The 112,472-nt window shown below is 63.2% G+C and carries 109 protein-coding genes and 2 pseudogenes (1 of these 111 running past the window's edge); 31 read left to right on the plus strand and 80 right to left on the minus strand.

Features of this window, described 5'->3' with window-relative positions:
- Positions 1-160: 160 nt before the first annotated feature.
- Complete coding sequence (gene fpr, locus ACNFCI_RS11015; protein WP_196144878.1) at positions 161-940, minus strand: ferredoxin--NADP reductase; 780 nt, start codon at positions 938-940, stop codon at positions 161-163.
- Between the two features lie 120 nt (positions 941-1,060).
- Between fpr and ACNFCI_RS11020 the strand changes: the two genes are divergently transcribed.
- On the plus strand, positions 1,061-1,987 hold the full coding sequence (locus ACNFCI_RS11020; protein ID WP_324818653.1) for a LysR family transcriptional regulator: 927 nt from the start codon (positions 1,061-1,063) through the stop codon (positions 1,985-1,987).
- On the opposite strand, the gene ACNFCI_RS11025 is transcribed toward ACNFCI_RS11020, so the two are convergent.
- From ACNFCI_RS11025 to ACNFCI_RS11035, 3 genes are all read right to left on the minus strand, one after another.
- The gene (locus tag ACNFCI_RS11025) at positions 1,988-2,350 is read right to left on the minus strand and encodes a diacylglycerol kinase (RefSeq protein WP_084854460.1); all 363 of its coding nucleotides are present in this window, start codon (positions 2,348-2,350) and stop codon (positions 1,988-1,990) included.
- A 73-nt stretch (positions 2,351-2,423) separates the two neighbouring features.
- Positions 2,424-3,074, minus strand: a complete 651-nt coding sequence (gene erdR, locus ACNFCI_RS11030; protein WP_084854459.1) for a response regulator transcription factor ErdR — start codon at positions 3,072-3,074, stop codon at positions 2,424-2,426.
- A gap of 258 nt (positions 3,075-3,332) precedes the next feature.
- A complete protein-coding gene (locus tag ACNFCI_RS11035; RefSeq protein WP_368830099.1) occupies positions 3,333-4,043 on the minus strand; it encodes a tRNA-uridine aminocarboxypropyltransferase in 711 nt (236 codons plus the stop codon).
- A gap of 219 nt (positions 4,044-4,262) precedes the next feature.
- Between ACNFCI_RS11035 and ACNFCI_RS11040 the strand changes: the two genes are divergently transcribed.
- Positions 4,263-4,685: a quorum-sensing-regulated virulence factor family protein gene (locus tag ACNFCI_RS11040; RefSeq protein ID WP_084854457.1), complete on the plus strand. Its 423-nt coding sequence runs from the start codon at positions 4,263-4,265 to the stop codon at positions 4,683-4,685.
- Here ACNFCI_RS11040 and ACNFCI_RS11045 read toward each other — a convergent pair whose 3' ends face one another.
- Entirely contained in the window at positions 4,686-4,892 is a 207-nt protein-coding gene (locus ACNFCI_RS11045) for a hypothetical protein (RefSeq protein WP_084854456.1), read from the minus strand.
- A gap of 402 nt (positions 4,893-5,294) precedes the next feature.
- On the opposite strand from ACNFCI_RS11045, the gene ACNFCI_RS11050 reads away from it, so the two are divergent.
- Complete coding sequence (locus ACNFCI_RS11050; RefSeq protein ID WP_084854455.1) at positions 5,295-6,413, plus strand: LOG family protein; 1,119 nt, start codon at positions 5,295-5,297, stop codon at positions 6,411-6,413.
- 154 nt (positions 6,414-6,567) lie between these two features.
- Here the strand turns inward: ACNFCI_RS11050 and recX are convergent, their stop codons facing one another.
- The 22 genes and pseudogenes from recX to ACNFCI_RS11160 form a co-directional block, all read right to left on the minus strand.
- On the minus strand, positions 6,568-7,035 hold the full coding sequence (recX, locus tag ACNFCI_RS11055; RefSeq protein ID WP_084854454.1) for a recombination regulator RecX: 468 nt from the start codon (positions 7,033-7,035) through the stop codon (positions 6,568-6,570).
- Positions 7,036-7,043: 8 nt separating this feature from the next.
- Complete coding sequence (gene recA / locus ACNFCI_RS11060) at positions 7,044-8,111, minus strand: recombinase RecA (protein WP_084854453.1); 1,068 nt, start codon at positions 8,109-8,111, stop codon at positions 7,044-7,046.
- A gap of 105 nt (positions 8,112-8,216) precedes the next feature.
- Positions 8,217-8,699 (minus strand): CinA family protein, encoded by a 483-nt coding sequence (locus ACNFCI_RS11065; RefSeq protein ID WP_084854452.1) that lies wholly within the window; start codon positions 8,697-8,699, stop codon positions 8,217-8,219.
- Positions 8,700-8,757: 58 nt separating this feature from the next.
- The gene (locus ACNFCI_RS11070) at positions 8,758-9,255 is read right to left on the minus strand and encodes a lysis system i-spanin subunit Rz (RefSeq protein ID WP_368830098.1); all 498 of its coding nucleotides are present in this window, start codon (positions 9,253-9,255) and stop codon (positions 8,758-8,760) included.
- Positions 9,252-9,800, minus strand: a complete 549-nt coding sequence (locus ACNFCI_RS11075) for a glycoside hydrolase family 19 protein (protein ID WP_084854450.1) — start codon at positions 9,798-9,800, stop codon at positions 9,252-9,254. Before ACNFCI_RS11075 ends, ACNFCI_RS11070 begins: the two co-directional genes overlap by 4 nt.
- 47 nt (positions 9,801-9,847) lie before the next feature.
- The gene (locus tag ACNFCI_RS11080; RefSeq protein WP_368830097.1) at positions 9,848-10,882 is read right to left on the minus strand and encodes a phage late control D family protein; all 1,035 of its coding nucleotides are present in this window, start codon (positions 10,880-10,882) and stop codon (positions 9,848-9,850) included.
- A 29-nt stretch (positions 10,883-10,911) separates the two neighbouring features.
- Complete coding sequence (locus ACNFCI_RS11085; RefSeq protein ID WP_084854448.1) at positions 10,912-11,118, minus strand: tail protein X; 207 nt, start codon at positions 11,116-11,118, stop codon at positions 10,912-10,914.
- Positions 11,093-11,938 carry a phage tail protein gene (locus ACNFCI_RS11090; protein ID WP_324814710.1) on the minus strand — a complete coding sequence of 282 codons (846 nt, stop codon included), beginning with the start codon at positions 11,936-11,938 and terminating at the stop codon, positions 11,093-11,095. Before ACNFCI_RS11090 ends, ACNFCI_RS11085 begins: the two co-directional genes overlap by 26 nt.
- A gap of 9 nt (positions 11,939-11,947) precedes the next feature.
- Positions 11,948-13,981: a hypothetical protein gene (locus tag ACNFCI_RS11095; protein WP_368830096.1), complete on the minus strand. Its 2,034-nt coding sequence runs from the start codon at positions 13,979-13,981 to the stop codon at positions 11,948-11,950.
- A 124-nt stretch (positions 13,982-14,105) separates the two neighbouring features.
- The gene (locus tag ACNFCI_RS11100; protein WP_084854445.1) at positions 14,106-14,408 is read right to left on the minus strand and encodes a phage tail assembly protein; all 303 of its coding nucleotides are present in this window, start codon (positions 14,406-14,408) and stop codon (positions 14,106-14,108) included.
- 12 nt (positions 14,409-14,420) lie between these two features.
- Positions 14,421-14,930 (minus strand): phage major tail tube protein, encoded by a 510-nt coding sequence (locus ACNFCI_RS11105; protein ID WP_084854444.1) that lies wholly within the window; start codon positions 14,928-14,930, stop codon positions 14,421-14,423.
- A gap of 12 nt (positions 14,931-14,942) precedes the next feature.
- Positions 14,943-16,109: a phage tail sheath family protein gene (locus tag ACNFCI_RS11110; protein ID WP_084854442.1), complete on the minus strand. Its 1,167-nt coding sequence runs from the start codon at positions 16,107-16,109 to the stop codon at positions 14,943-14,945.
- An 81-nt stretch (positions 16,110-16,190) separates the two neighbouring features.
- Positions 16,191-16,790, minus strand: a complete 600-nt coding sequence (locus ACNFCI_RS11115) for a tail fiber assembly protein (RefSeq protein ID WP_368830095.1) — start codon at positions 16,788-16,790, stop codon at positions 16,191-16,193.
- 11 nt (positions 16,791-16,801) lie between these two features.
- Complete coding sequence (locus tag ACNFCI_RS11120) at positions 16,802-17,893, minus strand: tail fiber protein (protein WP_368830100.1); 1,092 nt, start codon at positions 17,891-17,893, stop codon at positions 16,802-16,804.
- Between the two features lie 462 nt (positions 17,894-18,355).
- Positions 18,356-19,426 (minus strand): annotated as a pseudogene (locus ACNFCI_RS11125) (phage tail protein); the annotation flags it as partial.
- On the minus strand, positions 19,419-20,027 hold the full coding sequence (locus ACNFCI_RS11130; RefSeq protein ID WP_368830094.1) for a phage tail protein I: 609 nt from the start codon (positions 20,025-20,027) through the stop codon (positions 19,419-19,421). The gene ACNFCI_RS11130 and the pseudogene ACNFCI_RS11125, both read right to left, overlap by 8 nt.
- A 1-nt stretch (position 20,028) precedes the next feature.
- Entirely contained in the window at positions 20,029-20,910 is an 882-nt protein-coding gene (locus tag ACNFCI_RS11135; protein WP_368830093.1) for a baseplate J/gp47 family protein, read from the minus strand.
- Positions 20,907-21,233, minus strand: a complete 327-nt coding sequence (locus tag ACNFCI_RS11140; RefSeq protein ID WP_084854434.1) for a GPW/gp25 family protein — start codon at positions 21,231-21,233, stop codon at positions 20,907-20,909. Before ACNFCI_RS11140 ends, ACNFCI_RS11135 begins: the two co-directional genes overlap by 4 nt.
- 91 nt (positions 21,234-21,324) lie before the next feature.
- Positions 21,325-21,882, minus strand: a complete 558-nt coding sequence (locus ACNFCI_RS11145; protein WP_368830092.1) for a phage baseplate assembly protein V — start codon at positions 21,880-21,882, stop codon at positions 21,325-21,327.
- Positions 21,879-22,376, minus strand: coding sequence for a hypothetical protein (locus ACNFCI_RS11150; protein WP_084854430.1), 498 nt, complete (start codon positions 22,374-22,376; stop codon positions 21,879-21,881). The genes ACNFCI_RS11145 and ACNFCI_RS11150 overlap by 4 nt, the downstream gene beginning before the upstream one ends.
- Entirely contained in the window at positions 22,373-22,726 is a 354-nt protein-coding gene (locus ACNFCI_RS11155; RefSeq protein ID WP_084854428.1) for a phage holin family protein, read from the minus strand. The genes ACNFCI_RS11150 and ACNFCI_RS11155 overlap by 4 nt, the downstream gene beginning before the upstream one ends.
- Before the next feature lie 462 nt (positions 22,727-23,188).
- A complete protein-coding gene (locus ACNFCI_RS11160; RefSeq protein WP_084854426.1) occupies positions 23,189-23,935 on the minus strand; it encodes an XRE family transcriptional regulator in 747 nt (248 codons plus the stop codon).
- Positions 23,936-24,083: 148 nt separating this feature from the next.
- Between ACNFCI_RS11160 and ACNFCI_RS11165 the strand changes: the two genes are divergently transcribed.
- Positions 24,084-24,980 (plus strand): LysR substrate-binding domain-containing protein, encoded by an 897-nt coding sequence (locus ACNFCI_RS11165; protein ID WP_324814734.1) that lies wholly within the window; start codon positions 24,084-24,086, stop codon positions 24,978-24,980.
- A 1-nt stretch (position 24,981) separates the two neighbouring features.
- Here ACNFCI_RS11165 and ACNFCI_RS11170 read toward each other — a convergent pair whose 3' ends face one another.
- Positions 24,982-26,367: an amino acid permease gene (locus tag ACNFCI_RS11170; RefSeq protein ID WP_368830091.1), complete on the minus strand. Its 1,386-nt coding sequence runs from the start codon at positions 26,365-26,367 to the stop codon at positions 24,982-24,984.
- 234 nt (positions 26,368-26,601) lie between these two features.
- Here ACNFCI_RS11170 and ACNFCI_RS11175 point away from each other — a divergent pair, with 234 nt between their 5' ends.
- From ACNFCI_RS11175 to fdxA, 3 genes are all read left to right on the plus strand, one after another.
- Positions 26,602-27,402, plus strand: coding sequence for a phytanoyl-CoA dioxygenase family protein (locus tag ACNFCI_RS11175; RefSeq protein WP_084854420.1), 801 nt, complete (start codon positions 26,602-26,604; stop codon positions 27,400-27,402).
- 146 nt (positions 27,403-27,548) lie between these two features.
- Positions 27,549-30,119 carry a DNA mismatch repair protein MutS gene (mutS, locus tag ACNFCI_RS11180; RefSeq protein WP_084854418.1) on the plus strand — a complete coding sequence of 857 codons (2,571 nt, stop codon included), beginning with the start codon at positions 27,549-27,551 and terminating at the stop codon, positions 30,117-30,119.
- A gap of 141 nt (positions 30,120-30,260) precedes the next feature.
- Positions 30,261-30,584 (plus strand): ferredoxin FdxA, encoded by a 324-nt coding sequence (gene fdxA, locus ACNFCI_RS11185; protein WP_084854416.1) that lies wholly within the window; start codon positions 30,261-30,263, stop codon positions 30,582-30,584.
- Between the two features lie 652 nt (positions 30,585-31,236).
- Here the strand turns inward: fdxA and rpoS are convergent.
- The 8 genes from rpoS to ACNFCI_RS11225 all read right to left on the minus strand — a co-directional run bounded on the left by rpoS (position 31,237) and on the right by ACNFCI_RS11225 (position 38,459).
- Positions 31,237-32,244: an RNA polymerase sigma factor RpoS gene (rpoS, locus tag ACNFCI_RS11190; protein WP_084854413.1), complete on the minus strand. Its 1,008-nt coding sequence runs from the start codon at positions 32,242-32,244 to the stop codon at positions 31,237-31,239.
- Between the two features lie 109 nt (positions 32,245-32,353).
- Complete coding sequence (locus tag ACNFCI_RS11195) at positions 32,354-33,208, minus strand: peptidoglycan DD-metalloendopeptidase family protein (RefSeq protein WP_084854410.1); 855 nt, start codon at positions 33,206-33,208, stop codon at positions 32,354-32,356.
- Positions 33,209-33,391: 183 nt separating this feature from the next.
- Positions 33,392-34,030: a protein-L-isoaspartate(D-aspartate) O-methyltransferase gene (locus ACNFCI_RS11200; RefSeq protein ID WP_172402942.1), complete on the minus strand. Its 639-nt coding sequence runs from the start codon at positions 34,028-34,030 to the stop codon at positions 33,392-33,394.
- 38 nt (positions 34,031-34,068) lie between these two features.
- Positions 34,069-34,818 (minus strand): 5'/3'-nucleotidase SurE, encoded by a 750-nt coding sequence (gene surE / locus ACNFCI_RS11205; protein WP_084854406.1) that lies wholly within the window; start codon positions 34,816-34,818, stop codon positions 34,069-34,071.
- The gene (gene truD / locus ACNFCI_RS11210) at positions 34,806-35,864 is read right to left on the minus strand and encodes a tRNA pseudouridine(13) synthase TruD (RefSeq protein WP_368829916.1); all 1,059 of its coding nucleotides are present in this window, start codon (positions 35,862-35,864) and stop codon (positions 34,806-34,808) included. The genes surE and truD overlap by 13 nt, the downstream gene beginning before the upstream one ends.
- Entirely contained in the window at positions 35,861-36,334 is a 474-nt protein-coding gene (gene ispF, locus ACNFCI_RS11215; RefSeq protein ID WP_084854401.1) for a 2-C-methyl-D-erythritol 2,4-cyclodiphosphate synthase, read from the minus strand. Before ispF ends, truD begins: the two co-directional genes overlap by 4 nt.
- A 149-nt stretch (positions 36,335-36,483) precedes the next feature.
- A complete protein-coding gene (gene fghA / locus ACNFCI_RS11220) occupies positions 36,484-37,338 on the minus strand; it encodes an S-formylglutathione hydrolase (protein WP_084854400.1) in 855 nt (284 codons plus the stop codon).
- An 8-nt stretch (positions 37,339-37,346) separates the two neighbouring features.
- Positions 37,347-38,459 carry an S-(hydroxymethyl)glutathione dehydrogenase/class III alcohol dehydrogenase gene (locus ACNFCI_RS11225; protein WP_016712915.1) on the minus strand — a complete coding sequence of 371 codons (1,113 nt, stop codon included), beginning with the start codon at positions 38,457-38,459 and terminating at the stop codon, positions 37,347-37,349.
- Between the two features lie 108 nt (positions 38,460-38,567).
- Here ACNFCI_RS11225 and ACNFCI_RS11230 point away from each other — a divergent pair, with 108 nt between their 5' ends.
- Positions 38,568-39,464 carry a LysR substrate-binding domain-containing protein gene (locus ACNFCI_RS11230; protein WP_368829915.1) on the plus strand — a complete coding sequence of 299 codons (897 nt, stop codon included), beginning with the start codon at positions 38,568-38,570 and terminating at the stop codon, positions 39,462-39,464.
- 120 nt (positions 39,465-39,584) lie between these two features.
- Here the strand turns inward: ACNFCI_RS11230 and ispD are convergent, their stop codons facing one another.
- The 23 genes from ispD to rpsB form a co-directional block, all read right to left on the minus strand.
- Positions 39,585-40,292 (minus strand): 2-C-methyl-D-erythritol 4-phosphate cytidylyltransferase, encoded by a 708-nt coding sequence (gene ispD / locus ACNFCI_RS11235; protein ID WP_084854395.1) that lies wholly within the window; start codon positions 40,290-40,292, stop codon positions 39,585-39,587.
- On the minus strand, positions 40,289-40,570 hold the full coding sequence (gene ftsB / locus ACNFCI_RS11240) for a cell division protein FtsB (RefSeq protein ID WP_043208829.1): 282 nt from the start codon (positions 40,568-40,570) through the stop codon (positions 40,289-40,291). The genes ispD and ftsB overlap by 4 nt, the downstream gene beginning before the upstream one ends.
- 156 nt (positions 40,571-40,726) lie before the next feature.
- On the minus strand, positions 40,727-42,016 hold the full coding sequence (gene eno, locus ACNFCI_RS11245) for a phosphopyruvate hydratase (RefSeq protein WP_368829914.1): 1,290 nt from the start codon (positions 42,014-42,016) through the stop codon (positions 40,727-40,729).
- Between the two features lie 152 nt (positions 42,017-42,168).
- Positions 42,169-43,014 carry a 3-deoxy-8-phosphooctulonate synthase gene (gene kdsA / locus ACNFCI_RS11250; protein ID WP_084854393.1) on the minus strand — a complete coding sequence of 282 codons (846 nt, stop codon included), beginning with the start codon at positions 43,012-43,014 and terminating at the stop codon, positions 42,169-42,171.
- Between the two features lie 3 nt (positions 43,015-43,017).
- Complete coding sequence (locus tag ACNFCI_RS11255; protein ID WP_084854391.1) at positions 43,018-44,646, minus strand: CTP synthase; 1,629 nt, start codon at positions 44,644-44,646, stop codon at positions 43,018-43,020.
- A 269-nt stretch (positions 44,647-44,915) separates the two neighbouring features.
- The gene (tilS, locus tag ACNFCI_RS11260) at positions 44,916-46,199 is read right to left on the minus strand and encodes a tRNA lysidine(34) synthetase TilS (protein ID WP_368829913.1); all 1,284 of its coding nucleotides are present in this window, start codon (positions 46,197-46,199) and stop codon (positions 44,916-44,918) included.
- A 140-nt stretch (positions 46,200-46,339) separates the two neighbouring features.
- A complete protein-coding gene (locus ACNFCI_RS11265) occupies positions 46,340-47,287 on the minus strand; it encodes an acetyl-CoA carboxylase carboxyltransferase subunit alpha (RefSeq protein WP_084854387.1) in 948 nt (315 codons plus the stop codon).
- 105 nt (positions 47,288-47,392) lie between these two features.
- Positions 47,393-50,917: a DNA polymerase III subunit alpha gene (gene dnaE / locus ACNFCI_RS11270; protein ID WP_084854385.1), complete on the minus strand. Its 3,525-nt coding sequence runs from the start codon at positions 50,915-50,917 to the stop codon at positions 47,393-47,395.
- A 90-nt stretch (positions 50,918-51,007) separates the two neighbouring features.
- Positions 51,008-51,631, minus strand: a complete 624-nt coding sequence (rnhB, locus tag ACNFCI_RS11275; RefSeq protein ID WP_084854383.1) for a ribonuclease HII — start codon at positions 51,629-51,631, stop codon at positions 51,008-51,010.
- 1 nt (position 51,632) lies between these two features.
- On the minus strand, positions 51,633-52,760 hold the full coding sequence (gene lpxB, locus ACNFCI_RS11280) for a lipid-A-disaccharide synthase (protein WP_368829912.1): 1,128 nt from the start codon (positions 52,758-52,760) through the stop codon (positions 51,633-51,635).
- A 1-nt stretch (position 52,761) separates the two neighbouring features.
- Positions 52,762-53,538: an acyl-ACP--UDP-N-acetylglucosamine O-acyltransferase gene (gene lpxA / locus ACNFCI_RS11285; RefSeq protein ID WP_084854379.1), complete on the minus strand. Its 777-nt coding sequence runs from the start codon at positions 53,536-53,538 to the stop codon at positions 52,762-52,764.
- The gene (fabZ, locus tag ACNFCI_RS11290; protein ID WP_003252314.1) at positions 53,535-53,975 is read right to left on the minus strand and encodes a 3-hydroxyacyl-ACP dehydratase FabZ; all 441 of its coding nucleotides are present in this window, start codon (positions 53,973-53,975) and stop codon (positions 53,535-53,537) included. The genes lpxA and fabZ overlap by 4 nt, the downstream gene beginning before the upstream one ends.
- Positions 53,976-54,088: 113 nt before the next feature.
- On the minus strand, positions 54,089-55,144 hold the full coding sequence (lpxD, locus tag ACNFCI_RS11295) for a UDP-3-O-(3-hydroxymyristoyl)glucosamine N-acyltransferase (RefSeq protein ID WP_368829911.1): 1,056 nt from the start codon (positions 55,142-55,144) through the stop codon (positions 54,089-54,091).
- A 1-nt stretch (position 55,145) separates the two neighbouring features.
- Positions 55,146-55,649 (minus strand): OmpH family outer membrane protein, encoded by a 504-nt coding sequence (locus tag ACNFCI_RS11300; protein ID WP_084854375.1) that lies wholly within the window; start codon positions 55,647-55,649, stop codon positions 55,146-55,148.
- 44 nt (positions 55,650-55,693) lie between these two features.
- Positions 55,694-58,045, minus strand: coding sequence for an outer membrane protein assembly factor BamA (bamA, locus tag ACNFCI_RS11305; protein WP_084854373.1), 2,352 nt, complete (start codon positions 58,043-58,045; stop codon positions 55,694-55,696).
- 79 nt (positions 58,046-58,124) lie between these two features.
- Positions 58,125-59,477 carry an RIP metalloprotease RseP gene (rseP, locus tag ACNFCI_RS11310; RefSeq protein ID WP_368829910.1) on the minus strand — a complete coding sequence of 451 codons (1,353 nt, stop codon included), beginning with the start codon at positions 59,475-59,477 and terminating at the stop codon, positions 58,125-58,127.
- Positions 59,478-59,523: 46 nt separating this feature from the next.
- The gene (ispC, locus tag ACNFCI_RS11315; protein ID WP_084854369.1) at positions 59,524-60,714 is read right to left on the minus strand and encodes a 1-deoxy-D-xylulose-5-phosphate reductoisomerase; all 1,191 of its coding nucleotides are present in this window, start codon (positions 60,712-60,714) and stop codon (positions 59,524-59,526) included.
- Positions 60,711-61,526, minus strand: coding sequence for a phosphatidate cytidylyltransferase (locus ACNFCI_RS11320; RefSeq protein ID WP_084854367.1), 816 nt, complete (start codon positions 61,524-61,526; stop codon positions 60,711-60,713). The genes ispC and ACNFCI_RS11320 overlap by 4 nt, the downstream gene beginning before the upstream one ends.
- Positions 61,526-62,281, minus strand: a complete 756-nt coding sequence (uppS, locus tag ACNFCI_RS11325) for a polyprenyl diphosphate synthase (RefSeq protein ID WP_084854365.1) — start codon at positions 62,279-62,281, stop codon at positions 61,526-61,528. The genes ACNFCI_RS11320 and uppS overlap by 1 nt, the downstream gene beginning before the upstream one ends.
- Positions 62,282-62,297: 16 nt before the next feature.
- Positions 62,298-62,855 carry a ribosome recycling factor gene (frr, locus tag ACNFCI_RS11330; protein ID WP_084854363.1) on the minus strand — a complete coding sequence of 186 codons (558 nt, stop codon included), beginning with the start codon at positions 62,853-62,855 and terminating at the stop codon, positions 62,298-62,300.
- A complete protein-coding gene (gene pyrH / locus ACNFCI_RS11335; protein WP_084854362.1) occupies positions 62,852-63,595 on the minus strand; it encodes a UMP kinase in 744 nt (247 codons plus the stop codon). The genes frr and pyrH overlap by 4 nt, the downstream gene beginning before the upstream one ends.
- 180 nt (positions 63,596-63,775) lie before the next feature.
- Positions 63,776-64,639, minus strand: a complete 864-nt coding sequence (tsf, locus tag ACNFCI_RS11340; RefSeq protein ID WP_084854360.1) for a translation elongation factor Ts — start codon at positions 64,637-64,639, stop codon at positions 63,776-63,778.
- Positions 64,640-64,824: 185 nt separating this feature from the next.
- Positions 64,825-65,562, minus strand: coding sequence for a 30S ribosomal protein S2 (gene rpsB / locus ACNFCI_RS11345; RefSeq protein ID WP_084854358.1), 738 nt, complete (start codon positions 65,560-65,562; stop codon positions 64,825-64,827).
- 347 nt (positions 65,563-65,909) lie between these two features.
- Between rpsB and map the strand changes: the two genes are divergently transcribed.
- Genes map through dapC form a run of 3 tightly spaced genes read left to right on the plus strand, consistent with a single transcriptional unit; the run spans position 65,910 to position 70,647 of the window.
- A complete protein-coding gene (gene map / locus ACNFCI_RS11350; protein ID WP_084854356.1) occupies positions 65,910-66,692 on the plus strand; it encodes a type I methionyl aminopeptidase in 783 nt (260 codons plus the stop codon).
- A 36-nt stretch (positions 66,693-66,728) separates the two neighbouring features.
- Positions 66,729-69,431: a [protein-PII] uridylyltransferase gene (locus ACNFCI_RS11355; RefSeq protein WP_084854354.1), complete on the plus strand. Its 2,703-nt coding sequence runs from the start codon at positions 66,729-66,731 to the stop codon at positions 69,429-69,431.
- A 22-nt stretch (positions 69,432-69,453) separates the two neighbouring features.
- Positions 69,454-70,647, plus strand: a complete 1,194-nt coding sequence (gene dapC / locus ACNFCI_RS11360; protein WP_084854352.1) for a succinyldiaminopimelate transaminase — start codon at positions 69,454-69,456, stop codon at positions 70,645-70,647.
- 128 nt (positions 70,648-70,775) lie between these two features.
- Here the strand turns inward: dapC and ACNFCI_RS11365 are convergent, their stop codons facing one another.
- Complete coding sequence (locus tag ACNFCI_RS11365; protein ID WP_368829909.1) at positions 70,776-72,422, minus strand: Na+/H+ antiporter; 1,647 nt, start codon at positions 72,420-72,422, stop codon at positions 70,776-70,778.
- Positions 72,423-72,737: 315 nt separating this feature from the next.
- Here ACNFCI_RS11365 and ACNFCI_RS11370 point away from each other — a divergent pair, with 315 nt between their 5' ends.
- From ACNFCI_RS11370 to ACNFCI_RS11385, 4 genes are all read left to right on the plus strand, one after another.
- On the plus strand, positions 72,738-73,085 hold the full coding sequence (locus ACNFCI_RS11370) for an ArsC family reductase (protein WP_172402941.1): 348 nt from the start codon (positions 72,738-72,740) through the stop codon (positions 73,083-73,085).
- A 41-nt stretch (positions 73,086-73,126) separates the two neighbouring features.
- Complete coding sequence (gene dapD / locus ACNFCI_RS11375; RefSeq protein WP_368829908.1) at positions 73,127-74,161, plus strand: 2,3,4,5-tetrahydropyridine-2,6-dicarboxylate N-succinyltransferase; 1,035 nt, start codon at positions 73,127-73,129, stop codon at positions 74,159-74,161.
- Between the two features lie 78 nt (positions 74,162-74,239).
- The gene (locus ACNFCI_RS11380) at positions 74,240-75,445 is read left to right on the plus strand and encodes a cysteine desulfurase (protein ID WP_368829907.1); all 1,206 of its coding nucleotides are present in this window, start codon (positions 74,240-74,242) and stop codon (positions 75,443-75,445) included.
- Positions 75,442-75,852, plus strand: a complete 411-nt coding sequence (locus tag ACNFCI_RS11385; protein WP_324814515.1) for a SufE family protein — start codon at positions 75,442-75,444, stop codon at positions 75,850-75,852. Before ACNFCI_RS11380 ends, ACNFCI_RS11385 begins: the two co-directional genes overlap by 4 nt.
- Before the next feature lie 34 nt (positions 75,853-75,886).
- Here ACNFCI_RS11385 and tcdA read toward each other — a convergent pair whose 3' ends face one another.
- Positions 75,887-76,696 carry a tRNA cyclic N6-threonylcarbamoyladenosine(37) synthase TcdA gene (gene tcdA / locus ACNFCI_RS11390; RefSeq protein ID WP_368829906.1) on the minus strand — a complete coding sequence of 270 codons (810 nt, stop codon included), beginning with the start codon at positions 76,694-76,696 and terminating at the stop codon, positions 75,887-75,889.
- A gap of 229 nt (positions 76,697-76,925) precedes the next feature.
- Here tcdA and ACNFCI_RS11395 point away from each other — a divergent pair, with 229 nt between their 5' ends.
- The 4 genes from ACNFCI_RS11395 (at position 76,926) to ACNFCI_RS11410 (ending at position 82,060) form a co-directional block, all read left to right on the plus strand.
- A complete protein-coding gene (locus ACNFCI_RS11395) occupies positions 76,926-79,517 on the plus strand; it encodes a glycosyltransferase (RefSeq protein WP_084854336.1) in 2,592 nt (863 codons plus the stop codon).
- 184 nt (positions 79,518-79,701) lie between these two features.
- The gene (dapE, locus tag ACNFCI_RS11400; RefSeq protein WP_084854334.1) at positions 79,702-80,853 is read left to right on the plus strand and encodes a succinyl-diaminopimelate desuccinylase; all 1,152 of its coding nucleotides are present in this window, start codon (positions 79,702-79,704) and stop codon (positions 80,851-80,853) included.
- Positions 80,853-81,665 (plus strand): putative RNA methyltransferase, encoded by an 813-nt coding sequence (locus ACNFCI_RS11405; protein ID WP_368829905.1) that lies wholly within the window; start codon positions 80,853-80,855, stop codon positions 81,663-81,665. The genes dapE and ACNFCI_RS11405 overlap by 1 nt, the downstream gene beginning before the upstream one ends.
- Before the next feature lie 17 nt (positions 81,666-81,682).
- On the plus strand, positions 81,683-82,060 hold the full coding sequence (locus tag ACNFCI_RS11410; protein ID WP_084854328.1) for a hypothetical protein: 378 nt from the start codon (positions 81,683-81,685) through the stop codon (positions 82,058-82,060).
- Positions 82,061-82,139: 79 nt separating this feature from the next.
- Here ACNFCI_RS11410 and ACNFCI_RS11415 read toward each other — a convergent pair whose 3' ends face one another.
- A complete protein-coding gene (locus ACNFCI_RS11415) occupies positions 82,140-82,349 on the minus strand; it encodes a cold-shock protein (RefSeq protein WP_084854326.1) in 210 nt (69 codons plus the stop codon).
- 231 nt (positions 82,350-82,580) lie between these two features.
- Between ACNFCI_RS11415 and plsB the strand changes: the two genes are divergently transcribed.
- The 5 genes from plsB to ACNFCI_RS11440 all read left to right on the plus strand — a co-directional run bounded on the left by plsB (position 82,581) and on the right by ACNFCI_RS11440 (position 87,611).
- Complete coding sequence (plsB, locus tag ACNFCI_RS11420) at positions 82,581-85,067, plus strand: glycerol-3-phosphate 1-O-acyltransferase PlsB (RefSeq protein WP_084854324.1); 2,487 nt, start codon at positions 82,581-82,583, stop codon at positions 85,065-85,067.
- A gap of 80 nt (positions 85,068-85,147) precedes the next feature.
- Positions 85,148-85,573 (plus strand): YbaY family lipoprotein, encoded by a 426-nt coding sequence (locus ACNFCI_RS11425; RefSeq protein WP_253249301.1) that lies wholly within the window; start codon positions 85,148-85,150, stop codon positions 85,571-85,573.
- Between the two features lie 129 nt (positions 85,574-85,702).
- Positions 85,703-86,422 (plus strand): hypothetical protein, encoded by a 720-nt coding sequence (locus tag ACNFCI_RS11430; protein WP_368829904.1) that lies wholly within the window; start codon positions 85,703-85,705, stop codon positions 86,420-86,422.
- Positions 86,423-86,492: 70 nt separating this feature from the next.
- On the plus strand, positions 86,493-86,891 hold the full coding sequence (locus ACNFCI_RS11435) for a YbaY family lipoprotein (protein WP_084854318.1): 399 nt from the start codon (positions 86,493-86,495) through the stop codon (positions 86,889-86,891).
- A 30-nt stretch (positions 86,892-86,921) separates the two neighbouring features.
- The gene (locus ACNFCI_RS11440) at positions 86,922-87,611 is read left to right on the plus strand and encodes a DUF4197 domain-containing protein (RefSeq protein WP_084854316.1); all 690 of its coding nucleotides are present in this window, start codon (positions 86,922-86,924) and stop codon (positions 87,609-87,611) included.
- A 140-nt stretch (positions 87,612-87,751) separates the two neighbouring features.
- On the opposite strand, the gene ACNFCI_RS11445 is transcribed toward ACNFCI_RS11440, so the two are convergent.
- Positions 87,752-90,811 carry an efflux RND transporter permease subunit gene (locus ACNFCI_RS11445; protein WP_084854313.1) on the minus strand — a complete coding sequence of 1,020 codons (3,060 nt, stop codon included), beginning with the start codon at positions 90,809-90,811 and terminating at the stop codon, positions 87,752-87,754.
- Positions 90,812-90,817: 6 nt separating this feature from the next.
- A complete protein-coding gene (locus ACNFCI_RS11450; protein ID WP_324814538.1) occupies positions 90,818-91,918 on the minus strand; it encodes an efflux RND transporter periplasmic adaptor subunit in 1,101 nt (366 codons plus the stop codon).
- Positions 91,919-92,089: 171 nt separating this feature from the next.
- Between ACNFCI_RS11450 and ACNFCI_RS11455 the strand changes: the two genes are divergently transcribed.
- Positions 92,090-92,719 carry a TetR/AcrR family transcriptional regulator gene (locus ACNFCI_RS11455; RefSeq protein ID WP_172402940.1) on the plus strand — a complete coding sequence of 210 codons (630 nt, stop codon included), beginning with the start codon at positions 92,090-92,092 and terminating at the stop codon, positions 92,717-92,719.
- Positions 92,720-93,016: 297 nt separating this feature from the next.
- On the opposite strand, the gene ACNFCI_RS11460 is transcribed toward ACNFCI_RS11455, so the two are convergent.
- Entirely contained in the window at positions 93,017-93,805 is a 789-nt protein-coding gene (locus ACNFCI_RS11460) for a class I SAM-dependent methyltransferase (protein WP_084856827.1), read from the minus strand.
- A 93-nt stretch (positions 93,806-93,898) separates the two neighbouring features.
- On the opposite strand from ACNFCI_RS11460, the gene ACNFCI_RS11465 reads away from it, so the two are divergent.
- On the plus strand, positions 93,899-94,522 hold the full coding sequence (locus tag ACNFCI_RS11465; RefSeq protein WP_368829989.1) for an energy transducer TonB: 624 nt from the start codon (positions 93,899-93,901) through the stop codon (positions 94,520-94,522).
- Here the strand turns inward: ACNFCI_RS11465 and ACNFCI_RS11470 are convergent, their stop codons facing one another.
- The 7 genes from ACNFCI_RS11470 to ppc all read right to left on the minus strand — a co-directional run bounded on the left by ACNFCI_RS11470 (position 94,523) and on the right by ppc (position 101,792).
- Positions 94,523-95,212 carry an extensin family protein gene (locus tag ACNFCI_RS11470; RefSeq protein ID WP_368829990.1) on the minus strand — a complete coding sequence of 230 codons (690 nt, stop codon included), beginning with the start codon at positions 95,210-95,212 and terminating at the stop codon, positions 94,523-94,525. It lies immediately after the preceding gene.
- On the minus strand, positions 95,213-96,043 hold the full coding sequence (locus ACNFCI_RS11475) for an isocitrate lyase/PEP mutase family protein (RefSeq protein WP_324816263.1): 831 nt from the start codon (positions 96,041-96,043) through the stop codon (positions 95,213-95,215).
- A gap of 33 nt (positions 96,044-96,076) precedes the next feature.
- Positions 96,077-96,946: a DUF72 domain-containing protein gene (locus ACNFCI_RS11480; RefSeq protein WP_324816267.1), complete on the minus strand. Its 870-nt coding sequence runs from the start codon at positions 96,944-96,946 to the stop codon at positions 96,077-96,079.
- Positions 96,947-96,949: 3 nt separating this feature from the next.
- The gene (locus ACNFCI_RS11485) at positions 96,950-97,237 is read right to left on the minus strand and encodes a hypothetical protein (protein ID WP_084856845.1); all 288 of its coding nucleotides are present in this window, start codon (positions 97,235-97,237) and stop codon (positions 96,950-96,952) included.
- A 257-nt stretch (positions 97,238-97,494) separates the two neighbouring features.
- Positions 97,495-98,169, minus strand: coding sequence for a tRNA (adenosine(37)-N6)-threonylcarbamoyltransferase complex dimerization subunit type 1 TsaB (gene tsaB / locus ACNFCI_RS11490; RefSeq protein ID WP_368829991.1), 675 nt, complete (start codon positions 98,167-98,169; stop codon positions 97,495-97,497).
- An 87-nt stretch (positions 98,170-98,256) separates the two neighbouring features.
- Complete coding sequence (gene adk, locus ACNFCI_RS11495) at positions 98,257-98,907, minus strand: adenylate kinase (protein ID WP_324816271.1); 651 nt, start codon at positions 98,905-98,907, stop codon at positions 98,257-98,259.
- A gap of 257 nt (positions 98,908-99,164) precedes the next feature.
- Complete coding sequence (gene ppc / locus ACNFCI_RS11500) at positions 99,165-101,792, minus strand: phosphoenolpyruvate carboxylase (protein WP_368829992.1); 2,628 nt, start codon at positions 101,790-101,792, stop codon at positions 99,165-99,167.
- Positions 101,793-101,929: 137 nt separating this feature from the next.
- Between ppc and ACNFCI_RS11505 the strand changes: the two genes are divergently transcribed.
- Positions 101,930-102,229 (plus strand): hypothetical protein, encoded by a 300-nt coding sequence (locus ACNFCI_RS11505; protein ID WP_368829993.1) that lies wholly within the window; start codon positions 101,930-101,932, stop codon positions 102,227-102,229.
- Positions 102,230-102,325: 96 nt separating this feature from the next.
- The gene (locus tag ACNFCI_RS11510; protein WP_368829994.1) at positions 102,326-102,652 is read left to right on the plus strand and encodes a hypothetical protein; all 327 of its coding nucleotides are present in this window, start codon (positions 102,326-102,328) and stop codon (positions 102,650-102,652) included.
- Positions 102,653-102,662: 10 nt separating this feature from the next.
- Here ACNFCI_RS11510 and ACNFCI_RS11515 read toward each other — a convergent pair whose 3' ends face one another.
- A complete protein-coding gene (locus tag ACNFCI_RS11515) occupies positions 102,663-104,429 on the minus strand; it encodes a hypothetical protein (RefSeq protein ID WP_368829995.1) in 1,767 nt (588 codons plus the stop codon).
- On the minus strand, positions 104,429-105,427 hold the full coding sequence (locus tag ACNFCI_RS11520; RefSeq protein ID WP_368829996.1) for a hypothetical protein: 999 nt from the start codon (positions 105,425-105,427) through the stop codon (positions 104,429-104,431). The genes ACNFCI_RS11515 and ACNFCI_RS11520 overlap by 1 nt, the downstream gene beginning before the upstream one ends.
- 207 nt (positions 105,428-105,634) lie before the next feature.
- Here ACNFCI_RS11520 and ACNFCI_RS11525 point away from each other — a divergent pair.
- The 3 genes and pseudogenes from ACNFCI_RS11525 to ACNFCI_RS11535 all read left to right on the plus strand — a co-directional run.
- Positions 105,635-105,733, plus strand: a pseudogene (locus ACNFCI_RS11525) (pilin assembly protein); the annotation flags it as partial.
- A 264-nt stretch (positions 105,734-105,997) separates the two neighbouring features.
- Positions 105,998-106,411: a DUF4398 domain-containing protein gene (locus ACNFCI_RS11530; RefSeq protein WP_084856812.1), complete on the plus strand. Its 414-nt coding sequence runs from the start codon at positions 105,998-106,000 to the stop codon at positions 106,409-106,411.
- A gap of 52 nt (positions 106,412-106,463) precedes the next feature.
- Entirely contained in the window at positions 106,464-107,252 is a 789-nt protein-coding gene (locus ACNFCI_RS11535; RefSeq protein WP_084856809.1) for an OmpA family protein, read from the plus strand.
- 113 nt (positions 107,253-107,365) lie between these two features.
- Here the strand turns inward: ACNFCI_RS11535 and ACNFCI_RS11540 are convergent, their stop codons facing one another.
- The 6 genes from ACNFCI_RS11540 to lysS all read right to left on the minus strand — a co-directional run.
- Positions 107,366-107,692 carry a hypothetical protein gene (locus tag ACNFCI_RS11540; protein ID WP_084856807.1) on the minus strand — a complete coding sequence of 109 codons (327 nt, stop codon included), beginning with the start codon at positions 107,690-107,692 and terminating at the stop codon, positions 107,366-107,368.
- On the minus strand, positions 107,689-108,612 hold the full coding sequence (locus ACNFCI_RS11545; protein WP_084856805.1) for an alpha/beta hydrolase: 924 nt from the start codon (positions 108,610-108,612) through the stop codon (positions 107,689-107,691). The genes ACNFCI_RS11540 and ACNFCI_RS11545 overlap by 4 nt, the downstream gene beginning before the upstream one ends.
- Positions 108,584-109,861 (minus strand): flavohemoglobin expression-modulating QEGLA motif protein, encoded by a 1,278-nt coding sequence (locus tag ACNFCI_RS11550; protein WP_368829997.1) that lies wholly within the window; start codon positions 109,859-109,861, stop codon positions 108,584-108,586. Before ACNFCI_RS11550 ends, ACNFCI_RS11545 begins: the two co-directional genes overlap by 29 nt.
- 172 nt (positions 109,862-110,033) lie before the next feature.
- Complete coding sequence (locus ACNFCI_RS11555) at positions 110,034-110,582, minus strand: hypothetical protein (protein ID WP_084856801.1); 549 nt, start codon at positions 110,580-110,582, stop codon at positions 110,034-110,036.
- Positions 110,583-110,628: 46 nt separating this feature from the next.
- A complete protein-coding gene (locus ACNFCI_RS11560; protein ID WP_084856799.1) occupies positions 110,629-111,333 on the minus strand; it encodes a TetR/AcrR family transcriptional regulator in 705 nt (234 codons plus the stop codon).
- Between the two features lie 267 nt (positions 111,334-111,600).
- On the minus strand, positions 111,601-112,472 hold the 3' portion of the coding sequence (gene lysS / locus ACNFCI_RS11565) for a lysine--tRNA ligase (RefSeq protein ID WP_060478386.1). The gene runs 631 nt beyond the window's last position; the window shows 872 of its 1,503 coding nt (coding positions 632-1,503); its start codon lies off the right edge, out of view; the stop codon is at positions 111,601-111,603.

Consider the following 112,472-nt stretch of genomic DNA (forward strand, 5'->3'; position numbering starts at 1 on the left):
AAGCCGGCTCCCACCTGTCCTGCGCTGCTGTTGTAGGCACCGCGGAACCTGTGGGAGCCGGCTTGCCGGCGATGGGCTGCGAAGCAGCCCCAAATACAGCCGATAAGGCTTAACTGACAGGCGTTAGGTCGAGGCCTGCGTTCTTTCTATGACGTGCCGCTTACTTCTCGACGAAGGCACGCTCGATCAGGTAATCGCCCGGCTCGCGCATGCGCGGGGAGATCTTCAGGCCGAAGCTGTCCAGGACCTCAGCGGTCTCGTCGAGCATGCTCGGGCTGCCGCAGATCATGGCACGGTCGTCCTGCGGGTTGATCGGCGGCAGGCCGATGTCGCTGAACAGCTTGCCGCTGCGCATCAGGTCGGTCAGGCGGCCCTGGTTCTCGAACGGCTCACGGGTCACGGTCGGGTAGTAGATCAGCTTTTCACGTACCGCATCGCCGAAGAACTCGTTCTGCGGCAGGTGCTCGGTGATGAATTCGCGGTAGGCCACTTCGTTGACGTAGCGTACACCGTGAACCAGGATCACCTTCTCGAAGCGCTCGTAGGTTTCCGGATCCTGGATGACGCTCATGAACGGCGCCAGGCCAGTGCCAGTGCTGAGCAGGTACAGGTGCTTGCCCGGGTTCAGGTCGTCGAGGACCAGCGTACCGGTAGGCTTCTTGCTGATGATGATCTCATCGCCTTCCTTCAGGTGCTGCAGCTGGGAGGTCAGCGGACCATCCGGCACCTTGATGCTGAAGAACTCCAGATGCTCTTCCCAGTTCGGCGAAGCGATCGAGTAGGCGCGCATGAGCGGACGGCCATTGTCCTGCTGCAGGCCGATCATCACGAACTGACCGTTCTCGAAGCGCAGGCCCGGGTCACGGGTGCACTTGAAGCTGAACAGGGTGTCGTTCCAGTGGTGCACACTGAGGACACGTTCGTGGTTCATGTTGCTCATCTATGGGGCTCCTGAAGAAAGACGCAGCGCGGACCAAGCGCACTATTGCGCGATATTTTAGGGGCAGCGACAATATCTGTTAAATGGATTATCAAGATATGTCTTATCGGTTATATAGATATGCGATTCACGCTTCGTCAGCTACAAGTCTTTGTCGCCGTCGCCCAGCACCAGAGCGTGTCACGGGCGGCGAGCGTCCTGGCGTTGTCGCAATCGGCTGCCAGTACCTCGATCACTGAACTGGAGCGTCAATCCAGCTGCCAGCTGTTCGACCGCGCCGGCAAACGGTTGAGCCTCAATGCCCTGGGCCACCAGTTGTTGCCCCAGGCCGTGGCCCTGCTCGACCAGGCCAAGGAAATCGAAGACCTGCTCAATGGCAAGACCGGTTTCGGCTCATTGGCGGTCGGTGCCACCCTGACCATCGGCAACTATCTGGCCACCTTGCTCATCGGCAGCTTCATGCAGGGCCACCCCGAGAGCCAGGTCAAGCTCCATGTGCAGAACACCGTACATATCGTGCAGCAGGTGGCCCACTATGAAATTGACCTGGGTCTAATCGAAGGCGACTGCAGCCACCCGGACATCGAGGTGCAGCCATGGGTGGAAGATGAACTGGTAGTGTTCTGTGCGCCGCAGCACCCTTTGGCCAAGGCCGGCAGGGCGGACGTGGAGACACTGTCCCACGAAGCCTGGATCCTGCGCGAACAAGGCTCCGGCACCCGACTGACCTTCGACCAGGCCATGCGCCACCATCGAGCCAACCTGAACATCCGCCTGGAGCTGGAACACACCGAGGCGATCAAGCGCGCCGTGGAGTCGGGCCTGGGCATCGGCTGCATCTCGCGTCTGGCTCTGCGCGATGCGTTCCGCCGTGGCAGCCTGGTGCCGGTGGAAACCCCACAACTGGACCTGTCGCGGCAGTTCTATTTCATCTGGCACAAGCAGAAGTACCAGACTTCTGCCATGCGAGAGTTTCTCGAATTGTGCCGCAGCTTCACCGCCGGCGTCAGCCGCAGCGACGAGATCGTCCTGCCGCCGATCGCCTGATCAGAGCAGGATCACGCCCCACACCAGCGCCACCATGGTCATGGCGACCAACTGGGCGGCGCTGCCCATGTCCTTGGCGTTCTTCGACAAGGGGTGACGCTCCAGGGAGATTCGGTCGATGGCCGCCTCCACCGCCGAGTTGAGCAGTTCGACGATCAACCCCAGCAGGCAGACGGCGATGAGGATCGCCCGCTCCACACGGGTGACCGGCAGCCAGAACGCCAGGGGAATCAGCACCAGGTTGGCGATCACCAGTTGGCGGAACGCGGCCTCGCCCTTGAAGGCGGCACGCAGGCCGTCCAGCGAATAGCCGGCGGCGTTGAAGATACGTTTGAGGCCGGTCTGGCCCTTGAATGGCGACATGGGAGTCACTTCACCGGTAAAGGGCCGGCAGAATAGTCCAACCCGAGTCAAAAAAGCGTGAACGGACGGGGACTTAGCTGCTCGCAACCGATTCCAGTTGTTGCAGCAGCAAGGCCGCCTGGGTGCGGGTACGCACTCCGAGCTTGCGGAAGATCGCCGTCACGTGGGCCTTGATGGTCGCCTCCGAGACATTCAGCTCATAGGCGATCTGCTTGTTCAGCAAACCTTCGCAGACCATCGTCAACACCCGGAACTGCTGCGGCGTGAGGCTCGCCAGGCCTTCGCTGGCGGCCTTGGCTTCGGCCGAGACATCGACCTTCTCGAACGCCTGGGGCGGCCACCAGACCTCGCCGTCGAGCACTTTCTGCACTGCATCCTGGATGACGTCCAGGTTGCTGGATTTAGGAATGAAGCCACTGGCGCCGAACTCGCGGGACTTGACCACCACGGCCGCTTCTTCCTGGGCCGACACCATCACCACCGGGATCTGCGGGTACTGCCCACGTAGCAGGACCAGGCCGGAGAAACCATAGGCACCGGGCATATTCAGGTCCAGCAGAACCAGATCCCAATCGGCCTTCTCGGTCAGGCGGGTTTCCAGTTCGGCGATGCTCGCCACCTCGACCAGGCGCACGTCGGGCCCCAGGCCGAGGGTAACGGCCTGGCGCAGAGCGCTGCGGAACAGCGGGTGGTCATCGGCAATCAGGATTTCGTATGTGGCCATCGATCTATGGATCCTGTTCTGTGCCAGGCGCTAGAGGGGTGGAGGAAGCACCTGGCAGGCAACTCAAGGCGCGAACGGCAGGGCCGCCGGCCGGTAAGGCACGGCGAAGTCCGGGGTAACAGCATCTTCGTCGTGCCCGAATCGGCGCCAAGAATGCCGAGCACGCTCCGGGTGGTCAAGCCAATCGCCCGGTCGTCCCCGCCTTCCTGGCTGCCAGCCCGGACATTATGAACCAATCCGGCGCACCTGCCCCTTGGACTATAGGAAGGTATGCAAGCGCTGGTGGGTATCGTCCTGCAAGTCCAGCGGCAGGTGCCGCTTGGCACTGAGGTAGTGCAGGCTGAAGACATCCAGGTAGGCATCCAGGGCCCGGGAGGCCTGCTGATCGCCGGCCAGCTCCAGGCACATGGCGGCAACCTCGGCCGTGCAGAAATGGTCGTCACGCTTGGAACGACGCAGGCGATAGCGCGACATCTGCTCGGCGTGCAGACTCAGCACCGGGAAGCGGTCAAGGTATGGGCTCTTGCGGAACATCTTGCGTGCTTCGGTCCAGGTCGCATCGAGCAGGATGAACAGCGGCCGCTTGCCAGGCTCGCGTACCACGTCGCTGACCACCCGCTCCGGCGCCACGAACTCGCCCGGGAAGACGATATAGGGCTGCCACTGGGGGTCATCGAGCAACGCCAAAAGGCGCGGGTCGACCTCGGTGCGCTGCCAGCCGAACGCTGCGGTATCTTCGACCAGGTCGGCAATCAGCCAGCCGGTGTTGGTCGGCTTCAATGGCTCGGTATCGTGCATCACCAGGCACACCCCGGCCTCGGCTTGCACCTTGGGCTTGAGGGCGCATAGGCAATGGCTGGCGATCACCCGGCAATCCGGACAGCGCAGCGCGCGCGAGCCACGGGCAATGAAAGGTTTGTTGCTACGGGCCAGGCGCTCGGCGCGCAGGCGCGCTACCGCGTGGCTCATGGCTGCAAGCCTCTGGAGAGATAAGGAACGGACACTGCGACAACTCGGCGAGAAACGAGCCGCCAGTCTACCAGAGGCGGCATCATTTGCCGTGCAGGCGGCCGGACGCCTCCTTTATAATCACGCTTTTGCGACCTGGGATCCCCATCGATGCGGGGGCCACGGAACGCCGCTCGCCGGCGCAGGTCAAAGTGCCAGTCATCGAACCAGGAGAGATTCATGCTGCGTTTTACCATCCCGGCCTTGAGCCTGTTGCTCGCCCTGCCCCTGGCGGCCCAGGCAGCCTCCAAGCAGGAATACGAGCTCAACCAGATGCTGGAGAAGGTCGCCAAGGAAAGCAGCGTCGGCACGCCCCGCGCCATCAACGAAGATATTCTCGACCAGGGCTACACCGTCGAGAAAGGCAAGGCACTGGTCAACCACCTGAGCGTGCGCGAGAGCCATGCCGAGCGAATGCGCGCCAACCCGGAGCAAGTGCGCAGCCAGCTGGGTGACAGCGTTTGCCGTAACAACGGCTACCGTCAGCTGATGTCCAAGGGCGCCGTACTGGTCTACCGGTTCACCGTGTACAAGACCAACCAGCCGATCATGGATCAGGCGTTCGATAACGCCAGTTGCGTAGCAGGCAACAAGAAGAAGTAATCAGGCCACCCGGCCGTTGTCATTGGCGCGCCGCTGCTCTTCGTCGGCGCGCAGCTCTGCCAGCAGGGCCTGGAGGTAGCGCGACCGCCGCTCGCCGACGCCCAACCTACGCAGGCACTCCGCTTCAAGGCTCAGGTGGTTGGCCTGAGCTGCCCGCTCCAGCAGCAGGTATAGCTGCCTGTCCACCTCGATCACCAACCGATGCATACCACAACCTCCTGCATCGAAACGCCGCGCCTCCAGTTAACCAGAGCTTCGCAAGGCTTGGATCCGATCCGACGAGTGGCGATTGCTCGTTCTGTCTCGCCTGTTTGCGTGCCCTTCGCCCGGCCAGGGTCACCCGAGGCGGCACGTTTGCGCGCCAGGGTCTAGATTGATAGCACCCCCCGTGTATTTCCGGCAAACCGAGGAGAATGCCGAGGGCACGGTATTTGCGGTCCAAATATAGAACGACAACGTGATGGATTTGCCACTGCACCATGGCCTTGAAGGCCTACTGCAATGCTCGGTGTGCACACTCGAGCTAGAGCAGCCAGCGACACACGCAGTGTCGCGGCCGGGATATGCCATCGACCCGGTCAGAGGTTCTGCTGCAGAAGGAGACGTTGAATGCCTTACCAACCGAATGAACTCTTGTTCAATCACTTCAGAGACAACGGTATCGACCTGAGCAAGATTGAAGAACAGCTGCAACTGGTCGCCCCCGGCAGCCCCAACCTGCCGCTGTACCGCGACATGATGTTGACCATCCTGCGTATGGCCCACGACGACACCGACCGCTGGAATGCCAAGATCACCTTGCAGGCCCTGCGCGAACTCGACCATTCCTTCCGCACCCTGGAACGCTACAAGGGGCGGCGCAAGGTCACGGTGTTCGGGTCGGCGCGTACGCCGCTGGAGCATCCCATGTATGCCCTGGCCCGAGAGCTGGGGGCGACCCTGGCCCGCTCGGACCTGATGGTCATCACCGGGGCCGGCGGTGGCATCATGGCTGCCGCCCATGAAGGCGCTGGCACCGAGCACAGCCTGGGCTTCAATATCACGCTGCCTTTCGAGCAGCATGCCAACGCCACGGTGGATGGCACGGAGAAGCTGCTGTCGTTCCACTTCTTCTTCATCCGTAAGCTGTTCTTCGTCAAGGAAGCCGACGCGCTGGTCCTGTGCCCGGGAGGCTTCGGTACCCTCGATGAAGCGCTGGAAGTACTCACTTTGATCCAGACCGGCAAGAGCCCGCTGGTGCCGGTGGTGCTGCTGGACTCGCCCGGCGGTAGCTTCTGGCGCGACGCCCTGGCGTTCATCAGCCGGCAACTGGAAGAAAACCGCTACATCCTGCCCAGCGACCTGAAACTGTTACGCCTGGTGCATAGCGCCGACGAAGCCGTCGAGGAGATCAACCAGTTCTACAGCAACTACCACTCCAGCCGCTGGCTGAAAAACCAGTTCGTCATCCGCATGCACCACCCGTTGAGCGACGCGGCGCTCTATGACATCCAGGAGGGGTTCGCCGACCTGCGCCTGAGCGGCAAATACCACCAACAACCTGATAGCGGGCTTGAACATGAGGTAGGCAATTTCAGCCATCTCACGCGGCTGACCTTCGCTTTCAACGGTCGAGACCAAGGCCGCTTGCGCGAGCTGGTGGACTTCATCAACCTACCGGAAAACTGGGCCAAGCCGCAGCCGATGCATACCACCCAACGGGCGCGGGAGGCCTTGAAGGTCGATTGAAGAAGGGATTGCCTTGAGGGGTATGTACCGGCTCTCACCGGTCCTGCGCTGTTTTCAGAAACACCGTCATACCTGTGGGCGCTGGCTTGTCAGCGATAGGGCCGGGGCAGGCAACTCAAGAGCGTTGCTCCGACCCGCTCCTGTGTGAGAATGCTCAGTCGTCCAGATCCCGGCCACTGAGCAGCCGACCGATCAGTTCCATGGGGAAACCACGATAGGCCAGGAATCGGGTTTGCTGGGCTCGGCTACGGGGATCATGGGGGCGTTGCCCGGCGAACTTGCGTTGCCAGACATCCTGCAACCGGGCCGCCCAGTCCACCCCGCTTTCACGCAGGGCCTGGTCGATATCACCACGGTTCAGGCCACGCTGGCCAAGCTCTTCGCGAATACGCGCGGGGCCGTAGCCGGCATTGGAACGGTAGGAAATGAAACTCTCGAGATAACGGGCCTCACTGAGCAGCCCTTCTTCGGCAAGCCGATCGAGCGCGGGCTCGATCAGCTCATCCGGTGCACCGCGCTGACGCAGTTTTCGCGTCAGCTCGACACGACCATGCTCGCGGCGTGCGAGCAGGTCCATGGCTGTCCGTCGGACGGCGACGGGGGTGTCGAGTACGACGGACATAGGGCCAATCAATAACCAGCGTCGGCGTCAGCCATGTCGTCGGCATCGGCCTCGGCGGCAGCAGCCTTGCCTGCAGCAGCGACGGCACCAGCGTTGAGCAGCTTCTCGCGGATCTGCTTCTCGATCTCGGCGCCCACGGCTGGGTTCTCTTGCAGGAACTTGGCGGCGTTCGCCTTGCCCTGGCCGATCTTGTTGCCTTGGTAGCTGTACCAGGCACCGGACTTCTCCACCAGGCCTTGGGCCACGCCCAGGTCGATGATCTCGCCGTTGCGGTAGATGCCCTTGCCGTAGAGGATCTGGAACTCGGCCTGGCGGAACGGTGGCGAGACCTTGTTCTTGACGATCTTGACGCGGGTTTCGCTGCCCACGACTTCGTCGCCTTCCTTGACCGCGCCGGTACGGCGGATGTCCAGGCGCACAGAGGCGTAGAACTTCAAGGCGTTACCACCGGTGGTGGTTTCCGGGCTGCCGAACATCACGCCGATCTTCATACGGATCTGGTTGATGAAGATGACCAGGCAGTTGGCGTTCTTGATGTTACCGGTGATCTTGCGCAGCGCCTGGGACATCAGGCGAGCCTGCAAGCCTACGTGCATATCGCCCATCTCGCCTTCGATCTCGGCCTTGGGCACCAGGGCCGCCACGGAGTCGACGATGATCACGTCGACGGCGTTGGAGCGCACCAGCATGTCGGTGATTTCCAGGGCCTGTTCACCGGTATCCGGCTGGGAAACCAGCAGGTCGTCGACATTGACGCCCAGCTTGCCGGCATATTCCGGATCGAGGGCGTGTTCGGCGTCGACGAAGGCGCAGGTGGCGCCGTTCTTCTGGGCTTCGGCGATGACCGACAAGGTCAGCGTGGTCTTACCCGAGGATTCCGGACCGTAGATCTCGACGATACGGCCTTTTGGCAGGCCGCCGATGCCCAGGGCGATGTCCAGGCCCAGGGAGCCGGTGGAGATGGCTGGAATGGCCTGACGCTCGTGATCGCCCATGCGCATGACTGCGCCCTTGCCGAACTGGCGTTCGATTTGACCCAGGGCCGCAGCCAAGGCGCGCTTCTTGTTGTCGTCCATTGAAATCCTCACGTGATCGACTGGCGGCCCTGGGGCCGGGAATACCTGTATAAGTAGCCAGTATTATTCCACAGGGATACGATTCCGCAAACCCCCGCCAGCGATTTACTCCGCACCAAGCTGTAACAAGCCGTCTAACGCGGCGATCACCGTCTGTCGGCGCACCGCTTCGCGGTCGCCGTCGAAGTGCCGGCGCTCACTGGTTACATGGCTGCCGTCGGCCCAGGCCAGCCATACGGTACCCACCGGCTTGGCCGGTGAACCGCCATCCGGCCCGGCTACGCCACTGACCGCCACGGCAAAGCGCGCCCCGCTGGCAGCCTGGGCACCGCGGACCATGGCCTCGACCACTTCCTGGCTGACGGCGCCTACGTCGGCGAACAGCGCTTCGGGCACCCCCAGCTGACGGGTCTTCTGGCGATTGGAGTAGGTCACGTAGCCGGCTTCGAACCAGGCCGAGCTCCCCGGGATGCGGGTGATGGCCTCGGCGATGCCCCCACCGGTGCAGGATTCAGCAGCGGTCACCTGGGCATTGAAGCGCCGCAGGTGCTCGCCCAGGCGGGTGGAGAGAACGGTGATCGGGTCCATGGCGCACTCCTTGAAGACTGCGCACTACCCTACCACCCTCGACAACCCAGGCAAGCGTTCAGCGCGCCAAGGCGCGTATGTAGGCCTGGCAGGCACGCAAGGCGATCAGTCCGCGGTCGCCCCGGTCGGTGATGGCGATAATTCGTCCAGCATGCGCCGGGTCAAGTCGGGCGTGTACGGGGCCATTATCCAGGCCGCCGGCATCGGCGGTGGAAGGCAGTGCGGCACAGGTGGCGTCGCGCTCGACCAGGACCGACAGCCGCAGGTCAGCAGTAGCCAGGCGATCACGCAGGCGAACCTGGGTCTGTCGGGCATCGGAAAGCTCCTTGAAATAGCGTGATTCGTTATCGTGCAGGCGCCGCTCCAGTTGCTGACGCCCCTCGCGCTCAGCCAGCAATTGACGTGTCGCGGCCTCGGCCTGCACCTGCGCCTCGCGGGCCTGGGTTTGGGCCTGCTGCGCCAGCAATCGGCCAAGGCGCCAGCCCTGGACTTGCCAGGCCAAGGTCGCCGACAACAGCATCAGTACCAGGCACAACCCCAGGTGCAGGCGGCTCACGACAACACCTCGCGCGCCCGGGCCCATATCGCCAGTCGGTCCTCCAGACCATTGAGCCCGCCATTGATATGTCGGGTGATGCGATTGAACTCGCCGCGATCGGCCAGCCCATTGAGCCCACGCGAATGCCAGAACCAGGCTGCCGATTCACAGGCCCAGCGAGGCTGCTCCAGCATCTGCGGCTGCGCCATCAGCCGCTCGTCACCGAACAGCGCCCGGCTGCATGCCTGGTAGTTGTTGCGCCCGGTGACCTGGATCAGGCCCCGGCCTCGATAACGCTGGCCATCGCCGTCCGCCTCAAGGGTATTGCCCAGGCGCAAGGCCAGGCTGCCGGTGTCATAGCGCGAGAGATAGCGGTCGCTGCCAAGTTCCTTGAGGTAGCGCAGCTGGCCGGACTCATGGCCGACCTGGGCGAGGAAGGCCGCGATACGCTTGGGGTGGTCGATTTCCCAGCGGGCCATGGCGTCGTTCAGTGGTTGTACGAAAATGCCGGCGCGCTGGCCGGCAAGTGGGTAGATAGCTTCAATCTGTCGCTCCGTGAGCATGCTGTATCTCCTGAAAGAGGGTCGACGGCGCCCGCCGCAGGGCCCGGTCAGGCCTTGCTGTCAAGGGTGCGCCGCGACGCGTTGCCCTTGGCCCTGGCCTTGCCTTGTCGGCCACCGTTGCACTGCACAGTGGTGCGCCACCCCGCGTTCGTGAATACCTGCTCGACAGACTCGATCAGGTACGTACCGTCGAGCCCCGAGAGAAAGCCATGCAGTCGCACCGGCCGCTCGGCGAACAGGTCGGTACGCCCCGGCATGTCCAGGCGCACGCTGGCGGTGTCGCGGTTGAAGCTGGCCAGGCGGGCCTTGGCGGCCTGTTCGGCGGCGGCGCGATTGGGGTACAGGTGGCGGTCGGTATAGACCGGCTGCAGGCCATCGGGGGCGTTGTCGTTGGTGAGCTCGACGACATCAAGCTCACCGCTGGCGCCGTTCTGGTGGCGGGTGCGCACGGCCTTGTGGGTGGTCTTGTCGCCCAGCCTGAATTGCCATTGGCTGATGTCTTCGCGGGCAAGGCTCAATGGCCCCAGGGCCTTGCCGGTGGCGCTTTGCCCGCCCTGGCGTGGCAGCACCAGAAGCTGGCCATTGGCAAGTTTGGCGGTGCAATCGTATTGGCGTGCCAGGCGTGTGATGAAATTGAAGTCCGACTCGCTGTACTGATCGACCCGGGGGATCTTGCTGGTGACCGGACAGGCGGCCTGCCAGCCGTTACGCGCAGCGATATCGGTGACGATGCGTTGCAGCGTGGCGTCCTCCCAGCTGCCGCTGCGGATGGTCTTGCCGCTGCCTCGCACGTCGCTGGCCTTGCCACGGATGACCAAGGTATCCGGCGGGCCGGCCAACTCCACCTCATCCACGGTGTAACGCCCCAGGCGGGTCAGCGGCCGGCCGGCATGGCCCAGGCTGACGTCGATCAGGGCACCACGGGCGGGCAGTGCGATAACACCGTTGCGGGCATCGATGCGCAGCTCGAACTCATCCGCCTCCAGGCCCGGTTTGTCGGTGGTGCGCAGTTGCAACAGGCGATCGTTGATCAGTGCGGTGATGTCCTTGCCATCGGCCAGGACAGAGAAGACAGGCTGCATGAAGCGCACTCCTTGGCTCACACGAGGGGTCAATCCCACAGCTGAACGGTCGTGGCCACCGTCATCGGCAGGTCGGGCAACCGGATCGTCACCCCGGAGCGAAACGGCTGAGCCTCCTCGGCCAGGCCCTGGTTGGCAGCCAGCACCGCCTCGACCGTGCCGTTGAGGTGCCCGTAGTTGTGCTGGCAGAGCGTGTCGAGCACATCGCCCTCAGCGGTCTTGCAGGTCTTGGCCATAGCTGACGAACTCCAGTGAAAAGCCTTGTTTGCGTGGAATGCCACCGGCCAGCAGGCTGCCCTGCTCTTCCTCGATACTGGTCAGGCACCAGGTGCCCAGCACCTCGCCATAGCCGGTGGTGAGTGAAAGCGGCAGCAACTGCCGACCGATACTGCGCAGCGCCTGCAATTGGCCGAGCCCCCCTTTGAAGGCGGGGAAGATCGCACCGCGGATGCTGATGTTCTCCTCCCCCAGGTTCACCGCCTGTTGCGCGGTTTCACGACTCAAACGTTCCTGGCCGGCCCAGCGGAAGCGGGTCTGCCGACGTAACTGGTCGAAGGCCGCGGTATCGAGGTTGAAGTAGTACGGTGGCGCGCCGGCCTTGAGCGGCTGCAGCACCAGCAGGTGGGCGAACGGTGTGACGGCTTGCGCCGTCGGCGTCGCTTCGGGTGCAAGGCCCAGGCTCGACAGTACCGAGCCCACTGTCGCTTGTACCTCGCCTGCCAGCCGCCGTATCGCCCCGTGCGCCTGGTCGACGTGGCCGGCAAAGGCGTCGACTCGATCGCGCACCTCGCGTCCAACGCCCACCGCCTGATCGTACTTGCCGATCACGTTTTCGACCCGCGCCTGCGCTGACGAGATCGCCCGCATCGTGCGTTGCAGGCGCGCCCCGATGGCCGGGCCGACCACCGGCAGCCCCTGCAGCTCGCTCACCGCGCCCTGCACATGGCCGATGGCGTCGTCCATGGGGTCAAGCATGGCGTCGACACGTCGCCGCCCGGCCTCACCAGCGCGGACCACCGCATGCAGCCCGGATTGCAGCTGCTCCATGTAGGTCATGATTGCTCCTCAAAGTGCGATATGTGGGGTATCGGCCAATTGCACCGAACGGGCCTGGCGCATCAGCTCTTCCAGTTGCCGGCGCGCGATGGCTTCCAGGTGCTGGAGGGTGAGCGGGTCGTCGAGGCGATTGTTGACCGTGACGGGCATGTTGGCGGTGAAAGTGAATTGCTGGTTATACACAGGGGCCGAGGTAGCAGGTGCCGTCGGATTCGGCACGCCGGGATTTTGCGAAGGCGGTTGCTCCCGCCTGATCGACCGAATCACTTCACCAGGCGCGACCTTCCGGTCAGGCGCCTCCTGGCCCGGAACACTGGGTTCAGCAGCCACCTCGCCCTTTACCACCGTGCTGTCGAACCAGGATTTACCCAGCCATCCACCCAACTGGCTTCCCACCAAGCCCCCCAAGTCCGCTCCGAACGTCGTGCCGACCAAAGGCACTACCGAGCCAACCGCCCCGCCCAGCAAGGTGCCGACCAACCCACCTGCGGCGCGTCCATACCCATCGGCCTTTTCGTTACGAGGCTCGTCGCTGGCGAAGGTCCGCAGACTTTGTCTGGCCGCCTCCACGATGGCAGGCTTCACCAATACATTGATGGCGGCACCTTTCCCCCTGGGCTCCGACGTCGATGTTTCTATGGTTTGCTTGCCCGGCGCACTCGCTATCGTTGCCGGGGACATCGCAACACCTTCGACGTTGGCAGATGCGGTATTCGAACCAGCTTGCTGCGAAACCGTGCGAGACTCGCCATCGCCAGCAAACCAGGTCCTACCGATCCAACCACCGACCGCCTCGCCGAGCAGACCGCCAACTGTCGACCCCACAACCGTGCCAAAGCCTGGAACGACCGATCCGATGGCTCCCCCCACCAACGTCCCCACCAGCCCGCCCGCTACGCTGCCAAGACCTTCGGCCTGTTCAGCGGAGGCTTGGCCATTGGCGACAGTCGTCTGGTCTCTACCTGTCGCCGCCAAATGAGTGGGTGACCCTGGCTCCTCGACACTTGTGCGTGGGTTGCCATCGGCAATCGATGCCCTCCTATTCGAGGGCTGCTCATGGGTGGTGCCCAACACGGCCGGGCTTTCGCCAGCCTGGGTTTCGCCAATTCTGGCCCTGTCCTGCGCCAAACCTCCGCCCGACAGGGGCTTGCCCCGCTCCTCAACAACAGTATGGTCGGCACCTTCGGTAACCGATGCCTCAGGCGTGGGCCCGGCGAACAGTTCATGGGCCGTACTGCCTACCCAGTTGCCAAGCTTCTCGCCGAAAAAACTACCCAACAGGCTGCCATATTCGGCCCCCTTGCCCTTCCCTACCAATCCGCCCAGGGCGGCCCCCAGCAAGGTTCCGCCCAGCTCGCCCACTGCACCGCCGACACCTTCGGCGGCCTCCTTGCCATCCTGGGCACTCCCCAACGCATCCATCGTCTTGAGGATGAAAGCCGCTTCCCCCATTTCGAGCTGGTCGCTCACCGCGGTACGTGCCCGAGTGCGTGCAATGGGCGAAGATCGTTTGACGAGGCGATGCCCCACGTAGGCCGCCCCCACTGCTGCGGTTACACCAGTCGCCACCGCAAGGCCCTTGGTAGAGGCGGAGCCACGGGAGCCGAGCGATGGCGGCTCCGTTTGCCTGCTGCCTGGTGCATGAATCGGCACCGGGCGGCGCGCAGGGTGGTCACTGTTCCCAGGCGACGCCGCTGACGTCGTCTTCTCGGCCCTGGGAGGGCTATGCGCGGCTTCCCCAGACTGCCAAGCCAACGCCTGGTAGAGCCGCCGCAATCGCTCGACTTCACCGCCTTCCCTGCGTAGCCTGTCGATATGTGCCTCGTGCTCGTGGGCCTGCGCGTACGATGCCAGATCAGTTTTTTGCAGCTTGTCCTGCTCCAACCCAAGGCGAATCACTTCGTTGATGATTCGCCCCAACCGTAGGCCGTCGGCCTGCCTGCGCAAGCGCTCGAGCCACTGATGGAGCGAGTCGAACGCGGCGCCTACCGGCTTGTCGACGGTGGCGCCAAGCCCGAGCGTGAACACAGGTGTGTTCGCCATCGATTCCTCCTCTCACTCCGAGAGCCACCAGACCATGTCGCTGTACGACATGATCATGATTTCGCTCGCGGAAAAGTTCAGCTCCTTGGCCAGCCGCCGGGCGGCGGCCTTCTGCCGGGCGGGATCAAAGCTCGTCGTCCTGCACCAGGCGAAAATAGCCGGCCTGCAGGCGGCTGTAATCCTTGAGTGTCAGACCTTCCAGATCCCTGACGCCGACTTCGGCCAGCGAGGCGAACAGGTTCAGCTCCCGTTGCTCGTCGTCATTGGCACCGCCCGCCTGGGCATTACGGATGTCCCGCACGGTCGGCGCACGCAGTGACAGGCTGTCGACCTGCATGCCGTTGGCCTCGCTGGGGCGCGACAGGCGCACGGTCACTCGATCAGGATCGAGCGCCAGCCATTGAGGAAGCTTTTTCGCTTGAGCCATCGTCACACCTCCTTACAGGCCAAGAGCCGCACGCTGGGCGGCCAGCTGATCGACACCGTCGATCACCCGGCGCATGCCCAGGGCATCGATTTCATAGACCAGGCGGCCATCGACCTCGAGCTTGTAGTAGGTCAGGGCCACGCTGTGCTTGATCTCGGCCTTGTCGCCGGACTTCCAGTCGCCCATGTCGATTTCCTTGAGCGAACCGCGCAGGGTGACGACCACGGGGTTGATCCGGCCCTTGAGACCTTTGAAAGCACCGCGGAAGGTGCCGTTGAAGGCGGAGCCGTCGGCCAGGCCGAAGAACTTCAGTGCTTCGCGGCGCACGCCAGTGGTGGTGAAGGCCGCTTCCTGCTTCTCCATGCCCTGGTCCATTTCGACCGGCATGTCCATGCCGCCGGGGCGGTGCTCCTCCATTTTCAGGGTGAGTTTGGGCAGGGTCAGGCTCGGGACATCGCCCTGGAAGCTCACACCGTCGACGAACAGGTTCAGGTTGGCCAGGGTTTCGGGAATCATTGCCATGTCATGGGCTCCTTAGGCGGCAGAATCGAGGACTTCGGTCAGCCACTGGTTGGTGACTTCGACGCGGAAGTTGGGGTTTTCGGCAGGCGGTACGTCGGTGAAGCGGATGTTCCAGTACACCTTGCCCTGCTCCAGCTGGCTGGCGGTGTTCAGTTCAGGGTCGGCGTAGACTTCGAAGTTGATGATCGCGCCCTGGTTCTTCAGGTCGCGCATGAAGGCCTGCAGGCCCTCGGTGACGTCCTTGACGTAGGTGGCGGTGATGGCGCGGTCCACGGCCCACTTGTGGCCGTAGAGGATCGCGTCCATGACGATGTCCAACGTGCGCACGCGGGTGACGAAGGCCCATTTCGGGTCGCTCGACAAGGTGCGGTTGCCCCACAGGCGGAAGCCGTCGTCGCGAATGATGGTGGCGATGTTGGCATTGTTCAGCAGGTTGGCGCGGCAGGTGTCGTCACCGTCGAGGAACTCCACCGGGCGGCTGGTGCCAGTGATGCCGACCAATTCCTTGTTCGAGGGCGACGCCCAGAAGCCGTACTCGCTGTCGGTCCAGGCGAACAGGCCGGCGACCCAGGCCGAGCCGGGGGCATCGACGGTGGCTTCGGCGTCGTTGTCCCAATAGCGCACGCCCGGGTCGACCATGAAGGCGCGCTTGGCACCGAAGTTGCCGGCATAGGCGATCGCCGCTTCGTCGGTATTGTTCGGCCCGTCGATGATGGCGATGCCGCGCAGCTTGTCGGCCAGCGCCACCAGGGCTGTGCCCACGGCGTCGGTGGCGCTGTGCTTGGGCGTTACCAACAGGCGCGGCTGGGCGTTGAAACGGCTCTTGCCATCGAGCAGTGCCTGAAGGCCGGTACGCTTGCCATCGTTCTGGACGGTGCCAATGATCGCCGCCGTCTGCTCGGCAGCGTCTTCGACCTTGGCCACGCCGCAGGCGACGATGACCGCCTTGGCGCGGGTATAGATGGCGCGGCAAGCCTTGGTGATCGCCGCATCACTGCCGAATGCCGCAACCGCTTCGCGCTCGCTGGTGATCAGCACCAGGTCGTTGGTCTTGGCAGTGACGCCAGGGCCTTCGGTGAAGGTATCGACCAGGCCGATGATCGAGGACGACGGCAGGGCAATGCTGCGGGCGCCGGTGTCGATGTTGGTCACGGTGACGCCATGGAAGAATCCAGTCATAGGTTTTTTCTCCATTCAGATAAAAAAAGGCCCTGCATGTGGGCAAGGCCTTTTTCGGGACTATTGCGGTTCATAAGCGCGTCAAAAAAGTCGCTTGGTATCAACATTCTCGGGGCTTAGCGGCCATTGGATGGATAATGGATAGCCAATTTGCTGGGGTACTCTATTGAGTTCGATGCGATAACGTTTCCAAGCACGCAAAGAGGCCTGTTCCTCTTCCGTTGCCACGCCGATATCTACAGCATCTTCTAACGGCATGATGCGCATCGATGCCTCAGCCAGTTTTTTGTCGTTAAGATCGACCGCTTGCGCAAGCGCATCGGCACGTAAAGCCTCGATATCGACCACCCATTCGCTGCCACTCCATGTATGGAACGCACCGGGATAGGGTGTTCGAGTAAGGGTCGACGGTAATGGGCCAAGACAAAAATGTTCCTCGGCATCGCCGGTGTCTGTCGCATACACGATCCCACGGTTGTCCTCTATCCATTCCCAGGCTCCACGTTGTAAGTCACGTACTATTGCGTACCCCTCCCGGCTTTCGGGGGGAACATCCGAAAAGGCAAAGGCGGGTATGAGCCAGTTTTCTTCCTCTCCTGCCAGTGGGTCAGGATCGGCCAATCCAAGTCCAATGAATTCAAGAGTGTCCGGATGAATGTGATAAATCGTTGGTGCGTCCATATTTGACCTCGTCAATATTTGATACAGGCGAGTAGCGCAACGTTACGAGGACGTGCCTCAATACCACCAGACGCCGCAACAGTAATACTGTGCACATGGTCGCCCACGGCGGAGACTGTGCCGCTGAAAGTATGTGTATGGTTTCCACTCGGCAAAATATTTCCCTCTGTAGAAAGCGCCGCACCGCCTGTATAGGAGCGTGACAGTCGATTGTTCGGCTGTGACTCACCGGAATTGAAGAACGTGTTGTAGCTGTGGGTATGCGCTCCGGCGGCACTCGTGGAACCGGAAACCGTATGAGAATGTCCACCAGCACTGGATGAGCTGGCGGAATGGGTATGGGTTCCGTTCAACCATTGCTGGAAACTTCCCAACATTCGGCCAGCATCAACTCCTCGCCCATCGTCCAAGCCTCGGACAAATTCACCCCGCAAATCCGGTACGTTGAAGGTGGTACTGCCATCTCCGGCCCCGAATGTTGTGCCGATCTGGGCGAACAGGCCGGCATAGGCGGCGCGTCCTACAGCCGCACCGTTCGCCTTGATATAGCCCACTGGGGGTGTCGACCGGGCGACATAGATGATGCTGCCGGCAGGTACGCCGTTATCGAGCCTTGCCCAGGCGGTCCACTGGCTTCCATAGAAGCTTCGTGCGTAGACTGCATTCCCACCGTTGTACTGGATCGCCAATTGGGCGCGATTCGATGTGGCAGCAACTGCAACATAGAACGTTGTGGTGATATGCCAGAAATAGGTCGGGTCCGGAGTGTTCGCATGGTTCGTGAGAATCACATGGGCGGCCGCAAGGTTGGGGTCCTGGCCCGTGGGGCCCTGGGCAAGTCCATGAGCTGCATTCAAGGCAGCGCCCAGGCCTGAGATTTCAGCGATGGAGTGGCTGTGGGATGCCTGCGCCGCGCCTAACGTGGCCCGAGCAGCTGTAGCATCACCATCATCCAACAATGAACGGATGAATGCCGACACTGGCGTCGTAGCGAACTGGTCGGTCGCCGTGCTGTAGATCAGCTGATTGGCCGACGTGTTCACGCCTGCCAATGCCGTCAAGGTCGCGTCCAACGGCTGCTTGCCTGCTAGCGCATTGGTCATGGTGGTGGCGAAGTTCGGGTCGTTGGCCAACGCTCCGGCCAGCTCCTTCAGTGTATCGAGTGTCCCGGGTGCCGAATCGACAAGACCGGCAATTGCGCCCTGGACGAACGCAGTAGTCGCCAGTTGCTGGGTATTGGTGCCCTTCACTGCTGTAGGGGCGGTAGGCGTTCCACGAAAGATCGGCGAGTCGGTAAGACTCAGCTCAGCCCACGTCGACCAGTTGCCCGAATAACACGAACGGCTGTACACCCGGCCATTGTTGTAGGTGATATAGACTTGCGTGCAGATAGCTGCGGAAGCAGCCTGCACCAACAACGTCCCCGCCACCGGCTCCGGGTAGTTAAGAATCAGGGTGGCCAGAGCATTGGCTGTCTGCCCGTAGGATCCAGGCTTTGTCACGCTGTTGAGGTTGGTTCCGCTCGGCAAGTTGCTACCGCTGACGCCACCCTCACCCCAACCCAACGCACCCAGTAGTTGCTGGGCAAACTGGGTCGTGGCAATGCTTGTATCATTACTGGTGATTGCAGGGGTGGGTGATTTCGGCGTGCCGCTCAGTATCGGCGAAGCAAGGTTGGCTTTGAGGGCCAGTGCCGTGTCCACCTGCGCCTTGGTATAAACATCGGTCAGGCCATAGCCTGCGACTGTCGTTGGATTCGTGGCCCCTACCACTCGGCCATATTTGTCTACGGAAACGCTGCGATAGGTACCGGCAACAATACCGGTACGGCCGAACACCATTTCGAAGCTCAACGCCGTGACACCCAGCGAGATCACGCCGTCGGTAACCAACTGCCACGCACTGTCGCCGTTGACCGTACCCTGCTCCACATGCACCAGAAGCCCAGGAGTAACCTTGGCGGACGTATTGGCATCATGGCAACGAGCCCAGGCACCAGTAGCCACTTCATAGAGGCCGTTATCCTTCGCCTGAGTCTGGTTCTTCACCAGCACACGCGCCCCCGCTACGAGCGTCACACCGTCGATGGGTTGAACACCACTGAGCGTGATATTCGCGGTAGTCGCCGCCTGCACTGAATGCTTGAAATCCTGCCGTGCAAGTTCTTCGGTCACCCACTCGCGAGTAGCAAGTACCACGCTGGGGTCGATCTTCAACTGCACATTGGCAGCGCTGCTGACCACGAGATTCATGCGCACCACTTGGGTTCGCCCCGCCCCCTGGTTCAGCAATGGCTTGAAGGTAGGTGCACAATTGGCCACAGCAATCATGGCGCCGTCTGCATCATAAAGTGCGATCTCGCGAATCCATCGGCCGCCGACGTCTGCCGGGATGACCTGTTCAGCGACGATAATGGCGCTGTTCTTATCATCCACCTTCAGCTGGTTCAGCGGCGCTCGACGCCACTCATTGATCAGCTCGGTCTGACTGGCGCTGGGTGTCGGGTCCGCCCCATTGGCATCGCCAACCCCCATCTGGGTGATTTTCCACGGGATGCCCAAGGCATCCGCATTTGCCTGTTTCGCTGCCCCCACATTGGTGAGGATCGCGTAGAACTGTGAATGTTGGTCAACCATGTGTAATGTCCAAGATATCGATTGTGTGTTCACGGCCGCCGCGACTGATCACGCCGACGACTTCGAGATCGCGCTCTGCGAGCGGATAGATATCCAGTTCGTCGCCGTCCTGGCATGCGCAGCCAAAATGGAACTCGCCACGGCTTTCGAGGCTGATGGTCAAGCCGGTCAGGTGGCGGCTGACAGGCCTGGCATCGTCGATCAATGACGACAGCTGTTCATAGGTGTCTTCATCGATGCCGGCCTCGGACACTCCGATCATTAGAGCAAACGTGCCCGGAACCTCCTGCGGCTCGGCCTCCCACCACTCCTTGACCTCGACCAGATAGCCGAATGGCTCGACCACCCTGCGCAACGCGCCGAGGGTGCCTTTGTGGGCATGGACGAAGAACGCCGAGCGGATCACCGAACGCTTGATGGTGTCGCTCCAGCCGTCATCCCAGCGATCCACCGACCAGGCCCAAGCCAGTTGATAAAGCAGGTGCGACGGGCAGCTATCCGGGCTATAGAGCAGGCGCAGTTCGACACTCAGATCCTCCTCGCCGGCCCTCTCGATGGCCCGTTCCAGAGGTGTTTGATTGAGCGGTAACAGGCTTTGCATGTCAGACTCCCCGCTTCACTTCAATTCCGGTGCACCATGCCGCCTGGGCTTTGGTCGGTCGCACATCGGCCCAGTTGCCCAACTCCACCCGGCTGACACCGTCTATGTGCAATTGGGCATCGATCCCGGAACGTGCCACCTCCAAACCCAGGCGACGACGTGGGTTGACCCATGCACTCAGACGACGCTTGCATTCGGCCAGAACGGCCTCCGACTCCGGCCCTTTGTCCGCCATGTACACCACCGCATCGATCCGGTACGGCAACACTTGCGCGCTGCGCACATTGACCCGGTCAGCCACTGGGCGGATGTCGTCGTCATTGAGGTACACCCTGACCTGCTCCAGCAGCTCGGCGCTGGCCACGCCATTGCCCTCCAGGCTCAGCACCGTGACATCCACCACAGCCGGCGACGGGCTTTCGGCGGTCGCATCCGCGACCAGCCCGGAGGCGTTGCGGGCATGCAGGATGTAGCTGTTGCGCGGGCCTGCGGTGGTGAGGCCTTCATAGACCAGTTGCACCCGCTCGCGCAGGGCTTCATCGGACTCGAGCACCGTTTGGATCGGCGGTACGTGGGTCAGGTCTTCGGCCTGGACCACCAGGCGTTGCAGGCCCACGTTGGCCGCCAGCTGGTCCAGGTCACTGCCCTGGGCATAGGCCAGCAGCAATGCCTTGGCCGCATCGTTGATACGTGCCCGGTTGAGCAGCTTGCGGTAGGCACCGACCTCCAGCAGCTTGGTCACCGGATCGCTTTCCAGGCGAGCGTCCCAGGCCTCGCCCAGGTGGGCGCGGAAGGTGTCCAGGTCGGTCTGGTACAAGGCCTCGTAGTCGAGGTCCTCGAGCAATTGCGGCGCAGGGAGTCTGGACAGGTCGACCTGGCTCATACACTCACCTCCACCAAGGCTTCGTCGCCCAGGTAGCGCCCGCTCAAGGCAAGGTTGACCTGGCCGTCGAGCACCGACAGCACCTTTACCCGCTCCAGTTGCAAGCGTGGCTCCCAGCGCCCGAGCGCACGGGCCACCTCGGCCTGCACGGCGCTCTTCCAGCCTTCGGTGACCGGCAGGTCGATGTAGCGGCGCAACTGGCTGCCATACTCCGGTCGCATACGGCGGCTGCCCAATGGTGTGGTGAGAATGTCTTCGATGGATTGACGCAGGTGGGCGATGCCGGCCAAAGGCTGGCCGGTACGGCGGTCCATGCCGATCATGGCGTACCTCCTGCCCTGGGGCGCAAGGCCCGTCGATGGGGTCGCATATGCAGTCTCCTGACATGAAAAAGCCCGCTGTTGCGGGCCTTGATCAATGTTTGTGGTTGGCTGTGTTGCCGGCGGTATCGATGATCCTGCCGCCGCCGTCGATATCGCCGCTAACGGTCAACGGACCATTGATGGCGACCGTGCCGGTCAAGGTGATGGCCGCAGCGTCGAGGGTGAGCGCGCCATCGCTGACCGCCAGCGTGCTGTCGCCGACCTTGATGCTGGCATTGCCGCTGGGCAAATGGATGTCATAGCGCTTTGCCTGCCAGTCATAGGCGAGCGAGCCGCCATCGTCGAAGCGCCACACCTCCACATGGTCGCGGTTATCCGCTGGGCTGCCGGCATCGCCGTAGAGCCCTGGCACGAAAGTGCCCTGGGCCGGCTCGCCGCTGGGGCTGACCAACACGCCCTGCTCGCCCAGGCTCGGCGCCCTCCAATGGCGTGCCTTGCCGGCGGCCAGGGAATGCCAGCGCAACCAGGCGCTGGTCCAGGTGCCATCGCTTACCCGCACCCGAGCGGCGGCAAGGTCTACCGCTACCACGCGGCAGGGGATGACCAGGCTGGCCAGCATCCGGTCATGCATCGCACTGGCATAGCTCATGGGGTGTCCTCGGCGGCTATGTAGCGGTGTTCGTTGCCCGGGCCGGTGTCCGGGTCGATACCCAGCATCAGCGTGCCGGGTGGTTGGTCGGGCCAAGGCCACTGCATTTCACCCAGCAGCACCGGCTGCTCCCAACGGACTTTCCACAGGCCGCCTTCATATTGGGCCTGGGCGTTGCGGCTGGCCTCGACGAAGTCCAGGCCCCAATGCTGCTGACGCAGCAGATCCATCAGCTGCGCGGCGAGCAGGCTTCCCTGCAGGCGCGCCTCGGGGTTGGCCACATCCGGCGTGATATCCGCCTCGAAGGTGGTGATCAATACCGAGCGGCCATCACGAGGGGCTGCATCGGCGGTCATGCGTACGATGCCGTGGCGCAGGGCCGGTAGTGTCGCGCCGCTGTCGGCCTCGGATGCGATGTCGACCGACGCGAGGTCGGGAATCGCCTCACGTATCGTTACGGTCAATGCTGCATGCAGCGTGGCCAATTCACTCATTGCTTGGACTCCTGTCGCTCATCGACCTGGGAAATGTCACGCAGCCCCAGGCGCTTCGCCGCCCAGCGCTCGTAGAGCCCGATGGCCACGTCGGCGCCTGCCATCGCCGTCATGCAGCCAAAGGCGCTGGCACTCCAGATCGACATGCCGCTGGCATACAGCAGCATCACCGTCGAGACCCCGCAGACCATGCACGCTCCGGAACGCAAGGCCAGCCGCCGCGCCAGCGACCATCCTCGGGCGCCGGCCCTGTCGGCCCGCCACATCTCACCGCTGAGGCCGCCCAGCAATGCCAGGACGATTACCAGCCAGAGCGGTATCTCCAGCAACGTCTGTTGTTCGCTCGTCACTGTCCTGCCTCCTGTAGAAAGCCCGCCGGCAGAGCCGGCGGGTCGGTTGTGTATGAACTCGGCATTCCAAAAAGCCCGGTTTGCCAGGCTTTTCAGTAATGCGTTGTCGAACCGCCGGCCACGGCTGGTGACGCCTGGCGGTTCCGCTTCAAATTGGTGACTCCGACCGCGGCTGCCTGCCCGCCGGATAACTGATCGTGGTGCTTTACGCTGCACACCCGGGCCAGTTGCCAACCCTCTGAACAGTCGAGGCCTGTTCATCGCTGCCTGTGTAACAACCGGTGTCGACCGGCTTGGGACACAAGATATGCACTCATGCATATGCAGTCAATGCATTTCTTCATATTTTTATGCATAAGAAATTGCTGAAATGCATGGACGCCACGTACGACATGGCTTGTAGGGATTTTCCACAGACGAAAAAAAACCCGCCGAAGCGGGTTTTCCTAAGCAGATCACCGATCAGCGGGCGTACATCCCCCACCAGAACACATGCCCGAGCAGGCTGATCTGTTCGTCCTGCATTTGCTGGAAGCTGTAGTCTTCGTCAGGGTGCTCGTCGCGGTTGAAGCTGCGCAGGCGGATGCCGGTGGGCAGGCGATAGACCTGCTTCACTCGCAATTGGCCATTGTGGTTGATGGCATAGAGGTCGCCATCGATGATATCGCCAATGGAGCACTTGCCGGTGTTGACGCCTACCGTCGCCCCGTCGCGCAGCACTGGCAACATGCTGTTGCCCCGTACCGTCACGCATTTGGCCTGGTCGAACTGCACGCCATTGTGGCGCAGGCTGCGCTTGCCGAAACGCAGGCGCGCGCGTTCGCTTTCCTCGATGACGAATCGTCCTGATCCTGCTGCCAACTCGACCTCTCGAAGAAAGGGAACGGAAACCTCGTCGTCCTCGACTGGGGTTTCGTCGTCCCACAGGCTGATGTCGCTCAGCTCCGCATGGCCATGGGCCGGCTGCGCCGACTCGCGAAGCTCGCGGGTTTCGCCCAGCTCGGCACGGCCTCGCAGCTGGTCGGTGCTCACGCCGAAATAATCGGCGATCTTCGACACGTGCTTGTCGGACGGGTCGACGATCTTCTCGCTGAGGATACGCGACAAGGTGGATTGGGGAACGCCCGTGCGCCGGTGCAGCTCCGTCGGGGACAGGCCGTGGCGATCGAGCAGTGCTCTGAGTACAGTGGCTACGTTGCGTTTTTGCATACCGTGCATCATGGATGTGCTGCAACGCAAATGCAATCCATGCAGGCCATTTCTCTTGTCGTTCCCCATGAACTGGCAATTCCTTGTAGGCTCATGGGCCCGGTGGCGCAGGATGATTTCGCCTGCCAACAGAAGGACAAGAACAACAATGATCGGCTTTACCTTCCGCCAGCTCGAATACTTCGTGGCCACAGCCGAACAAGGCAGCGTCAGCGCCGCGGCCCGGGCCAAGCATATTTCGCAACCTTCGGTGTCGCTGGCGATCTCCCAGCTCGAGGCGATCCTGGGCGAGAAGCTGTTCCTGCGCCAGGCCAGCCGCGGCCTGGAATTGAGCCCGGCCGGGCGCCAGTTGCTCGAGCAGGCGCGCGAAATCCTGGCCATGGCTGCTGGCATCGGCACAGCGGGGGATGAACCGGAGGTGCTGCGCGGCAACCTGAGCCTGATCTGCTTCCAGGACTTGGGCCCCTGGTACGCGCCACGCCTGCTCAGCGGCTTTCGCCAGCGTCACCCGGAAGTGGCCATCACCCTGTTCGAGACCGACCTGGCGGGCGTCAACCGACGCCTGAACGACGGCAAGGCGGAACTGGCACTGACCTATGACGTGGGCCTGGACCCGCAGATCGAGCGGCGCGTGCTGGCGCAGGTAGCGCCCTATGCCCTGTTGCCGGTGGACCACCCGTTGGCCCGCCAGGAACAGGTCTCGCTGGTCGAGCTTGCCGAGGAGTGCCTGATCCTCGAAGACATCGCCCGCACCCGTGAATACTTCCTGTCGCTGTTCTGGGCCCATGACCTGCAGCCACGTTCCCAGCAACTGACCCAGACCTTCGAGATGCAACGTGGGCTGGTCGCCCATGGCTATGGCGTGGCGTTATCCTGCACCCGCCCCGCGGGGGACCAGAGCTACGATGGCCGGCCATTGGCGTGCCGGCCCCTGCGCGAAGCGGTCAGCCCGCAATCGGTGGTGCTGGCGCAATCCAGCGCCATGCGCCCCTCGCCGGTGGCCCAGGCATTCCTGCGCTGGGCCAGCGAGCTGTTTTCCGTCTGACTCAGGCGCTGACCGGTGCCGGGCGCGGCTGGCGCGCCACCCACAACCAATAGCCCACCGACAGCAGGGCCAGCCAGCCGAGGCCGACGTACATCGCCGTGCGGGTATCCGGGAACCAGCCCAGCACGCCGAAGATGAACAGCATGAACACGATGGCCAGGGCCGGCCCTACCGGCCACAGCGGCACCGGGAAGTCCAGGCCGGCGATTTCCTCGCGGCTCATGCCACGGCGCATGGCGACCTGGGAGAGCAGAATCATCAGCCACACCCAGACGATCGAGAAGGTCACCACAGCGGCCAGGATGAGGAACAGGTTCTCCGGCATCAGGTAGTTGAGCACCACACCCAGCAACAAGGCGACGCCCATCACCACCACGGTCATCCATGGCACGCCGAAGCGCGACAGCCGCGAGAAGCCCGACGGTGCCTGGCCGTTCTGGGCCATGCCGTACATCATGCGCCCGGCACTGAAGATATCGCTGTTGATCGCCGAGACTGCCGCCGAAATGACCACGATGTTGAGCAGGGTCGCGGCCGAGCCGATGCCCAGGCCGCTGAAGATCTGCACGAACGGGCTGCCCTGGCTACCGATCTTGGTCCAGGGGTAGATGGCCATCAGCACCACCAGGGTCAGCACATAGAACAGCAGGATGCGCAGCGGCACCGAATTGATCGCCTTGGGCAGCACGCGCTTGGGGTCCTTGGCTTCGCCGGCGGTGATACCGATCATCTCGACGCCGCCGAAGGCGAACATCACCACGGTGAAGGAAGCGATCATCCCGCCGATGCCGTTGGGGAAGAACCCACCGTGACTCCACAGGTTGGACAGCCCAGTGACAGTCTCAGCGCCATTACCCAGCTGGATGCCGAACAGCAACACCGCGCCGCCGGCCAGGATCATCGCGATGATCGCAGTGACCTTGAGCAGCGACAACCAGAACTCCATTTCACCGAACACCTTGACGCTGCACAGGTTCAGCGCGCCGATGAAGCAGACGATACCCAGCACCCAGATCCAGCGCGGAGTGTCCGGGAACCACAGGCCCATGTAGACGCCGAAGGCGGTGACGTCCGCCAGGCACACCACCAGCATGGAAAACGCATAGCTCCAGCCGGTGAGAAACCCCAGGTAGCGCCCCAGGTACTGGCTGGTGTACTGCCCGAACGAGCCGGACACCGGGTTGCGCACGGCCATCTCGCCGAGGGCGCGCATCATCATGTAGATGGCCGCACCACCGATCAGGTAGGCCAGCAGCACCGACGGCCCGGCCAGCTTGATCGCCGACGCCGAGCCATAGAACAGCCCCGTGCCGATCGCCGAGCCCAGCGCCATGAAGCGGATGTGCCGGGTACTCAGGCCCCGTCGCAGGTTGTTGTGGTCGTTCATCCCAGGGACTCCTCGTTGTTCTTGTTCTTGCCGGCAGTCGCGCTGCCGTGGAAGGGTTCACGCAAGGCCCGGAAACCGCAGGGCGCAGGGCTATTAACCGGCCAATCGAGAGGCAAGACAACAAGGTGGGGCATACAGAATAGCTATAGTGACGAATAGGAATTCTGTGATTTACCCGGCCCTCGCCGGCACCCGATGCTGGTGCCACGACAACAACAAGGAGAGGGCTGCCCCATGAATCCCCACATCGAAGACTACCAGCGCGACGGCGCAGTGATCCTGCGTGGCGTGTTCAAGGACTGGATCGAACGCCTGCGCGAAGGCTTCGAGCAGAACCTGGCCGAACCCAGCGCCTTCGCCATCGAGAACGTCGGCTCCGGCGAAGGCGGGCGGTTCTTCGAGGACTACTGCAACTGGCAGCGCATCCCCGCGTTCACCGACTTCGTGCTCAACTCCCCCGCTGCGGGCCTGGCCGGCGAACTGATGGGCGCCCAGCAGGTGCAGGTGTTCCACGACCACATCCTGGTCAAGGAGCCCGGCACCGCCAAGCCCACCCCCTGGCACCAGGACCTGCCCTACTACTGCGTAGACGGCCTGCAGACTGCCAGCTACTGGATCCCCCTGGACCCGGTCACCCGCCACAACACCCTGAGCGTGGTGCTTGGCTCGCACCGCTGGCCCAAGCCGGTCCGCCCCAAACGCTGGGCCAGCAACCAGGACTTCTACGGCGCCACCGACGCCGACGGCCAGAACCTGTACATGGACATGCCGGATGTAGAGAACGGCGAATACCAGATCCTGTCGCCGGAACTGGAGCCGGGCGATGCCATCGTCTTCGACTTCCGCACCGTGCACGGCGCGGCGGGTAACACCGGCACCGGCAGGCGCCGGGCTTTCTCCACCCGCTTTTTGGGCGACGACGTGCGCTACGTGCAGCGCCCCGGCCGCACCTCACCGCCCTTCCCGGGCATCAACCTGCGTGATGGCGAGCGTATGCGCGAAGACTGGTTCCCGGTGGTCTGGCAACGCAGCTGAAAGCGCGTTGCCCCGCGCCCGCCCGCGCGGGGCAACGCCGCTTCGAGGATCAACGAAGTGGCCTGGGCGCCTGTGCCCGGCAGGCAAGAACCTGTAGACTTGGGCGTTTCGCATTTTGTCTGAGACGCACAGCTTCAAGGCCTTGAATGTCTGACCTTTCCGCACACACACCAATGATGCAGCAGTACTGGAAGCTGAAGAACCAGCATCCAGACCAGCTGATGTTCTACCGCATGGGCGATTTCTACGAGATCTTCTACGAAGACGCGAAGAAAGCCGCCAAACTGCTGGATATCACCCTGACCGCCCGTGGCCAGTCCGCCGGCCAGTCGATCCCCATGTGCGGGATCCCGTTCCATTCGGTGGAAGGTTACCTGGCCAAGCTGGTCAAGCTCGGCGAGTCGGTGGTGATCTGCGAGCAGATCGGCGACCCGGCCACCAGCAAGGGGCCGGTGGAGCGCCAAGTGGTGCGGATCATCACCCCCGGTACGGTCAGCGACGAGGCCCTGCTCGACGAGCGCCGCGACAACTTGATTGCCGCGCTGCTGGGCGATGAGCGCCTGTTCGGCCTGGCAGTGCTGGACATCACCAGCGGTAACTTCACCGTCCAGGAAATCAAGGGCTGGGAAAACCTGCTGGCCGAGCTCGAACGCATCAACCCGGTGGAGCTGCTGATCCCCGACGACTGGCCCCAGGGCCTGCCGGCGGAAAAGCGCCCGGGTTGCCGCCGCCGCGCGCCGTGGGACTTCGACCGCGACTCGGCACGCAAAAGCCTGTGCCAGCAGTTCGCGACCCAGGACCTCAAGGGCTTTGGCTGCGACAAGCTGACCCTGGCCATCGGCGCCGCCGGCTGCCTGCTGACCTACGCCAAGGAAACCCAGCGCACCACCCTGCCGCACCTGCGCAGCCTGCGCCATGAGCGCATGGACGACACGGTGATCCTGGACGGCGCCAGCCGCCGCAACCTGGAGCTGGACGTCAACCTGGCCGGTGGCCGCGACAATACCCTGCAATCGGTCATCGACCGCTGCCAGACCGCCATGGCCAGCCGCTTGCTGACCCGTTGGTTGAACCGCCCGCTGCGCGACCTGAAGGTGCTCAAGGCGCGCCAGGACTCGATCCGCTGCCTGCTCGACGGCTACCGCTTCGAAAAGCTGCAGCCGCAGCTCAAGGAAATCGGCGACATCGAGCGGATCCTGGCCCGTATCGGCCTGCGCAACGCCCGCCCGCGTGACCTAGCCCGCCTGCGCGATGCCCTGGCCGCTCTGCCCGAGCTGCAGAACGCCATGGCCGAGCTGGAGGCCCCGCACCTGGCACGCCTGGCGGCGATCACCGGCACCTACCCGGAACTGGCCAGCCTGCTGGAACGGGCGATCATCGACAACCCGCCGGCGGTGATCCGCGACGGCGGGGTACTCAAGACCGGCTACGACAGCGAGCTGGACGAGCTGCTGGCCATGAGCGAAAACGCCGGCCAGTTCCTCATCGACCTGGAGGCCCGGGAAAAAGCCCGTACGGGCCTGGCCAACCTCAAGGTCGGCTACAACCGCGTGCACGGCTACTATATCGAGCTGCCCACCAAGCAGGCCGAGCAGGCGCCGGGCGACTACATCCGCCGGCAGACCCTCAAAGGTGCCGAGCGCTTCATCACCCCCGAGCTCAAGGCGTTCGAGGATAAGGCGCTGTCGGCCAAGAGCCGCGCCCTGGCCCGCGAGAAAATGCTCTACGACGCCCTGCTCGAGACCCTGATCGGCCACCTGGCCCCGTTGCAGGACAGCGCCGCTGCCCTGGCCGAGCTGGATGTGCTGAGCAATCTGGCCGAGCGCGCGCTGAACCTGGACCTCAACTGCCCGACCTTCGTCGACGAGCCCTGCCTGCGCATCGATCAGGGCCGCCATCCGGTGGTCGAGCAGGTGTTGACCACGCCATTCGTGGCCAACGACCTGGCGCTGGACAACAACACGCGGATGCTGATCATCACCGGCCCGAACATGGGCGGTAAGTCCACCTACATGCGCCAGACCGCGCTGATCGTACTGATGGCGCATATCGGCAGCTTCGTACCTGCAGCGCGCTGCGAGCTGTCGCTGGTCGACCGCATCTTCACCCGTATCGGCTCGAGCGACGACCTGGCTGGTGGGCGCTCGACCTTCATGGTCGAGATGAGCGAAACCGCCAACATCCTGCACAACGCCACCGACCGCAGCCTGGTGCTGATGGACGAAGTCGGCCGCGGCACCAGCACCTTCGACGGCCTGTCGCTGGCCTGGGCCGCCGCCGAGCGCCTGGCCCAGCTGCGTGCCTACACGCTGTTCGCCACGCACTACTTCGAGCTGACCGTGCTGCCGGAGAGCGAGCCGCTGGTGGCCAACGTGCATCTGAACGCCACCGAACACAACGAACGCATCGTCTTCCTGCACCATGTACTGCCTGGTCCGGCCAGCCAGAGCTACGGCCTGGCCGTGGCGCAGCTGGCCGGCGTGCCGGCGCCGGTCATCCAACGTGCCCGCGAGCATCTGGGCCGCCTGGAAACGGCCAGCCTGCCCCATGAGCAACCGGTCAAGGTCGCCAAGGGTGAGCCGCAGGTCCCGCACCAGAGCGACCTGTTCGCCAGCCTGCCACACCCGGCCATCGAGAAGCTGGGCAAGCTAGACCTGGACGAAATGACACCGCGCCAAGCTATCGAAACGCTATATCAACTGAAAAACCTGTTATAACGGCGCCCACAACAAGCTGGTAGAATCCGCCGCGGTTTGCCGGTGCTGCAGGTTATTAGCCTGGCCTGCAGCCAACTGCCTGTAAACCGCGCGGCCCGTTAGAGGAAGGGCCGCCGCCGTCGCCTGAGGAGAGAACTAGAAATGACCTTCGTCGTCACCGACAACTGCATCAAATGCAAATACACCGACTGCGTGGAAGTCTGTCCGGTGGACTGCTTCTACGAAGGCCCGAACTTCCTGGTGATTCACCCGGACGAGTGCATCGACTGCGCCCTGTGTGAGCCGGAATGCCCGGCCCAAGCCATTTTCTCGGAAGACGAAGTACCTGCCGGCATGGAGAACTTCCTCGAGCTGAACGCCGAACTGGCGGAGATCTGGCCGAACATCACCGAGCGCAAGGACCCGCTGCCGGACGCCGAAGAGTGGGATGGCAAGCCTGGCAAGATCGAGTATCTGGAACGTTGAGCGTCCGAACCTGAAAAAGGCCCGAAAGGGCCTTTTTTATTGCCTGCAAAACACCTTGCAGACTTCACCCTTGTGGGAGCGGCCTTGTGCCGCGATCGGCTGCGCAGCAGCCGTAAAATCAGCGCCCCCAATACACCAGGTAGAACGTGCATGCAGGCTTTACGCCTGCTACGCAGCCGATCGCGGCACAAGGCCGGCTCCTACAAGGCGAGCGTGGGTATTGCGGCTTTTTCCGGGCAAAAAAAAGGGGCGGTTTGACCCGCCCACATTTTTTCCGTAGTCCCTGCTTGTCCCAATCATCATCCTGATGAATCGCGTCTTGCGATGTCCCTGACCTTCATCCTTGAAAGCCTGTGTCAGTCCGTCGACACAGTTCGAATACTAGCCATTCCAGTTTGACGAGCAAGGGTCAAACCTCTCAAAACAATTCAGTGGACACATCTTTTCACACCTAAAAAATCCTCAATTATCAGCATGTTAGGATTTCAAGCCCGGTGGAAACGACAATGATTTACTGACCCCTACAGAAAAGTCCTACATAACAGGTAAGCAATCTCTTACACGCACTGCTACAACGGTAGCGAAGTAAACATTCTCGCCCACGAACAAAAACGCCCCGAGGTCATCGGGGCGTATATCAAAGCAGCGGCGCTTACTGGAACAGAGACTCGCTGGAGAGCCCGTTCTTCTCGAGGATCTCGCGCAGGCGCTTGAGCCCCTCGACCTGGATCTGCCGCACCCGCTCGCGGGTCAGGCCGATTTCCAGGCCGACATCCTCCAAGGTGCTGCTCTCATGCCCGCGCAGGCCGAAACGGCGTACCACCACCTCACGCTGTTTGTCGGTCAGCTCGCCCAACCACTGGTCGATGCTCTGGGACAGGTCATCGTCCTGAAGCAACTCGCATGGGTCGGTCGGGCGGTCATCCGTCAAGGTGTCGAGCAGAGTCTTGTCGGAGTCCGGGCCGAGCGAGACGTCCACCGAAGAAACCCGTTCGTTGAGCCCAAGCATGCGCTTGACCTCCGCGACCGGTTTTTCCAGCAGGCTGGCGATTTCTTCCGGGGAGGGCTCATGGTCGAGCTTCTGGGTCAACTCCCGTGCCGCGCGCAGGTAGACGTTGAGCTCCTTGACCACGTGGATCGGCAGGCGAATGGTGCGGGTCTGGTTCATGATTGCCCGCTCGATGGTCTGGCGGATCCACCAGGTGGCGTAGGTCGAGAAGCGGAAACCCCGCTCGGGGTCGAACTTCTCCACCGCCCGGATCAACCCCAGGTTGCCCTCCTCGATCAAATCGAGCAACGACAGGCCACGGTTGACGTAACGGCGAGCGATCTTGACCACCAGGCGCAGGTTGCTCTCGATCATGCGCTTGCGACCAGCCGGGTCCCCTTTCTGCGACAGGCGCGCATAGTGCACTTCCTCTTCGGGAGAAAGCAGCGGGGAGAAACCGATCTCGTTGAGATACAGCTGGGTGGCATCGAGCGCCCGGCTGTAATCGATGTACTTGTGTTGCTTGAGCGATGAGCCTTGTTTGGCCTTGGTCCGAACCGAAGGTACAGCAGGTTCGTCTGACACCACATCCGTTTCCAAAACGATGCCTGTCTCCATCAGAAGGAGGTCATCGTCGATGTCAAACTCCGGCACTTCTTTGCTGAGAGCCATTGTTATAGTCCTTTGCTGAGTTCGAACTCAGGCTCGAGCGGCACCTGTTTCCCTGGCAGCGCTGGAGCCTGTCCCCTCTACGTCAGTGGGAACAGGCCGGGGGCAAAGATCAACGACGTGGCAGGAACTGGAGCGGATCGACGGGTTTGCCCTGGCGGCGAATCTCGAAATGCAGCTTCACCCGATCAGTGCCCGTTGACCCCATTTCAGCGATCGTCTGCCCTGCCTTGACCTGCTGTCCCTCCCGAACCAAAAGCCTGCGGTTATGACCGTAGGCACTGACGTAGGTATCGCTGTGCTTGATGATGATCAGCTCGCCGTAGCCCCTCAAGCCACTCCCGGCGTACACCACTGAACCACCAGACGCAGCAAAAACAGGCTGTCCCAAATCACCGGCGATATCAATGCCTTTATTCAAACTACCGTTTGAAGCGAATTTTCCAATCAGCACGCCATTGGCTGGCCACGTCCACCCGCCCACGGAGCGCTCTGCGGCAGGCACCTGGGTGATCACGGGAGCCGGCGTCGTGGGTGCTGGAGTGGAAGGCCGGCTACTCGCAGGAGGCGTGGCCGGGGTGCCCACAGGGCGGCGGGTGACCGTGGTCCTGCTGGACGAGGAAGGGCTGGACACCACGCGGGTCGTGCCGGTGGAGCCACTGCTGAAACGGATGGCCTGGCCAGGCCGGATGGTATAGGGGGCGGCGATATTGTTGCGTGCCGCCAGCTCCTTATAGTCCCAGCCATAGCGGAAGGCGATGGAATACAGGGTATCGCCAGGCTTGACCACATAATGACCGGACGTCACGGTGGGGCGCTTGGGCACCGTGTTGTTGCGATCCACCACACGCGCGTTGTTGGAACCGGTGCTGGAGCAGCCAGCCAGCGTTGTGGCCATGGCCAGGGCAATCAGCAGAAGCCTGAAAAACGACTGATCCTTGCGTTGCCGCATGATTGTGTGCCCCACCCGCGCTCCCCTCATGGTGCCGAAACGATGACGATACGAAATGCAATATTGTTGCAATTATAAACGAGCCGACACGCCTTGGGGTGCCGGCTCAAACGCCACGACAAGACTGGCGAAACCCCGCACGATAGACAGGGACGCGACAGAAGAATTCGTCGATGTTGTAAATATTCCCGTGTGCCCTCAGGCCAGCGGGCCGTTGAGCAGTGGCACGAAGCGCACGGCTCCCAGCACGCGGCGGGAGAAACCATGCTCCTCACGCACGATCAGCATCAATTGCTGCGCTTCGCCGGCAGGCCCCACCGGGATCACCATGCGCCCACCGGGTGCCAGCTGGTCCAGCAGCGCTTGAGGCACTTCCGGTGCCACGGCAGTGACGATGATGCCGTTGTAGGGCGCAAGCGCCGGCCAACCCTCGCAGCCGTCCCCCCAACGGAACACCACGTTGCGCAGGTTGAGCTCGACCAAGCGCTCCTTGGCTCTGTCCTGCAGGACCTTGATCCGCTCCACCGAGAACACCCGTTCCACCAGCTGCGCCAGGACCGCCGTCTGGTAGCCTGAGCCCGTGCCGATCTCCAGGACCTTGTCCAGCGGGCCCGCCTCGAGCAGCAGCTCGCTCATGTGGGCGACCATGAACGGCTGGGAGATGGTCTGGTTGTGCCCGATCGGCAGTGCGGTGTCCTCGTAGGCCCGGTGCGCCAAGGCCTCGTCGACGAACAGGTGGCGCGGGGTACGACGAATGACCTCGAGCACTTGCGTGTTCGACACACCTTCCTCGTACAGGCGCTGTATCAGCCGCTCCCGGGTCCGCTGGGAAGTCATGCCGATACCGCGGCGCAGCATATCGTCCTGTTCACGCATCAGAGCAGGCCCTCCAGCCAACCGTCGAGACGTTCGAAGGCATCATTGAAGGTGCGGTCCAGCTGCAGTGGGGTGATCGACACATAGCCCTGCATCACCGCATGGAAGTCGGTACCCGGCCCACCGTCCTCGGCATCGCCGGCCACGGCAATCCAGTAGCCTTCCTTGCCTCGTGGGTTGACCACTTTGGTCGGTGCTGCCGCGCGCGCCCGGTGGCCGAGGCGGGTCAGCTGGATGCCACGGATATGCTCGAGCGGCAGATTGGGAATATTGACGTTGAGCACTGTGCGCGGTGGCAGCTCCAGACGCGACTGAGCCTCGACCAGACGCCGCGCGATGTAGGCGGCGGTGGGCAGGTTATCCGGCTGGCGCGACAGCAACGAGAAAGCAAGCGACGTACCGCCCAGGAAGCGCCCCTCCAATGCCGCGGCGACGGTACCGGAGTACAGCACGTCGTCGCCCAGGTTGGCGCCCAGGTTGATGCCGGACACGACCATGTCGGGCGTCTCCGGCAACAGGCCGTTGAGCCCCAGGTGCACGCAGTCGGTCGGCGTGCCGTTGAGGCTGATGAAGCCATTGGCCAGTGTCTGCGGGTGCAGTGGCCGATCCAGCGTCAGCGAACTGCTGGCGCCGCTCTTGTCTTGATCCGGGGCAATCACTACGCACTCGGCGTGATCCACCAGCGCAGCATGCAGCGCGGCGAGGCCGGGTGCGGTAACACCGTCGTCATTCGAAATCAGAATACGCATGGGCTGTCCGTCTGCCCTGCCGGCACCAGATCGACGAGCTCGCGCACAACCACGGTGGCGAAGCATCCGGCCGGAAGGACGAATTCCAGTTGCAGGATATCAGGCTCGGGATAATGCCACGTCAGCTCGCCAATAGGGAGCCGCAAGATACGCCGTTCGTGACTCATGCCCGCTTGCGCCAGCCACTGGCACAGCGCCACGTGCTGTTCGCCGATGCTTGATTCCAGCGTGGATACTGGGCCGCAGGCCGGCGTAGGCCCTTCGCCCCACAAAGGGCCGGTAGGATGCAAGTCGAGAATCGACAATCGAGGATCAGAGCATTCCTCCTCTCCCGCAGGAAAAAAGCTACGACTGTCCGTGAATGCCAACAGGTCACCCACCTGCGCCTGGTTCCAGGTGCCTTCGGCGACCCGTGCGGCCAGCACTTGGTTGAACAGGTAGCTGCGCCCGGCCGACAACAGCCGCGAACGGACATTGCGCTGCTCGGGCAATGCCTTGCGAGCTGCCCAGTCCTGGGCATCGTGCACGTTACCGCCGGCATGACCGAAGCGCTGGCTGCCGAAGTAGTTCGGCACGCCCTGCGCCTTCAACAACGCCAGGCGCGCATCCAGGGCGTCGTGGTCGGCCTGCAAGGCGGTCAGGCGCAAGGTAAAGCCATTGGCCGAATGGGCCCCACGCTGCAGCTTGCGTTGGTGGCGAACCTGCTTGAGCACCCGCAGGCTGGCGTCTTCGGCCCGCGACAGGTCGGGGTCGGCCTTGCCCGGCAGATGCAGGCTGAACCATTGGCGGGTCAAGGCCTGGCGGTCCTTGAGGCCCGCATAGCTGATGGTACGTACCGGCACGCCTGCGGCACGGGCCAGGCGCCGGGCTGCCTCCTCGGTGTTCAGGTCGCGCTTCTCGACCCACAGCCAGAGGTGTTCGCCCTGGCCGGACAACGGGATGTCCAGCACCTCATCGACCTGGAAGTCCTCGGCAACGGCTTTGAGCACCGCCTGGCCGAGCGGTTCGCCCGATGCCCTAGGGCCCAGCAGCTCCAGTTCGGTCATGCTGGCAGTAACAGGGCCACCGCATGCACGGCGATGCCCTCCTCACGGCCGGTGAAGCCTAGTTTCTCGGTGGTGGTGGCCTTGACGTTGACCTGGTCGAGGGCGACCTGCAAGTCTTCGGCGACCCGCTGACGCATGGTCTCGATGTGCGGCGCCATCTTCGGTGCCTGGGCCACGATGGTGGCGTCGACGTTGCCGACCTTCCAGCCTTTGGCCTGGACGATGCCAACCACGTGGCGCAACAGCACGCGGCTGTCGGCGCCCTTGAACTGGGGGTCGGTATCGGGGAAATGCTTGCCGATGTCGCCCAGCGCCGCGGCGCCGAGCAAGGCATCGCTCAGGGCGTGCAACAGCACGTCACCATCGGAATGGGCCAACAGGCCGTATTTGTGGGGGATACGCACCCCACCCAGGGTAATGAAATCACCGTCGCAGAAACGGTGCACATCGTAGCCGTGGCCAATACGCATAGGAAAAAGCCCTGATTGAGTCAGGGCTGGATTCTACCTGCTTTTGAGACATTGGGGCTGGAGGTGATCGCCACGACATTTTTTGCGCCTGCGAGATCGAGCGCCGCGCGGGCGGCGCTCGATCTTGCAGGCACCCAAAATGCTACGCCTTACACCCGCCCCAAGGCCACCGCATGATGACGCAGATGTTCATCGATGAAGCTCGCGATGAAGTAGTAGCTGTGGTCATAGCCCGGCTGCAGACGCAGGGTCAGCTCATGGCCGCCCTTGCGTGCGGCCTGCTCCAAGGCTTCGGGTTTGAGCTGCTTTTCCAGGAAGTCATCCCGGTCGCCTTGGTCCACCAGCAGCGGCGGGCATTGACCGGCAGGCGTCTCGGCAAGCAGCACGCTGGCATCCCACTCACGCCAACGCGCACGGTCGTCACCCAGGTACCGGGAAAACGCCTTCTCGCCCCACGGGCAATCCATCGGGTTGCTGATCGGTGAGAATGCCGATACCGAGCGGTACCGGCCCGGGTTGCGCAAGGCGCACACCAGCGCACCATGGCCACCCATGGAATGGCCGCTGATGCTGCGCTGATCGGAGGCCGGGAAATGAGCTTCCACCAGGGCCGGCAGTTCGTGCACCACATAGTCATGCATGCGGTAGTGCTGGGCCCAGGGCTGTTGGGTGGCGTTGAGGTAGAACCCGGCACCCAGGCCGAAGTCCCAGGCCCCCTCCGGGTCACCCGGCACCTGCTCGCCGCGTGGGCTGGTGTCGGGGGCGACGATGATCAGCCCAAGCTCGGCGGCCAGGCGCTGGGCGCCGGCCTTCTGCATGAAGTTCTCGTCGGTGCAGGTCAGGCCGCTGAGCCAGTACAGCACCGGCAGCTTCTCGCCCTGCTCGGCCTGCGGGGGCAGGTAGACGGCGAACACCATGTCGCAGCCCAACACCTTGGAAGGGTGCCGGTAGCGCTTGTGCCAGCCGCCGAAGCTCTTCTGGCAGGAAATGTTTTCCAGGCTCATGACAGACCTCAGAAGTGGATCACGCTGCGGATGCTCTTGCCTTCATGCATCAGGTCGAAGGCTTTGTTGATGTCTTCCAGGCCCATGGTGTGGGTGATGAAGGTATCCAGCGGGATCTCGCCTTTCTCGGACATTTCCACGTAGCTTGGCAGCTCGCTGCGGCCGCGCACGCCACCGAAGGCCGAGCCGCGCCATACGCGACCGGTGACCAGCTGGAACGGACGCGTGGCGATTTCCTGGCCGGCACCGGCCACGCCGATGATCACCGACTCGCCCCAGCCCTTGTGGCAGCACTCCAGTGCGGCGCGCATCAGTTGTACGTTGCCGATGCACTCGAAGGAGAAGTCCACGCCGCCGTCGGTGAGGTCGACGATCACTTCCTGGATCGGGCGATCATAGTCTTTCGGGTTGATGCAGTCGGTGGCGCCCAGCTGGCGAGCGATCTCGAACTTGGCCGGGTTGATGTCGATGGCGATGATGCGCGAGGCCTTGGCCTTGACCGCGCCGATCACGGCAGACAGGCCGATGCCGCCCAGGCCGAAGATGGCCACGGTATCGCCCGGCTTGACCTTGGCGGTGTTGAGCACCGCACCGATACCGGTGGTGACGCCGCAACCGAGGAGGCACACCTTCTCCAGCGGCGCTTCCTTCTGGATCTTGGCCACGGAGATTTCCGGCAGCACGGTGTACTCGGAGAAGGTCGAGGTGCCCATGTAGTGGAACAGCTGCTGGCCTTTGTACGAGAAGCGGGTGGTGCCGTCAGGCATCAGGCCCTTGCCCTGGGTGGCACGGATGGCCTGGCACAGGTTGGTCTTGCCCGAGAGACAGAACTTGCACTTGCCGCACTCAGGGGTGTACAGCGGGATCACGTGGTCACCCACGGCCACCGAGGTCACGCCCTCGCCTACCGCTTCGACGATAGCGCCGCCTTCATGGCCGAGGATCGACGGGAAGATGCCTTCCGGGTCGGCCCCGGACAAGGTGTAGGCGTCGGTGTGGCAGACACCGCTGGCGACCACGCGCAGCAGTACCTCACCGGCCTTGGGCATGGCCACGTCGACTTCGACGATTTCCAGGGGTTTCTTGGCCTCGAAGGCAACGGCAGCGCGGGACTTGATCATCAAAGGGCTCCAGATAAGAGGATCGATACTGCCCGGCAGTGTAATTCACAAGCTTTTGATGAATAATCCGGCAAAAGTAAAAACATTATTGCTGTATAGGGATAATCAATGAGCAGCCGCTGGGAAGGTATCGACGAGTTCGTTGCCGTGGCCGAAACCGGGCAATTCACCGCCGCAGCCGAACGCCTGGGTGTTTCCTCCTCCCATATCAGCCGACAGATCGCCCGCCTCGAAGAGCGCCTGCAGACGCCACTGCTGTACCGCAGCACCCGCCGGGTAACCCTCAGCGAAGCCGGGCAGACCTTCCTGCAGCATTGCCAACGCCTGCAGGACGGCCGCGAGGAAGCGCTGCGCGCCATGGGCGACTTGGCCAGCGAGCCCAAGGGGCTGCTGCGCATGACCTGCGCAGTGGCCTATGGCGAACGCTTCATCGTGCCCCTGGTGACCCGCTTCATGACGCAGTACCCACAGTTGCGGGTCGAGGTGGAGCTGAGCAACCGCACCCTGGACCTGGTCCATGAAGGCATGGACCTGGCGATACGCCTCGGGCGCCTGCAGGACTCTCGCCTGGTCGCCACGCGGCTGGCCCCACGGCGCATGTACCTGTGCGCATCGCCTGCGTACCTGGAACGTTACGGTCGGCCCCACAGCCTTTCGGAGCTGGCCCGGCACAACTGCCTGGTCGGCAGTTCGGATGTGTGGATGCTGCAACAGGACGGCCGGGAACTGAGCCAGCGGGTCCAGGGCAACTGGCGGTGCAACAGCGGGCAGGCGGTGCTGGATGCGGCATTGTTGGGGATGGGGTTGTGCCAGTTGCCGGACTATTACGTGCTCGAGCATTTGCACAGCGGCGCGCTGGTGTCACTGCTGGAGGCACATCAGCCACCGAACACGGCCGTGTGGGCGTTGTATCCGCAGCAGCGGCACCTGTCGCCTAAGGTAAGGCGGTTGGTGGATTACCTGAAGGAAGGGTTGGCGGGGTTGCCGGAGTACCGGGTGGCCTGATGGTTCGCTGGGACCGCTGCGCGACCCTTTCGCGGCACAAGGCCGCTCCTACAGGTGAACGCGAAGCCCTGTAGGAGCGGCCTTGTGCCGCGAAAGGACCGCGCAGCGGTCCCAACACCTTCAGCGTCTAGCCGCCCACCGCTGGCGCAACCACTCCAGGTCTTCCGGGCGGGTGACCTTGATATTGTCACTGCGCCCTTCGACCAGCCGCGGCGCCTGCCCGGCCCACTCGATGGCAGACGCTTCGTCGGTGACCAGCACATCCGACACCAGGCATTCCGCCAGGGCCCGGTGCAAGGCGCCGAGACGGAACATTTGCGGCGTATAGGCCTGCCAGATGGTACTGCGGTCCACCGTGGCACTGACCCGCCCATTGGCATCGGCGCGCTTGAGGGTATCGCGCGCCGGCACCGCAAGCAGGCCGCCGACAGGGTCATCGGCCAACTCCGACAGCAACCGGTCCAGATCGCTGCGCGCCAGGTTCGGCCGCGCCGCGTCATGCACCAGCACCCAATCGTCGTCGGCCGCGCCCTGTGCGTGCAACAGCAACAAGGCATTGAGCACCGAGTCGGCACGTTCACAGCCACCGGCCGCCCGCTGGATACGGGGGTCGCTGGCGCAACGCAGGCCAGGCCAGTACGGGTCGTCGGGGGCAATACTGACCACCACGCCCTTGAGCGTGGGATGGTCGAGGAAACAGTCGAGGCTATGCTCGAGGAGGGTCTGCCCGCCCAACTGCAGGTACTGCTTGGGTCGATCGGCAGCCATGCGGGCGCCAACACCCGCAGCAGGAATCACGGCCCAGAAGGCCGGTAGCATCTGTGTCATTTTTGCGGTAACTGGTAGAGGGTTTCGCCCTCCTTGACCATCCCCAGTTCATGACGAGCCCGCTCTTCCACGGTCTCCATACCTTTTTTCAACTCCAGGACTTCGGCATCCAGCACACGGTTACGCTCGAGCAGCCGCTCGTTTTCCGCATGCTGTTCGGCGATCTGCTGCTTGAGCTCGGCCACCTGCGCCAGGCTGCCATTGCCCACCCAGAGGCGGTACTGCAGGCCACCCAGCAGCAGGAGCAGGACGAGAAACAACCAATAGGGACTGCGCATCAAGGTATCCAGAGGTAAAAGGCCGCCGCTGCGGGCTTCCGATAGCACGAAGCCTGGCCGAGGCCAGGCTTCGTCGACAGAAACCCGTAAGAAGCGTCTGGTGTTCAGTGCGAACGTTCAGACAGCCTCGGCTGCTGCCTTTTTACCATCTCTTGCTCAGCCGCGAAACTCGGCACGACCGCGGTACACCGCCTTGGCGCCCAGTTGCTCTTCGATACGCAGCAGCTGGTTGTACTTGGAGACGCGGTCGGAACGGCACAGCGAACCGGTCTTGATCTGGCCGGCAGCGGTACCCACGGCCAGGTCGGCGATGGTGGAATCTTCGGTTTCGCCGGAGCGGTGCGAAATCACCGCAGTGTAGCCAGCGGCCTTGGCCATCTGGATGGCTTCCAGGGTTTCGGTCAGCGAGCCGATCTGGTTGAACTTGATCAGGATCGAGTTACCGATGCCCTTCTCGATGCCTTCCTTGAGGATCTTGGTGTTGGTCACGAACAGGTCGTCACCGACCAGCTGGACCTTGGCGCCGATCTTGTCGGTGAGGATCTTCCAGCCAGCCCAGTCGGACTCGTCCAGGCCGTCTTCGATCGAAATGATCGGGAAGCGCTCGGTCAGGCCCTTGAGGTAGTCGGCAAAGCCTTCGGCGTCGAACGACTTGCCTTCGCCGGACAGGTTGTACTTGCTGTCTTCATAGAACTCGGAAGCCGCGCAGTCCAGGGCCAGGGTCACGTCGGTGCCCAGCTTGTAGCCAGCCTTCTCGACGGCCTCGGCGATGGCGCCCAGGGCGTCTTCGTTGGAGGTCAGGTTCGGGGCGAAGCCACCTTCGTCACCCACGGCGGTGTTCAGGCCACGCGCCTTGAGCACAGCCTTGAGGTGGTGGAAGATCTCGGTGCCCATGCGCAGGGCGTCGGAGAAGGTCTTGGCGCCGACCGGCTGGACCATGAACTCCTGGATGTCGACGTTGTTGTCGGCGTGTTCGCCACCGTTGATGATGTTCATCATCGGCACCGGCATGGAGTACTGGCCTGGGGTGCCGTTGAGGTTGGCGATGTGTGCGTACAGCGGCAGGTCCTGATCCTGGGCAGCAGCCTTGGCAGCAGCCAGGGAGACGGCCAGGATGGCGTTGGCGCCCAGCTTGGCCTTGTTCTCGGTACCGTCCAGTTCGATCATGGCGCGGTCCAGGGCTTTCTGGTCAGCCGGGTCCTTGCCCAGCAGCAAGTCGCGGATCGGGCCGTTGATATTGGCGACGGCCTTCAGCACGCCCTTGCCCAGGTAACGGCTCTTGTCGCCATCACGCAGCTCCAGCGCTTCGCGCGAGCCAGTGGAAGCACCCGACGGCGCACAGGCGCTGCCGATGATGCCGTTGTCGAGCAGTACATCGGCTTCCACGGTGGGGTTGCCACGCGAATCGAGAACTTCACGACCTTTGATGTCGACGATCTTTGCCATTGTTGTAAGCACTCCAGAATTGACGAAAACAACGCAGCTTTGGGAATTCTTGCCGTTCACCAGGCGACATGGCACGGGCAGGCCTGGCGAAGGGAGCCCCTGACCGAAAGGTCAGGGGTGGAACGGGCGGTACTTTACCCGAGAAATGAGCTTTACGCGGTTTCTACCGTCGGAAAACTTTTCACCAGGTCGTCCAGTTGCTTGAGCTGGGCCAGGAACGGCTCCAGCTTGTCCAGGCGCAGGGCGCATGGGCCATCGCACTTGGCGTTGTCCGGGTCCGGGTGGGCTTCCAGGAACAGCCCGGCCAGGCCCTGGCTCATGCCGGCCTTGGCCAGGTCGGTGACCTGGGCGCGGCGACCGCCGGCAGAATCGGAGCGACCGCCCGGCATCTGCAGGGCATGGGTCACGTCGAAGAACACCGGGTACTCGAACTGCTTCATGATGCCGAAGCCGAGCATATCCACCACGAGGTTGTTGTAGCCGAAGCTCGAACCCCGCTCGCAGAGGATCAACTGGTCGTTGCCGGCTTCCTCGCACTTGGCCAGGATGTGCTTCATTTCCTGGGGCGCGAGGAATTGGGCCTTCTTGATATTGATCACTGCGCCGGTCTTGGCCATCGCCACCACCAGGTCGGTCTGGCGCGACAGGAAGGCCGGCAGCTGGATGATGTCGCACACCTTGGCCACGGGCTCGGCCTGGTAGGGCTCGTGCACGTCGGTGATCACCGGCACCTTGAAGGTCTGCTTGATCTCCTCGAAGATCTTCAGGCCTTCTTCCATGCCGGGGCCACGGTAGGAGTTGATCGACGAACGGTTGGCCTTGTCGAAGCTGGCCTTGAACACATACGGGATACCGAGCTTCTCGGTAACCCGCACGTACTCTTCGCAGACCTTCAGGGCCAGGTCACGGGACTCCAGGACGTTCATGCCGCCGAACAGGACGAACGGCTTGTCGTTGGCGATCTCGATGTTACCGACGCGAATGATCTTCTGGGTCATGGGTCAGGCCTTGTTCTTCTGCGCCAGGGCCGCCTTGACGAAGCCACTGAACAGCGGGTGGCCGTCACGCGGGGTCGAGGTGAACTCTGGGTGGAACTGGCACGCCACGAACCATGGGTGGTCCTTGGACTCGACGACTTCGACCAGGGCACCGTCGCCGGAGCGGCCGGACACCACCAGGCCAGCCTCGACCAACTGCGGCAGCAGGGTGTTGTTGACTTCGTAGCGGTGACGGTGACGCTCGACGATCACGTCCTTGCCATAGCAGTCGTGGACCTTCGAGTTGCCCATCAGCTGGCACTCCTGCGCGCCCAGGCGCATGGTACCGCCCAGGTCCGAGGCTTCGGTGCGGGTCTCGACGGCACCGGTGGCATCGGCCCACTCGGTGATCAGGCCCACGACCGGATGGCCGCTGTTGCGGTCGAACTCGGTGGAATTGGCGTCTTTCCAGCCCATCACGTTACGGGCGAACTCGATCACCGCAACCTGCATGCCCAGGCAGATACCCAGGTACGGGACCTTGTTCTCACGGGCATATTGCACCGCGGTGATCTTGCCTTCCACACCGCGCAGGCCGAAACCGCCCGGAACCAGGATGGCATCGGCGCCCTCGAGCAGGCTGGTGCCCTGGTTCTCGATGTCTTCGGAGTCGATGTAGCGCAGGTTGACCTTGGTGCGGTTCTGGATGCCGGCGTGGCTCATCGCCTCGATCAGCGACTTGTACGCGTCCAGCAGCTCCATGTACTTGCCGACCATGGCGATGGTGACTTCATGCTCAGGGTTGAGCTTGGCGTCCACCACCTGGTCCCACTCGGACAGGTCGGCGCTGTTGCACTGCAGGCCGAAGCGCTCGACGACGAAATCGTCCAGGCCCTGGGCATGCAGCACGCCTGGGATCTTGTAGATGGTATCGACGTCTTCCAGGGAGATCACCGCACGCTCTTCGACGTTGGTGAACAGCGCGATCTTGCGGCGCGACGACGCGTCGACCGGGTGGTCGGAACGGCAGATCAGCACGTCAGGCTGCAGGCCGATGGAGCGCAGCTCCTTGACCGAGTGCTGGGTCGGTTTGGTCTTGGTCTCGCCTGCGGTGGCAATGTACGGCACCAGGGTCAGGTGCATCAGCATGGCGCGCTTGGAACCCACTTCGACGCGCAGCTGGCGGATCGCCTCGAGGAACGGCTGCGACTCGATGTCGCCGACGGTGCCGCCGATTTCCACCAGGGCCACGTCGGCATCGCCGGCACCCTTGATGATGCGACGCTTGATCTCGTCGGTAATGTGCGGGATGACCTGGATGGTCGCGCCCAGGTAGTCACCACGGCGCTCCTTGCGCAGCACGTGCTCGTAGATACGGCCGGTGGTGAAGTTGTTGTTCTGGGTCATGGTCGTGCGGATGAACCGCTCGTAGTGGCCCAGGTCAAGGTCGGTCTCGGCGCCATCGTGGGTGACGAACACCTCACCGTGCTGGAACGGGCTCATGGTGCCGGGGTCGACGTTGATGTACGGGTCCAGCTTGAGCATGGTGACCTTGAGCCCCCGCGCCTCCAGGATGGCCGCCAAGGAAGCCGAGGCAATGCCTTTCCCCAATGAAGAAACAACACCGCCCGTGACGAATATGTAGCGCGTCATGAAAAACCCTAGAAGTCTGCGTTAAAGCGGCCAGCGCCGCCGGAGAAAGCGAAGGAAGGCCGAAGCCCCCGATCACCTGCGTCTATCACAGTGCATCTCGAAAAACTGCCGCGTCTGTACAAACCAGGGGTATCCCCGGCATGGCGCTCGCTCGTCATTTTAAGAATCAGCCCAGCAAAAAACTGCTTGGTAATCGGCAACTCCTGTGTTTTCGATGAACCCACAGAAGCTGTATCAAGAAGGGAGGGTAGTCTACCCGAATGTACCCTTCAGCTCAAACCTTGCACGCTCGTCGGTGGCTGCCAGCGAAACTGCAGGCCGCCCTGCCCAGCCGGCGGCAGGTTGGCCACCGCCAACACCTGTTCGCCCTGCAACAGCAACGGCAGGCGTGGCCGCACGAAATGCGGGACCTGCCACTCATTGAGCAGGCGCTTGAGGTCGCGTCGGCCGCGCCCGGGCAGGTCGAGCACCTCGCCCCCTTGGCGGTAGCCGACCTGCAACCCCATGGGCCAGCAGTCGGCCTGCAGGCATACCTGCCCGTTGCCGGGCAATTCCAGCGGCATGCCTGGATCCACCCAGGCATGCCTGCCGGCGACCGGCTCCAGCCATTGCCCGCTCAGCCACCAGATGCGCCCATGGCTTCGCTGCAGCACGCCGTCGCCGAGGCGCCAGAGCGGCTGGGCATCGATGGCGGCGTCGCGTAGATCTTCCCACCCGGCCCAGTGGCGGCTGTCCGGCAGCCGCGTACGGGTGCTCAGCCAGTATTGCAGGGCATTGCGCTGGCGTGCGGGGGACAACGCCTTGAGGCGTTCCAGGTCCAGGGAGTCCAGGGCCAACCACGGCAGTGGCGCGCCGCCTGTGGCTGGCGCCAGGTCGCTGCTGGCCAGCTCGTCCAGCAGGCCCAGTGCCTCACCCAGGTGCTCGGCACTGCGCGCCAGGTTGCCCGCCGCCTGGGGCCAGCGCTGACCCAGCAAGGGGAAAATCTCGCGACGCAGGTAGTTGCGAGCGAAGGCGGTGTCGGCATTGGAGGGATCCTCGACCCAGGCAAGCCCGGCCGCCCTGGCATGGGCCAGCAATTGCCCGCGCGCCACGGCCAGCAATGGCCTGGCCAGGGTGCCCTGACCCAGCGTTCGCGCCGTCGGCATCGCTGCCAGCCCACGCAGGCCGGCACCGCGCAACAGGCGAAAGAGCAGGGTTTCGGCCTGGTCCTCACGGTGCTGGCCGGTGAACAGCACTTCGCCCGGCCCGAGCAACCGGCTGAACGCAGCATAGCGAGCCTCCCGGGCGGCCTGCTCCAGGCTAGCCCCCGGAGCGACCTGCACAGGGATCACCTGCAGCTCGATGCCCAGGCCATCACAGACTGACCGGCAATGCGCTGGCCAGCCGTCGGCGGCGGCTTGCAGGCCATGATGGACATGCACGGCGCGCAGGGGCGGTGCGTTATGGGTTCGGGCATAGTCAGCCAGCAGGTGCAGGAGGACGGTGGAATCGAGGCCACCAGAGAAGGCGACGTACCAGGCGGGGGCGTCGAGCCAGGGGGTGAGGTTGATCATTGGGGCCTCACTTGGCTTGAGATTGCCGGGGGTGCTTTGCACCCCTTTCGCGGCACAAGGCCGCTCCTACGGGGAAATCGCGGTCTCCTGTAGGAGCGGCCTTGTGCCGCGAAAGGGCCGCATAGCAGCCCCAAGGCCTATCAAACGCCGTAGCTCATCAGGCGCTCGTAACGGCGCGCCAGCAGGGCATCGGTGTCGAACTTGCCCAGCATGTCCAGCTGCTCGACCAGGTCGGCGCGGATGCTTTCGGACATCTTGGCCGGGTCGCGGTGGGCGCCGCCCAGCGGTTCATTGATGACCTTGTCGACGATGTTCAGGCTCTTCAGGCGCTCAGCGGTGATGCCCATGGCTTCGGCGGCATCGGCTGCCTTGTCGGCGGTCTTCCACAGGATCGAGGCGCAGCCTTCGGGCGAGATCACCGAGTAGGTGGAGTACTGCAGCATGTTCAGCTGGTCGCATACGCCGATGGCCAAAGCACCGCCGGAACCACCCTCGCCGATGACGGTGGCGATGATCGGCGTCTTCAGCCGTGCCATCACGCGCAGGTTCCAGGCAATGGCCTCGCTCTGGTTGCGCTCTTCGGCGTCGATGCCCGGGTAAGCGCCCGGGGTGTCGATGAAGGTGAGGATCGGCATCTTGAAGCGTTCGGCCATTTCCATCAGGCGGCAGGCCTTGCGGTAGCCTTCTGGACGCGGCATGCCGAAGTTGCGGCGGACCTTCTCGCGAACTTCACGGCCCTTCTGGTGGCCGATGACCATGACCGGCTTGCCGTCCAGGCGCGCGGTACCACCGACGATCGCGGCATCGTCGGCGAAGTGACGGTCGCCGTGCAGCTCTTCGAACTCAGTGAAGATATGGTCGATGTAGTCCAGGGTATAGGGACGACGCGGATGACGGGCCAGACGAGCGATCTGCCAGCTGGTCAGGTTGCCGAAGATGCTTTCGGTCAGGGTATTGCTCTTGTCTTGAAGACGGGCAATTTCATCGCTGATGTTCAGCGAATTGTCGTTGCCCACCAGGCGCAGCCCTTCGATCTTGGCTTGCAGGTCGGCAATCGGCTGTTCGAAGTCGAGGAAATTCGGGTTCATAGGCATCCGTCTTGGGTCTACGGCCAGGCGGCCGGCCGGTTGATCCGTTTGGCGCCCTACCTTAAGGGATCAGGCGCATTCAGGTCGAGATTAAAATTCGTCGGTTCAGCGATATTGCAGGAAGACGTTCTCACGTCCGAACTGGTCACGCAGAGCTTGAATCAGGCCATCGGCGGGGTCGATCGACCATTCGTCGCCGAACTGCAACATGGCCCGGGCATCACTGCCGGTGTACTCCAGGGTGATCGGGCAGCCGCCACGATGCTTGGTGATCAGCTCGCCGAGCCAGGCCAGGCGGTCGCCCTTGAGCGCCTCGTGGGCGACTTTCAAGCGCAGACTCTCGGCCAGCTTGGTCCGCGCATCCTCCATGGTCATCACAGTCTTGACCCGCAGGCGCAGGCCACCGGAGAAGTCGTCGTTGCTCACCTCCCCTTCCACCACCACCATTGCGTCGGTCTGCAGCAGGGCCTGGGCCGCCATGAAGGCATCGGCGAACAACGAGGCCTCGATCCGCCCGGAGCGGTCATCGAGGGTGACGAAGCCCATCTTGTCGCCCTTCTTGTTCTTCATCACCCGCAGGGCAATGATCATCCCGGCCACGGTCTGGGTATCGCGGGAAGGCTTGAGGTCGACGATGCGCTGGCGAGCGAAGCGGCGGATCTCGGCCTCGTACTCGTCGATCGGGTGGCCGGTCAGGTACAGGCCCAGGGTGTCCTTCTCGCCCCGCAGGCGCTCCTTGAGGGTCAACTCGCGCACCTTGCGGTGGTTGGCATAGACATCGGAGTCCTCCTCGACGAACAGCCCGCCGAACAGGTCGACGTGGCCGCTGTCGGCGGTCCGTGCCGTCTGCTCGGCGGCCTTGATCGCCTCTTCCAGGGCCGAGAGCAGCACCGCGCGGTTGCGGTCGATGTTGGCCTGGTAGGCCTTGATCTCGTCATGGAAATAAGGGCCAAGGCGGTCCAGGGCGCCACTGCGGATCAGGGCGTCGAGGGTGCGCTTGTTGATGCGCTTCAAGTCCACGCGCTCGCAGAAATCGAACAGGTCCTTGAACGGCCCACCCTCGGCGCGCGCCTCGACGATGGCCTCCACCGGCCCTTCGCCGACCCCCTTGATCGCGCCCAGGCCATAGACGATGCGGCCGTCATTGTTGACGGTGAACTTGAAGTCGGAGAAGTTCACGTCCGGCGCATCGAGGCGCAGCTTCATGCTGCGCACTTCCTCGACCAGCACGACCACCTTGTCGGTGTTGTGCATATCGGCCGAGAGCACCGCAGCCATGAACGGCGCCGGATGATGGGTCTTGAGCCAGGCGGTCTGGTAGGACACCAGGCCGTAGGCGGCCGAGTGGGACTTGTTGAAGCCGTAGCCTGCGAACTTTTCCACCAGGTCGAAGATGTTACCGGCCAGGTCTGCGTCGATGCCGTTTTTCGCGCAGCCTTCAATGAAACCGCCGCGCTGCTTGGCCATCTCCTCGGGCTTTTTCTTACCCATGGCCCGGCGCAGCATGTCGGCGCCGCCGAGGGTGTAACCGGCCATGACCTGGGCGATCTGCATCACCTGTTCCTGGTACAGGATGATGCCGTAGGTCGGTGCCAGCACCGGCTTCAGGCCGTCGTACTGGTAGTCCGGGTGTGGATAGGCCAGCTCCGCGCGGCCGTGCTTGCGGTTGATGAAGTCATCGACCATGCCCGATTGCAACGGGCCCGGGCGGAACAACGCGACCAATGCGATCAGGTCTTCCAGGCAGTCGGGCTTGAGCTTCTTGATCAGCTCCTTCATGCCGCGCGATTCGAGCTGGAACACCGCCGTGGTTTCGGCTTTCTGCAACAGCTCGTAGGTCTTGCGGTCGTCCAGTGGGATGAAGTCGATATTGACCTCGGGCAGGTTCTTCTTTTTCTGCTCGCGGTTGATGATCTCCATCGCCCACTTGATGATGGTCAGCGTGCGCAGGCCGAGGAAGTCGAACTTCACCAGGCCAGCGGCCTCGACGTCGTCCTTGTCGAACTGGGTCACCAGGCCGCCGCCCTCTTCGTCACAGGCGATCGGCGAGAAGTCGGTGAGCTTGGTCGGGGCGATCACCACGCCACCGGCGTGCTTGCCGGTGCCGCGGGTGACGCCTTCGAGCTTGAGGGCCATGTCCCAGATCTCGCGGGCATCCTCGTCGCCCTTGAGAAAGTCGCGCAGGATTTCTTCCTGCTCGTAGGCTTTCTCCAGGGTCATGCCCACTTCGAACGGGATCATCTTCGACAGGCGGTCGGCCAGGCCGTAGGACTTGCCCTGCACCCGCGCCACGTCACGCACCACCGCCTTGGCCGCCATGGTGCCGAAGGTGATGATCTGGCTCACCGCGTTGCGCCCGTAGGCCTCGGCCACGTAGTCGATCACCCGGTCGCGGCCATCCATGCAGAAGTCGACGTCGAAGTCGGGCATGGAAATACGTTCAGGGTTGAGGAAGCGCTCGAACAGCAGGTCGTAGGCCAGCGGGTCGAGGTCGGTGATCTTGAGCACGTAGGCCACCAGCGAACCGGCACCGGACCCTCGACCCGGACCTACCGGCACGCCGTTGTTCTTGGCCCATTTGATGAAGTCCATCACGATCAGGAAGTAACCGGGGAAACCCATCTGGATGATGATGTCCAGTTCGAACTTCAGGCGGTCCAGGTAGACCTGGCGCTTCTCTTCGTAGTTGGGCGTGGTCTCCTTCGGCCAGAGCACCGCCAGACGCTCCTCCAGGCCTTCATGGGAGACATGGCGCAGGTAGTCGTCGATCCCCATGCCGTTGGGCGTCGGGAAGTCGGGCAGGAAGTACTTGCCCAACTGCACGGTGATATTGCAGCGCTTGGCGATTTCCACGGTATTGGCGATGGCGTCCGGCAGGTCGCTGAACAGCTCGGCCATTTCCTCGGCGCTCTTGAGGTACTGCTGGTCGCTGTACATGCGCGGGCGACGAGGGTCATCGAGTGTCCAGCCTTCACCGATGCACACCCGCGTCTCGTGGGCATCGAAGTCGGACTGCTTGATGAAGCGTACGTCGTTGGTCGCCACCAGCGGTGCACCGACCTTGTCGGCCAGGGCCACGGCGGCGTGCAGGTATTCTTCGTCACCGGCACGATTGGTGCGCTGCACCTCGACATAGAAACGATCGGGGAACATCTGCATCCAATCGCGCAACAGGGCCTCAGCCTCTGCAGCCTTGCCAGCCAGCAAGGCCATGCCAATGTCCCCTTCCCTGGCCGCCGACAGGCCGATCAGGCCCTCGCTGGCTGGGGCGATCCACTCGCGCTGAATGATCACCAACCCATTGCGCTGGCCGTCGGTCCAGCCACGGGAGATCAGTTCGGTGAGGTTGCGGTAGCCCTTGGGGTTCATCGCCAGGAAGCAGATGCGCGACAGCGGTGCCTCGGGGTCACTGCCTGCCAACCACAGGTCGGCGCCACAGATCGGCTTGATACCGGCCCCCATGGCGGTCTTGTAGAACTTCACCAGCGAGCACATGTTGCTCTGGTCGGTGATCGCCACCGCCGGCATGTTCATCCCCGCCAGTGCCTTGGCCAGCGGCTTGATCCGCACCAGGCCGTCGACCAGCGAGAATTCGGAGTGCACGCGAAGGTGAACGAAGGAGACCGACATGGATGATCCTATAGCAGTGCCTGAAACAAGGGCGGGATTGTAGCGTAAAAGCCATGAAAGTTTCGGGGCCGCTTTGCGGCCCCGACGGGTTCAGATCAAGGAATCCGATACACCCTCTCGGGCTTCATACGCCGCTCGTACCGGCGCAAAGGACCGCCGATGGATAGGCGTCGGTCCCAACCGCGCCAGGGCCTCCAGGTGCACCGGCGTCGGGTAGCCCTTGTGCCCGCCGATGCCATAGCCCGGGTAGATCAGCTCGAATGCGCTCATCTCCCGGTCACGGGTGACCTTGGCCAGGATGGAGGCCGCGGCGATCGCCGGCACCTGGGCGTCACCCTGAACCACCGGCGCAGCCGGCACCGCGAGCTTCGGGCAACGGTTACCGTCGATCAGCGCAAGCTTGGGCGTGATGCTCAAACCTTCCACCGCTCGCTGCATGGCCAGCATGGTGGCCTGCAGGATGTTCAGGCTATCGATCTCCTCTACCGTGGCGCGTGCGATGAAAAAGCTCAAAGCTTTCTCGCAGATCTCGTCGAACAGCGCCTCGCGCTTGGCCTCGGTGAGTTTCTTCGAGTCGTTCAGCCCCAGGATCGGACGCTGTGGGTCAAGGATCACCGCCGCAGTCACGACGTCACCACACAGCGGCCCACGGCCCACCTCGTCGACACCAGCGACCAGTTCCTCGACCAGATTGAAGTCCAGCCCCATCTGCATGCTATCGCGCTCCTAGCAAGGCCAGCACCGCGTCGGCCGCCTGGTTGGAGGCGTCACGGCGCAGGGTGCGGTGAATCCGGTCGAAGCTGTCGGTCTGCTGCGTACCGTCAGTGACCAGCGGAGCCAGGGTCTGGGCCAGGGCATCGCTGGTGGCGGCGTCCTGCAGCAGCTCGGGTACCAACAGTCGCTGGGCCAGCAGGTTGGGCAACGATACGTACGGGCTCTTGACCATGCGTTTGAGGATCCAGTACGTCAATGGCGCCAGGCGGTAGGCGACGACCATGGGCCGCTTGTACAGCAGCGCTTCCAGGGTGGCTGTGCCCGAGGCGATGAGCACCGCATCGCACGCGGCCAGAGCCTCGTGGGAGCGGCCATCGAGCAAGGTCAACGGCAGGTCACGACCCTGCAGCATCTGCTCGAGCTGGGCACGCCGGGACGGGTTGGCACACGGCGAGACGAAACGCACCCCAGGCACCCGCTCACGCAGGCGCTCGGCGGCATCTAGGAACAGCGCGCCCAGGCGCTCGACCTCGCCCCCACGGCTACCCGGCATCAGCGCGACCAGCGGCCCCTCGCCCAGTCCGAGGGCGGTACGCGCCGCCTGGCGATCGGCTTCGAGCGGGATGGTATCGGCCAGCGGATGGCCGACGAAACGTACCGGCACGCCCTTCTCTTCGTAAAATTTCGCCTCGAAGGGAAGCAGCGTCAGCATCAGGTCGCAGCCTTCGCGGATCTTCAACACACGCTTCTGCCGCCACGCCCAGACCGACGGGCTGACATAGTGCACGGTCTTGATCCCGGCCTGGCGCAGCTTCAGTTCGATGGTGAGGTTGAAGTCGGGAGCATCGATGCCGATGAACACATCCGGCTTCTCGGCGATGAGTGTCTGGATCAGTTCCTTGCGACGCTTGAGCAGCTCACGCAGCCGGCCCAGCACTTCCACCAGGCCCATGACCGCGAGGCGCTCCATGGGGAAGTAGGACACCAGGCCTTCGGCCTCCATCAAGGGGCCACCGACGCCGATGAAACGCACATCGGGGTGGCGCGCCTTGAGGGCACGCATCAGGCCGGAACCGAGGATATCGCCGCTGGCCTCGCCGGCGACCAATGCCACGCACAGCTGGGCCATGTCAGCGGGTGATGCCGCGAGCGGAGCTTTGGATCGACTGACGGAACAGCTCGACCTCGGGGAACTGCGTTGCCAGCTCGCCCAGCTCGTTGAGCGCGTCTTCCACGGTCAGGCCATGGCGATAGACGATTTTGTAGGCACGGCGCAGGGCGTGGATGACCTCGTCGCTGAACCCCCGGCGGCGCATGCCCTCGAAGTTCATGCTACGGGCCTCTGCCGGGCTGCCGAACACCGTGACGAAGGCCGGCACATCCTTGCCGATCGCCGTGCCCATGCCGGAGAAGGCGTGGGCGCCGATATGGCAGTACTGGTGCACCAGGGTGTAGCCGGACAGGATCGCCCAGTCGCCCACATGCACATGACCGGCCAGCGCGGTGTTGTTGACCAGGATGCAATGATTGCCGATAACGCTGTCGTGCCCGATATGGGCATAGGCCATGATCAGGTTATGGTCGCCGAGGGTGGTTTCCGCGCGGTCCTGGACGGTGCCACGGTGAATGGTGACACCTTCGCGGATCACATTGTGGTCACCGATCACCAGGCGCGTGGGTTCACCCTTGTACTTGAGGTCAGGGGTGTCTTCACCGATGGAGGAAAACTGGTAGATACGGTTGTGCTTGCCGATCCGGGTCGGCCCCTTGAGCACCACGTGAGGGCCGATGACGGTGCCCTCGCCGATTTCCACGCCAGGCCCTACGATCGACCAGGGGCCTACCTCGACGCCGTCGGCCAGCTTGGCTGACGGGTCGATGATCGCCCGAGGGTCAATCGAACTCATAGGGAGCGTTCCGCGCAGGTGATCTCGGCCGAGCAGACCGGCTTGCCGTCGACCAGGGCGCGGCATTCGAACTTCCAGATCATGCTCTTGCGGCTGAGGAACTTGGCTTCCAGGACCAGCTGGTCCCCCGGTAGCACAGGCTGGCGGAAGCGCAGCTTGTCGGAGCCGACGAAGTAGTAGAGGGTGCCGTCGGCAGGCTTGGCATCGAGCATCTTGAAGCCGAGAATCCCGGCCGCCTGGGCCATGGCCTCGATGATCAGCACGCCCGGCATGATTGGATGCGCCGGGAAATGGCCGTTGAAGAACGGCTCGTTGATGCTGACATTCTTGTAGGCACGAATGCTCTGGGCCTCGAAGTCCAGATCCGTTACGCGGTCCACCAGCAGGAACGGGTAACGGTGAGGCAGGTATTCGCGAATCTCGTTGATGTCCATCATTTCGGGGGGAAGCCTGTAATAAGAATAGGGAGCGCAGGTGCTGACCACACGCTCCTTTTGCAATCCAAAGAGGAGCCAGCTAGCGACTGTTCACTCTTGCTCAGGGAATGGTATCAGCCTTCTGATGCCAGCTGGCCATCTGAGGTCACGGTGTCGACACGTTTTTCCAGCTGCTGGAGACGCTTGGACATCTCGTCCAGCTGGCGGATACGCGCGGCGCTCTTGCGCCATTCGGCCAGCGGCTGCATGGCCGTGCCGGATGAATAGCCACCCGGTTCCGTGATGGAACGGGTCACCATGGTCATGCCGGAAACGAATACGTTGTCGCAGACATCGATATGACCCACCATGCCCACACCGCCCGCGATCATGCAGTGCTTGCCGATACGCGTGCTGCCGGAGATACCGACGCAGGCGGCCATGGCCGTGTGGTCGCCGACCTGCACGTTATGGGCGATCTGGATCTGGTTGTCGAGCTTGACGCCGTTGCCGATGCGCGTGTCCGACAATGCGCCGCGGTCCACGGCGGTGTTCACGCCGATCTCCACGTCGTCGCCGATGGTCACGCCACCGATCTGGGCGATCTTGTTCCAGACCCCCTTCTCGTTGGCAAAGCCGAAACCTTCGCCGCCGATCACCGCACCGGACTGGATGACCACGCGCTTGCCGATGGTCACGTCGTGGTACAGCGTCACCCGCGGTGCCAGCCAGCCGCCTTCACCGATCACGCAACGGGCACCGACGAAGCAGTGGGCACCGATGGTGACATTGGCCGCTACTTGCGCACCGCTCTCGATCACCGCGAACGGGCCGATGCTCGCGCTGGGGTCCACCTGGGCGTCCCCGGCCACCACGGCGCTGGGATGGATTCCCGCCACAGCCTTGGGTTTGGGGTCGAACAGATGGGAAATCCGGGCGTAGGCCAGGTACGGGTCAGGCACGATCAACGCGTTGCCGGCGAAGCCTTCGGCATCCTCGGCCTTGAGCAGCACCGCGCCAGCCTTGGACTCATCCAGGTACTTGCGGTACTGCTTGTTGGCCAGGAAGCTCAACTGCCCGGCGCTGGCTTCCTGCAGGGTTGCCAGGCCGGTGATCTGCAGCGCTTCGGGGCCCTTGAGGGTCGCCCCGAGGGCCTCGGCCAGCTGGCCGAGAGTCATGGTCACGGTCATATCAACGGGCTTGGTTCATACGCTCGATGACTTGACGGGTGATGTCGTATTGCGGCTTGACGTCGATTACCGCGCCGCGCTCGAGCACCAGGTCATAGCCACCCTTCTTGATCACTTCCTCGACAGCACCGTCGAGCTTGGGTTTGAGCTGCTTGAGCATGTCACGGTCAGCGACGGCCTTGGCTTCATTCAGCTCCTTGGACTGGAACTGGAAGTCACGGGCCTTCTGCTTGAATTCGAGCTCCAAGCGCTCGCGCTCCTGCTGTTGCATCTTGTCGCCACCCTTGATCAGGCGGTCCTGGATGCCCTTGGCGCTGCTTTCCAGGTTCTTCAGCTTGGTCAGCTGCGGGCCGAACTTCTTCTCGGCATCGACAGCGTACTTCTTGGCCGCGTCGGACTCGAGCAGCGCCATCTGATAGTTCAGCACGGCAATCTTCATTTCGGCGAAAGCCGGGGTGGCGACCAGCGCCGCGGCCATCACGGCCAGTTGAGTCAACTTACGCACGATGCACTCCTGGATAAACCGTTGTCGTTGAGCGAGGGCCGACCTTAGAAGGTCTGGCCCAGAGAGAATTGGAACACCTGGGTATCGGCGTCGTCCGGCTTCTTCACCGGCATCGCCAGGCTGAAGCTCAACGGGCCCAGCGCGGTGATCCAGGTGACGCCCAGGCCGACGGAGCTGGCCATGCCCGAGAAGCCGACCTTCTCGCAGTCAGGCTGGTTGCCGCAGTTGGTGTCGAACACGTTACCCACGTCCCAGAACACGGACGTACGCAGGGAACGCTGGTCCTTGACGAACGGCAGCGGGAACAGCAGTTCTACACCACCCTGCACGAGGACGTTGCCACCGAACGGCAGTGGATCCTGGTCCGGGTCCTTGATGGTGCCCGGCTTGGTACCTTGGCTCGGGGTACTGCGCGGGCCCAGGCTGCTGTCCTTGAAGCCACGGACAGAGTTGAAGCCACCGGCGAAGTAGTTCTCGTAGAACGGCAAGCCATCGGTGGAGCCGAAACCATCACCATAGCCCAACTCGGTGTGCAGGCGCAGGGTGTAGTCGTTGTTGATCGGCTTGAACAGCTGGCCGCGGTAGTCGAGCTTGAAGAACGACAGGTCGCTGCCCGGCGTGGTCACCTCGGCACTCAGGCTCTGGGAGTGACCACGAGTCGCCAGTACGCCCTTGTTCAGGGTGGACTCGGACCAACCGGCCGACGCCTTGAAGTTCAGGAAGCTGTCGTCGCCCTCACGGTCCAGGAAGTCGAAGATCTCGTCGACGGTGTACTTACCGGTCTTGATCTTGTCCTGCTGCACGTTGAAGCCGAAGGTCAGGCGCGAGGTCTCGCTGATCGGGTAGCCGACGCTGACACCGGCACCCAGGCTGTCCACCGCATAGCTCGCTACGTCGACATCGAGGTCGTCGTAGTCGGTGCTGCGGTAGAAGGCGTTGTAGCCCAGGCTGACGCCATCGGCGGTCCAGTAGGGGTCGACGAAGCCGAAGTTGTAGCGGGTCTGGTATTCCGAACGGGTCAGGCCGACGGACACCTTGTTACCGGTACCCAGGAAGTTGCTCTGGCTGATCGAGCCGCCAAGGATCAGGCCCGCGCTCTGGGCGAAACCGACGCTGGCGGTGATGGAGCCGGAGGCCTGCTCCTCGACGCTGTAGTTGACATCGACCTGGTCGTCGGTGCCTGGCACCGGCGGGGTCTCGACGTTGACTTCCTTGAAGAAGCCCAGACGCTCGAGGCGAGTCTTGGACTGGTCGATCAGGTAGGTCGAAGCCCAGCCGCCTTCCATCTGGCGCATTTCGCGGCGCAGCACTTCGTCTTCGGTCTTGGTGTTGCCGCGGTAGTTGATGCGGTTGACGTAGGCACGCTTGCCCGGGTCGACGACGAACATGATATCGACGGTGTGGTCTTCATCATTCGGCTGCGGCACGCCGTTGACGTTGGCGAAGGTGTAGCCTTCGTTGCCCAGGCGACGGGTGATCAGGTCGGAGGTGGTGGTCATCACCTTGCGCGAGAACACCTGGCCCGGCTGCACCAGCAGCAGCGACTTGACCTGGTCTTCAGGCACCTTCAGGTCGCCGGAGAGCTTCACGTCACGGACGGTGTACTTCTCGCCTTCGTTGATGTTGACGGTGATGTAGACGTGCTTCTTGTCAGGGGTGATGGAAACCTGGGTCGAAGCGATGTCCATGTTGATGTAGCCGCGGTCCAGGTAATAGGAGCGCAGGCGCTCCAGGTCACCGGAGAGCTTCTCGCGGGCGTACTTGTCGTCGTTCTTGAAGAAGGACAGCCAGTTGGTGGTCTTGAGCTCGAAGAGCTGGGCCAGCTCCTCGTCGTCGAAGACATTGTTGCCGACGATGTTGATGTGCTGGATCGCGGCGACGGTGCCTTCGTTGATCTTGATCTTCAGGCCGACGCGGTTGCGCGGCTGCGGCACCACCTCGGCGTCGACCTCGGCCGAGTAGCGGCCCTGGGCCACGTACTGGCGCTGCAGTTCGTTACGCACGCCTTCGAGGGTAGCACGCTGGAAGATCTCGCCTTCGGCCAGGCCCGATTGCTTCAGGCCCTTCATCAGGTCTTCGGTGCTGATCGCCTTGTTGCCTTCGATCTCGATGCTCGACACCGACGGGCGCTCGACCACGTTGATGATCAGGACATTGCCGTCGCGGCTCAGCTGGATGTCCTGGAAGAAGCCGGTCTTGAACAGCGAGCGGGTAGACTCCACCAGGCGCCGATCGTCGGCCTGGTCGCCCACGTTCAGGGGCAGGGCACCGAACACGCTGCCAGCGGAAACCCGCTGCAGGCCATTGACACGAATATCGGAGATGGTGAAGGACTCGGCGTGAACTTCAGCGATCATCAGTGCGGAGAGGACCGCAGTTAGCAGCAGACGTTTCATGAAGTCCTTTTATTCCAACTGGCAATAAACAACCTGCCGCGATAAGGCGGCAGGTTCGTTCGCAATTGAGCGAAGCTTTTTATAGTCGACCCAGATCGTTGATCAGGGCGAGCAACATCACCCCGATGACCAAACTGATACCGATCTGGACCCCCCAACCTTGCACCCGATCCGAAAGCGGACGACCGCGCGCCCACTCGATCAGGTAGAACAGCAAATGCCCCCCATCCAATACGGGGATGGGCAGCAGGTTAAGAACCCCCAGGCTTATGCTCAGGTAGGCCAGGAAATTCAGGAAATCCCCCACGCCCGACTGGGCTGAAGCGCCCGCCACTTTAGCAATGGTTATCGGTCCACTCAAGTTTTTTACCGAGAGCTCCCCGAACAGCATTTTCTTCAGCGATTCGAGGGTCAGGACACTCATGTTCCATGTTCTCGACAGGCTCTGGGCAACGGCATCCAGCGGCCCGTAGCTGACTTCGCGGACCATGTCGGCGGGCCATTCGGCACCCTTGACGCCTGCTCCCAGGTACCCGCCGGAAGCCTGCCCTTCGCCGCGTCGGGCCAAGGTCACCGGGACCTCGAGCTGGGCACCGTCGCGCTCCACGCGCAGCTGCACCTTGGCCTCGGGGCGGGCGCGAACGCTGTCGACCACCTGCTGCCAATCGTTCAGGGCAACGCCATCGAGGCTCAGCAACCGGTCACCGGTCTTGAGCCCGGCAGCGGCGGCCGGGCCTTTCGGGTCGATCTCGGCCAGCACCGGCGCAATGGCCGGGCGCCACGGGCGCAGCCCCAAGAACTGGATCGGGTCCGGTTCGTCCACGCCCTTGAGCCACTGGCTGAGGGTGATTTCATGCTGGCGCTCCAGCGTACCGCCCTGCTCGATCACACCAACCTTGAGGGTGCCGCTTTCGCCAAGACGACGGACCAGTTGCAGGTTGACCGCAGACCAGCCATTGGTCGGTTCGCCGTCGATGGATACCACTTCCTGACCAGCGGCCAGGCCTGCGGAAGCCGCCAGACTGCCCGCCTCGACGGCACCGATCACCGGGCGCACCTGCTGGGTACCGAGCATGGCCAGGACCCAGAAGAACAACAGGGCGAGGAGGAAGTTGGCCACAGGGCCGGCTGCGACGATGGCGATCCGCTGGCGCACCGGCTTGCGATTGAAAGACTGGTCGACCAACGCAGGCGGGACTTCGCCTTCACGCTCGTCGAGCATCTTGACGTAGCCACCCAGGGGGATGGCTGCCACCACGAACTCGGTGCCGTGGCGGTCGTGCCAGCGCAGCAACGGCGTGCCAAACCCCACGGAGAAGCGCAGCACCTTGACGCCACAGCGCCTGGCCACCCAGAAATGGCCGAATTCGTGGAAGGTGACCAGCACACCCAGGGCGACCAGGGTGCCGACTATCATGTAGAGCGCTGTCATACCTGTCTCCGAATGACGTTCAGCCCATCCCTGGAACTAGCGGACATCAGTAACCGTGACGCCTCAACCATTCCCGGGACAGTTCCCGGGCCCGCTGGTCCGCGGCGAATACCGCCTCCAGCGAAGGCAACGGTACCACGGGTTCCTGGTCGAGCACCTGTTCGATCATACCCGCGATCTCCGGGAAGCGGATACGCCGCTGGAGAAATGCCTCCACGGCCACTTCGTTGGCCGCATTGAGCACGGCCGGTGCGCTGTTGCCCGCCTCAGCCGCCTGGCGCGCCAGGCGCAGGCAGGGGAAGCGCTGCTCGTCGGGGGCCTGGAAGTCCAGGCGGGCGATGGTGAACAGGTCCAGCGGCGCGACACCGGAGTCGATGCGCTCCGGCCAGGCCAGGGCATTGGCAATCGGCGTGCGCATGTCAGGGTTGCCCAGCTGTGCGAGCACCGAACCATCGACATAGTCCACCAGCGAATGGATGACGCTCTGCGGGTGGACCACCACCTCGACCTTGGCCGGCGCCGCGTCGAACAACCAACAGGCTTCGATGAGCTCCAAACCCTTGTTCATCATGCTCGCCGAGTCGACCGAGATCTTGCGCCCCATGGACCAGTTGGGGTGGGCACACGCCTGCTCCGGCGTGACATTGGCCAACGCCGCGGCCGGCGTCTCGCGGAACGGCCCGCCCGAGGCGGTCAGCAGGATGCGCCGCACGCCGACCTGAGCCAGCCCGCGGGCATGGTCGGCAGGCAGGCACTGGAAGATCGCGTTGTGCTCGCTGTCGATCGGCAGCAACACGGCGCCACTGCGCCGTACAGCGTCCATGAACAGCGCGCCGGACATCACCAGCGCTTCCTTGTTGGCGAGCAACACCTTCTTGCCCGCCTCCACGGCCGCCAGGGTCGGGCGCAGGCCCGCGGCACCGACGATGGCCGCCATCACCGCATCCACCTCCGGCGCCGAGGCGACCTGGCACAGCCCCGCCTCTCCTTCCAGCACCTCGGTGGTGCAACCGGCACTCGCCAGGCCGTCGCGCAAGCGCGCGGCAGCCTCGGCGCTGGGCACCACGGCATAGGCCGGGCGGTGCCGCTCGCACAGGGCCAGCAACTCATCGAGACGGGAATAGCCGCTCAGGGCGAACACCTGGTAGCGCTCCGGATGACGCGCGATAACGTCCAGGGTGCTCAGGCCGATGGAACCGGTGGCACCCAGCACCGTGATACGTTGCGGATGGCTCACATCACACCCCATTCAGCAGCCCAGAGCAGTACGGCGAACATCGGGATCGCCGCGGTCAGGCTGTCGATGCGGTCGAGCACGCCACCATGGCCGGGCAGCAGGTTGCTGCTGTCCTTGATGCCTTCGCGGCGCTTGAACATGCTCTCGGTCAAGTCACCGATCACCGAGGACATCACCACGATTACTGCGCCCAGCAGGCCGAGCAGCACATCGCCGATGCTCCAGTCGCGGGCCAGGCCCACGCCCAGGGTGATCAGCAGGCTCACCGCCAAGCCACCATAGACACCCTCCCAGCTCTTGCCTGGGCTGACCTGCGGCGCCAGCTTGCGCTTGCCGAAGGCTCGACCGGAGAAGTACGCACCGATATCGGCGGCCCACACCAGCACCATGACCGCCAGGATCAGCCAGTTACCCAGCGGCCAGTGCTTGAGCAGCACCAGGCCCTGCCAGGCCGGCAGCAGTACCAGCAGCCCGATCAGCAGGCGACAGGCCGCGCTGTTCCACAGCTCGCTGCTGCGTGGGTAGGTGAGCACCAGCCAGGTGGCCAGCCCCCACCAGATCACCGAGGCGCCGAGCACCCAGGGCGCCAGGTCGGGCATCAGGTAAAGCAGCATCAGCGCCCCGGCGACCACCGCCGCATAGGCCAGGCGCAACGGCTGGGCGACGAGCCCGGCCAGGCGCGCCCATTCCCAGGCGCCGAGGGTGACGACCAGGCCGATGAACAGGGCGAAGTCCCCGCCGTTGAGCAGGAAGAAGCCACCCAGCGCGACCGGCAGCAGGATCAGCGCGGTAATGATGCGTTGTTTAAGCATTAAGCACGAGCTCCAGCCTCGACCTGCTCGCTGGTCTTACCGAAGCGGCGCTGGCGCGAAGCGAAATCGGCCAGGGCGGTACGCATGGCCTCGTGTTTGAAGTCCGGCCAGTACAGGTCGGAGAAGTACAGCTCGGCATAGGCCAGCTGCCACAGCAGGAAGTTGCTGATGCGATGTTCGCCCCCGGTGCGGATGCACAGGTCGGGCAACGGCAGGTCGCCTGTGGCCAGGCAGGTCTGCAACAGGCCCGGGGTGATGTCCTCGGGACGCAGGTGGCCGGCCTGGACTTCACGCGCCAGGCGTTGCGCCGCCTGGGCGATGTCCCACTGACCACCGTAGTTGGCGGCGATCTGCAGGATGAAGCGGTCGTTGCCGGCGGTCAGGGCCTCGGCTTCGCGCATGGCGGCCTGCAACTCGGGATGGAAGCGCGAGCGGTCGCCGATGATGCGCAGGCTGATCTTGTTCTCGTTCAGGCGTTTGGCCTCGCGGCGCAGGGCCGTGAAGAACAGCTCCATGAGCGCACCGACCTCATCGGCCGGCCGCTGCCAGTTCTCGCTGGAGAAGGCGAAGAGGGTCAGTACCTCGACCCCGGCCTCGGCGCAGACTTCGATCACCGCACGGACCGCATCGACGCCGGCCTTGTGCCCGGCGACGCCGGGCAGCAGGCGTCGCTTGGCCCAGCGGTTGTTGCCATCCATGATGATCGCGACGTGACGCGGCACCGAAGGCGATGCCGCTGGCTTGGTCTTTTCCATGAAAGAAACCCCGGCCTCAGACGGCCATCAGGTCCTTTTCCTTGGCCTTGAACGCAGCATCGATTTCAGCGACGAACTTGTCGGTCAGCTTCTGGATCTCGTCCGCGGCACGACGCTCTTCGTCTTCGCTGATTTCCTTGTCCTTGGTGAGCTTCTTGAGGTCAGCCAATGCATCGCGACGCACGTTGCGCACAGCCACCTTGGCGTCCTCGGCGACGCCGCTGGCCTGCTTGGTGTAGCCCTTGCGGGTTTCCTCGGTCAGGGCCGGCATCGGCACACGGATGGTGGTGCCTGCGCTGGACGGGTTCAGGCCCAGGTCGGAGGTCAGGATGGCCTTCTCGATGGCGGCACTGAGGTTCTTGTCGTGGGCGACGATCTTCAGGGTACGGGCGTCCTCGACGGTGATGGCAGCCACTTGGTTCAGCGGCATCTCGCTTCCCCAGGCCGGGACTTTGACGCTGTCCAGGATGCTTGGGTGGGCGCGACCGGTACGGATCGCTGCCAGGTTGCGAGCCAGGGCCTCGATGGACTTGCCCATGCGCTCCTGCGCGTCTTTCTTGATGTCGTTGATCATGCTTGGCCTTCCTCGATCAGAGTACCTTCAGCGCCACCCACCACGATGTTCAGCAGGGCGCCAGGCTTGTTCATGTTGAATACCCGCAATGGCATCTTGTGGTCGCGGCACAGGCAGATTGCGGTCAGGTCCATGACACCGAGCTTGCGATCCAGGACCTCGTCGTAGGTCAGGTGATCGAACTTCTCGGCGTGCGGGTCCTTGAATGGATCGGCAGTGTACACACCATCGACCTTGGTCGCTTTCAGCACCACGTCGGCATCGATCTCGATGGCGCGCAGGCAAGCTGCGGAGTCGGTGGTGAAGAACGGGTTGCCGGTACCGGCGGAGAAAATTACCACATCCCCGGAGTTGAGGTGACGAATAGCTTTGCGGCGGTCGTAATGGTCGGTAACGCCAACCATGGAAATGGCCGACATGACCAGCGCCGGGATGTTCGAACGCTCCAGGGCGTCACGCATGGCCAGGGCGTTCATCACGGTGGCCAGCATACCCATATGGTCGCCGGTGACGCGGTCCATGCCGGCGGCGCTGAGCGCTGCACCGCGGAACAGGTTGCCGCCGCCGATCACCAGGCCGACCTGGACGCCGATGCCGACCAGCTGGCCGACTTCCAGGGCCATGCGGTCCAGTACCTTCGGGTCGATCCCGAACTCTTCCGAGCCCATCAGGGCCTCGCCGCTAAGTTTGAGCAAAATGCGTTTATAGCGAGGTTGGCGACCACTCACCTGCTGGGCCATTGCGAGTTTCTCCTGGGGCGTGCATTTAGAAAATTCGTGCGGGCTGTTTGCAGCCTGCTAACTGTAGCGTGGCGCTGCTTCAGCGCCAGCGGATGCGCGAGGGGTAAACCCGCATCCGTTTTGACAAAGAGGCTGCGCGCGTGAGCGGGCAGCCTCTTTGGGGCGACAGACGGGGCTGTCTTACTGCTTGGCGGCAGCTACCTGGGCGGCAACTTCTTCAGCGAAGTTGTCGACCGGCTTCTCGATGCCTTCGCCGACCTTGAAGTAGGTGAAGGAAACGATTTCAGCACCGGCTTTCTTGGCCAGTTCGCCAACCTTGACTTCCGGGTTCATGACGAAGGCTTGCTCTTTCAGCGAAGCTTCGGCTTTGAACTTGGTGATACGACCGTTGATCATGTTCTCAACGATGTTTTCCGGCTTGCCAGCGATCTTGTCGGCGTTCAGCTGCAGGAAGACGTTCTTCTCACGCTCGATGGCCTCGGCGGAGATTTCCGACGAATCCAGGAACTCAGGGTTCGAAGCTGCAACGTGCATGGCGATGTTCTTGGCCAGCTCGACGTCGCCGCCCTTCAGGACGACAGCAGCGCCGATCTTGTTGCCGTGCAGGTAGGCGCCGACGACGTCGCCTTCAACGCGCACCAGGCGACGGATGTTGACGTTTTCGCCGCACTTGGCGACCAGGGCTTCACGAGCAGCTTCGCGCGAGGCGATCAGCGGAGCGGCATCGGTCAGCTTCTGGGCGAAGGCTTCTTCCAGGCTGTCGGCAACGAAGTTCTTGAAGTCGTCTTGCAGGGCCAGGAAGTCAGTCTGCGAGTTCACTTCCAGCAGGACAGCGGACTTGCCGTCGGTCTTGACCGCGATGGCGCCTTCGGCGGCAACGTTGCCAGCCTTCTTGGCGGCCTTGATGGCGCCGGAAGCGCGCATGTCATCAATGGCTTTTTCGATGTCGCCGCCGGCCTTTTCCAGGGCCTTCTTGCAGTCCATCATGCCTTCGCCGGTACGCTCGCGCAGTTCTTTGACCAGCGCTGCAGTAATTGCTGCCATTTCAAAATCCTCTTGGAAAGTTTTTCAACCATTCCACCCGCTCGTCACGGGCGTTCAATTCTGCGAATCCACTGCTGTCACTTCAGCAGCCCCATGATGCGCGGAGGTGCTGACAGCAGGATTTCAAGGTGGCAAAAAGGGGGCCTAGCCCCCTTTTTGCGTGCCAAGTAGACGCCGGGCGTCAATTACTCGGCAGCAGGTGCAGCCGCTTCTTCAGCGTAGACTTCGGTGCCGCCGGCAACGTTGTTGCGGCCGCGGATGACGGCGTCAGCCATCGAAGTCATGTACAGCTCGATGGCGCGGATGGCGTCGTCGTTGCCTGGGATGACGTAGTCAACGCCTTCCGGGCTGCTGTTGGTATCGACAACACCGATGACCGGGATGCCCAGCTTGTTGGCTTCGGTGATAGCGATGCGCTCGTGCTCGACGTCGATGACGAACAGTGCGTCAGGCAGGCCACCCATGTCCTTGATACCACCCAGGCTGCGATCCAGTTTTTCCAGGTCGCGAGTGCGCATCAGGGCTTCTTTCTTGGTCAGCTTGGCGAAGGTGCCATCTTCGGCCTGGGTTTCCAGGTCGCGCAGACGCTTGATCGAAGCACGGATGGTCTTGTAGTTGGTCAGCATGCCGCCCAACCAGCGGTGGTCAACGTATGGCGAACCGCAACGAGCAGCTTGCTCGGCGACGATCTTGCCAGCGGAACGCTTGGTGCCGACGAACAGGATCTTGTTCTTGCCCTGGGCCAGGCGCTCGACGAACGACAGAGCGTCGTTGAACATCGGCAGGGTTTTTTCCAGGTTGATGATGTGGATCTTGTTGCGCGCGCCGAAAATGAACTTGCCCATTTTCGGGTTCCAGTAACGGGTCTGGTGGCCGAAGTGCACACCGGCCTTCAGCATATCGCGCATGTTGACTTGGGACATGATAGTTCCTTGATAAGTCGGGTTGGGCCTCCACGTGTCCCAATGACCAACCCACAGGCTCGCGAGCTTGGGGCACCCAGGTCATCGTGTCGACACGTGTGTGGGTTAAGGCTTCCGGGGACCTCCCCCGAAAGCGGCGCATTTTATATCACAGACCGCGGGCGAACGGAACCCGGATGATACCTCGTCCGTCAGCGGCTTTTGCAGCCTGTGGGCAATCGCGCCAGAATTGCCTACTGACTAGACAGCAGAACCTGCGCCTTTATCCCCACAGATTGACGCCCCGCTCTGCTAGAATCCGGCCTTTCCCGTTTGTTCGCGCCCCCAGGGCGCCGTAGAGAGCCTGTATGACCGTCACCATCAAGACCGCAGAAGACATCGAGAAGATGCGCATCGCCGGCCGCCTGGCCGCCGAAGTCCTCGAGATGATCGAAGAACACGTCAAGCCCGGCGTCACCACCGAGGAGCTCGACCGGCTCTGCCACGACTACATCGTCAACGTCCAGCAGGCGATCCCGGCGCCGCTCAACTATAAAGGCTTCCCCAAGTCGATCTGCACCTCGATCAACCACGTGGTCTGCCATGGCATCCCCAACGAGAAGCCGCTCAAGGATGGCGACACCCTCAACATCGATGTCACCGTGATCAAGGACGGCTACCACGGCGATACCAGCCGTATGTTCCACGTCGGTACCGTCGCGCCCTGGGCCGAGCGCCTGTCCAAGGTCACCCAGGAATGCATGTACAAGGCCATCGAGCTGGTCAAGCCGGGCTGCCGCTTGGGCGATATCGGCGAGGTGATCCAGAAGCACGCGGAGAAGAACGGCTTCTCGGTGGTACGCGAATTCTGCGGCCATGGCATCGGCAAAGTGTTCCACGAAGAGCCGCAGGTACTGCACTACGGCCGCGCCGGCACCGGCATGGAACTCAAGGAAGGCATGACCTTCACCATCGAGCCGATGATCAACCAGGGCAAGGCCGACACAAAGGTGCTGGGCGACGGCTGGACCGCCATCACCAAGGACCGCAAGCTGTCCGCCCAGTGGGAGCACACTATCCTGGTGACCGCCACGGGCTACGAGATCTTCACCCTGCGCAAGGACGACACCCTGCCGCGCACCTCGGCCTGATCCGTCCCAGGGCCAACAACACAGGAACGCGACTCGATGCCCCAGGTGGATCCCGAGCTGTTCGACCGTGGCCAGTTCCAGGCGGAACTGGCGCTCAAGGCAAGCCCCATCGCTGCCTTCAAGAAAGCCATCCGCCAGGCCGGCGCGGTGCTCGACCGACGCTTTCGCGAAGGCGGCGAGATCCGCCCGCTCATCGAGGATCGCGCCTGGTTCGTCGACAATATCCTGCAACAGGCCTGGAACCAGTTCGACTGGCGCGACCAGGCCGGCATCGCCCTGGTCGCCGTCGGCGGCTACGGCCGCGGCGAACTGCACCCCTGGTCTGACATCGACCTGCTGATCCTGCTCGACAGCGCCGAGCACGAGCAGTACCGCGATGCCATCGAACGCTTCCTTACCCTGCTGTGGGACATCGGCCTGGAAGTGGGCCAGAGCGTGCGCACCGTGGAGGAATGCGCCGAACAGGCCAAGGCCGACCTGACGGTGATCACCAACCTGATGGAAAGCCGCACCATCGCCGGCCCCGAGGCCTTGCGCCAACGCATGCTGGATGTCACCAGCACCAAACATATGTGGCCGAGCAAGGAATTCTTCCTGGCCAAGCGCGCCGAACTCAAGGCCCGCCACCACAAGTACAACGACACCGAATACAACCTCGAGCCCAACGTCAAGGGCTCCCCGGGCGGCCTGCGCGATATCCAGACCGTTCTGTGGGTGGCCCGCCGCCAGTACGGCACCCTCAACCTCCACGCCCTGGCGGACGAAGGCTTCCTGCTGGAGAGCGAGAACGAGCTGCTGGCCTCCTCCCAGGCGTTCCTGTGGCGGGTGCGCTATGCCCTGCACATGCTCGCCGGGCGCGCCGAGGACCGCCTGCTGTTCGACCACCAGCGCAGCATCGCCGCATTGCTCGGCTACGGCGACGAGAACCCCAAGCGCGCGATCGAGCAGTTCATGACCCAGTACTACCGGGTGGTGATGAGCATCAGCCAGCTGTGCGACCTGATCATCCAGCACTTCGAGGAGGTCATCCTCGCCGATGATGCCAGTAGCACTACCCAGCCGTTGAATGCACGCTTCCGGCTGCATGACGGCTACATCGAGACGGCCAACCCGGCCGTGTTCAAGCGCACCCCGTTCGCCATGCTGGAAATCTTCGTGCTGATGGCCCAGCACCCGGAGATCAAGGGCGTGCGAGCCGATACCGTGCGTCAGTTGCGCGAACATCGCCACCTGATCAACGACAAGTTCCGCAACGATATCCGCAACACCAGCCTGTTCATCGAACTGTTCAAGTGCGAGATCGGCATCCACCGCAACCTGCGGCGGATGAACCGCTACGGCATCCTCGGGCGCTACCTGCCAGAGTTCGGCCTGATCGTCGGGCAGATGCAGCACGACCTGTTCCACATCTATACGGTCGATGCCCATACCCTCAACCTGATCAAGCACCTGCGCAAGCTGCAGTACACCCCGGTCTCGGAGAAATTCCCGTTGGCCAGCAAGCTCATGGGGCGCCTGCCCAAACCCGAGCTGATCTACCTGGCCGGCCTCTACCATGACATCGGCAAAGGCCGCCAGGGCGACCACTCCGAGCTGGGTGCGGTGGATGCGCAGGCCTTCTGCGCGCGCCACCAGTTGCCGGCGTGGGACAGCCGGCTGATCGTCTGGCTGGTCCAGAACCACCTGGTGATGTCCACCACCGCCCAGCGAAAGGACCTCTCCGACCCGCAGGTGATCAACGACTTCGCCCTGCACGTGGGCGACGAGACCCGTCTGGACTACCTCTACGTGCTGACCGTGGCCGACATCAACGCCACCAACCCCAGCCTCTGGAACTCCTGGCGTGCCAGCCTGCTACGCCAGCTCTACACCGAGACCAAGCGCGCCCTGCGCCGCGGCCTGGAGAACCCGCTGGACCGCGAGGAGCAGATCCGCCAAACGCAGACCGCCGCGCTGGATATCCTGGTGCGCGAAGGCACCGATCCGGACGATGTGGAACAGCTGTGGGCCCAGCTGGGCGACGACTACTTCCTCAAGCACACCGCTGCCGACGTTGCCTGGCACAGTGACGCGATCCTCCAGCAGCCGGCCGATGGCGGCCCGCTGGTACTGATCAAGGAAACCACCCAGCGCGAGTTCGAGGGCGGCACGCAGATCTTCATCTATGCCCCCGACCAGCACGACTTCTTCGCCGTGACCGTGGCCGCGATGTCCCAGCTCAACCTGAACATCCATGACGCGCGGATCATCACCTCCAGCAGCCAGTTCACCCTCGATACCTATATCGTCCTGGACAACGACGGCGGCTCGATCGGCGACAACCCGCAGCGGGTCAAGCAGATCCGCGACGGCCTGACCGAGGCCCTGCGCAACCCTGAAGACTACCCGACCATCATCCAGCGTCGGGTCCCGCGCCAGCTCAAACACTTCACCTTCGCCCCGCAGGTGACCATCCACAACGATGCCCAGCGGCCGGTGACCATCCTGGAAATCACCGCTCCGGACCGCCCCGGCCTGCTGGCGCGAATCGGGCGTATCTTCCTGGAGTTCGACCTGTCGCTGCAGAACGCCAAGATCGCCACCCTCGGCGAACGGGTGGAGGACGTGTTCTTCATCACCGACGCCGACAACCAGCCGCTGTCGGACCCCCAGCTGTGCCTGCGCCTGCAGGAAGCGATCATCAAGCAGCTGCAGGCTGGCCAGGCCAGCGACACCAGCACCACCCGCGTGACCTTCTAACGATTGACGAGACCTTGCGCCGATGAACCATGCCCTGACCCAGCTTCAGCCCTACCCGTTCGAGAAACTGCGTGCCCTGCTGGGCAGCGTGAAGCCGGCGGACAAACGCGCCATCGCCCTGTCGATCGGCGAGCCGAAGCATGAATCACCGGCGTTCGTCGCCAAGGCCATGGCCGACAACCTCGACAAGCTGGCGGTGTACCCGAGCACCATCGGCCTGCCCGCGCTGCGCCAGGCCATCGGCCAATGGTGCGAACGCCGCTTCGGCGTGCCGGCCGGCTGGCTCGATGCCGACCGCCACATCCTGCCGGTCAACGGCACCCGCGAAGCGCTGTTCGCCTTCACCCAAGCCGTGGTCAACCGCGCCGATGACGGCCTGGTGGTCAGCCCCAATCCGTTCTACCAGATCTACGAAGGCGCGGCCCTGCTGGCCGGCGCCACCCCGCATTACCTGCCATGCCTGGAAAGCAACGGCTTCAACCCGGACTTCGATGCCGTACCGGCCGAGGTCTGGCAGCGTTGCCAGATCCTGTTCCTGTGCTCCCCGGGCAACCCCACCGGCGCCCTGGTGCCGATGGACACGCTGAAGAAGCTGATCGCCCTGGCCGACGAGCACGATTTCGTGATCGCCGCCGACGAATGCTACAGCGAGCTGTACTTCGACGAAGATGCCCCGCCACCGGGCCTGCTGAGTGCCTGTGCCGAGCTTGGCCGCAGCGACTTCAAGCGTTGCGTGGTGTTCCACAGCCTGTCCAAGCGCTCCAACCTGCCGGGCCTGCGCTCGGGCTTCGTCGCCGGCGACGCCTCGATCATCAAGCCGTTCCTGCTGTATCGCACCTATCACGGGTGCGCCATGCCGGTGCAAACCCAGCTGGCCAGCATCGCCGCCTGGCAGGACGAGGCCCATGTCCGTGACAACCGCGACCAGTACCGGGCCAAGTACGACGCGGTACTGGCGATTCTCCAGCCGGTGATGGACGTGCAGCGCCCGGACGGCAGTTTCTACCTGTGGGCCAAGGTGCCGGGCTGCGATGCCGATTTTACCCGTGACCTGTTCGAAGCCCAGCATGTGACCGTGGTACCAGGGTCGTACCTGTCGCGTGAGGTCGATGGCGTGAACCCTGGCGCCGGCCGGGTACGTATGGCGCTGGTTGCACCGCTGGCCGAGTGCATTGAGGCCGCCGAGCGGATTCGCGCATTCCTGCAAAGCCGCTGATGGCATCAGGGGGCGCTGTGCGCCCCCATTTCGCGGGACAAGCCCGCTCCCACAGAGGCCTCGCTATCTTGAAGGCAGCGCGTACCCTGTGGGAGCGGGCTTGTCCCGCGAATGGGTCAGCGACGGTGCTACCTGACCTGCCCCAGGTTCGCCTCGCTCAGGTCCAGCTCCCCCAGCACCTGGCGCACCACCTCATCGCCCACCAAGTGCTTGCGATGCAGCTCGTACAACGCCAGCCGCTGCGCCCTCAGGGCCCGCACCCGCAATCGCCGCTCCAGCAAGTCCATTTGCTCGGCCAAGGCCCGGGCTTCGGCCGTGTCGTTGTAGCTGTCCAGCTCATCGCGATACTCGGCCATCAAGCGCGCCTTGAGCTCCACCGCCAAGGTCGCCTGGGCTGCATCCTGAGGGGCATTGGCATCGACCACCTCCTCGGCCTCCAAGGCATGGATGGCCGCCTCCGCCGTGCGCCGCCAGGCGTCCTGTACCTCCTGGCGCAGGCGTTCGTCCGGGCTCCTGGTAACCCCACGCAGCAACAGCGGCAAGGCGACGCAGGCGCTGACCAACGACAGCAGGATCACGCCGGCGGCGATGAAGATCAGCAAGTCACGCTCGGGGAAGGCCTTGCCCGCCCCCATCAGCAATGGCACCGACATCACGCCTGCCAGGGTCACCGCCCCGCGTACGCCACCGAGCGTCAACAGCAGGCAGGACCGGGTGGTGGGCACCAGCACCAGCTCCGGCTTGCCGCGCCAACGGCGTACCACGCCGATCGCACGCCAGATGCTCTGCACCCAGACAAAGCGTAGCGCCACCAGCGCCACGAAGATCGCCACCACGTCCAGGCAGCGCCAGGCCAGGGTTGGCCACACGGCGGCCTCATCGCTGACCACCGCCTTGATGATGTCCGGCAGTTGCAGGCCCAGCAGCAGGAAGATCAGGCCATTGAAGGCGAACTCCAGCAGCGACCACACACTGCGGTTGAGCAGGCGCGTGCTGGTCTGGCGCGGCAGCAGGTCGAGCCAGCTCTGCATCATGCCGGCCGCCACCGCAGAGAGGATGCCCGACACACCGAGGCGCTCGGCCAGCACATAGGCAGCGAACGGCAGCAGCAACATGAACACCACGTGGGTCGCCGGATCGTCCCAGCCGCGAGCGATCATCCAGGCCCGCAGCCGCCCGATCAGCCAACTCAGGGCCACGCCGACCGCCAGGCCGCCCAGGGCAACGATGACGAAGGTCACGCTCGCCTCGGTCAGCGAGAACACCCCAGTGATTGCCGCAGCCAGGGCGAACTTGAAGGTCACCAGGCCTGACGCATCGTTCATCAGCGCCTCGCCCTGGAGCATGTGCATCAACGGGGTAGGCAGGCGATCCTGGGCGATGGCCGACACCGCCACGGCGTCGGTGGGCGACAGTACCGCCGCCAGGGCGAAGGCCACCGGCAGAGGAATGCTCGGCAGGATCCAGTGGATGAAGTAGCCCGCCCCGACCACGGTGAACAGCACCAGCCCCACCGCCAAGGCCACCACTGGCCCACGCAGGCGCCACAGTTCGCGCTTGGGCATACGCCAACCGTCGGCGAACAGCAGCGGCGGCAGGAACAGGAACAGGAACAGCTCCGGATCCAGCGCCACGTGCAGGCCCAGGGTTGGCCAGGCCAGCAGCGCGCCGGCGGCGATCTGCACCAGCGGCAATGGCAGCGGGACCACCCGCCCGACCAGTTTCGACACGCTTACCAGCGTCAGCAGGATGAGGACGGTATAGGCTGACTGCATCGGCAAAGGCTTCCTGTGTAATCCGAATAAAGCGACAACGGGGCGAATCCTCGCCATTGAAACAATATGTTAGCGGCGGATGGGGAACCGGGGCCGCTGCACGATAGTCGCAGGGGGCGAGTGAATATGTAACATGATGATACGTGGTAGGAGCGAGGTGCAGGGCTTCAGGATTACGACTACGCGCGATCGACCATGCACCGAGCCCCCAAGGCATGCACACCCGTGGCGCTCCAGGGAGCGTTCCCGCATAATCCCGCGACTGACAATCGAACACGGAGAAATTGGGGCGGCCTTCGAACCCCAATGCACACGATGACCTACACGCTCTATGGCATAAAAGCCTGCGACACCATGAAAAAAGCACGTACCTGGCTCGAAGACCAGGCCATTGCCTACGAATTCCACGACTACAAGACCCAAGGCATCGACCGCGACAGCCTCAACCGCTGGTGCGACGAGCACGGCTGGGAAGTGGTCCTCAATCGCGCCGGCACCACCTTCCGCAAGCTGGATGACGCCAGCAAGGCCGGTCTCGACCAGGCCAAGGCCGTCGAGCTGATGCTGGCCCAGCCGTCGATGATCAAGCGCCCGGTACTCGACCTTGGCAGCCGCACCCTGGTCGGCTTCAAGCCCGACCTGTACGCCGCGGCACTGGCCTGAACCGCCTTCGCTTCAACCCCTTATTTGCATGAGGTAATCGCATGTCCACTACCCTGTTCAGCCTGGCCTTCGGTGTCGGCACCCAGAACCGCCAGGGTGCCTGGCTGGAAGTCTTCTACGCGCAGCCCTTGGTCGCCCCGAGCGCCGAGCTGGTCGCCGCCATCGCCCCGATCCTCGGTTATGAAGGTGGCAACCAGGCCATCGCCTTCAGCAATGCCCAGGCCGCCCAGCTGGCCGAAGCACTCAAGGCTGTGGATGCCGGCCAGGCCGCCCTGCTGACCCGCCTGGCCGAAAGCCACAAGCCGCTGGTCGCCACCCTGCTGGCCGAAGACGGCGCCCTGGCCTCCACCCCGGAGGCCTATCTCAAGCTGCACCTGCTGTCCCACCGCCTGGTCAAGCCGCACGGCGTGAGCCTGGCCGGCATCTTCCCTCTGCTGCCGAACGTCGCCTGGACCAACCAGGGCGCGGTGGACCTGAGCGAGCTGGCTGAACTGCAGCTCGAGGCACGCCTGAAGGGCGAGCTGCTGGAAGTGTTCTCGGTGGACAAGTTCCCGAAGATGACCGACTACGTGGTCCCGGCCGGCGTGCGTATCGCCGACACCGCCCGTGTACGCCTGGGCGCCTACATCGGCGAAGGCACCACCATCATGCACGAAGGCTTCGTCAACTTTAACGCCGGCACCGAAGGCCCGGGCATGATCGAAGGCCGCGTCTCGGCGGGCGTGTTCGTCGGCAAGGGCTCGGACCTGGGTGGCGGCTGCTCGACCATGGGCACCCTGTCCGGCGGCGGCAACATCGTCATCAAGGTCGGCGAAGGCTGCCTGATCGGCGCCAATGCCGGCATCGGCATCCCACTGGGCGACCGCAACACCGTGGAAGCGGGCCTGTACATCACGGCCGGTACCAAGGTGAACCTGCTGGACGAGAACAACCAGCTGGTCAAGGTGGTCAAGGCCCGTGACCTGGCCGGCCAGACCGACCTGCTGTTCCGTCGCAACTCGCTGAACGGCGCAGTGGAATGCAAGACCCACAAGTCGGCCATCGAGCTGAACGAGGCGCTGCACGCCCACAACTGAGAACCATGACGGGTTCGAAGTGATAAGATCGGGTCTGGCCTAGCACCAGGCCCGATTTTCATTTCAGGTCCCGTGATCATGTTCCAGCCCTCCCCCTGGCGTGCCGATTTCCCCGCGATCGCCGCCCTGCAACGGCAGCACCAGACCTACCTGGACAGCGCCGCCACCACCCAGAAGCCCCAGGCCCTGCTCGACGCCCTGAACCATTACTACCGCCACGGCGCGGCCAATGTGCATCGCGCCCAGCACCTGCCCGGCGCCATGGCCACCCAGGCCTTCGAAACCAGCCGTGACAAGGTCGCCGCCTGGCTCAACGCCGGCGACGCGCGCCAGGTGGTCTTCACCCATGGCGCCACCTCGGCGCTGAACCTGCTGGCCTACGGCCTGGAATACCGCTTCGAGGCTGGCGACGAAATCGCCATCAGCGCCTTGGAGCACCATGCCAACCTGTTGCCCTGGCAGGAACTGGCCCGGCGCCGTGACCTGCGCCTGGTGGTACTGCCACTGGACGAACACGGCCACATCGACCTGAACCAGGCCTTGCAACTGATCGGCCCCCGTACGCGGTTGCTGGCGGTGAGCCAGCTGTCCAATGTGCTGGGCACCTGGCAACCCCTGCCTGCGTTGCTCGCCCACGCCCAGGCCCAGGGCGCACTGACCGTGGTCGACGGTGCCCAGGGCATCGTCCATGGTCGCCACGACGTGCAACAGCTGGGCTGCGATTTCTATGTGTTCTCCAGCCACAAGCTGTACGGCCCCGAAGGCGTCGGCGTGCTGTATGGACGCCCCGGAGCGCTGGAGCAACTGCGCCACTGGCAGTTCGGCGGCGAAATGGTGCAACTGGCCGACTACCACAGCGCCAGCTATCGCCCCGCGCCGCTGGGCTTCGAAGCCGGCACCCCACCGATCGCCGGCGTCATCGGCCTGGGCGCGACCCTTGGCTACCTTGCCAGCCTCGACGGCACCGCTGTCGCCCAGCATGAAGCCAGCCTGCACCAGCATCTGCTGCGCGGCCTGGCCGACCGGGACGGCATCCGCATCCTGGGCATGCCGCAAGCGGCGCTGGCCAGCTTCGTGGTGGAAGGCGTGCACAATGCCGACCTTGCCCACGTGCTGACCGAGCAAGGCATCGCCGTGCGCGCCGGGCATCACTGCGCCATGCCGCTGCTCAAGGGCCTGGGGCTCGAAGGCGCGATTCGGGTGTCGCTGGCCTTGTACAACGACGGCGACGACCTGGTGCGCTTCTTCGACGCCCTCGACCAAGGCCTGGAGCTGTTGCGATGAGCCTGTCGGCAGAGGCCAGCCAGGCGCTGGAGAGCTTCGAACAGGCGCGCGGCTGGGAACAGCGGGCGCGATTGCTGATGCAGTGGGGCGATCGGCTGGAGCCATTGGACGATGCGCAGAAATGCGAAGCCAACCGCGTGCATGGCTGCGAAAGCCTGGTCTGGCTGGTGGCCGAGAACGACCAGGGGCAATGGCACTTCAAGGCCAGCAGCGATGCCCGCCTGTTGCGTGGGCTGCTGGCCCTGCTGCTGGTGCGGGTGCAAGGGTTGCCAAGCGCGGAACTGGCCCAGGTGGACCTGCGCGGCTGGTTTACCCAGCTGGGGCTGGAGCGCCAGCTGTCGCCGTCGCGCAGCAATGGCTTGCATGCAGTGCTCCAGCGCATGGCGGAATTGGCCCCCGATCGCTGACCAACGCCGCTCCTACAGGGCGCGAGCAGGGCGGTTATTCTGGCTTGATGCGCTCCGAAGGCCGCCGCGCCCCTGCCACCAGTTTCTCCACCGCCTTGCTCGCCGCGACCATGCCGAAGGTCGCGGTCACCATCATCACCGCGCCAAAGCCACCTGAGCAGTCCAGGCGCACGCCCTCGCCCACGAAGCTCTTCTGCAGGCAGACGCTGCCATCACCCTTGGGATAGCGCAGCTGCTCGCTGGAAAACACGCAGGGCACGCCATAGTTGCGCGACACGTTACGCGAGAAGTTGTAGTCGCGCCGCAGGGTCGAACGCACCCGCGAGGCCAGCGGGTCGTTGAAGGTCTTGTTGAGGTCACCGACCTGCACCTGGGTCGGGTCGATCTGCCCGCCTGCGCCACCGGTGGTGACGATGGCGATCTTGCGCCGGCGGCACCAGGCGATCAATGCGGCCTTGGCCATGACGCTGTCGATGCAGTCGATGACGCAGTCGAGCGCTTCGGTGATGTACTCGACCATGGTGTCGCGGGTGATGAAGTCGGCCACGGCATGCACCGTGCACGCCGGGTTGATCGCGCGCAGGCGCTCGGCCATCACCTCCACCTTCGGCCGCCCCACCTGGCCCTCCAGGGCATGGGCCTGGCGGTTGGTGTTGCTGACGCAGACATCGTCCAGGTCGAACAAGGTGATCTCGCCCACGCCGCTGCGGGCCATGGCCTCGGCCGCCCAGGAACCGACCCCGCCGATACCGACGATCGCCACATGGGCCTGGCGCAGGCGCTCCAGGCCCTGCTCGCCATACAGCCGGGCAACGCCGGCAAAGCGTGGATCTTCTGTGCTCATGCTCACCCCCTGAAAAAACGGCGCGCATTATATGCCAACAGGCCAGCCCTGGGGCCGCCATGCCGCCCTTGTTAGTAAAGACCCTACAAACCCTGCTTTAATACCCCATCAACCAAAGCGTCCTGAGCGATAGCCGAGCGGCATCAGAACTTCATCGTGCGCGGGCAATCCAAGCATTGCTTGCCCTGGCAAGGCCCGCCCCGCTCCCCCTTCGGAACCTGAAACACCTATGTCATCACGCAAATTCGGTCTCAACCTGGTGGTGGTCCTGGCCATCGCCGCGCTGTTCACTGGCTTCTGGGCGCTGATCAACCGCCCGGTGTCCGCCCCTGCCTGGCCGGAGCAGATCTCCGGCTTCTCCTATTCGCCGTTCCGCCTGGGCCAGAGCCCACAGAAAGGCCAATACCCCAGCGATGAAGAAATGCTCCAGGACCTGGAGCAGATGAGCAAGCTGACCGACAGCATCCGCATCTATACGGTCGAGGGTACCCAGGCGGACATCCCTCGCCTGGCCGAGGAACTGGGGTTGCGCGTCACCCTGGGCATCTGGATCAGCCCGGACCTGGAACGCAACGAGCGTGAGATCGCCAAGGCCATCGAACTGGCCAATACCTCGCGCAGCGTGGTGCGGGTCGTGGTGGGCAACGAAGCCCTGTTCCGCGAGGAGATCACCCCCGAAGCACTGATCAACTACCTGGACCGGGTGCGGGCAGCGGTGAAGGTCCCGGTCACGACCAGCGAACAATGGCACATCTGGAAGGAAAACCCGGAGCTGGCCAAGCATGTCGACCTGATCGCCGCGCATATCCTGCCCTACTGGGAGTTCGTGCCGATGAAGGACTCGCTGCAGTTCGTCCTCGACCGCGCCCGCGAGCTCAAACAGCAATTCCCACGCAAGCCGTTGCTGCTCTCGGAGGTCGGCTGGCCCAGCAACGGGCGCATGCGCGGCGGTGCCGACGCCACCCAGGCCGACCAGGCGATCTACCTGCGCACGCTGGTCAATACCCTCAACCGTCGCGGCTACAACTATTTCGTCATCGAGGCCTACGACCAACCCTGGAAGGCCAGCGACGAAGGCTCCGTGGGCGCCTACTGGGGCGTGTTCAACGCCGCACGCCAACAGAAATTCAATTTCGAGGGCCCCGTGGTCGCCATTCCGCAATGGCGCGCCCTGGCCGTGGCCTCGGTGGTGCTGGCGCTGATCGCCCTGGCGGTGCTGCTGATCGACGGCTCGGCCTTGCGCCAGCGTGGCCGCACCTTCCTCACCTTCATCACCTTCCTGTGCGGGTCGGTGCTGGTGTGGATCGCCTATGACTACAGCCAGCAGTACAGCACCTGGTTCAGCGTGACCGTGGGCGTCTTGCTGGCCCTGGGCGCCCTGGGCGTGTTCATCGTGCTGTTGACCGAGGCCCATGAGCTGGCCGAAGCGGTGTGGATCCACAAGCGGCGCAGGGAATTCCTGCCGGTGCAGGCGGACACGGCCTACCGGCCCAAGGTCTCGATCCACGTGCCCTGCTACAACGAGCCGCCCGAGATGGTGAAACAGACCCTCGACGCCCTAGCCGCCCTCGACTACCCGGACTATGAAGTGCTGGTGATCGACAACAACACCAAGGACCCGGCCGTATGGGAACCGCTCAAGGCCCATTGCGAGCTGCTGGGCGAGCGCTTCCGCTTCTTCCACGTAGCGCCCCTGGCCGGCTTCAAGGGTGGCGCGCTGAACTACCTGATCCCGCACACAGCCGCGGATGCCGAGGTGATCGCCGTGATCGACTCGGACTACTGCGTCGACCGCAACTGGCTCAAGCACATGGTCCCGCACTTCGCCGACCCGAAGATCGCCGTGGTGCAGTCGCCCCAGGACTACCGCGACCAGCATGAAAGTGCCTTCAAGAAGCTGTGCTACAGCGAGTACAAAGGCTTCTTCCACATCGGCATGGTCACCCGCAACGACCGTGACGCGATCATCCAGCACGGCACCATGACCATGACCCGCCGTTCGGTGCTGCAGGAGCTGGGTTGGGCCGAGTGGTGCATCTGCGAGGATGCCGAGCTGGGCCTGCGGGTGTTCGAGAAGGGGCTGTCGGCCGCCTACGCGCACAACAGCTACGGCAAAGGCCTGATGCCGGACACCTTCATCGACTTCAAGAAGCAACGCTTCCGCTGGGCCTACGGCGCCATCCAGATCATCAAGCACCACGCCGCTGCCCTGCTGCGGGGCAAGGGCAGCGAGCTGACCCGTGGCCAGCGCTACCACTTCCTGGCCGGCTGGCTGCCATGGATCGCCGATGGCATGAACATCTTCTTCACCGTCGGTGCGTTGTTGTGGTCGGCCGCGATGATCATCGTGCCGCAACGGGTCGACCCACCGCTGATGATCTTCGCCATCCCGCCGCTGGCGCTGTTCTTCTTCAAGGTCGGCAAGATCATCTTCCTGTACCGCCGCGCCGTGGGTGTCGACCTCAAGGATGCGTTCGCCGCCGCGCTGGCAGGGCTGGCACTGTCGCATACCATCGCCAAGGCGGTGCTGTACGGCTTCTTCACCAGCAGCATGCCATTCTTCCGCACGCCCAAGAACGCCGATAGCCATGGCTTGCTGGTGGCGATTTCCGAGGCCCGGGAAGAGTTGTTCATCATGCTCATGCTGTGGGGCGCTGCGCTGGGCATCTACCTGGTGCAAGGCTTGCCTGGCGCGGACATGCGCTTCTGGGTGGCGATGTTGCTGGTGCAGTCGCTGCCTTATGTGGCGGCGCTGGTGATGGCGTTCCTGTCGTCGCTGCCCAAGCCGGTGGAAAAGGCGGCCGAGCCGCAGCAGGCTTGAAACTATCAGGGCTGCTTTGCAGCCCATCGTCGGCAAGCCGGCTCCCACCGAGATTGCGCCGCTCTCAAGACTTGCGAAATCCCTGTGGGAGCCGGCTTGCCGGCGATTGGGCCGTGCCGCCTGGAACCATTTGATATAAGATAACGCCCCTGTTTCCACGCCCGCCTTGCCCCCGGAGTCCTTCATGACGGCCCCAGCCGAGCTCTCGCCTACCCTTCAACTGGCCTGCGACTTGATCCGTCGCCCTTCGGTCACCCCTGTCGATGCCGATTGCCAGGCCCAGATGATGAACCGCCTGGGTGCTGTCGGCTTCCAGCTGGAGCCGATGCGCATCGAAGATGTCGACAACTTCTGGGCGACCCACGGCACCGAGGACGGCCCGGTGCTGTGCTTCGCCGGCCATACCGACGTGGTGCCCACCGGCCCTGTGCAAGCCTGGCAGCATGAGCCCTTCGAGGCGTTGATCGATGCCGACGGCATGCTTTGTGGTCGCGGCGCCGCGGACATGAAAGGCAGCCTGGCGTCCATGGTGGTGGCCAGCGAGCGCTTCGTGCGCGACTACCCGAACCACCGTGGCAAGGTGGCCTTCCTGATCACCAGCGACGAAGAGGGCCCGGCCCACCATGGTACCAAGGCCGTGGTCGAACGCCTGCGGGCGCGCAACGAGCGCCTGGACTGGTGCATCGTCGGCGAACCGTCCAGCACCACCCTGCTGGGCGATGTGGTCAAGAACGGCCGCCGTGGCTCGCTCGGCGCCAAGCTTACCGTGCGCGGCAAGCAGGGCCACGTGGCCTACCCGCACCTGGCGCGCAACCCCATCCACCTGGCCGCCCCGGCCTTGGCGGAACTGGCCGCCGAGCATTGGGACGAAGGCAACGCATTCTTCCCGCCGACCAGCTTCCAGATCTCCAACCTCAATTCCGGCACCGGCGCGACCAACGTGGTCCCGGGCGAGCTGGTCGCGGTGTTCAACTTCCGTTTCTCCACCGAATCCACGGTCGAGGGCCTGCAGGCCCGCGTGGCGGCGATCCTCGACAAGCACCAGTTGGACTGGACCATTGACTGGGCGTTGTCCGGCCTGCCGTTCCTGACCGAACCTGGCGAGTTGCTCGACGCCGTGTCCGCCGGTATCAAGGCCGTCACTGGCCGCGACACCCAACCGTCCACCAGCGGTGGTACCTCCGATGGCCGCTTCATCGCCACCCTGGGCACCCAGGTGGTGGAACTCGGCCCAGTCAACGCCACCATCCACCAGGTCGACGAACGTATCCTGGCCAGCGACCTGGAGTTACTGACCGAGATCTACTACCAGACCCTGGTACGGTTGCTCGCCTGATGCTCGCCTGCCCTCTCTGCCAGGCCGCCCTGACGCGCCTGGACAACGGCGTGGTATGCCCCGCCAGGCACCGCTTCGACCGGGCCCGCCAGGGCTACCTGAACCTGTTGCCGGTGCAGCACAAGAACAGCCGCGACCCCGGCGACAACCAGGCCATGGTCCAGGCGCGCCGTGATTTCCTCGACGCCGGCCACTACGCCCCGGTGGCCCGGCGCCTGGCCGAACTTGCCGCCGAGCGCCAGCCCGGCGCCTGGCTGGACATCGGCTGCGGCGAGGGCTATTACACCGCGCAGCTGGCCCAGGCCCTGCCCGCCGCCGATGGCTACGCCCTGGATATCTCCCGCGAGGCGGTCAAGCGCGCCTGTCGGCGCGCGCCCCAGGTAACCTGGATGGTCGCGAGCATGGCCCGGGTGCCCTTGCTCGACGCCAGCTGCCAGTTCATCGCCAGTGTGTTCAGCCCGCTGGACTGGCACGAGGCCAAGCGCCTGCTCAGCCCCGGTGGCGGCCTGATGCGGGTCGGGCCGACCAGCGGCCACCTGATGGAACTGCGCGAGGTGCTCTACGATGAAGTACGCCCCTACGCCGATGACAAGCACCTGGCCCTGGTCCCGGAGGGCATGTACCACGCCCATGGCGAAGTGCTGGAGTTTCGCCTGAGCCTGGCCGAGCCTCAGGCACGCGCCGACCTGCTGGCGATGACCCCGCATGGTTGGCGCGCCAGCGCCGAGAAGCGCGCGCGGGTGATCGACCAGCCCGAACCGTTCGAAGTCACGGTTTCCATGCGTTATGACTATTTCGTGCGCCAAGACTGAGCACACCGGAGCCCTTTATGCGCCAACCCGATATCGAGATCTACCTCAAGGACACCGACGTCGACCACAAGCAGGTGGCCGAGTGGCTCGGCCAGGCCCTGGGTCCTTGCAGCCAATGGCAGCAACGTGGCCAGACCTGGAAATGCACAGCCGGTAACATTCCGGTCACCTGGGTACCCAAGGCTGTGGGGAAATGGAACAGCCTGTTCCTGGAAAGCGACCAGACGCCGTGGGACGACGACATCGCCTGCGCCCGTGCAGCCTATGCCGCACTTGGGGTCGAAGTGCGCTGCGCACCGGGTGGCTGGGCCGAGGAAGATGGCGAAGAAGATGCCGACCGCTGGGTCCGCATCAGCGCCGACGGTGAACAGGAAATCACCTGGCGCACCAGCTGAAACGCTGGCGGGTAAGCGTCAGGCTGCAAGTTCCACGGTCAACTTGCAGCTTGAAGCTTCAAGCGTGTAGCCAGAGGCCTTAGAGGCCGATCACGTCCTCGGCCTGCAAGCCTTTCTGGCCTTGCACGAGGGCGTATTCAACCCGCTGTCCCTCGACCAGGGTACGATGCCCCTCACCGCGGATAGCCCGATAGTGGACGAACACATCCGCACCACCCTCGCGCTGAATGAAGCCATAACCCTTGGCATCGTTGAACCACTTTACATTCCCAGTCTCACGAGACGACATCTGAACTACTCCGGATTTTTATTTTGAAGATCGCCTTGCAAGCACGGGGTCACCTCCCCGTGCTGACGCAGCTCGCTGAAATATCTTGCAAGCTGCGGACCGAGTATATGACAGCGAACAAAAAAATTTCATGACTGGAACGAGTTTTGGTGAATTTTGCCGAACTTGCACAGATACGGCAGACTAACTGCCTGGATATTCCCAAAACATTTCACCCAGGGCACACACCCCATGACCCGTTCCCCCCTGCGCCGGCTGATTTTCGGCGCCCTGCGTCGCCTGTTGTACCTGTGGGTGCGCTCCGAAACCATCAACCAGTCATCCCTGACGCTCAAGCTCGACCGCAGCCGCCCAGTGTTCTACGCCCTGCCCTCGCCCTCGCTGACCGACCTGGCCGTGGTCGACCGCGAATGCACCAAGGCCGGGCTGCCGCGCCCGGTGCTGCCGGTTGCCGTGGGCCCGCTGCAGGAACCGGCTGCGTTCTTCTACCTGACGCCCGACCCGGACTGGCTCGGCCGCCATGACAAGCGCGGCGCGCCGCCCACCCTGGAGCGCCTGGTGGCCGCGGTCAGCCAGCATGCCGAGGAAGATGCGCAGATCATCCCGGTCAGCGTGTTCTGGGGCCAGTCGCCGGCCAGCGAGTCCAGCCCGTGGAAGCTGTTGTTCGCCGACAGCTGGGCCGTCACCGGTCGCCTGCGCCGGTTGCTGACGATCATGATCCTGGGCCGCAAGACCCGCGTGCAGTTCTCCGCGCCCATCCACCTGCGCGAGCTGGTGCAGCACAACAAAGGCCACGAGCGCACCGTGCGCATGGCCCAGCGCATCATGCGCGTGCACTTTCGCAACCTGAAGACCGCGGTCATCGGCCCGGACATCTCCCACCGGCGCAACCTGGTCAAGGGGCTGGTCCATGACCCGCTGGTGCGCCAGGCGATCAGCGACGAAGCCGAGCGCGAGAAGATCCCCTATGCCAAGGCCGAAGCCCAGGCGCTGCGCTACGGCAACGAGATCGCTTCGGACTACACCTACACGGCGATCCGCTTCCTCGAGGTGGTGCTGAGCTGGTTCTGGAACAAGATCTACGACGGTATCAAGGTCAACCATATCGAGCAGGTCCAAGGCATCGCGCCAGGCCACGAAGTGATCTACGTGCCTTGCCACCGCAGCCATATTGACTACCTGTTGTTGTCGTACCTGCTGTTCCGCAACGGCCTCACCCCACCTCACATCGCGGCGGGCATCAATCTCAACATGCCGGTCATCGGCGGCCTGCTGCGCCGTGGCGGTGCGTTCTTCATGCGCCGCACGTTCAAGGGCAACCCCCTGTACACGGCGGTGTTCAATGAATACCTGCATACCTTGTTCACCAAGGGCTTCCCTGTCGAGTACTTCGTCGAGGGCGGCCGTTCGCGCACCGGCCGCATGCTGCAGCCACGCACCGGCATGCTCGCCATCACCCTGCGCAGCTTCCTGCGTTCCTCGCGCACACCGATCGTCTTCGTGCCGGTGTATATCGGCTACGAACGCGTGCTGGAGGGCCGTACCTACCTGGGCGAGCTGCGCGGGGCGAGCAAGAAGAAGGAGTCGATCTTCGACATCTTCAAGGTGGTCGGCGCGCTGAAACAGCGCTTCGGGCAGGTCTACGTGAACTTCGGCGAGCCGATCCGCCTGGCCGGGTTCCTCGACGAGCAGCAGCCCGGCTGGCGCGAACAGGCGCTCGGCCCACAGTTCCGCCCGGCCTGGCTCAACGAGACCACTACACGCCTTGGCGAGACCGTGGCCCGTCACCTGAACGAAGCCGCGGCGATCAACCCGGTCAACCTGGTGGCCCTGGCGCTGCTCTCCACCAGCCGCCTGGCCCTGGACGACCGCGCCCTGACCCGGGTGCTCGACCTCTACCTGGCGCTGCTGCGCCAAGTGCCCTATTCCCTGCACACCACCCTGCCGGAGGGTGATGGCCCGGCGCTGATCGAGCACGTCAAGGGCATGGGCCTGCTGTCCGAACAGAAGGACGCCCTGGGGCGCATCCTGTACCTGGATGAAGCCAACGCGGTGCTGATGACCTACTATCGCAACAATGTCCTGCACATTTTCGCGCTGCCGGCCCTGTTGGCGAGCTTCTTCCAGAGCAGCTCGCGCATGAGCCGCGACCTGGTCGGACAATATGTCCAGGCGTTGTACCCCTACCTGCAGGCCGAGCTGTTCCTGCGCTGGACACCGGGGCAACTGGAGGGCGTGATCGACCAATGGCTGGCCGCCCTGGTGGAACAGGGCCTGCTGCGCTTCGAGAACGGCGTCTACCTGCGCCCGGCGCCCAGTTCGCGACAGTTCGTCCTGCTGACCCTGCTGGCCCGCGCCATCACCCAGACGCTGCAACGCTTCTACATGGCGACGTCCTTGTTGCTCAACAGCGGCCAGAACACCCTGACTGCCGAGGAGCTGGAGGACCTGTGCGTGATGATGGCCCAGCGCCTGTCGATCCTGCATGGGCTCAATGCCCCGGAATTCTTCGACAAGACGCTGTTCCGCCACTTCATCCAGACCCTGGTTGGCCAGGATGTGCTGCGGCCCGATGCCCAGGGCAAGCTGGGCTATCACGACAAGCTCGCCGAACTGGCCGAGGGCGTGGCCAAGCGGGTGCTGTCGGCCGAGCTGCGCCTGTCGATCCGTCAGGTGGCCTTGCACCGTGACGAACCGGAGGAAATCGTCGGGGTGTAGGATTTCAGCCTGCCAGAGGGCCCCGCAGAGGATTCAGGATGCCAAGGCTGCATCCATCGAATACTTATCGGAGCCCTCACATGACCGATACATCCATGAAGCACCTGGATATCGAAATCGTCTCTACCAGCACCCTGGACCTTCCACCCTCGGCACAGGTTTCGCTCAGCCTCCTGGATACCTCGCTCGCGGATGCGCCAGCCATCGCTGTCGCGCAGCTGCGCTTGCGTTGTGCTGGCGTGATGCCGATCCGCCTTATGCTGAACTACGACAGCCGAAGCCTGAAAGCTGGCCGGCGCTATGTCCTTGGCGCACGCATCGAGCAAGAAGACAAGCTTTGGTACATCAACACCGTGTCGCACCCTGTTGACCCTGACAGCGTTACCGGTCCGCTGCGCGTGTCTGTCGACAGGGTCGCGGAGCCGGCCTGCATGCGTGGCGAACACGGCAGTGGCTTCATCGACCAACAGCCTGACGGCATCCATGGCGGCAACCGTACCAAGTGATCCACCGGGCACACGGCCTCGCGGTTCGTGTGCCATTTCCCTCTGATCCGCAGCCTCGTCATTTCCTAGAGTCCGCCAGACATGCACACGGCACGTTCGCCATCACCCGGCGCATGGCAAGGAGCTCATATGGACCATCGCTTCACGGAAATCTTCGGCACTGTAACCAGCCCCTATCTACCGACACTGGCAGATGGTGCTGCCCGCCTGAGCGTCACACTCAAAACCGAGGCCCAGCCATACGGGGAGTTCATCGCGTCATGGAGCTGCCAGGCCAACGGCTCGCCCATGCCCTTCCAGCTACAAGTCGACAGCAGCTGCCTGGAGACCGAGCAGGCATTAGTACTGGAGGCCAGGTGCTCGACCGCGCCAGGGCAAGCGGGTACGGTGGCCTTCGCGTCGCAGCCCTTCGCAGGGGAGGCTAGCACGCAGGTCGGCCCTCTGGACCTGCTATTGGAACCGATCGACGGCATAGCGCAGGCCACCGCAGAAAAAATGCCGATTCCGCCCGCGATCATTCCGCTGTCCGGCGTTATCCAGATTCCCCCTGAACTCATGCTGGAAGAAGCCTATCTGGACACAACCTTGTTGCTCATCCAGGAAGATGGGTACAGCAACAGAGCGTCGAGCAACATCGCTGAGCATTCCAGGCTCATCCGACAGCCGAATGCACCCTTCACCCTGCTCCTGGATGCCTCCGTCATCCCCCCTGGGTATCGGGTAAAACTGCACATGGGTCTCTTCAGCCTCGATCGACAACAACTACTCGCGGGCAACGTCATCAAGAACCTGGACCTTTCCAATCCAATGGACCTGAGCGAAATCATCCTGCGTAAGCCGCGTCGCTGAATCCTCCGGAAAAATCCGCTAAAGTCCCTGGGGTTGGCCAAAAGCCGACCCCAAGGACATCGGAGATTCCATGAAAAAACTCTTCATGCTGTGTGGCGCATCCCTGCTCGCAGCCTGCTCCAGCAACACCCCCTCGCACCAGGCCAGCCTGGATGGCGAAGTCTTCTACCTGCAGCGCATCGCCCTGCCGCCTGCGGCCACCTTGAGCGTGAGCCTGCAGGATGTATCGCTGATGGACGCCCCGGCAGTGACCTTGGCCAACCAGGCCGGCCCGGTCAAGGGCAACGTCCCGCTGCCCTTCCACCTGAGCTACGACCCCGCCCAGGTCAAACCTGGCCACCGCTATGCCGTCAGCGCACGCATCGAACTGGACGGCAAGCTACTGTTCATCAATACCGAACACCATGGCGTCAAGCTCGACGGCAGCGACCCGCAGCCCGTGCGTATCAAAGTCGACCCGGTGCGCTGACCCGCCCATTTTGCCTATAAGGAAATACCCATGATCCGCACCTCGCTGCGCTTCACCACTCTTTGCGCCGGCCTGCTGCTGTCGGCCAGCGCCCTGGCCCTGTCACTGGGCGACCTCTCCCAGAAAGATGCCAGCGGCGGCCTGAAGGATGCCCTGACCCAGGGCGCCCAAATCGCCGTCAAGCAACTGAGCACGCCTGGCGGGTTCAGCAACAACCCGGATGTGCGCATCGAGTTGCCGGGCAACCTGGGCAAGGCCGCCAAGGCCATGAAGATGTTCGGCAAGGGTGAGCAAGTCGAAGCCCTGGAAGACAGCATGAACAAGGCCGCCGAAGCGGCTGTGCCGCAAGCCCAGGTCATCCTGGTGGACGCGGTGAAGAAGATGACCGTGACCGACGCCAAGGACATCCTCGCAGGCGGCCAGGATTCGGCCACCCAGTACCTGAACAAGAGCAGCCGCGAGGAGATCCGCGCCAAGTTCCTGCCGATCGTCAAGCAAGCCACCGACAAGGTCGGCCTGGCGCAGCAGTACAACAACTTCGCCGGCCAGGCTGTGGCATTGGGCGTGGTCGACGCCAAGAGCGCCAGCATCGAGAACTATGTCACCGAGAAAGCGCTGGACGGCCTGTTCGAGATGATTGCCAAGCAGGAACAGAGCATCCGCCAGAACCCGACACAAGCGGCTACCAGCCTGGCCAAGAAGGTGTTCGGCGCGCTGTGATCAGCCGTCTACCGACATAAAACCGAGGGCTGCCCATCGCCGGCAAGCCGGCTCCCACAAGTAAAGCGTGAGCTTTGAGGACAGCACCATCCTGTCGGAGCCGGCTTGCCGGCGATGGGCCTGCAGTGCCCCTTCGGTTTTCAGCCTTTCTTCACTCTGAACCATGCCGCATACAACGCCGGCAGGAACAACAGGGTCAGCACCGTCGCCACGATCAACCCACCCATGATCGCCACCGCCATCGGCCCGTAGAACACGCTGCGCGACAGCGGGATCATCGCCAGCACCGCCGCCAGCGCGGTGAGCACGATGGGCCGGAAGCGTCGTACCGTGGCCTCGATGATCGCCTGCCAACGGTCCAGCCCGGCGGCGATATCCTGCTCGATCTGATCGACCAGGATCACCGAGTTGCGCATGATCATCCCCGCCAGGGCGATGGTGCCAAGCATGGCGACGAAGCCGAACGGCTGGCGGAACACCAGCAGGAACAGCGTCACGCCGATCAGCCCCAGGGGGGCGGTGAGGAACACCATCACCGTGCGCGAGAAACTGCGCAGCTGGATCATCAGCAACGTCAGTACCACCACGATGAACAGCGGCATGCCGGCATTCACCGACTTCTGCCCGCGCTCGGAATCCTCCACCGTGCCACCGACCTCCAGCAGGTAACCGTCCGGCAACTGGTCGCGCACCTGCTGCAGGGTCGGCAGGATCTGCTTGACCAGCGTCACCGGCTGCTCCTTGCCGTAGATATCGGCGCGCACGGTCACCGTCGGCAAGCGGTTGCGGTGCCAGATGACGCCTTCCTCGAAGCCGTATTCCAGCGTCGCCACCTGCGACAGGGCCACGCTCTGGCCGTTGTCGGTGGGCAATGCCAGGCTGCCCAGGTTGCCCAGCTCGCGGCGTTCCTGGTCGGTCCCGCGCAGCAGGATCTCGATCAGCTCGTTGTCCTCGCGGTACTGGCTGACAGTGGTGCCGGTGAGCGAGCTTTGCAGGAAGCTCGACAGGTGCGCGGTGCTCACGCCCAGGGCACGAGCGCGGTCCTGGTCGATTTCCAGGAACACGGCCTTGCTCGGCTCCTCCCAGTCCAGGTGCACGTTCACCACATGGGGGTTCTCGCGCACCTTGTCGGCGACTTCACGCGCCAGGGCGCGGACCTTCTCGATATGCTCGCCCGTCACCCGGAACTGCACCGGGTAGCCCACGGGCGGGCCGTTCTCCAGGCGTGTGACCCGCGAGCGCAGTTCGGGGAACTGTTCGTCCAACGTGGCGATCAGCCAACTGCGCAAGGCCTCGCGGTCCTCCAGGCTCTTGGCCAGCACCACGAACTGGGCAAAGCTGGCCGCCGGCAATTGCTGGTCCAGGGGCAGGTAGAAACGCGGCGAGCCGGTGCCGACGTAGGCGACGTAGTTCTCGATGCCGTCCTGCTGCTTGAGCAATGCCTCCAGGCGTTTGACCTGCTCGGCGGTATTGGCCAGCGACGCGCCTTCGGCGAGCTTGAGGTCGACCATCAATTCAGGCCGACCCGACGCCGGGAAGAACTGCTGGGGCACGAAGCGGAACAGCAGCAGGCTGCCGATAAACGCAGCGATGGTCAGCACGATCACCGTCTTGCGCCGTCGCACGCACCATCCCACCACCCGGCGCACCCGCTGGTAGAACGGCGTGCCGTACGGGTCATGGCCTCCCTCGCCATGGCGCGCCGCGTGGCGCTTGGCCAGGTCCGGCAGCAGCCGGTCGCCCAGGTAGGGCACGAACACTACCGCCGCGACCCAGGACGTCAGCAAGGCGATGGTCACCACCTGGAAGATCGAACGGGTGTATTCGCCGGTGCTCGAGGCGGCGGTGGCGATCGGCAGGAAGCCCGCTGCGGTGATCAGGGTACCGGTGAGCATCGGGAACGCCGTGCTCGACCAGGCATAGCTGGCCGCCTTGAGCCGGTCAAAGCCCTGCTCCATCTTGATCGCCATCATCTCGACGGCAATGATCGCATCGTCCACCAGCAACCCCAGGGCCAACACCAATGCGCCCAGGGAGATCTTGTGCAGGCCGATGCCGAAGTAGTGCATGGCGGCGAAGGTCATGGCCAGCACCAGCGGAATGGCCAGCGCCACCACCAAGCCGGTGCGCAGGCCCAGGGAGAAGAAGCTCACCAGCAACACGATCGCCAGGGCCTCGACCAACACCTGAACGAACTCGCCGACCCCGGCCTTCACCGCCGCCGGCTGGTCGGAGACCTTGCGCAGCTCCATGCCGGCGGGCAGGTTGCGGGCCAGGCGGGCGAACTCGCTTTCCAAGGCCTTGCCCAGGACCAGGATGTCGCCCCCCTCCTTCATCGACACCGCAAGACCGATGGCATCTTCCCCCATGAAACGCATGCGCGGCGCAGGCGGATCGTTGAAGCCACGGTGCACGTCGGCCACATCGCCGATGCGGAAGGTGCGCTCACCCACGCGAATCGGGAACTGGCGGATCTGCTCGACCGTATCGAAGCGCCCGCTCACCCGCAGTTGCAGGCGCTCGCTGGGGGTTTCGAAGAAGCCGGCGGTGCTCACCGCGTTCTGCTCCTGCAACGCCTGCTGCACGGCCTGCAACGGCACGCCGAGGGTCGCCAGCTTGACGTTGGACAGCTCGATCCAGATTTTTTCGTCCTGCAGGCCGAGCAGTTCCACCTTGCCCACGTCCTTGACCCGCTGCAGCTGGATCTGGATGCGGTCTGCATAATCCTTGAGCACCGCGTAGTCGAAGCCGGCACCGGTCAGGGCATAGATGTTGCCGAAGGTGGTGCCGAATTCGTCGTTGAAGAACGGCCCTTGGATTTCCGGCGGCAGGGTATGGCGGATATCCGCGACCTTCTTGCGGATCTGGTACCAGAGCTCGGGGATGGCTTGCGAATGCATGGAGTCCCGGGCCATGAAGGTGACCTGGGACTCCCCCGGGCGCGAGAACGAAACGATGCGCTCGTACTCGCCGGTTTCCATCAGCTTCTTCTCGATGCGTTCGGTGACCTGCCGGGAGACTTCCTCGGCAGTGGCGCCCGGCCAGAGGGTGCGGATGACCATGGCCTTGAAGGTGAACGGTGGATCCTCGCTCTGCCCTAACTTGGTGTAGGACATGGCGCCAACCGCAGCCAGGAGAATCATCAGGAACAGCACGATCTGCCGGTTGCGCAGGGCCCAGGCGGAAAGATTGAAACCCATCGGGACTTACTCCTTGGCCGCCAGGTCCACATCACGGTTGGTTCGATCCACGGGCCGGACTTGCTGCCCTTCGCGCAATACATGGCCACCGGCGGCCACCACCCAGTCGTCGGCCCGCAGGCCTTCGAGCACCGGCACGCTATCGGCGCCATAGGGCCCCAGACGCACCACGGCGCGCTCCAGCCGGCTGTCCTTGTTGACACGCCAGACATAGGCCTGGCCCTGCTCGGCGGTGACGGCCGACAGCGGCACCGACAGCGGCGCCTGTTCGGCATGGGCGATGAACACCCGCGCGCTCTGGCCCAGCTCTGCCGGTGCGCTGGCCGAGGTGAAGGCAATCCGCGCGGCGAAGGTGCGTGAACGCGGATCGGCCGCCGGAGACAACTCGCGAATACGCCCTTCATAGCGCGCATTGGGGTGCGACCACAGCTCCACGCTGACCGTTTGCCCCACGGCAAAACGGGCGAACTGCTGCTCCGGCAGGCCGATGAGCACTTCACGCTCGCCATCGGCGGCCAAGGTGAAGACTGTTTGCCCGGCGGCCACCACCTGGCCTACCTCGACCTGGCGCTTGGCGATCACGCCAGCCTGGGGAGCGCGCAACACCGCGTATTCAGCCTGGTTGCCGGCCACGTCGAACTCGGCCTTGGCCTGTTTCAGTCGGGCCAGGCCGGCGCGGTAGAGGTTCTCGGCGTTGTCGAACTGGGAACGGCTGACCATCTGCTTCTCTAGCAGCTTCTGATAGCGGTCGCGCTCGGTCCGCACCAGGGCCAGGTTGGCCTGGGCGGCGGCAAGCTGGGCGCGGTTGGCCTCCAGTTGCAGGCGCACATCCTGAGGGTCGAGTTCTGCCAGGGGCTGGTCCGCCTTGACCCGCTGCCCTTCCTCCACCAGGCGCTTGGTGACCTTGCCGCCGATCCGGAAGGCCAGCTCCGGTTCGAAGCGGGCCCGCACCTCGCCTGGGTAGCTGTCGGCCGACGCACCGGCCGGCTGGGGCTGGACCACCAGCGCCGGACGAGGCGCCGCGGGTGCTGCGGTTTCCTGCCCGCAGGCGGACAGCAGCAGGGCCAAGGCGACAGGCAGAACGATGGGCAAGGCATGACGCAACATGATGGAAATCCTTTCGGGGCAGCGCCTGGAATATTTATACTGGCGAGTATATTAAGTCAGCTGATCGGCCCGGGGAAGCGGGCAGATGCGAGAAAAACGTTCGCCCAGCACACGCCCATCGCCGTCATACCCGGTAAGATGGAGGCCTTTTTCAACCAGATTCGGAACCCCATGTCCCACGACGCACCCATAGGCCCGGGCCGGCCCAAGGACCTGGCCAAACGCGAGGCCATCCTCGAAGCCGCCAAGACGCTGTTCCTCAGCCTTGGCTATGCCAACACCAGCATGGATGCGGTCGCTGCGGCGGCAGGTGTTTCAAAGCTCACGGTCTACAGCCATTTCACCGACAAACAGACGCTGTTCGGCTCGGCGGTCATGGCGACTTGCCAGGCGCAACTGCCGGACCTGATCTTCGAACTCCCCGAGGGGGTACCGCTGGAGCAGGTGCTGCTGAACATCGCTCGCGGTTTCCATGCGTTGATCAGCAGTGACGAGTCGGTGAGGTTGAGCCGGTTGATCATTGCCCTGGGGAACCAGGACCCTGGGTTCGGGGAGTACTTCTGGGAAGCAGGGCCGAAACGGGTGCTCGGGGGAATGGAGTCGCTGCTGCGGTGTGTTGCACAGCGAGGGCTTCTGGCGATCGACAACCCGTTGCGGGCGGCGGAGCATTTCTTCTGCCTGGTGAAGGGGGCGCCGGATTATCGGTTGCTGCTGGGGTGTGCACCGGCGTTGGTGGGGGATGAGGCCGAGGCGCATGTGCGAGAGGTGGTCGGGTTGTTCATGCGGGCGTATCGGGTTTAGGCGCTTTTTTGAATGTAGGTATCGAGTAAGTGACACCTCCTCCCGCTCAGGCACCTTTCCGCCCACGCGACAAAACGCTGGCCCTGCATCCGGCCCCGGCATCGCGCTCGACGGTGTCGAAAAATCATATTGATTGGTTGGCTTTTCTGGCCTAATCGCGGGACAAGCCCGCTCCCACAGGGAGACCGCGCCCTCCTGTAGGAGCGGGCTTGTCCCGCGATTGGCCCAACAGCCCACCGCCAATCCCATTGAATAAACAACGCCAGCCCAGGCGCCACCCAGCACCAAAGCGACCACTCACCCGCCAGTCTTGAGCGCCTTCTTGGGGTAAATGTCATACCGACTCGACTTCCCCTCCAGACTGTGGCTCGGCTTGGGCCCCTCGATAATCGGTGCCTTGCGCGGCCGCTTGACCACCACCCGGTGCGAAGCCAACGCCAGGGCCGCCTCGAGCAATGCCGGCGCATCGAGGTCATCGCCCACCAAAGGCCGAAACACCCGCATTTCCTTCTTCACTAAGGCACTTTTGTCCCGATGCGGGAACATCGGATCGAGGTAGATCACCTGCGGCGCCTCACCCTCCCAGCTGCGCATGCGCTCGATCGCGTTGCCCGTCAGCAAGCGCATGCGCGCCACGATCGCGCCTACCTCCTCATCGCTGCGCGCCCGCGCCAGGCCATCCTCGAGCAAGGCGGCAATCAACGGCTGGCGTTCGATCAAGGTCATCTGGCAGCCCAGGCTGGCCAGGACGAACGCATCCTTGCCCAGCCCCGCCGTGGCATCGAGCACCTGCGGCCGCACGCCCTGGGCGATGCCCACCGCCTTGGCGATCATCTGCCCATTGCCGCCGCCATAGAGCCGCCGATGGGCCGCCTGCCCCTCGACGAAATCCACCCGCACCGGCCCCGGTGCCTGTGGCCCCAATTGCTGGATCTGCAATCCCTCGGCCCCTACCTGCACGGTGAAGCCGGCAGCGTCGTCCACCAGCGGCAAGCCCAAGCGCTCGGCCCACGCCACCGCCTGGGCCTGAAATTCGGCCGACAACGCCTCGACCCTGATACCCGCGCCCTGCTCTAGCTCTACCATCCGTTCCCGCACTCGAAAAATTAATGAAATCCCGGCCACCGCCGATACACGCAGTATCCGCTATTCTGCCAGAGCACAACGCGCGCGACTGCCATGTCAGATACTCTTCCCATCGGCTTGACCTACCTGTCGCCTGTCGACCATTTCGGTCGGCAGAACACCCAGGCACTCGGGGGCGTCAGCCACCTGTGGCAGGACTTCTTCGCCCGCGCATTGGCCGAACAGCAGGCCCCGGAGCCCGACCCGGTCAGCCAGGCCATCGAGCAGCAGGTCGACCAACACAGCGGCGAGCCACTGGGCGGTGCGCATGCTCTGGCGCAGATTCGCCTGCAGCGCGCTTGCGACATCCATGACAGCGAGATCACCCCACCCGAGCCGCTGTTCCTGCCCAAGGCCGAGTTCGAGATGGAGCTGCTGGAAAATGCCCCCGAACCCTTCAGCGCCGCCGAACTCATCGAACAACAACGCCAGCTCGACCTGAACAACAGCTGGTTGCGCCCGGTGGTCATGAACCAAGGCCAGCCGCTCCCCGAGCCAGGCCCGGCACCTTCGCCGCGCCCACTGTTCCTTCCGATCGCCGAGTTCGAGATGGACCTGCTGGACAACGCCCCCGAACCCTACGATGAGCCCACCCTGGCCCAGCAACAGAACGACCTGGAATTCGACCTCCACTGGGCCCGCCCGGTGGTGCTGAACAACGTGCGCGTACACGCCTGATCAGCGACAGACCTGCCAGAAGCCCATGTCCATGTGAAAGTGGTTGCGATGGGCCGCGTTGTAGTCCGGCCCCAGCACGGTGCTGAAACTGGCGCACGCCGCCTCATGCACCTGCCGCAGGAACTCGGCTTCCCGCCCCTGCCCCTGCCAGTCCCGCGCCAGCACGATGCGCCGGCCATCCTGGAGGCGAAAGCCGCTGATATCCAGGGCATTGGCCGTGGCATGCTGGCTCAGCCGCCCCTGCTTGCGGTGGTAGACATTGCGACAAGCAAAGCTGCCCAGATGCTCGACCTGCACCACCGGTTGGCCGAACACCCGCCGTGCCGCCGGTTGCACGCCATGGGTTTCGAACAATGCGTAGGCCACCGCCAGCGGGCACGACGCCAGGAAACTGCTGCCCAGCCGCGCCTGGCCACCTTCGATGCGCCAGACGTTCCGCAACGGGCATGCTGCCGTCGACGGGCTGTCGGCCTGCGCCCGGTAGCGCAGGGATGAGGTCTGCAAGGCCTGGCGGCACAGACCTGCGTCGGTGCGCAGGCGCGACAGCTTGTACGGCGTGAGCAGGTTCGGTGGCTGGCGTACATCCAGCACCGCCCAGGGGTTCCAGGCCGACGGCGGTCGCCAGCCCAGTTGCCAGGCAAAGCCCGCCAGCATCAGCAGGCCGACGGCCAGCACCGACAACAGGCGCATTCAGCGCCGGAACAGGTCGTTGAGGTCGGCGAACGGCATGGCCTGTTCGCCATAGCCGAACGTGCCCTCGTCACGGATCTCCAGCGCCGCTCGGCGGAACGCGCCCAATGCCGCCCGTGCCAGGGAAGAACCGACGCTGATGCGCTTCACACCCAAATCCTGCAACTGGTTGACGCTCAACGCCACGCCAGCCATCCCCATCAACACATTGACCGGCTTGGGCGCCACGGCCTGCACCACCGCACGGATCTCGTCGACGCTGCGCAAGCCCGGGGCATACAGCACATCGGCACCGGCCTCGGCATAGGCCTGCAGGCGGCGGATGGTGTCATCCAGGTCCAGGCGGCCGTGCAGCAGGTTCTCGGCCCGGGCGCAGAGGGTGAAGGGAAATGGCAGCTCACGGGCAGCCTGCACCGCTGCACGGACACGCTCCACCGACAGGCCGAAGTCGTAGATCGGTGCATCTGCCTGGCCGCTGGCATCTTCGATCGAACCGCCCACCAACCCGACCCCGGCAGCCTGCCGGATCGTCTCGGCACAGTCCTGGGGCAAGTCGCCAAAACCGTTCTCCAGGTCGGCCGCCACCGGCAAAGGCGTGGCATCGACGATTGCCCGTGCATTACCGAGCGTCTGCTCGAGGTCCAAGGCCCCTTCTGCATCAGGCCGCCCCAGGCTGAAGGCAAGGCCGGCGCTGGTAGTCGCCAGCGCCTCGAACCCAAGGCTGGCCAGCAACTTCGCAGACCCGGCATCCCACGGATTGGGAATGACGAACGCGCCATCGCGCTCGTGCAGGGCCTTGAAGGCTTCGGCTCGCAGGGTTTGCACATCCATGGTCATGACCTCCGGCAGCGTGTTGGGGATGGCTCAGAGTAGTCCTAGTTGTTCGACCTCGGGAGCGCGGGGCAATTCCGGCAGCGGGGCAAGCCCAGGCAGGCGTGCCATCAGACGCTGGTGAAAGCGCTGGGCCAGGGCAGCGGCCAGCCGGTTGTCGGCCGTGTGCAAGAAGACATAAGGGCTGCGGCCTTCCTCGATCCAGGTGGCCACCTTGTCTACCCAGGGCGTGAGGAAGGGTTCGTTGGCATCCAGGTGCGGATGCCCGATGAAACGCACCTGGGGATGCTGGCTGAAAGCAGCCGGACGTGGCGGCACCCGTGGTTTCTTGGCCTGGGCGTCCAACACGCTGGGGTCGCGCAGCGTGCAACTGAACAGGGCGCGCGGGTCCAGGCAGATACGCTCGACGCCACGCTCGCGCAGCAGCCGATTGAGCAGGCGCTCTTCCTCGCCACGGGCGAAGAATGCGTCGTTGCGCACCTCGACCGCCACCGGTACGCCGATCTCATCGAGAAAATGGCACAGCTCCCCCAGACGCGTTGGGCCGAACTGCGCGGGCAACTGCAGCCAATATGGCGAAACCCGTGGGCCCAGCGGCGCCAGCAGCCGCGTGAAATCATGCGCCGAGGCCAATTGTTCGCCCAGGTGGCTTGCGTGGCTGACATCGCCCGGAAACTTGGCAGTGAAACGGAAATGCGCCGGCATCACCTGCGCCCAGCGCTCCACCGTGGCGGGTGCGGGGCGGGCATAGAAGGTGGTGTTGCCCTCAACGGCGTTGAACACCTGGCTGTACAGGCCAAGGTATTCGGCAGGACGGGCATCGGCGGGATAGAGGTAGTCGCGCCAGGCGTTGTCACTCCAGGACGGGCAACCGAGAAAATAAGGAAGAGACGATGGATTCATCCATCAAATGTACAGGTCCAGCCCCAGCACTTCCATCTCCCAGTCGGTGAAGCCGGCTGTGGCCAGGTAGCTTGCCAGGGCCGTCGCGGTGCGCCGGTCGCGGGCACGCGGGAAGACCATATCCTGCTGGCGGGCGGGGAACCCAGCGGCGCGGCGACGGGTTCCCGGGTCCTGCGGCACCTCGACCTCATCGACCAGCTCGGCGTCCTCGATCGCTTCGTCGCGCACCGGTGCCTTACGCGCGGGGCGCTTGATCGGATAGGACTGCGAGGAGAAACCGTCGATACGCATGGACAGGGCACTCAGGATCAATGATGGCAATTTAGCAGCACCAGAGATCCGTCGCTAATGCCCGATTTGTTAACTGGACCACAGTTTGGACAAAAGGTTCGGATTTGGCCTCATCGCCGGATGAACCCATTCGCCAGAACGCCGCATTTTCCGGTGAGCCATAACCCAGCCCTTCGGGCTATGCACACAGAACTGAATTCACCGCGATGGCAGGGTCGGCCGAATCAAGGGCGCCGCTTCTCCAAGGTCTGAACTGTTCAGCGCGCCTTGGGCGTGGCCACGTTGTCGCGCAGGTACACAGGTTGCGCCTGCTCGGCGGCAATGGCCTCACCGCGCCCCCAAGCGAAGCTGGCCAGGCTGAGGATGTCCAAAGCGTTGGGCAACGCCGAAGCGTCGCGCTCGCCCACCGGTACGGCCAGGCGCTCGGCATAGCCCCACCCGGTGCCGGCACCGAACCAGTCACCGCTGGCACCTTCGGGCAACTGCACCCGTTCCGGCGGCAGTACCGCTTCGCGCCCGAGCAGGCGCATCTCGCCCTCGCTGGCCTGGTAGCAACCCCAGTACACCTCGTCCATGCGCGCGTCGATGGCCGCGGCCACCTGCTGCACGCCACGCTCGCGCAAGGCTCCCTGGGCCAGCGCCGCCAGGTTGGACACCGGCAGCACCGGGCGCTCCAAGGCAAAGGCCAGCCCCTGCACCACGCCAATGGCGATACGCACACCGGTGAACGCGCCCGGGCCACGGCCAAAGGCAATGGCGTCGATGGCATTGAGCGCCACACCGGAATCGGCCAGCAGTTGCTTGATCATCGGCAGCAACTTCTGCGCGTGCATGCGTGGGATGACCTCGTAGTGGCTGGTCACCTTGCCGTCATGCAGCAAGGCGACGGAACAGGCTTCGGTGGCGGTATCCAGGGCCAGCAACGTGGTCATCGAACGGTATTCCAGGGCAGAAGTAAAAGAGCGGCAGTATAAACGACAACGGCCCGCAAGCGGGCCGTCGTGACGCACGGTGTTGGATCAGCTCAGGGCTGCCAGCACCTTGGCGGTGATCGACTCGACCGAGCCGACACCTTCGATGTGGGCGTACTTCGGCTTGCCATTGTTTGCGGCCGACAGCTTCTGGTAGAAGTCCACCAGCGGCTTGGTCTGGCTGTGGTACACCGACAGGCGGTGGCGTACGGTCTCTTCCTTGTCGTCATCACGCTGGATCAGCGCTTCACCGGTGACGTCGTCCTTGCCTTCCACTTTCGGCGGGTTGTGCTGGATGTGGTAGGTACGGCCCGACGACAGGTGTACGCGGCGGCCGGCCATACGACCGACGATCTCTTCGTCGTCCACGGCGATCTCGACCACGGCGTCGATGTCGACACCGGCAGCGACCATGGCTTCAGCCTGGGGAATGGTGCGCGGGAAGCCGTCGAACAGGCAGCCGTTGGCGCAATCCGGCTGGGCGATGCGCTCCTTGACCAGGCTGATGATCAGCTCGTCGGAAACCAGCTGGCCGGCATCCATGACCTTCTTGAGTTCCAGGCCCAGCGGGGTGCCGGCCTTGACGGCAGCACGCAGCATGTCACCGGTGGAGATCTGTGGAATACCGAACTTCTCGGTGATGAACTTTGCCTGAGTACCTTTACCGGCCCCGGGAGCTCCCAGCAGAATTACGCGCATCTTGTGCTCCTCATATTTTTCTATGTAAATCAACGGATTCGGCACACATGGCCAATTCCGAAAAATCGGGTGAGACCGAAAATCGGTCAAAAGGCTGCTCAAGATACACAGCGCCCGGCAACCAGACAAGCGTCCCAAAGTTGCAGGAAATCGCCATGCAGGGGCCTTTGGCGACTCGGTTGCGCCCAGCGCAACCGGCTTGGCCAGGCCCGACCGAACGGCACATGCCACCCGGCCAAGGCCCCTCCTCTGTCACCTCAGCCGGTGTTGCGAAGGCCTGCGGCGATGCCCGCCACGGTCACCAGCAGGGCCTGCTCCAACGGGCTGTTCAGAGCGGCTTCGCGACTGCGCGAACGGGCCAGCAGCTCGGCCTGCAGGCGGTGCAGCGGGTCCAGGTAGGTGTTGCGCAGGCTGATGAACTCCAGGGTCTCGGGGCTGTGAGCCAGTAGCACCGATTGCCCGGTCAGCCCCAGCACCACCTGGCACGACTGCGACAATAGGTCGCGCAGTTGCGCACCCAATGGCAGCAGTTCCGGTTGCACCAGACGTTCGTCGTAGGCCTTGGCGATTTCCGCATCGGCCTTGGCCAGGACCATCTCCAGCATGTCGATGCGCGTGCGGAAGAAGGGCCATTGCTCGCGCATCTGTGCCAGCAGCTCGCCCTGGCCACGGGCCAGGGCATTGCCCAGCGCCGTTTCCCAGCCCAGCCAGGCCGGCAGCATCAGGCGCGTCTGGGTCCAGCCGAAGATCCACGGAATCGCACGCAGGCTCTCGATGCCGCCGGCACGTCGCTTGGCCGGGCGGCTGCCCAGGGGCAGGCGGCCCAACTCCTGCTCGGGGGTGGATTGGCGGAAGTATTCGACGAAGTCAGGGTTCTCGCGCACCACGTCGCGGTACGCCTTGACACCATCGGCGGCCAGTTGATCCATCAATGCGCGCCACGCTGGCTGCGGGGGCGGCGGTGGCAGCAGGGTGGCCTCGAGCACAGCGGCGAGGTACAGGTTGAGGTTCTGCTCGGCGATACCCGGCAGGCCGAACTTGAAGCGGATCATCTCGCCCTGTTCGGTGGTGCGGAACCGCCCGCCCACCGAGCCGGGCGGCTGCGACAGGATCGCAGCGTGGGCCGGCCCCCCCCCTCGGCCGACCGTACCGCCCCGGCCATGGAACAACAGCAGTTCGACCTGGTGCTCGCGGCAGATGCGCACCAGGTTTTCCTGGGCCCGGTACTGGGCCCAGGCGGCTGCCGTGGTACCGGCATCCTTGGCGGAGTCGGAGTAGCCGATCATCACTTCCTGCGGCCCGTGCAGCCCGGCACGGTAGCCCGGCAGGCCGAGCAGACGCTCCATCACCGGCCCGGCGTTGTCCAGGTCGGCCAGGGTCTCGAACAGCGGCACCACCCGCATCGGCCGGGTCAGGCCGGCTTCTTTGAGCAACAGCTGCACCGCCAGCACGTCCGAGGCAGCACCGGCCATGGAGATGACATACGAGCCCAGCGAGGCTGCGGGCGCGGCGGCGATCTCGCGGCAGGTGGCGAGTACTTCGGCGGTATCGGCCCCGGGCTGGAAATGCGCAGGCAGCAAAGGTCGCCGATTCTTCAGTTCAGCCAGAAGGAACGCGATGCGCTGCTCTTCGTCCCAGTCGGCGTAGCGCCCCAGGCCCAGGTAATCGGTTATTTCGGTCAGCGCGTCCCGATGCCGGGCAGCGTCCTGGCGTACATCCAGGCGCACCAGGAACAGGCCGAAGGTCACCGCCCGGCGCAGGCAGTCGAGCAACGGGCCGTCGGCGATCACCCCCATGCCGCACTCATGCAGCGACTGGTAGCACAGCTCCAGGGGCTCGATCAGCTCACGGTTGCTGGCCAATACCTCGGCTCCAGGCGCCAGCGTGGTGGTAAGGGCGGCATGGGCCCAGGCGCGCGTGGCGCGCAGGCGATCACGCAATTGCTTGAGCAGCGCACGGTAGGGTTCGGCGCTGTCGCCAACCCGTTCGCGCAGGGTCGCGCTGGCCTGTTGCATTGACAGTTCGGCGGCCAGGTAGTCGATATCGCGCAGGAACAGGTCGGCGGCCATCCAACGCGCCAGCAGCAGTACTTCACGGGTCACCGCCGCGGTCACGTTGGGGTTGCCGTCGCGGTCGCCGCCCATCCAGGAGGCGAAGCGGACCGGTGCCGCCTCCAGCGGCAGGCGTAGGCCGGTAGCTTCGAACAGCGCCGTGTCGACCTTGCGCAGGTGGTTGGGGATCGCCTGCCACAGGGAATGCTCGATCACCGCGAAGCCCCACTTGGCTTCGTCCACAGGCGTCGGCCGGGTGCGGCGGATTTCCTCGGTGTGCCAGGCCTCGGCGATCAACCGGCGCAGGCGCTCGCGAACCTGCTGGCGTTCGGCGAGGGTCAGGTCACGATGGTCCTGCACCGCCAGTTGCCCGGCGATGGCGTCGTATTTCTGGATCAGGGTCCGGCGCGTCACCTCGGTGGGGTGGGCGGTGAGCACCAGCTGGATATCCAGCTTGGCCAGCTGCCTGGCCAGGGCATCATCGCTGTGGCCGGCCTGTTTCAGGCGCGCCAGCAACTCCGGCAATACCCGCGCCTCGAAGGGCTCGGGTTGGCCAGCGTCGCGGCGGCGGATCAACTGGTACTGCTCGGCGATATTGGCCAGGTTGAGGAACTGGTTGAACGCCCGCGCCACCGGCAGCAGGTCATCGTCGGCCAGGTCGCCCAACGTCGAGCTCAGCTGCTCGGCGGCGCCACGGCGGTCGGCCTTGGCGCTGTGGCGAATGTCCTCGATCTTCTGCAGGAACGCCTCGCCATGCTGCTGGCGTATGGTCTCCCCCAGCAGCTCCCCCAACAGATGGACATCCTCACGCAAGCGTACATCGATATCGGTCATCGGCCCTCTCTCCGGCGCGGCTCGCCCGCGCTCCCGCTCAGGAAGAGAACAGTACTGGCACAGCCGGCCCGGCATGGCAAGCCGCAGCCTGGCAAAGCGACTAAAGTGAAAGGAGTCATCCGTGGCCAGAGGTCGTCATGAAAATCCGCGAGCTTGTCCAACAATGGGAACAGAACGCCAAGGGGCATTTGAGCCCTACCGGCCATGTGCTGCACCTGGACCTGGAGTCCGAAGCGCGCCTGGCTGCCTTGATCGACATGTACCCCAAGCGCACCGCCGAAGAACTGCTCGGTGAGCTGGTCGGCGCAGCCCTCGAAGAGTTGGAGGCCAGCTTTCCCTATGTCCAGGGGCAGCAGGTGATCGCCACCGATGAAGAGGGCGACCCGCTGTACGAGGAAAGCGAGCACACGATAGGAAAAATACGAAAACCGGCTTAGGCCACGTACCCCTTGGGCTTGCTGGGGGCCAGCCCGAACCGTAAGCCGCTCTGTCGATCTGACTTTGGAATCACTGCATATATAGAGAGGTAAGCCATGGACACCTTCAAAAAGATGCTCGAACGGTGGGAAAGCAAATCTCAGGAGGCTGCTGATCGGGTGGATTACACCCTGACCCTCAGAAAGCACGATCTTGTCAAAATTAAGGCTTTCGCTCAGGCGTATGGACTCGATGAGGCCACCATCACTGAAAGCCTTTTGCAATCTGCTATACAGGAAGCAGAGCAAGCTATTCCCTACGAGAAAGGCTCTCAAGTCATCAGAATCGAGGAAGGTGAAGAGGTTTATGCAGATGCTGGCAAGACACCTGCATTCGTGGAAGCTGAACAAAACCTCTCAAAAAAACTTCGAGAAAAACCCTAACCACTAAATATCAATCACCAGCGTTTCGAGAACTCATTTCCGCCTCGATTTGAGAATACAGTTTTTCGTATCCTTTGAATTTACTCATCCTTGCTTTATTGAGCAGAGACAATTCCGACAACCTCATTAAACAACGATAGGTCTTCACAAAAATCTCATTAAATGAGTCCTGAATAACATCATCAGGCGAGCTTACCTGACCACATTTGAGACACATTCTTACGTAATTAGTCAAATTATAGTCGTCAAGATTACTAAAGTAATCATAGAATTCGGCTTCAGTTTTTTTGGCAACGCTATTTCTAACATCGGTACTGTTGAAGCTAGTGACGCTATAAGCGTGCTCAATCAAATCTGCCAAACTGCGTTCCACAACCAGACCATCAAAATACTCATCCAGTTTTTTCTGAATGTAGACATTCTCAGGCCAGCGGAAAATATCGCTCTTCTCACGAACATCATCAGAGAACGCGACACCCTCAAAGTAATTGTCAACTATTTCCTTAAGCCTATCATGCCGCCCCGCTTCAAAATACACTGACGCAACCGAATCCAAGTCGTTGATTGAGAACTTTAAAAGAGCCTTATCAACCGCCGATTCAAAAGCAGCAAAAACCTCACCTTCATTATCAAAAAAAGAAGAATGGAAAACATCCCAAGCTTTCTTCAACAAAGCAATTTCTGAATCGTGCTTTATTTTAGCTTCTAAAGCTGAAATAACGTTACGTAAAGACTCTTCATCAACGTAACCTTTTGCCACCAAGTCAATCACAGCAACATCAAACTCATCACACCGAGTAAACCCATACTCTTCGAGATATTTGTTTTTCTCCTCAATAGACTTCCGCTTCTCCACCTCACTTTCATCCATCTCGTCTCCGGGCAGAGAAGCACCAACATAACCACCCTCATAAGCCAGTATAAAATCAATATCAACCTTAGCAGAGCCACCACCGTATTTTGCCACAATAGCCAGTGGTAAAACATGTAGAGCCTGCTCAACAATTTGAGCATTAATACCTTTCAAGGTTGGCTTGAGCAGCCCAACAAAGTAATCAATCTTCTTGAGCAACCTAATATTATTGATTTTTAGCTTCGCAGAATTCTTGGCAATCACCTCATGCAATTCATCATCAAAATCGAAAACCAAACCAACTGCTTCGTCAACACTTGGATTGAATGTCACTTCATAGTCAAAGACTTTCTCATGATATGAGAAAAAATCATCGCCAGCTTTTAGCGTTCCATCGTTTAGCAGCATCACCACGCGGCAGTTTTTGTTTTCTGTCAACAGGGAAATTAGACCTAGTACTTCTCTGTCGTGTAGCCCAGAGCCTTTCCGCTCGAAATCATCAAGACAGACCAGCGTATCAGTAACGCGGAGAAACTGAAGACTCTCAACGATTGGGCCAATTCCTTTAACGCCCATCGCTGATACGTCATTGAACAGCGATGAACCTTTACGCATCCACCCCGCAAATCGACCTGAAATGTCTTTAAGATTCTCTTCAAACGAGCTTTCATCAGAAGCGATGTGGGCACGTTCCCGATAAACCTTGTTCTCGTAGATCGACCTTTTCAAGTCTTTCAGGCTGTTCAGCCCAAAGAGAGAAACATAAGAATAATTACGTTTACGGAACGAATCCCGGCTTTCAAGCACGACTTGTTTCCAAAGGTGGGTCTTACCCGTCCCCCAATCCCCTTTCAGAACAATTGCCCTATCCTTTTCGCCTTTAACAAAATCTACAAGGGCTGACTTAGCCTTACCAACCGACATCAACACACTCCTTTGACTTTATCATCAACCTTTATGAAATCCGGGTACTTTTGAGGATGCTGGAAAATTATATATTTTATGATTTTTTTATGAAGTGCTTCATTCAAAGCACTCTGAAAACTCGATATAGACTCAAGAGGTGACTCATCGACCAACAACGACCGCCAATGAACATTCTTTTCCGCACTGGACTCTTTGAATGTTAACAGAGCCTCAATTACTGAATGGGCCATATACCCAACCCCAGAGCGAGCTATAAAGCTTTGCTGAATTGATGCATCATCAACTACTGTTTCCTCTTCAAGCTCACAAGCATTTAGAATAGAAAGAGTTTTCGGAGAAAATTCATAATTTTTTCCACCAACGTAGTCCACAAGATGAATATCTTCAAGATGGGTTCTCCAAGTCTCTGTATCACCTTCAACTTGTTGCACCCCCACCTTCTTGAATCTTATTTTTAGTCCGACCCCATCACCTAATTGATAGCTCACATCACCTGCAAGCAAACTCATTAAGCTATTAGACAAAGCCGAAAAGAAATCAACACGATAATTTTTATTAAACCGCTCAAATAGAGAGATATCAAAAAGCGTCCAAATACTGTGACGCTTCCATGCAAACAAAACCGGAATCCCCAGCAGCTCGCCATACTTAAGGAGCTTCTCCCTATCTTTTGCTCTAAGAGTGAGCTTCTGTTCCTGTTTTGTTTTTACTTCAATTAAAACCCTATATTGATTCTTCTCCGTATTAAAAACAGCTAGCAAGTCGGGAACTTGATAAGAATCGCGTGATGACTTCGGAACTTGCTGTTGGTCCAACTTATGTATTAGTGAGCACTTCCCAAGCCAACTGCAAATTACGGCAAACTCGTCTTCTGCGGGCAATCCAAGGTCCAAACGCTGAACACGTTGCACCACCTGAGCGGCGTCCTCCCATCCACACTGCTCCAGTGCCTCATGGAGAATGCGACTCCGATCCATCAGTTTGACCTCATCCATGCAAAGCAACCTCACTCTCAGATAGCCGGGGAACTTAATCTGCTCCCCATCGTAGAACATGAGTTTTGTAGAGGCGTTTTAACATCAAACACTCAGGTTCACCACGAAATCGTGCGGGCTTGCCAGCGGGATGAGACCAATGATCTCGACGGATTTGGACTAAGCTGGAATGGGGCTATCTTGGCCGCAAAATTTTCCTTTGTAGTCCCGCTTTCCGAAGATATCGGCCCTACCCCGCGTTTCCTGGCGCTTTCCCGCCACCACCTGCATAGCCCCGGCAGCGCCGGCGACGACACCTCCAAGTGAGCCTGGGCGAGCGCCCCCAGGGCGCTCGCACTTGCCCCAGACACTCCCATTAGTGGCGAACAACGCTGACTGAACAGTCAGAAAAACTTGCCCATCGAAGGCAATTTTTTCTGAACTATCTGAAAAACGCCTCAGTCACAGCCAATAGCCATCACGCTAAAACCCTGCACACATGCCGTTGTGCACTGTTCAGCCGAAGTGCGCGCATCTGCCAGGGAAAAGCGATGGACTGCTACGGACATTGTCGTCAACAGGAGTGAACCAATGGAGCTGACCACCATGAAGACCCGCACATCGAATGACTCATCCAAGCCTGGGCGCGGGCTCAAGCTGGCCGCACTGGCCCTGGGCAGCAGCCTGGTCCTGGCCGGTTGCGCTGGCAACCCGCCCACCGAGCAGTACGCCGTTACCCAATCCGCGGTCAACTCCGCGGTCAGTGCCGGCGGCACCGAATTCGCCGCAGTGGAAATGAAGGCCGCCCAGGACAAGTTCAAGCAGGCCGAAATCGCCATGCATGACAAGAAGTATGACGAAGCCAAGCGCCTGGCCGAACAGGCCGAGTGGGACGCGCGCGTGGCCGAGCGCAAGGCGCAGGCCGCCAAGGCGCAAAAGGCCGTGCAGGACGCTCGCCAGGGCGTCCAGGACCTGCGTGAGGAAGGCATGCGCAGCGCCGAATGAGCGCAGCCCAGCCTTTTCTTGAGCCTTCGCCACTTTTCAAAGGATGAACACTATGCGTAATCACGTAATGATCCCCGCCCTGCTGGCCCTGAGCGTAGGCCTGGCCGCCTGCTCCCACGACCCGAACCCGAACCTTGAGTCGGCGCGTACCAATTTCTCGGCCCTGCAGAGCGACCCGCAAGCCAGCAAGCTGGCGGCTCTCGAGACCAAGGACGCCCAGGACTGGCTGAACAAGGCCGACAAAGCATTCATGGACCGTGAGGACGACAAGAAGGTCGACCAGTTGGCCTACCTGACCAACCAGCGCGTCGAGGTGGCCAAGCAGACCATCGCCCTGCGCTCGGCCGAGAACGAACTGAAAAACGCCTCCGCCCAGCGCGCCCAGGCCCGCCTGGATGCCCGCGACGCACAGATCCGCAAGCTGCAGGAGAGCCTCAACGCCAAGCAGACTGACCGAGGCACGTTGGTGACCTTCGGCGACGTGCTGTTCGACTTCAACAAGTCCGAGCTCAAGAGCAGCGCCTTCCCCAACATCACCAAGCTCGCCCAGTTCCTCCAGGAGAACCCTGAGCGCAAGGTGATCGTCGAGGGCTATACCGACAGCGTAGGTTCGGCCACCTACAACCAGGCCTTGTCCGAACGCCGCGCCAACAGCGTGCGCATGGCCCTGGTGCGTGCCGGCGTCGACCCGACCCGCATCGTCGCCCAAGGCTACGGCAAGGAATACCCGGTGGCCGACAACAGCAGCAACTCTGGCCGCGCCCAGAACCGCCGCGTGGAGGTGACCATCTCCAACGACAACCAACCGGTGCAACCGCGTTCGGTGAGCCAGGCGCGATAACGCCTGGGTCTTGAAACACAGGGCTGCTTTGCAGCCCATCGCGGGACAAGCCCGCTCCTACAGGGTTCTCTTGTGGGTGCGGGCTTGTTCTGCGATGGGGCTCGTGACAAGAATCACTGCACCTGCTGCGGCGTCTCCTGCCCCAGGCAGCGGATCGCCCGCTTGCGGTTGTCCACCAGCACGCCGGTCAGGCCCTTCTGCTGGGTATCGAACAGCACCAGCACACCATCGACGCATTGGGCCACCTGGGGCGCCGGGTCCAGGGAGACCTTGTAGTCTTCGCCGGGGATGGTCTTGAGCATGGTGAAGTCCTGCAGCAACAGGGCATCCTCGGGCTTGGCGAAATGCACGTAGCCGTAGTACCAGAGGGTGCCGACCGTCACGATGATGCTGCCGACGGCCGTCAGGATCAGCGGGATGGCGTTGCGTTCTTCACTCATTGCTCGTTGTTCTCGTCTGGGTAGTTGGGCACTTCGGCCAAGCGCCGAAGGCCATTGAAGTGGCTGGGGTCGTCAAGAAAGCGCAGCATCACCTGGCGCCAGGTCGGGTCGGCGAAGGTCTGCACATGGCCACCCCGGGTCAGCTGCAGGACCCGCGGCGGCGGTGCGTGCTGGTACAGGCGGATCCCGCTGTCCATCGGCACCAGGTTGTCATCGATGCTGTGGAAGAACAGCTTCGGTGGGCTGTCCAGCCGCTCGATGGAGCGGATCGCACTGTCGCCGTCCGGTACCAGCCATGACAGGGGCACCTGTAACGGCCAGGTAAGCCAGGACGTGCTCAGGGCGAAACGCCCCACTTCCCGGTAGCTGGCCGGCACGCCGTCGAACACCAGTGCCTTGAAGCGCTGGCGCTGGTCGGGATGAGCGGCCAGATAGTGGATGGCCATGGCTCCGCCCAGGCTCTGCCCCAGCAGTACCAGGGGCTTGCCCTTGACTTGCGGGGCCTGGTCCAGCCAGGCCATGGCCGCGGCGATGTCCTGGTAGACCTCGGGCAAGCTGGGCTTGCCCCGGGACAGGCCATAGCCGCGGTAGTCGATCAACAGCACCTGGTAGCCCTGCTCGGGCAGCCAGTAGCTGCCGCCCAGGTGCCAGGCCAGGTTGCCGCCGTTGCCGTGCAGGTGCAGCACCGTGCCCTTGACCTCGACACCAGGCTTGGCCGGCAGCCACCACCCGTGCAGGCGCGTGCCGTCGGCCGCCGTGAGGGTCAGGTCGCGATAGGCGAGCTTGGCCTTTTCCGGGGTGAACGCAAGGCCCGGCTCCGGGAAGAACAGCAAGCTGCTGCAGCCCCCGAGCCCCAGCAGGAGCAGGCCCAGGATCAGCAGGCGACAAGCGTCAGAGAATGTTCGCGTAGTCGGCTTCAATGCGATCCAGGCTCAGGTGGTTGAGGAAGTTGGAGAAGCACATCCAGGCCGACAGGGCGTTGAGGTCGCGGAACTGCTCCGGCAGGTACTTGGGCGGCTCCACCAGGCCCTCCTCGACCAGCTGGCGCAGGGTACGCATGTCTTCCAGGGTGGTCTTGCCGCAGAACAGCAGCGGGATCTGCTCGAGCTTGCCCTTCTTCACGGCCAACTGAATGTAGTTGTAAACCATGATGAAACCCTTGAGGTAGGACAAGTCCTTGGTGAATGGCAGGCCATTGGGCACCGAACCACGAAACACCCGGCTGGCGTTGCTGTAGCTCTGGGCCATCTCGAAGCCCTGGCCGCGGAAGAATTCATAGACCTGCATGAAGTCGGCGCCCTCCTCCACCATGTGGATCGCCCGGGTGCGGTTGGTGAGCTTGCGCAGGCGGCTGGGGTAGGAGGCGAAGGCGATCACCTCCATGAGGATGGCCAGGCCTTCCTGGGTCACGGTCGACGAGGGCGGCCCCTTGGCCAGGAAGGTGCAGATCGGCTGGTTGAGCCCATTGAGGGTGGTGCCCACGTGCACCAGCCCCTCGTGGACCTCCAGGGCGCGTACGTCGCGGCTGTTGAACATGGCGTCGGCACGCACCTTGATGTAGTCGGCACCGGCAGCAGCGTCGGCGACGATACCATCGGACTCGAACACGCGGATGGTCTCCTCGGCTTCGCCGAACACCTTGTTCAGGCGGCGCTGGAGAATCGCCACGGCTTCCTTGGCGGTGAGGTTCTTCGGCTCGTCCTTCAGGTCGCCCCGGCCATCGATGTTGTTCAGGTAGTCCGAGAGCATCAGACCCAGGTCGGCCAGGGTCGGGTCGCCGGCATGGAAGGCGTCCGAGGCCGCGCCATAGAGCTCCTGGGAAATCAGGCCGAAATCCTCGGTGCCACGGGCTTCGAGCATGCGTACCACCATGCGGTACTCCTTGCACATGCGCCGCATGATCTGGCCGACCGGGTTGAACTGGCCGAGCTGGCGGGTGATGTCGCGCTCGATGCTCTGGAACTCGGCCTTCACTGCGCTGGAATCGAACGACAAGGGCCGGCCCTGGTAGTAGGCGCGATCGACCGCAGGTGGCTCCTTGCCCTTGGCATTGAGAAAACCGTTACGGATGTTGTCGTCCCATTTCACCGCGTCGAGCACACGAATGGGGGTTTGCGCCGCGACGATGCGATCGGACAACGCGCGTATGGTTTGCTGGTACTCGTCCACCGGGGACTCCTTTCAGAACATACCTGTAACGGCCCTATCGCCGGCAAGCCGGCTCCCACCGGGTTGCGCCAGCTCACAGAAATCCGGCAAGACAGTTGCTCTCACCGATACACATGCGCAAGGGCAGTGATATACCCGTGGGAGCCGGCTTGCCGGCGATGAGGCCGCACGGTCATTTGCTGGAACGCTGGAAACGTGCCACTTCGACGAACAGGTCGGAATTGGCCGGGTCGTCCAGGTAGGCCAGAACCCGCTCCGCCGGGCTGTCGATCAACACACCCGGCCCGTTGTCCTCCACCCCCTCGGTGCTGCGCCCGTTGAGCTCTTTGTGCTCCAGCGCCTGCTGGACCTGGTCGACATCGAGGTTGTAGAGCACCAGCTCCTTGTCATCGACGATATCGAAGCCGCCGATCAGGAAGTTGCCGCCCAGGCGCTTGGGCACCCCCGCCGACAGGTACCAGCGGTTGCCATGGCGCGACACGGTAAAGACGTACTCCTCGGGTGCCTTGCCCTTGGCGGTGGCCACCGCCCGGTAGGCATCTCCGCCGACGCGGCTGATGGCGAGCTTGAGCGGCTCGCCCCAGGCGTCCTTGCTGCTCCATTTGCCAAGCAGCGCCTTGGGCGCGGCCTGGTTGCTGGGCAAAGGTTCATGGAAGGTCACCAGACAGCCACCGAGCATCAGGAATGACAGCGTCAACAACACCACACGCCAGGCTTTCATCAGGTTCTCCTTGAAAAAGTCGGTCGCCCCTGGGGTCGGTCCCAGCCTAGGCCGATGCCAGCACCAGGTGCAGGTACCGGGTAAGGATAGCGAGCATCTGCCCATCGGCTTGCGCATTCGCGTCCTTGAGCAGGCCCTGATATTCCATCTGCTCGATTATCGCCGTCAACATCTGGGCGTCCTGCTCGGGCTGGCGCGAGCCGACCACCTGCAGCATCTGGCGTGCGCCATGCAGCAGAATCTGTTCGTGGGCGGTTACCAGTTCGGCCAGACGTGGGCACAACAGCGCCTCCTGGCGGAAGGCCTGCTCGGCCATGATGAAGTCGCGCCGGGTATGCAACTGGCGGCTGACATAGTCTGCCATCATGCGTGCCACGTCGTCGGCCAGGCGCGCCCGGGACGCCGGGCTGCCGTCGCCCTGGGCGAGCAACTGGCGCAGCAGCACTTCGGAACTGGCCCAGAGCTTGGCCATGTAGGCGGCGCTGCGCTCGACATACTGGGCAAAGGTGTCGGTGAGCAGGTCTTCGATGTCCTTGAAGTAGTAGGTGGTGGCCGACAAAGGCACACCGGCCTCGGCGGCCACCGCCCGGTGCCGCACGCCACGCACGCCATCGCGCACGACGATGCGCATGGCTGCGTCGAGGATCTGCTGGCGGCGCTGCTCGCTGCCCTGGCGGGCAGTCTTGCGCCCTTGGTATTGCACGCTTTCAGCGACGGCGCTGGCGACGCCGGCTGCACCTTGTTGAGCCATTGCGGGAGTCACGATGTTTACCTCGTTGAATCTCAGCGAGGGTCTTCCCCTCTTCTTCCAGTAAAGACGGTTTGTAGCCGGTGGCGGCGCCGGCCCGCGAACTGTGACCACCCAGTCACAAAAGGGTTGCAGGCAAAAAAAGGCCGCTCCGAAGGCACTTGGCATTCATTGGAGCGGCGCTTTGAAATTCTGGGGCTGCTGCGCAGCCCTTTCGCGGGCGAGCCCGCTCCTACAGGGCAGGGCGCGCAGCGGCCCCCTTTACCATGCTCAGGCCTGCGGACGCATGTGCGGGAACAGGATCACGTCGCGGATCGACGGCGAGTTGGTCAGCAGCATGACCAGACGGTCGATACCGATACCCTCACCGGCAGTCGGCGGCATGCCGTACTCCAGGGCTCGGACGAAGTCGGCGTCGTAGTGCATGGCCTCGTCGTCACCGGCATCCTTCTCGGCCACCTGGGCCAGGAAGCGCTCGGCCTGGTCTTCGGCATCGTTGAGCTCGGAATAGGCGTTGGCGATCTCGCGGCCACCGATGAACAGCTCGAAGCGGTCGGTGACGGCCGGGTTCTCGTCGTTACGGCGCGCCAGCGGCGAGACTTCGAACGGGTACTCGGTGATGAAGTGCGGCTGCTCCAGCTTGTGCTCGACCAGCTCCTCGAAAATCATCACCTGCAGCTTGCCCAGGCCTTCGTGGCCCAGCACCTTGGCGCCGGCCTTCTTGGCGATCTCGCGGGCACGGTCGACGTCCTGCAGGTCGGCGGCGGTGAGCTCAGGGTTGTACTTGAGGATCGAGTCGAACACCGACAGACGCGCGAACGGCTCGCCGAAGTGGAACACCTTGTCGCCATACGGCACGTCGGTGGAACCCAGTACCAACTGCGCAAGCTCGCGGAACAGCTCCTCGGTGAGGTCCATGTTGTCGCGGTAGTCGGCGTAGGCCTGGTAGAACTCGAGCATGGTGAACTCGGGGTTGTGCCGGGTCGAGACGCCTTCGTTACGGAAGTTGCGGTTGATCTCGAAGACTTTTTCGAAACCGCCCACGACCAGGCGCTTCAAGTACAGCTCCGGCGCAATACGCAGGAACATGGCCATGTCCAGGGCGTTGTGGTGGGTTTCGAACGGCTTGGCCGCGGCGCCAC

It is taken from the genome of Pseudomonas sp. NY15356 (assembly GCF_048068175.1).
Lineage (GTDB): Bacteria > Pseudomonadota > Gammaproteobacteria > Pseudomonadales > Pseudomonadaceae > Aquipseudomonas > Aquipseudomonas putida_K.

Excerpts from the sequence above, each read along its gene's own strand:
- dnaE (WP_084854385.1), bottom strand. The coding sequence starts at position 50,917 with ATGTCGGTCTCCTTCGTTCACCTTCGCGTGCACTCCGAATTCTCGCTG.
- ACNFCI_RS11440 (WP_084854316.1), top strand. The coding sequence starts at position 86,922 with ATGATCCGCACCTCGCTGCGCTTCACCACTCTTTGCGCCGGCCTGCTG.
- bamA (WP_084854373.1), bottom strand. The coding sequence starts at position 58,045 with ATGAAACGTCTGCTGCTAACTGCGGTCCTCTCCGCACTGATGATCGCT.
- lpxD (WP_368829911.1), bottom strand. The coding sequence starts at position 55,144 with ATGACCGTGACCATGACTCTCGGCCAGCTGGCCGAGGCCCTCGGGGCG.
- fghA (WP_084854400.1), bottom strand. The coding sequence starts at position 37,338 with ATGAGCCTGGAAAACATTTCCTGCCAGAAGAGCTTCGGCGGCTGGCAC.
- ACNFCI_RS11475 (WP_324816263.1), bottom strand. The coding sequence starts at position 96,043 with ATGGATGTGCAAACCCTGCGAGCCGAAGCCTTCAAGGCCCTGCACGAG.
- ACNFCI_RS11265 (WP_084854387.1), bottom strand. The coding sequence starts at position 47,287 with ATGAACCCGAATTTCCTCGACTTCGAACAGCCGATTGCCGACCTGCAA.
- ACNFCI_RS11365 (WP_368829909.1), bottom strand. The coding sequence starts at position 72,422 with ATGCAGTCAGCCTATACCGTCCTCATCCTGCTGACGCTGGTAAGCGTG.
- rseP (WP_368829910.1), bottom strand. The coding sequence starts at position 59,477 with ATGACAGCGCTCTACATGATAGTCGGCACCCTGGTCGCCCTGGGTGTG.
- erdR (WP_084854459.1), bottom strand. The coding sequence starts at position 3,074 with ATGGCCACATACGAAATCCTGATTGCCGATGACCACCCGCTGTTCCGC.
- plsB (WP_084854324.1), top strand. The coding sequence starts at position 82,581 with ATGACCCGTTCCCCCCTGCGCCGGCTGATTTTCGGCGCCCTGCGTCGC.
- ACNFCI_RS11145 (WP_368830092.1), bottom strand. The coding sequence starts at position 21,882 with ATGAGCTATGCCAGTGCGATGCATGACCGGATGCTGGCCAGCCTGGTC.
- recA (WP_084854453.1), bottom strand. The coding sequence starts at position 8,111 with ATGGACGACAACAAGAAGCGCGCCTTGGCTGCGGCCCTGGGTCAAATC.
- ACNFCI_RS11370 (WP_172402941.1), top strand. The coding sequence starts at position 72,738 with ATGACCTACACGCTCTATGGCATAAAAGCCTGCGACACCATGAAAAAA.
- ACNFCI_RS11165 (WP_324814734.1), top strand. The coding sequence starts at position 24,084 with ATGATCGGCTTTACCTTCCGCCAGCTCGAATACTTCGTGGCCACAGCC.
- ACNFCI_RS11105 (WP_084854444.1), bottom strand. The coding sequence starts at position 14,930 with ATGGCAATGATTCCCGAAACCCTGGCCAACCTGAACCTGTTCGTCGAC.
- tsaB (WP_368829991.1), bottom strand. The coding sequence starts at position 98,169 with ATGACCACGTTGCTGGCCCTGGATACCGCCACCGAAGCCTGTTCCGTC.
- frr (WP_084854363.1), bottom strand. The coding sequence starts at position 62,855 with ATGATCAACGACATCAAGAAAGACGCGCAGGAGCGCATGGGCAAGTCC.
- ACNFCI_RS11230 (WP_368829915.1), top strand. The coding sequence starts at position 38,568 with ATGAGCAGCCGCTGGGAAGGTATCGACGAGTTCGTTGCCGTGGCCGAA.
- ACNFCI_RS11100 (WP_084854445.1), bottom strand. The coding sequence starts at position 14,408 with ATGGCTCAAGCGAAAAAGCTTCCTCAATGGCTGGCGCTCGATCCTGAT.
- tsf (WP_084854360.1), bottom strand. The coding sequence starts at position 64,639 with ATGGCAGCAATTACTGCAGCGCTGGTCAAAGAACTGCGCGAGCGTACC.
- recX (WP_084854454.1), bottom strand. The coding sequence starts at position 7,035 with ATGTCCGTCGTACTCGACACCCCCGTCGCCGTCCGACGGACAGCCATG.
- ACNFCI_RS11465 (WP_368829989.1), top strand. The coding sequence starts at position 93,899 with ATGTCAGATACTCTTCCCATCGGCTTGACCTACCTGTCGCCTGTCGAC.
- uppS (WP_084854365.1), bottom strand. The coding sequence starts at position 62,281 with ATGGAAAAGACCAAGCCAGCGGCATCGCCTTCGGTGCCGCGTCACGTC.
- fpr (WP_196144878.1), bottom strand. The coding sequence starts at position 940 with ATGAGCAACATGAACCACGAACGTGTCCTCAGTGTGCACCACTGGAAC.
- ACNFCI_RS11080 (WP_368830097.1), bottom strand. The coding sequence starts at position 10,882 with ATGCAGCCTGTCTTCTCTGTCCTGGCCGATGGCAAGGACATCACCGCA.
- ACNFCI_RS11150 (WP_084854430.1), bottom strand. The coding sequence starts at position 22,376 with ATGAGTGAATTGGCCACGCTGCATGCAGCATTGACCGTAACGATACGT.
- ACNFCI_RS11520 (WP_368829996.1), bottom strand. The coding sequence starts at position 105,427 with ATGGATGAGGTCAAACTGATGGATCGGAGTCGCATTCTCCATGAGGCA.
- ACNFCI_RS11045 (WP_084854456.1), bottom strand. The coding sequence starts at position 4,892 with ATGCATCGGTTGGTGATCGAGGTGGACAGGCAGCTATACCTGCTGCTG.
- map (WP_084854356.1), top strand. The coding sequence starts at position 65,910 with ATGACCGTCACCATCAAGACCGCAGAAGACATCGAGAAGATGCGCATC.
- ACNFCI_RS11395 (WP_084854336.1), top strand. The coding sequence starts at position 76,926 with ATGTCATCACGCAAATTCGGTCTCAACCTGGTGGTGGTCCTGGCCATC.
- ACNFCI_RS11130 (WP_368830094.1), bottom strand. The coding sequence starts at position 20,027 with ATGCAAAGCCTGTTACCGCTCAATCAAACACCTCTGGAACGGGCCATC.
- ftsB (WP_043208829.1), bottom strand. The coding sequence starts at position 40,570 with ATGCGCAGTCCCTATTGGTTGTTTCTCGTCCTGCTCCTGCTGCTGGGT.
- kdsA (WP_084854393.1), bottom strand. The coding sequence starts at position 43,014 with ATGACCCAGAAGATCATTCGCGTCGGTAACATCGAGATCGCCAACGAC.
- ACNFCI_RS11480 (WP_324816267.1), bottom strand. The coding sequence starts at position 96,946 with ATGAATCCATCGTCTCTTCCTTATTTTCTCGGTTGCCCGTCCTGGAGT.
- fabZ (WP_003252314.1), bottom strand. The coding sequence starts at position 53,975 with ATGATGGACATCAACGAGATTCGCGAATACCTGCCTCACCGTTACCCG.
- ACNFCI_RS11455 (WP_172402940.1), top strand. The coding sequence starts at position 92,090 with ATGTCCCACGACGCACCCATAGGCCCGGGCCGGCCCAAGGACCTGGCC.
- ACNFCI_RS11200 (WP_172402942.1), bottom strand. The coding sequence starts at position 34,030 with ATGACTTCCCAGCGGACCCGGGAGCGGCTGATACAGCGCCTGTACGAG.
- dapE (WP_084854334.1), top strand. The coding sequence starts at position 79,702 with ATGACGGCCCCAGCCGAGCTCTCGCCTACCCTTCAACTGGCCTGCGAC.
- rnhB (WP_084854383.1), bottom strand. The coding sequence starts at position 51,631 with ATGCAGATGGGGCTGGACTTCAATCTGGTCGAGGAACTGGTCGCTGGT.
- ACNFCI_RS11255 (WP_084854391.1), bottom strand. The coding sequence starts at position 44,646 with ATGACGCGCTACATATTCGTCACGGGCGGTGTTGTTTCTTCATTGGGG.
- rpsB (WP_084854358.1), bottom strand. The coding sequence starts at position 65,562 with ATGTCCCAAGTCAACATGCGCGATATGCTGAAGGCCGGTGTGCACTTC.
- ACNFCI_RS11430 (WP_368829904.1), top strand. The coding sequence starts at position 85,703 with ATGGACCATCGCTTCACGGAAATCTTCGGCACTGTAACCAGCCCCTAT.
- ACNFCI_RS11435 (WP_084854318.1), top strand. The coding sequence starts at position 86,493 with ATGAAAAAACTCTTCATGCTGTGTGGCGCATCCCTGCTCGCAGCCTGC.
- ACNFCI_RS11135 (WP_368830093.1), bottom strand. The coding sequence starts at position 20,910 with ATGAGCCAGGTCGACCTGTCCAGACTCCCTGCGCCGCAATTGCTCGAG.
- ACNFCI_RS11115 (WP_368830095.1), bottom strand. The coding sequence starts at position 16,790 with ATGGACGCACCAACGATTTATCACATTCATCCGGACACTCTTGAATTC.
- ACNFCI_RS11140 (WP_084854434.1), bottom strand. The coding sequence starts at position 21,233 with ATGATCGGCATGGACCGCCGTACCGGCCAGCCTTTGGCCGGCATCGCC.
- rpoS (WP_084854413.1), bottom strand. The coding sequence starts at position 32,244 with ATGGCTCTCAGCAAAGAAGTGCCGGAGTTTGACATCGACGATGACCTC.
- ACNFCI_RS11175 (WP_084854420.1), top strand. The coding sequence starts at position 26,602 with ATGAATCCCCACATCGAAGACTACCAGCGCGACGGCGCAGTGATCCTG.
- pyrH (WP_084854362.1), bottom strand. The coding sequence starts at position 63,595 with ATGGCCCAGCAGGTGAGTGGTCGCCAACCTCGCTATAAACGCATTTTG.
- ACNFCI_RS11510 (WP_368829994.1), top strand. The coding sequence starts at position 102,326 with ATGGACACCTTCAAAAAGATGCTCGAACGGTGGGAAAGCAAATCTCAG.
- mutS (WP_084854418.1), top strand. The coding sequence starts at position 27,549 with ATGTCTGACCTTTCCGCACACACACCAATGATGCAGCAGTACTGGAAG.
- adk (WP_324816271.1), bottom strand. The coding sequence starts at position 98,907 with ATGCGCGTAATTCTGCTGGGAGCTCCCGGGGCCGGTAAAGGTACTCAG.
- ACNFCI_RS11425 (WP_253249301.1), top strand. The coding sequence starts at position 85,148 with ATGACCGATACATCCATGAAGCACCTGGATATCGAAATCGTCTCTACC.
- ppc (WP_368829992.1), bottom strand. The coding sequence starts at position 101,792 with ATGACCGATATCGATGTACGCTTGCGTGAGGATGTCCATCTGTTGGGG.
- ACNFCI_RS11535 (WP_084856809.1), top strand. The coding sequence starts at position 106,464 with ATGCGTAATCACGTAATGATCCCCGCCCTGCTGGCCCTGAGCGTAGGC.
- ACNFCI_RS11460 (WP_084856827.1), bottom strand. The coding sequence starts at position 93,805 with ATGGTAGAGCTAGAGCAGGGCGCGGGTATCAGGGTCGAGGCGTTGTCG.
- ACNFCI_RS11320 (WP_084854367.1), bottom strand. The coding sequence starts at position 61,526 with ATGCTTAAACAACGCATCATTACCGCGCTGATCCTGCTGCCGGTCGCG.
- ACNFCI_RS11410 (WP_084854328.1), top strand. The coding sequence starts at position 81,683 with ATGCGCCAACCCGATATCGAGATCTACCTCAAGGACACCGACGTCGAC.
- ACNFCI_RS11485 (WP_084856845.1), bottom strand. The coding sequence starts at position 97,237 with ATGCGTATCGACGGTTTCTCCTCGCAGTCCTATCCGATCAAGCGCCCC.
- ispD (WP_084854395.1), bottom strand. The coding sequence starts at position 40,292 with ATGACACAGATGCTACCGGCCTTCTGGGCCGTGATTCCTGCTGCGGGT.
- ACNFCI_RS11170 (WP_368830091.1), bottom strand. The coding sequence starts at position 26,367 with ATGAACGACCACAACAACCTGCGACGGGGCCTGAGTACCCGGCACATC.
- ACNFCI_RS11355 (WP_084854354.1), top strand. The coding sequence starts at position 66,729 with ATGCCCCAGGTGGATCCCGAGCTGTTCGACCGTGGCCAGTTCCAGGCG.
- ACNFCI_RS11085 (WP_084854448.1), bottom strand. The coding sequence starts at position 11,118 with ATGGCCAAGACCTGCAAGACCGCTGAGGGCGATGTGCTCGACACGCTC.
- ACNFCI_RS11445 (WP_084854313.1), bottom strand. The coding sequence starts at position 90,811 with ATGGGTTTCAATCTTTCCGCCTGGGCCCTGCGCAACCGGCAGATCGTG.
- truD (WP_368829916.1), bottom strand. The coding sequence starts at position 35,864 with ATGACCGAACTGGAGCTGCTGGGCCCTAGGGCATCGGGCGAACCGCTC.
- ACNFCI_RS11090 (WP_324814710.1), bottom strand. The coding sequence starts at position 11,938 with ATGACCTACATGGAGCAGCTGCAATCCGGGCTGCATGCGGTGGTCCGC.
- ACNFCI_RS11040 (WP_084854457.1), top strand. The coding sequence starts at position 4,263 with ATGCTGCGTTTTACCATCCCGGCCTTGAGCCTGTTGCTCGCCCTGCCC.
- lpxA (WP_084854379.1), bottom strand. The coding sequence starts at position 53,538 with ATGAGTTCGATTGACCCTCGGGCGATCATCGACCCGTCAGCCAAGCTG.
- ACNFCI_RS11050 (WP_084854455.1), top strand. The coding sequence starts at position 5,295 with ATGCCTTACCAACCGAATGAACTCTTGTTCAATCACTTCAGAGACAAC.
- ACNFCI_RS11380 (WP_368829907.1), top strand. The coding sequence starts at position 74,240 with ATGTTCCAGCCCTCCCCCTGGCGTGCCGATTTCCCCGCGATCGCCGCC.
- lpxB (WP_368829912.1), bottom strand. The coding sequence starts at position 52,760 with ATGGCCCAGCTGTGCGTGGCATTGGTCGCCGGCGAGGCCAGCGGCGAT.
- ACNFCI_RS11035 (WP_368830099.1), bottom strand. The coding sequence starts at position 4,043 with ATGAGCCACGCGGTAGCGCGCCTGCGCGCCGAGCGCCTGGCCCGTAGC.
- ACNFCI_RS11540 (WP_084856807.1), bottom strand. The coding sequence starts at position 107,692 with ATGAGTGAAGAACGCAACGCCATCCCGCTGATCCTGACGGCCGTCGGC.
- ACNFCI_RS11025 (WP_084854460.1), bottom strand. The coding sequence starts at position 2,350 with ATGTCGCCATTCAAGGGCCAGACCGGCCTCAAACGTATCTTCAACGCC.
- ACNFCI_RS11515 (WP_368829995.1), bottom strand. The coding sequence starts at position 104,429 with ATGTCGGTTGGTAAGGCTAAGTCAGCCCTTGTAGATTTTGTTAAAGGC.
- surE (WP_084854406.1), bottom strand. The coding sequence starts at position 34,818 with ATGCGTATTCTGATTTCGAATGACGACGGTGTTACCGCACCCGGCCTC.
- dapD (WP_368829908.1), top strand. The coding sequence starts at position 73,127 with ATGTCCACTACCCTGTTCAGCCTGGCCTTCGGTGTCGGCACCCAGAAC.
- ACNFCI_RS11225 (WP_016712915.1), bottom strand. The coding sequence starts at position 38,459 with ATGATCAAGTCCCGCGCTGCCGTTGCCTTCGAGGCCAAGAAACCCCTG.
- ACNFCI_RS11470 (WP_368829990.1), bottom strand. The coding sequence starts at position 95,212 with ATGCGCCTGTTGTCGGTGCTGGCCGTCGGCCTGCTGATGCTGGCGGGC.
- eno (WP_368829914.1), bottom strand. The coding sequence starts at position 42,016 with ATGGCAAAGATCGTCGACATCAAAGGTCGTGAAGTTCTCGATTCGCGT.
- ACNFCI_RS11450 (WP_324814538.1), bottom strand. The coding sequence starts at position 91,918 with ATGTTGCGTCATGCCTTGCCCATCGTTCTGCCTGTCGCCTTGGCCCTG.
- ACNFCI_RS11505 (WP_368829993.1), top strand. The coding sequence starts at position 101,930 with ATGAAAATCCGCGAGCTTGTCCAACAATGGGAACAGAACGCCAAGGGG.
- ACNFCI_RS11415 (WP_084854326.1), bottom strand. The coding sequence starts at position 82,349 with ATGTCGTCTCGTGAGACTGGGAATGTAAAGTGGTTCAACGATGCCAAG.
- ACNFCI_RS11160 (WP_084854426.1), bottom strand. The coding sequence starts at position 23,935 with ATGCAAAAACGCAACGTAGCCACTGTACTCAGAGCACTGCTCGATCGC.
- ACNFCI_RS11555 (WP_084856801.1), bottom strand. The coding sequence starts at position 110,582 with ATGAAAGCCTGGCGTGTGGTGTTGTTGACGCTGTCATTCCTGATGCTC.
- ACNFCI_RS11530 (WP_084856812.1), top strand. The coding sequence starts at position 105,998 with ATGGAGCTGACCACCATGAAGACCCGCACATCGAATGACTCATCCAAG.
- tilS (WP_368829913.1), bottom strand. The coding sequence starts at position 46,199 with ATGATCAACCTCACCCCCTGGCTCGACGCCCCCGCCTGGTACGTCGCC.
- ACNFCI_RS11095 (WP_368830096.1), bottom strand. The coding sequence starts at position 13,981 with ATGGCGAACACACCTGTGTTCACGCTCGGGCTTGGCGCCACCGTCGAC.
- ACNFCI_RS11075 (WP_084854450.1), bottom strand. The coding sequence starts at position 9,800 with ATGCTCACGGAGCGACAGATTGAAGCTATCTACCCACTTGCCGGCCAG.
- ACNFCI_RS11385 (WP_324814515.1), top strand. The coding sequence starts at position 75,442 with ATGAGCCTGTCGGCAGAGGCCAGCCAGGCGCTGGAGAGCTTCGAACAG.
- fdxA (WP_084854416.1), top strand. The coding sequence starts at position 30,261 with ATGACCTTCGTCGTCACCGACAACTGCATCAAATGCAAATACACCGAC.
- tcdA (WP_368829906.1), bottom strand. The coding sequence starts at position 76,696 with ATGAGCACAGAAGATCCACGCTTTGCCGGCGTTGCCCGGCTGTATGGC.
- ACNFCI_RS11110 (WP_084854442.1), bottom strand. The coding sequence starts at position 16,109 with ATGACTGGATTCTTCCATGGCGTCACCGTGACCAACATCGACACCGGC.
- ispF (WP_084854401.1), bottom strand. The coding sequence starts at position 36,334 with ATGCGTATTGGCCACGGCTACGATGTGCACCGTTTCTGCGACGGTGAT.
- ACNFCI_RS11405 (WP_368829905.1), top strand. The coding sequence starts at position 80,853 with ATGCTCGCCTGCCCTCTCTGCCAGGCCGCCCTGACGCGCCTGGACAAC.
- dapC (WP_084854352.1), top strand. The coding sequence starts at position 69,454 with ATGAACCATGCCCTGACCCAGCTTCAGCCCTACCCGTTCGAGAAACTG.
- ACNFCI_RS11065 (WP_084854452.1), bottom strand. The coding sequence starts at position 8,699 with ATGGACCCGATCACCGTTCTCTCCACCCGCCTGGGCGAGCACCTGCGG.
- ACNFCI_RS11560 (WP_084856799.1), bottom strand. The coding sequence starts at position 111,333 with ATGGCTCAACAAGGTGCAGCCGGCGTCGCCAGCGCCGTCGCTGAAAGC.
- ACNFCI_RS11020 (WP_324818653.1), top strand. The coding sequence starts at position 1,061 with ATGCGATTCACGCTTCGTCAGCTACAAGTCTTTGTCGCCGTCGCCCAG.
- ACNFCI_RS11120 (WP_368830100.1), bottom strand. The coding sequence starts at position 17,893 with ATGACCAATGCGCTAGCAGGCAAGCAGCCGTTGGACGCGACCTTGACG.